Here is a 115,343-nt window from a genome sequence, read left to right as displayed (position 1 = left end):
CCCGTTAGCTCAATGAGCAAAAACAACAATGACGTATAACAGAGCCTATTTATAATGTTTCAGTTTGCATTTTTTATTGGTATAATCTGCTGTTTCCCCTTACTTGTAGATGGGTTCACACAGAAATGGAAATGGAGAGAAAGTAACTTCTTACGGATATCGACTGGATTTAGTTTTGGAGTAGGTCAATGTATCTTTATAAGTTTCGGGGTTTCGTATTTAGTACGTATTCTTTCATAAAAGATAGAATTAGATTGATATTTTAATAGGAGGTGTCCAAATTTGGAAACAAAGATTTCGGTAACATGGAAATAACAAATATCGTGCAAAGGGCGACTTTCAGCTGCCTGTTTACTAACTTTCTTGAAAACATAGCTTTATATCCTCCTTATATTATTTTCAAGGAACAACGACATTTATTGCATCCCGCTTCGGCGAGTAGAAAAAAAAAGCACCTCGTACACAGGCGTTAGCCTATATGCGAGGTGCTCCCCCGTTCCGGTATGCAATTAAACTTATTATAATAGTACTATACTCATAAGTAAATAGAAGTCAGTCTCCGAATACACTTAATTTATTCTTTACAATAAGTATAATTATTACTGTATTGAAATGATTGATTTATACAATTATCTTTCTGAACAGAAATCTGATTTTAATGCAACTTATAAGTATATAAGTATACATCTGATCAATTATTTGATTATCTCTATTGTCCGATAGATTACTGCAGCACTTTCTGCTCGAGTGAGATTGGACTTTGGACGGAAGGATCCATCTGTATATCCATTGACAAGATTTTTTATTGCCAATGCTGTAACTTCATCTTTAGCCCAAGTGGATATTGTATCTTTATCGATAAATACCACATTTCCTTCTGGTATAAACCCACCATATAATACATTTCCGAGCATTTTACTTGCTTGTTCTCTTGTGATGTAGCCATTTGGTCGGAATTCAGTATCACTAAATCCTTGGGCCACACCCTTACTTATCGCTATATTTAACTCTGGTAAATACCAGGCGTTGGCATTAGTATCTTTAAACTTAAGATCTATTTGTTCATTAGATTCAAGTTTTAATGCACGAACAATCATAGCTACAAATTCCATTCGTGTAATAGGTCTTTGTGGTGCAAATTCAGTAGATGAAATCCCTTTTACGATCCCTTTCTCATACAGAGACAAGATTTCATTTTTAGCAAAGTTATTCTCAATATCATCAAAAACAATTGTGTTTAAATAACCATTTCCATCTAAAATATCGACGGTAATATTATCCTTGATTGAATTCTCTTGGCCATTGATATTGCCAGAATATCCGCCACCACTTGAAGTGTTTGTAGGTGTTAGTGCGGGTGCTACATATTTTGTCCTACCTATAATTACTTTTTCTTCCGACTTTTCTCTTTTTCCATTTTCAGCATGAACATTGAATGTATATACCGTATCATCCTTCAATCCAGTTAGGGAGAATTGTTTATCTGGTCCCCGATATATTTCTTTTTCCTTATGCCCTATCACAAAGATTTCATTTTTGAGTTCCGATTCAATTGTAAATGTAAGTTCTTTTTCCTTATCAGCACTTACTGTTACAACGAAATCGTTACTTGGCATAGTTTCGAACGTAGGGATATGAATTCCTTCTGAATCACCCACTGAATTGTACGGAATGACTACCCAATTTTGATATTGTTTTGAGCTGTCCAAATCACCTATTTTAATCGTATTGTCGCTTGTATTAGTAATTACGTTCCCATTACCATCAATTATCTTGTATCCTTCGGCACCAGGTACAGCATCCCACGAAAATTCCACTTGATTGTCTGTAGTTATAGGGGTGCTTACGGTTGTATTACCTGAGTTTGGAAGGGTCTGTTGATTAAATATCGTCTTGGATCCTTCACCATTTATGTTACGCGCTGCTACAAATATAGTAGAAACATCACCTGGTGATATTCCAATTCTCGTGTACCTTGTTCCTTGTACTACATCTAATTCATTTCCTGTCAGATCAGTTATAGCATACTCCGTAGCACTATCAACCGGATCCCATGACACTGTAAATGATTCTGCCGTAACATCTACTAGTTCTACAGTTGGTGCATATGGCAATGTAAGAAGTTCGCCATTCGTCATCCCACCATTTCCGGCCATATTTCCTGCAGATACACTATAGTCATATTTTTTACCACCGATTAATCCCACAACTTGTAATTCTGTGTCTGCAATTTCATACATTTTACCATCTAGTGTTATTTGATATTTCGTCGCTCCTAAAACGGCATTAAATTTAATCGTAACACTTTGCTCTCCAATATTTATTACATGTAAATTAGTTGCTACATCTGGAAGAGTTGTTGTGATCAAGTTCTTAACCCTACCCATGCCACTTCGGTTTATAGGACGAATCCCAAAATCATATATTGTCCCAGGATTTAATCCGTTTACGGTATATTCCGTTTCCCCTTGAGGGATCAATATATTCTGTTGGCCATCAACAGTTAAGATATAACCTTCAGAACCAATTACAGATGGCCATGATAATTTGATTTGATCTGTTGAGGTATAAACACTATCTAGAACACTAACGGATGCTGGCAAGGTCCAAATTCCATTTAAGAGTGCATAGTCACCAAATCCGGTTCCATTTTCCCCTGATACCCGATAATCATATGCCGTTCCAGATTCAAGTCCTAGATCTTTAAACACGGTATTTTGTCCACCGTATATGTTTCTCAGATCTCGATCTAATTCGTAATAGGTAGCAGTAGTGACGGTATTCCATTGTAGATCGACTGTATTTTCATCGATTAGTATACTTGAGAATCCACCGGGTACATCTGGAAGGCTTAAATATCCACGCTGTGTTGTCTGCCCTTCCCCTGTTCCGTTTAATGCAGATACGGCAATGTTATAAACGGTTCCTGGTTCAAGATTAATAATAGGTTGGTATACCGTTTCTGTCACAGTCTGATTGAATACTTCTTGTCCCGTCCCATTATTCGTTGCTGTAATTCGGTAACTAGTTGCCGATTCCACCGGAGTGATCGTTACTAGCGCTAGATCTGCCAAACGTCCATCTTTTTCAACTTTGATATCAGTCGGTGCATCTGGAAGAGTGAGAACATCTACTATATTGCTAAATGTACTTTCTCCTACATGATTCTTAGCTTTTACTTGATATTGATATGCTCTACCGCCAACTAATGAGCTGTCTGTAAACGTGTTAGTTGGATAATTCACTCCCCAGCTCTGACCAGTTGTAGTGTTTTGAATCACATAGCTGTATCCATCGGCTAAGGTTGATCCACTAGGTAGTGACCATACTAAATGCGTTGTTGTCTGATCCGTACCGTTAAGTTGTAGTGTAGGGACCTCCGGTTGATGCTGTAACTGTAGAACGCTAGTTACCGCCTGAAAACTGTTTCCGACTTGATCGGTTGCTTTAGCATGGATATACCAACCGCCCTCATTTGTTATTTGAACGGTTTTTTTATCGGTTGTTGCTGCGTCCCAACTAATCGGAGGCGTAGCACTGTTGGTCACTTTGTAAAGACGTTGATTCGGATCCAAACCGGAAAGGAGATCTTCATATTGAATCTCTACTTCAATATCATTTGATGACCAGGAACGACCTGAAGGAGTAAATGAGATCGTTGGTTTCTCGGTATCGATTTTAGTGATAACCGCACTTAATTGAGTCTGAAGCCCTGCATTATCTTCTGCTACAAACGTATAGGTTCCATTTTGATTTACCGTGTAAGTTACTGGGTTTTTCGTTTCCCACACTCCGTTTGGTAATTGAATCCTCTTTATACCTGTTTCGTTATCGTTTGCTGTGGCAGTTATTTGAATTGGATCCTTTGTCCATATTGTCTCAGTCGAATTTAACGTTAACTCCGGTTTAATCGTATCCGTATAACTCGCATGAGAAACACCCGATACATTCCCTTGATGATCTATAGCAGCAACGTGTACGAAAAAGTTACCGTTTATCGAACTTGATCCAGTATAATTCGTTTCAGTTGTTGTTATTGTTGCAGGTGGAACAGTGTCTGGTTTATCGTCAATTACTACACTATAGCCCCAAACACCAGACGTAACTATTACTGGTTTAATTGCGGATAGAGCCGTCTCAGATGTATTCTTTGGATAACCCTTTACTTGGTAATTATATGTTGTTCCAGCATCCGTTGAGGGGCTCCATGTAATCACAGGCTTACGCCCTACGCCTACACCCACATTTAACGTTGAAGGTGCTGTAGGTTTTGCTTTATCTACTGCTACTGTATCCGCGTAATCTGAGAGGTATCCACGATAGATAGAAGTATTATCTCTGAATACTTCTGTTTCAGTAGCATACCCAATCTTTATTTCATCAACTTGCACAATACCATCAGATTGCCATTGCAGTCTAGGCCATAACCCCCTATCTAGAGGGTCAAAATCTGGGTGTGGAGCTATAAATGTATTAGCACTTACAGTTCTCCATGCTCCATCTGTAGTGATATTTCTTGTTGGAATAGAGTAGTTAACTCCACCAAGTGCTAGGACTTGGTCACCTACATTAAAGATCTCATGAACTATAGGGGTGGTCCATGGTTTTACTGGACTAGAACTACCCCATGGTAATTCTGTTCCATCATAGTGTTTTACAAATCTTTGGTTTGCTTTTTCAAACCTGTAATGCAATACTCCAAAGCTATGATTATCAGTTTTTGCGGAAGTGAATACGATTATGTGATTATCATCTATATTTACTGGAGATCCATCAGCTGTTTTTACTGGTATGTATTTGGTATGTTGACCCCAATTTACATAACTGTTGTATAACACAACTTTACCGCTATAGTCTAATAAAGGTAATCCGTGTCTAGTCCAACCACCATCCATATAGAAGTTAAGGAAGTTAGTGGAACCACCTATTGCTCTGGCTTTAAAGTTAAAGCTTATTGTAGAATTGCTGGGTACACTTTTACCATTGAATGTTGACATAGATACTCCTACATTTGTACCCCAGTCATCTATGATATTTCCCTGATTATTAATATTGTTATTTACCTGTATAACAGTACCTTGCCCTGGTACATTGGTAAATGCTTGGTTACCAATACCTTGATAATTTAAATCAGGTCTCTCCTCTCCTGCCTCAAATCCTGTTTTATACATCACATCTGAATCAGCCATCTCTGTAGCCCATTCCAATTTGACATGATTACCAGTTTGATAAACTCCTGTAAAAGTCGGTGGTGCGCCAGCTGCTGAGCCTTTTTGTGGATATATCGATATCCCCGATATTACTATTGAAGACATTAGTAAAACCAAGCTTGCTTTTTTAATTGGTGATGTTATTCTCGAACAAACAGACATTTATTTTTCCCTCCTGGTGTCAGTATATATAATTAACTACCGACAATATAATGAAATATAAACATGTTCAACTTATACGATTTCAAGATTAAGAAATAAATACTACACTTCCCTCCTTACCATTTGATATTTAATAGATTCAACCACTCGATCGTGATGGTCTATTTTTAAAGCGAAAAGATTAGTTAGAAAAGACTTTGACTTTATACTTCCTGTACTTCATAGAAATCTAAGATGTTAAATATTGATCATATTTAATCAAAAAAAGAAGCACCTTCTAACAACATGGCTTACGCCAAGGTTAGAAGGTACTTCCTTCATCAATAGTATTCAATTGAGTAAATTATACCATTACTGATATTGGTTGAGAAGTGTTTTAGTGAAAAGTCACAAATGTCCGATTACAAAATCGTTAGGTTTGAAATAGGTATGAAAATTTAGTTTCAGAATGATGCATCCCCTGATGAAGCGGGCCCTTTTACTTCCTTATCAGCCGAAAGAATGGCGTAATGTCGCTGTTGGAAAATATTTAGATTAATACTTGATTTTCTTATACCATAAATCAACCCTACCATATATCAATCCTTACAAAATAAGAAGGGAAATTGTAGTAAAAAAATCTCCATCTCCAAATACAATTAATTTATTCGTGATAATAAGTATAAATAATACTGTTTTGTCCATAATTATACTAAAATCTATGTTATGGAGGTATTACTATGATAAAAGAGTTGATGAATATGATTTCTGAATTATATGGCATAGAGTCTAAGTCATATGTTACAGATGAATATGTAGTGAAGTTAGCTGAAAAACCTGTTTGTTCTTTTATGAATCAAAGTTTAAACATTGAACACTACGGCTTTTTAATATCTCACGTTCAACCGAATCAAGACTTTTCTGATCTATTACCTAAAGATGTTGATTCAAAGGATGTTTTTGCAACTACACGAAAAGACTTGCCCAGATCAATCGTACAAGTTTTCATTTATGACTACGAAAACGAAAAATTACTCTCTGAATTTCACATCTTAACTCAGAAGCAGGTCAATATTGTTCTAGAGTTTGATGAAAAATGGATGATTCAAGAAATTTCTTCCATACTAAAAAGTTATGATGCTCCTGACTCAATTCGTATCTCATATGAAAAGTCTACAACTATCATTGCGTATGATCCTATCGCGATAGACTTCATATGCTACCCTTTAGATGTATACACGCATTTATCACGCTCTCTTGTTATTAGTAAAATTAAACCCTCCGATGCATTGAAGATCCTACTTGCTCATGAGGTCGGACATTACAATGATCCGGAGTTAAAAACAAATATAGAAGAGTATTTTTCTATGGGAGACAAAATAAACATAGAAAAATTAAAGTTAAGAGAAGGGAAATTATCTAAAAGAAAAGTTAGAGAACTTCAAGACCTTTTCACATCGTACTACGACTTGACTGAAAAATATGAACATAATGCATGGAATATTGGAATGAAAATAATTCCTGAGTATCTACTTGACCAATATAAATGGTGGAGTAATGGAGCGAAAAGTGATGGTCCCGGATTAGAGAACATTAAACATGAGATAAATCTATTCTCCTCATTAGTGAGATGAACAATTTAGTTTGAAATCCCACCAACCAGATTCATTTTTATAAAACCATAAAAGCCATTTTCCAAAAACGAAAAAGATTTTATATTAGTGTGTCGTTAATGTAAAAACCCAATTTCAGTAATTGAAATTGGGTTTGATATTTACCAATATTTCATTTGAATTTCAACTGTACTCTTGATGCCTGTAACCCTATGTATGTAATGTGTAATTCTAACTTTACCAAAAGTTAAGTCTTTCGAAATAATAAATGCCATCCACATTGGCGAAATGTATCTGCACAAGTACACCTTTAGTGTAGCCATCAGGTTGGTAATAATAAGTAAGTGCTAGAATGGACTCACCCAAACGAGTTTCCTCAGTCACAATATCAACTAAATTCACCTGAGGTAATGCCTTTGCATATGCCAGTATATCAGTTGCATCAACAAATCTCGTGTCTTTAATAAGTTTTCTGTACTTATCGATTGAATGAGTTCTACCAGCTAGCGTATAATCACGTACACCTTTCGAATCTTTAACTTTAGTATTTACATAACTTTCAAAACCAGAAGTATCCCCTGTACGTAGAGATTCTGCATACAATTTTATAAGAGTCAGAGATTCTTTTTTCATATCATCTTCTGCTGTAGATGTATTAAATCCTATTGGGTAAGAAATTATACCTCCTGACACATCTATATTGGGTGTAGTTGAAGTACTGCCTGAACTTGATGCCATAGGTGTAGTAGTTGTTGCGTCTTTGTAAGGAATTCCTTCGGTGCTACTGTTGCTGCCTCCAGAGATACTTATTGTTGAAGTCCCGGCATCAATTTCATGAGTTCGTTTATAGGGGATATTCCTATTTTTCACAAGGAGTAACAATCCGGGTCCACTTACGTCCCATTAAAGGTAGTCTATGAAGCTTTAGGTGCAAGTGTTAATTACGATTATACCTCATGCTAGGAAAAAGACCGCAGTAGCATGACGCTATTGCGGCCAATCTTAATAATTATTTGTTATTTGTTTTGTAGCATATGGTAGATCAATTCTGCACTCTCAGCTCTAGTCAGGTTAAGTTTTGGTCTAAATGATCCGTCTGGGTAACCTTTAATAATCCCATTTGAAGCCAGTACGAGCACTGATTCGTTCGCCCAATCTGCAACATCCAAACTGTCATTAAAACTGTTTAGTTCTATTCCTTCTTTCATTCCGTATTTTGTAATCATAACGTTTGCTAGCATTTTTGCGGTTTGCTCACGATTTATGTTTTGTAACGGAGCAAATTCAGTTTCACTAAAACCAATTGCGATATTATTTGCAATTGCTGCATTTAATTCTTTCATATACCAACTTTTCGTATTGATGTCTTTGTACGTTATTTCTAAGGCATTGTTAGCTGGTGCTTCGGTCGCACGGACGATAAGCGCAGCAAACTCCATTCTTGTTATGGCACGGTTAGGTTCAAACATCTTATCGGTTACACCTCTAATGATGTCCCGATCGGTAAGGTAGTTAATTGCTTCTCTAGCAAAAGAGTTACCTACATCCTCAAAGTGAGATCCGTTGTTACCTACATTACTTGTATCCTTTTCCTTTTCATCAGGTTTGACAGTAGGAACTTTAGGCTCTGCTACAAGACTTCCTGTACCTGAACCGCCAGATCCATTAGATCCATTACCCCCTGTCTCTGGGATGACCGGTGCAGGAAGTGTTTTCCCTATCACTGTTTGTGGATCTGATTTATCCCCTTTACTGTTCTCGGTCCATATCTCAAATGTATAGTCTTTGTTATCTTGTAGTCCATCAATAACGATCTTAGAATCTTGTCCTCGGTAGATCTCCTTACCGTCTTGTTCAATAACAAATATTTCATCTTTAAGATTCGAATTAACTATAAAGGTCAATTCTTTATTGTTGTCAGCTGTAACGGTTACAGTGTAATCATTGCTCGGCAAGGTCACAAATGGCGGTACACGGTAGCCATGTTCTGCAGGCCCTGCAGGGTTCGTAGGAACTACAATCCAATTGTTGTTATCTTTACTTGAGTCTAAACCGTTAATTACGATATTCGTATCTGTTGTAGATCCTAGTAAGTTGCCGTCACCATCAAATATGTCATAAACATCTGCTCCAGGAACCGTATCCCAAGATATTTCTACGGAGTCTTCAGTTACGATTGGTTCTTTGGTATCTTGGCCAAGTACACTGAATGGTAAAGTCTGTTGTGAAAAGGAAGCTTTAGCACCTTCTCCTCCATTGTTACTACCGGAGATATAGATTGTTGTTGTAGATCCTGGTAATAGATCTGACACTGTGTACGTTGATCCGTTTACAGTTCCTAGTACCATTCCACTTATATCTGTAATGATGTATTCGGAAGTGTTGGGTACGATATCCCAGCTGATTGTAAACGAATCGGAATGCACTTCATCTAGCTTTACCCCGTTTGGTGCGTAAGGAAGAGTTACGAATGATCCAGTGACGCTTTCTCCATACCCCGTTAAGGTTCCTGCAGATATTTCGTAGGTGTATTTTTCTGCACCTGTTAGACCAGTTACGATTAGTTCAGTGTTAGAGATCTCGTAATCTATACCATTCACCGTTACCTTATACTTGGTTGCTCCATGTACGGAATCGAAAAGAATAGTTGCACCAGTCTCTGTAATGTTCTTTACTGTGATCGTTGTACTGTCTAACGGTTCTGGTAACGTTGTGGTTACTAGAGACTTACTCTGCCCTGAACCGCTGTGATTTGTTGGTATCACCGTAAATACATACGTTTCACCAGGTAAGAGATTGTTTGCGTTGTACGTTGTATCGCTAGATGAAAGAACGGCTTCTTGAACAACATCTTTCATCACGGTATACCCTTCAGCGCCCGTAACACTACCCCAAGAGACGGTTACACTGTTTGTTGTTGCACTTTCAATTTCGAATACGGCAACTTGCGATGGTAGAGTCCATATGTTATTGAGATACGAGTAATCTCCGTATCCTGTTAGGTTCTCTGCAGATATACGATAATTGTATATCGTTCCACCTGTGAGAAAGTTATCTCTGAATGCGTTTAAACTACCTCCATAGACCAAGCTTTCATCACGTTCTAGATCGTAGTAGGTTGCTGTTGTTACCGTGTTCCATCTTAGATCAATACTTGTTTCACCAATCTGTACGTCCGTGAAACCAGTAGGTGAATCAGGTAATGATAAGAATCCTGCGTAACTTGCTCTACCTTCTCCGTTATCATTTATAGCTGATACTCCTACCGTGTAGAAGGTTCCTGGTTCTAAATTGGATATAGGTTGATATACCGAGTCTGTAACGGTTTGGTTATATACTTCTTGTTGTGTTGTATTGTCCTTTACAGTAATACGGTAAAACATCGCTGAAGGAACTTCTGTAAAGGTTACGAGTGCTCGATCCGCTTGTCTACCGTCTTTTTCTACTTTAATATCGGCAGAAGAAGGTGCTTCCGGTAAGGTCAAGGCTTCAACAGTGTTACTTTTTGTACTTGTTCCTACGTGGTTACTAACAGTTACATTATAGGTATAACTCTTTCCTTCAGATATGCTTGTATCTGTGTAGCTGTTTATTGGGTACTGTAGTGTCCAAGAGCCACCAGTTGTTTCATTCTCAACAAGGTACTCATAACCGTCTGTGTAAGTTCCACCTATCGGCAGATTCCACTCTATAGTTGCAGAAGTTTCATCAGCTGCTACTAAGTTTAATTGAACAGGGTCCGGCTGTCTTTGCACTTGTAACTCATTTGTTGAAGTTGTTGTTTCATTTCCTGCTAGATCCCTTGTTTTAGCATGGATATACCATATACCTTCATCAGTAATATCTATATTTTGTATCGACGTTGCCAAATCCCAATTTAGTGGTAACAAATTAGAGTTCGTTACTTTGTAAAATGTATTATTAACATCTAGTCCTGACAAAGCATCATTGTAGCTTATTACTGCATTTACTCCAACATCATCCCAGGTACGATCTGATGGTGTAATGTTAATGCTGGGGTTAATTGTATCTATCTTATCTATGATCAGATCTGAAATGGTTTGATTACCAGCATTATCTTCAGCTATGAAAGTATAAGTACCGTTTTGTATGATAGCATGAGTAACTGGATTGACAACAGACCAAACACCAGTGGGTAATTGGATTCTACTTATACCAGTCTCAGCATCACTCGCAGCTGCTACGATTTGGAGAGGTTGATTTGTCCATATTGTTTGATTTGTTGACAGTGCTAAATTGGGTTTGATTACATCTTCATAGCGTGTATGACTTACATCTGAAACATTACCCTGATGATCTATTGCGGCAACATGGACATAAAAGTTACCATTGACTATGTTTGTTCCAGTGTAACTCGTTGCAGTAGTTGTCATTGTGGCTGGAGGTATAGTTGTTGGATTATTATCAATTACTACGCTATAGCCCGACACCCCTGTTGATACCGTCACTGGTTTATTAACTGATAGCACCGTTGCAGGATCATTCTTTGGATAACCTTTCACTTGATAATTATACGTAGTTCCAATATCTACAGAGGGTAACCATGTTACTACTGGTTTACGAGCAGCATCTATTGATATAGTCACTGCAGAAGGTTCAGTCGGCTTGGTCTTATCTATCGCTGTTACATCCTCGTAATCCGAAAGATATCCGCGATAGAGTGATGAACCGTCTCGAAATATTTCAGTTTCGGTGGCATATCCGATTTTAATGTCATCGACTTGCATGATTCCATCACTCGACCACACCAATCTTGTTTTCAACCCTCGTACAATAGTATCGTACTCTGCATTCTCTGGAACTAGGGAGTTAGCGCTGATCGTAACCCACTGTCCGGTCAGAGGAATAGCCCTTTGTGGTATTCCATATCCATTTTCCGAGTATATAAGAACATTATCACCCATAGAGAAAGTTTCATTTATAGGTGTTTCTGCTGGCAGAAGGGGCGATGCAGAAACCCAAGGATAAGAATCCACCCCACTGTTGACCATTTTCTGTGCAGTTCTATCGAAATAATATCTCATTACACCATATCGGTGATTCTGATTTTTTGAAGATACTACGACGTATACAGCATCATTTGGTATATCTACAGGTGTCCCGTCGGAGTTTTTAACCTCAAATGAAGTCGGTGGACTATTCCAGTTCACAGAGGTATTATATATTACACTTTTACCCTGTGCATCCTTCATTGGATAGCCTCTTTTAAACCAACCCGTAGCCAAGAGAAAATATATATTAGATTTAGATGCTCCAATGGATCTTGCTTTGTAAGTAAAGCTTATAGTCGAGTTCGAAGGGATACTCTTACCTGAGAAATTGCTCATAGATTCCGTTGATGATGTTATCCAGGGTGGATTATTAATATTCCCTTCCCGATTTGTAATATTATCATTTAATTGTAAAGAGGTCCCTTGACCTGCAACACTCACAAAGGATTGTTTACCTGTACCTGTCCATGTAAGGGAAGGGATTTCTTGTCCAGACTCAAAACCAGTTTCATTAATTATATCGGCAGCAGCCATCTCTGTAGCCCATTCCAATTTGACATGATTACCAGTTTGATAGGCTCCTGTAAAGGTTGGAGGTGTACCAGATGCCATGGTTGGTTGAGGACTAATGGTTAATCCAGATATAACTACCGATAAAGCCACTGAAAGTATTCCTAATTTTTTTACTGATTTTATTATACTTTTTGACATAGATATCTTCCTTTCGATTGTTGAATGTAGTAGAGAAAAGATCCCGAGCAGTATCAGCTACAGTCCCTACATCTCTCAAAAATTTAGGATTCATCCCACCTCTCCTCTTGACGCGTTTCTATTTGCCTCACTACTATAAAGGGAACCTGCTCGAACCTTATTCACCAGATTCATGTAAAACATTCAATAAAGTTTTCAAAGAACAAAAAATGTATTGCTTCCCACTTTAGGTACTCAAAACAAAAAAAGCACCTCGTACACAGGCGTGAGCCTATGTGCGAGGTGCTTCCTCGTTTCCGGTATGCAATTAACCTTATTATATTAATAACTTAGACATATGTAAATAGATAGGATTGTTACTCCAAGAGAAATATAGGGATTTCACATTCCGTTATATTTTTATCCAAACTTTCATTCATATAGCTTTTGAGTTTATTAATAATCTCCATAGAACGTTCCATAACAATATATCTTTAACACAGGGGCGTTACATTTCGTAGATGCTACGGAAAATTCAGGTCAAAAGGCAGTCTTTGATATTGTTTATGATAATACCGTTGCAGGCGAGATTGTAGAAGTCATTCCGGTAGAAATACAACGTTGAGAATTTTTAACAATCATAGCAGCTGAAACTTTCATAAAATCACCCCTTTTTAGTAAATAACGCCCATCATAGTATATATGATTCATTCATTACCCTCTACTTTTTCCAACTTATCAATACGTCCTAATTTACCTGACACTTTCAATACATCACCTTTACCAATATTAGTAATCATTTCTTTGGAAATCTCATACTCTTCACCTGAAATTTTAAGATATTTAGTCTCAATATGAAATCCAAAATGCCGACCCTCACTATGTACCGTTCTAATCGATTGTACAGTACCGGAAGTTTGAAAGACTGTCTTAGCTACTCTTTCATCCTCTTTATTAGAGAAAAATAGTAAAGCGCCAATTGCAACTGAAAATATAATCAAAAGAATAATGCCCCACATATGTTTACTAATTTCTTCTTTCCAAGTAATTCCCTTAGTTTCTTCCATGTCGTATCACTCCTTTTTAGTGAATAACGTTATATTCATAACCATTTCTACTAGCATCCATATAAACTTGATAACCATACTAATTACTTTATAAATAAGATAAACCGATCCTTCAATAATCCAAGCAGGTAACATTATAATTAGAAAAAATCAGGAAAATATGAATTAATATCATGAGGTGCATTCTACCGTTTTAACTTTATCCAAACTTTCATTCATATAGCTTTTGAGATTATTAATAATCTCCATAGAACGCTCCCTAACAATATATCTTTTGTTAGTCATCAACCAACAAAGTCCCCGGTCGCCCTCTACTAAACCTAACTCAGCATCTGTAAACACAGGGGCGTTACATTTAGTACAAGGACCGACTAACATCAAACGTTGTTTTTCTCTTGCTTCATAATTCGCTCCACATTTACATTCCACCTTGTAATTGAATACAGTCAAATATGCGCTCATTGGTCTACCATAAAGTTCAGGTTCATGCTCAACTTCAGTTTCATAAACCATCCCAGAACTTACGGGTATTTTTGTTGGTTTATTCTCAACGACATCAACAACTATTGCTTGTTTAATGTTTTCTACCTTTTGATATATTTCCGTGAACCGATTAGTGACTTTAAAGGTTGCTACTAATGTTGGATTTATACCTTCGATAAAGTTCCCACTCTTAAAGACATAATTTTTGTTTGTTTTGAAACATTCCAACCACTCTGACACTCCCGATGGATTTAATGTGTACTTGCTTTGTACACCTGATAAATATGTAACTAATAAGGTATTATTCTCTTCCATAAATCCTCCTGATTAGGAACTCTTATATCCTGCTATAAAATCTTGAATTCGATATCTTTACTAATTGAACTTAGATAGAATCTTAAATCGACGCTCATATCAAATATCTCCTGTATATCACTTCATTTTATTGTCCCAGCATAAATTCCACAGTTCTTTTAATATTCTTTTTATAGTGAAGGTGTAGAGTTTAACATTATGCACCCGTCTCATTATCATGGATATGATGCCTTAATATAATTTCATTTGCCATAGACATTAAAGATTTTATTCCTCTATTCTCATGTTTACGATAAAGTGGTGGTTGATATATGAATGAAAACCATGGTATAAACTCATGTTAAATATAAAGATTGTCTAGGATTGGATGTTGTTTTTATGACTCCTTTTATATTCTATTAATGAATATTTCGCTTGAGCAATTGTTATCAGCACAAAAAGAGACATGCCTATAATTTTTGTGCTGTGGGATTCAAAATATACTCCTCCAGATACAGTTAAGAATGAACTGATGAAGAGGCAACTTAGTAATGAATCTATATACTTCTTTCTTATTAATTGCAAAACCAATGTTAATGTTTGTAAAGTGAATATAACAATAAAAACAGCTGAAAGTAAAATCTTTGTTTCCAAATATGGACACCTCCTAAGATAATATAAATCTAATTCTATCTTTTATGAAAGAATACGTACTAACTGCGCTCCCAACTGATAAGGATACATTGCCTTACTCCAAAACAATAAACAGTCGATATCCGTAAGAAATTATTACTTTCTCAGGATTTCCATTTTTCTGTGAAACCATCTACAAGTAAGGGAACACAGAAGATTATACCAATAAAAATTCCTAACTGAAACAGAATAAAGTACGGTAACAATATATATCCAACAATTATACCGGTACATCAAGCACATAGGGACAATTGATGACCTCGAATATGTAGAACGCGATGGTTTCCTGCATGTGTGACTTCCTTCTGTAATAGATACACATTCCGATCAGTATACCTATTAAAAAACAATACAACCAGTCTGGCACTTCCAATGGATTTAATTTGTACTTTGCTTGTACTCCAGATAAATATGTAACTACTAAGGTAGGTATTATAATCTTCCATGAATCTTCCTGATTTGGCCTATTTATCTCTTCTTACTCAAACGCCCTGGCAGTATGAATATTAACATAGTTAATAAAAACACGCTGCCTAGAACAGCTAATAAAGTTATTACAGAATACAAGTGTTCGTTTTTTATATCTACTCCTAAAGCTACTACTATAAACGCGAGAGATAGGATCGTCATATATAACAATTTCAATTTTGTACGCTTAGCCATTTTCTTTTCAACTCCATTCTTTTAGTTATCTATAATACGATTATATCAATACTTTTGTTTCATCCCTGAACTTAACAAGCAAGAAACGATAGAACACAATAATTGAATTATCATTTCTCAATTGAAACTAATCCTTTGTTCCAGGATATGCAATGAGTATATAAAACAAATTTTTCATTCCGTGCTTAAAGGCTTGTAAAAGGATATCATGCGCCTCTATCCAACTAAAGAATAAAGGATCTGTTTAAGGCAATTTAAGTAGCCTAATTTAAAATTCATCCAAAAGAAAAAGACGACACCTTTTAGATGTCGTCCTCTATATTTATTGTAATTCAATAAGCAACCCACCATCAAAGAAATACAGGTACTTCTTAGTAACCGGTCGATTCCAAGTATCTCCTATTGCTCTAGCATAAAGCTCAAGTTGTATTCGATACTTTTCAATCAGTTGTTCAGGAGTTTGATCCTTCACTGAGTCTGTCTTGAAGTCCAAAAGAACTAAGTCATCTCCATCTTCAAATAAGCAGTCTATTACACCCTGTATTAATATAGTCTCTTTACCTACTGGACCATCAGTATCAGGGTAAATCTCATCTGCGGAAAGACCATAGGTAAATGGCACTTCACGTAGAAGATTTTTTGAAGATAGAATCTTCTTACCTATCTCTTGTGTAAAGAAATTAGCAATTTGTTGAACATCTACTGCCTCAGCTTGTGTGGCAGTGAAGAGTCGCTTATCTACCATAGTTTGAATTTCAGATTTCACCTTAGCTAGGCTTAACGTTTTTTTCATACCATCAATCGGTAGATTCTGCATTACCGTATGATATACCGTCCCTCGCTCCGCTGCAGTCATGTCCCTTTGCTCCATAAACCTAGGCCGTCTTGAGCCGATAGGAGTGATTGATCCACCCTTTTTAATCTGTCCAATGGTTTGTGTCACACTACTATGTTCAGCAAGAGAATTCCTTACCATCGGGTTGATCTCCCCTATTCTCTTTAACTCAGATACCGAAGTCTTCGAGAATATCGTTGAACCAACAGCAAATGGATACTCCCATTCCAGTCTACGAATGACTTGATCTTGAATGGTAGATGATTCTGAAGTGACAGGTTCATGCTTTAATATCGATTGCACCTGAATGTTACGCTCATCATTGTCTACAGGAATTAAATTCAGATCACTAACAACTATTAAATCGTTCGGATCCATAATACGTATGTTCCATTTAGACTCCTCATCAGATAATGAATCAGCATAACCAAAACCGGTCATGTCGCGTAAAAGTTGAGCGTCTGCATGTCGTACTAAAGCGGGCCCTAACCAATCTAAATATGAAGTAGCTTTTGCTAAATCATGATCCGGTAAGAGAACGTTTTTAAGTCCTAAATGCTTCATCCACGAATTAATCTTTTTGTCTAAATTCTTAATGGCTCCAACAAGGTACATTTTTTCACGCGCTCTTGTCAACGCCACATACAACACCCGCATTTCCTCAGCGAGTAATTCCATCCGCATTCTCCGTTTGATTGCTAAGGATGATAAGGACGGATAACTTACTCTTAGGTCTGTATCGACGAATTTAGGACCGAAGCCAAGTTCTTTATGAATTAGAAAACTACCGTTCAGATCCTGCTGATTAAATTGTTTACCTAAACCAGCCATAAATACAACGGGAAACTCTAGCCCTTTGGATTTATGAATCGACATAATACGGACTACATCTTCTTGTTCCCCAAGAGCTTTTGCCGTGCCGAGGTCATTCCCCGATTCTTTCATACGCTCAATAAAGCGCAAGAATCTGAACAAACCTCTAAATGAAGTCGCCTCATATTGCCTAGCACGATCGTACAATGCTTTGAGGTTCGCTTGTCGTTGGATACCACCAGGTAATCCACCAACGAAATCATAATAATTCGTCTCACGGTAAATTTTCCAAATCAGGTCAGCTAATGATCCTTGTCTTGCATCCGTTCTCCAGTTTTCTAAGTGAGTCAAAAAAGTTCGTAACTTAATAGAAATTGGGTCATGCCTTCTGAGTAATTCAACTCCAGTCCCTGTTTCATTAAGAAGAAGTTGGTTATCTTCTGGAACTTCCTTTTCACCTGGAAGTATCTCTCCTATGTACCTCATAAGAGATTCATAGAAGGGTCCACTTCGTTTAGAAGAGCGAATCTTAGCAAGATCATTAGCGGAAAGCCCAACAACTGGAGAACGAAGTGTAGCAGCAAGCGGAATATCATCATAGGGGTTATCGATGATTTTTAAGATCGACATCATCATCTCAACCTCAGTAGCTGAAAAATACCCGCTGTTTACTTCCGCATAGGCTGGTATCCCTTGAAGTTTCAACTCTTCAATCATCGCAGAAGCAGTTTTAGTTGATCTCAAGACTATGACAATATCACGGTAAGTACCGGAGCGCATGCCACCTGAATTCTTATCGTATACCTCAAACTTCTTATTTACAGTCTTGCCCATAAGTTTATTGATTTCCTTAGCGATAACTTTTGCTTCCATCGCAGCGGGTTCAATATCTTGAGCTTCAAGCTGTAAGAAATATGAACTATCCTCATCTTCTTCATCTTGTACTATGAAAGATAGATCCGCTTCACTAGTTTCTTTCTTATCGAGATCAATTAACAAGACCTCTGTAGTATAATCTTGTGGTTCCGTTGATTCTTCTGGATAGTTTGCTCCGTAGATTAACTCAGCCTCCTTAACGTAGGGAACCTCACCAACTCGGGGACTCATAATCTGACGGAAAATATAATTTACCGAATCAACGATTTCTCGACGGCTTCTAAAATTGGAAGCGAGGTCAATCCTCATTCCATCTATTGAACCGTCCTTAGTATATCGAGCATACTTCTCCAAGAATAATCCTGGCTCCGCCAAACGAAATCGATAAATGGACTGTTTAACATCACCTACCATGAATCGGTTACCTGGTTCACTTTTCGATATCATGCTCACAATAGCTTCTTGAACACGATTGGTATCCTGATATTCATCAAGGAGAACTTCTTTAAATTGCTTTTGATACGCAAATGCAGCTGGCGATGCAGTGTAAATGCCCGGTTCCACTTCGATGGCTAACACCTGCAAACAATAGTGCTCAAGATCTGAGAAGTCGACTAGATTCTTTTCTGCTTTAGCAGATTGGTACTCTTTGCCGTAAGATATAACCAGATCAACCAGTTCACGCATTAACGGCGCCATTTGATGTAGTTCGTTCCGATATTGCTCAGGAGAGCGTTTGAAGATCTCTTCCTTTACCTTCTCCAATGCCTTCTTAGCCCCATCACGTGTATCTTTCACACGTTTAATGAGAGACTCATCAAAACTGTCTTTCTTACAAGGCTTCAAACGTTCGAATACGTTAACCTGTAAACTGTCATACAAATCATCCCATGTAGAAGCAGACGACGATATAATCGTCTCCAGATTACTTACTTCACTCTGGAGATTGTCGAGGTAAGGAAGTGGTCCTTCAGGTGACATAGCTACTTTTATTGCGTCCATGAGCATGGCTTGAATACTCTGAAGTTCCAAGCCGACATCTGTCTTCAAGCTGTCGAACCATATGGAACCAGAATCCGAACCTTCAAAAAGATTCGCCATAGATAATAGCCAATGCTCTGGATTAGGATGACTTCTAGATGCGTCGTATAGCTCCGCAATGAGCTTTAATAGCGCATCATCACTCTTCTCGCCACTGAACCATGCATCTAAAGTCCAAAATGAACTACTCGGAACCATACTCTCATATTTTTGTTCCATCAACACTTCCAATACATCCTGTCGGATAAGGTCTGATTCCGTTGTATTAGCGATACGAAAACTTGGATCTAGATTAATCCTTTGGTGATACCTTAGGATGACCTCTTTGCAAAATGAATGTAATGTGGTGATCGATGCGCGATTAATCAATGCGAGTTGCTTGCGAATGTGGTCGCTCTCTGGATCTTTGAAAACTTCTTTCTCCAAAGCATCCCTTATTCGCTCTCTCATCTCAGCAGCTGCAGCTTTCGTAAACGTTGCAATTAATAACTCATCAATATGAACTGGAATATCAGGGTTACTAACTTTTTTAATAATTCTTTCGACCAAAACAGCAGTTTTACCAGAACCCGCAGCTGCAGATACTAGAATATCCTTATCATTCTCTACGATAGCGCTGAGTTGATCGGCGGTCCATTTCGTACTTACATTTGATTTGATTGCAGACACACTATCTACTTCCCTTCAGAGAATCATTTATTTTCATCAGGATTGGCCTCGTCTTTACCGTCTATTGCTTGCCAAACATCCTCATTACTCATACTTTTTACGGTATTGTAGTGGTTACCATCAAAGAGAGAATCGAACTTACACACCGGCTTATATGAACAATAATCGCAAGCTGTCTTTTTACTTGTACGGTTAGGTGTTATATCTACCCGCCCACTCAAAATTTCAGATCCGATTTGTCCTATGGTATCCCGTACATGCCCTTGAAGTAGCTCCCATTGTGAAGATGTTGCGACAGAGGAGTTACTATGAAAGCCTCCATCTTTCTTTAATCCAACCGGAATTAGTTCAGAGTGGCCATCGACTTGGTTATCCATCATACGAACAGCATCTTGATCAGCTAGGACAAGACCCTTCATTTTAAAATGCTTCCGCACTTCTTTTTCAGCAACGTCGTGATCTAATGGATTAGCATTAGTAATCATAGGATTATGCACATGAAAATAAAGTACACCTGCTGGAGATGTCTTAGTTCCAAGCCACAGTTGAGAATTACTCATTGCAACATCCAAATAAGTTAGCATTTGCAAGGACATTCCCTGATACACTTCTGTTAAAGCTAGGTTTTTCATGCTCGACTTGTAATCAATGATTCGTAGCAAGGAAGTATCCTCGTTCACAATAGCAGCATCAACTCGGTCTATCCTTCCTTCCACATCCATAGAACGCCCATTAAGGAGATCAATGCTCAAAGGAGGTAGTAGCTGCCCATGACCAAATCCAAGTTCTAGCCCTACCGGACGAAACTCTCCACGTTTAGCATGCTCATGTAAAGCACCGACTGATCGACCTACGATGTTTGTGATTTTACGTGAGATATGACGATATCGGAAAGAACTATCTAATATCTGCCCTTGAAGTCGAGGTGATAATCGATCGACGATTGATGCTGCCCGTTTTAAGAGTTCTTCTGCAGACAAATCCTCCATGCGAATGTTATCCGTTTGAAGTTCCTTGAATAGTCCACTTAATGAGGCATGATACAGTTGACCAATATCCGGGGCTCCAAGTTTGAAAATTTGTCGTTCGCGTAATCGAAGGCCATTTTCAGCAAAATGCATAAATGGACATGAGACGAATTTCTCCATTCTCGATACACTGGAACGCAAGTTCTCACCATACAAAAGTAAACTCGTCTCTTCAGTCAAAGGAGCCTCTTCATTGGTGTAAGCTAAGGAACCCGTAAGCAGTGCAAGTTTGTTAGTCCAATCCGGACTATTTTGCAACCAGTTATAGACATCCAACCACGCATTTGCGAGTGGTTCTCCTGTCATCCACTGTTTCAGTTGAACCATCAAATAGGATAACGCTTTGTTTGCTGAAGCAATGTAACTGAGGCTTTCTTGATCATTCATAGAGGAAGTGGGTTCACCTTGTAGTTGACCTGTTCTCGCATAGGGGAATAATATCTTTAAGTGTTTAATGATCTCAGAAGGTAATAACTTAGCACCCTCTTCATCCGCTAAAGGGTAACTTAACCAAAGACATTTGGATGGAGAACATAAGACCGTATAAATCAAGAATTGTTCATCTAATAATTTTCTTCTCGCCCCATCAGCTAACTTAAGGCCTGCCTTGGTGAGTGTCTCTCGTTCTGTCTCATTCATGATTCCATTTTCACTAATGGCTTGTGGTAATATCCCATCATTTACACCAAGCACCATAGCTACCACAACTTGAGCAGATCTAGTTCGATCAATACTACCGATCAACACTTGATCTAACGCCGGTGGAACGAGGCCCTGACGGATACTTTCCAAACCAGTTTCAATTATCTTTCTGAACAATTCTCCTGAAATGGTTTCATCACCAAGGATGTCCACCATCTGATCAAGCATGTCCATAATGTTATCGAAAATCTGTGCATGTTCTTTTGATTTCTCAGGACGACCTTCAAGAAATGCTTCTTCACTCCACTGTTGTAATTTCTCTGTTACAGACACATCTTCAAGAAGTAAATAGAGAGCCTCCACTTGATCTCGAACATTGGAAGCCTTCTTCATTCTCTTCTGGAATGCCTTCAGTGGTCGAGCTACCGTTCGTCTACAATGATCCATTCTCTTGGTATAGGCTGGGTCGATTTCTTCTGGATCATCATCATCCACTGAACGATAACTCTTGAAATTCCAATTTTTCGTATCTCCCCATCTCGCACCACTAATCCCAAAAGAAAGAACGAGGTTTTCTAGCTCATCCATCTCATTACGGGCAATGCGCCGACTATTTTTCCGAGGAAGTTTTCCATCAACCAAAGGCAACAATAGGTCCGTTTTAACACATCTAAAAACGGAATCAAAACGCCAGTAGTTTTGTATAACTTCCATAGCAGAACGAATGAACTCAACTATAGGATGATGTAGTACGATCCTCTTTTCATCTAAAAAGTAAGGAATACCATAATCCTTGAATATAGTGGAAAACAAATCACTATAGTCCTCAATATTTCTCACTCTGATAGCGATATCGCGATACCTTAGACCTTCATCCCTCACTTGGCGGATAATCTCTCTTGCAGCCCCTTCCACTTCAGCACGACGATTAGACGCAGAAAAAATCGTTATATCATCACTTGGTTGGCCGTATGCTACCCGTGTTCCATTTAGTCGTTTATCAAACACCTTTTCAAGATGAGCGATCATTGGACTATCCTTAAATCGAGGGATTACAGCTGAATCTAACACTTCACATGAAGCGGGTTCTAATCCAAGATCTCTAATCTGATTTTGTATCGTGATCATAGTCATCGCTGTAGGATGAAAGAGATCGAGTTCACTGGGAACATCGTCTGCTTCATAAGGACGATCGAGACATAATGTGATGGTTACATTTTGAAAGTGCACCATTGCTTGCCCTAAAACATCAATTTCTTGAGGTGTAAATCCATTAAACCCATCGATCCAAAGCTCAGCTCCCTTTATTAAAGCGCTTTGAGATAATTGAGTTGTAAGATGAGTTAAATAGGATTCGCCATCGAGATAGTTTGAAGCAAGAATCTGTTCGAACTCCCGAAATACGATTAACAAATCGTTAAGTTTATCCTGTAGAACAACTTCATCTGATTCTGCTACTTCCATATTATCTAGTTGCGTTTGGAGCATGTCGGGTGTAAGACAATATCGACCAAGTTCACTCAACATGGAATTTAAATTATCAATGAATCCCATTTTCTCCGTTGATGCGTGAAATATTTTGAACTCATCTTTGTGCTTCTGAAGAATTCTTTGAAGCAACATCTTCTTCCCAGTATCATCAATTGGGTTTCCTACAGTATTGCCTTGCTCCTGCATAACTCTCCACGCCAGTCTTTTAAACGAAAGGACCTGCGCGCGTATTAGCCCATTTATGCCCGGAGTAGTCAACAATGCGTGTTCTGCTTGAAATGTCCCTTGTTCAGGCACCAAGAAGATAATTGGATGTCCTTTAACGTCAGAAATGATCCTTTCTTTTATTTCCTCCAAAGATTTTTCCGTCTTTCCACTTCCGGCTCGACCGAGTATAAAACGAATCGCCATAGTTTTCTCCTCCAAAATGAGATTTTTTCCTATTAGATAAAATAGACTTTTCAAACCGCCTTCATGGTTATTAAAAATAAAAAAACACTCAGAATGGGTGGCGATAAAGGATTACTCCTTACACCACTCAAAACTGAGTGTTTTTGGGGGATACATCAGACAATCAACATATAACAAAAAAAGATCATGCTGATTAACGATTCTACAATATACACACCGAAACAAGGTTTCAGTAGTAAAAGGATCCATAGGATCTAAGAATTCGGAATTCGTCGCATGACCTTCCGTTAATATTGGAAAAATCTGATATAAGGTATGTTTAAATTATATCCAATCATTATCGGCTATGCAATAGAAGAGGTCCCAACATGGAACAAGTATAACTAAGTTCTTAACTTCGATCATTAACAACTACGTTTGAGAATTTCCTGTTAGCATAAGTTATTGCTGCCATTTTCGTTTTAAAGCGTTCCAACAATTGGTTGCCTTCCCAAAGATCAAAATCATGTCCATCTGGTGTGTTTGGACAACGAATAAGACTTAATTTCTTTGTAGTCTCTTCAATCTCCTTAGAGTTTCCAAGACCACTGAACATTGCTGATTCTGTAAATAGAGCATTCTTTGACAGATCGAGCCCCATGTTGTCTTTACACCTTCTTGCAACTCTCATACTGTAATTGGTTTCTTTTTTCATTTTAAACTTCCTTTCGAAATCATTATTTGGGTTGTAAGGTACACAAAAAAAGCACCTAGCAAAAACGTCAAATTAATAAACACACGTAGGTGTGAATTAAAGTTTGATCATCTTTGCTAGATGCTTTATAAATAGAATGCTCTCTATGCTCATGCTGGAGAGAAGGTGGTTAATAGTTAATGTTATAGCCATAGCATATCATATTAGCCGTAAAATTTCACTGCTTTATACTCTGTATCTATATCATTTCCCACCTAACATTGAAGTAGGGGTATCCCTTTTTTGAGGTTTTAAAAATAAATTTATCATGTCATTATGATGATCTTTTTTGAACTACTCACCACTTAACCGACCTTACGGTCTGTTTGAAGTGGGAGATTCCTAAGAACACCAACCTATCGGTTCGTTTTTGATTAGGCGATCCCCGTCATTCCAACGGTTAGAAGCCTTATGGCTTCATTTTTAATATTGATTCCTGCGTTAATATCTCTTTGATGATGGGTATGGCACTCTGGGCAGTCCCATTCACGTAGTCTGAGATTTTTAACGTCTATGTTTTTGTAGCCACAACTGGAGCAGAGCTGGCTGGAAGGAAAGTTTCTAGCAACGGTAACGACTTGTTTGCCGGACCACTTCGCTTTGTATTCAATCATACTCTTGAATTGTGACCATGATACGTCGCTGATGGCTTTAGCCAGTTTGTGATTTTTAAGCATATTTGATACCGACAAATCTTCCATCCCAATCATGTCGTGGTTTTTGACAATTTCGGTTGAAATCTTGTCTAAGTAATCTTTTCGTGCATTGGTAATCTTCTCATGAATACGCGCTACTTTTATTTTGGCTTTATGCCAATTTGAACCACCTATGGTTCGTCTACCCATGATTCTTTGCGCTCTGGCTAATTCCTTTTCAAACATGTAGAAAAACTTAGGGTTACAATGGATCGTTTCATCCGAGAAAATAGCAAGATCTTGTAAGCCTAGATCGATTCCAATGATCGAGTTTGTTTTAGGAGATTCGATTACTTCGACTTCAGTCGTTATAGAAACAAAGTATTTACCTGATGGATTACGTCTGATGGTAGCACTCAATATGCGACCTTCGACTTCACGACTTTTGGCAAACCGAACACATCCAAGTTTAGGCAACTTCATACGATTTTCTATGACAGCTATATTGCCATTCGTATACTTGGTTGTATAAGATTGAAGAGGATTCTTTTTTGATTTGAAACGTGGTTGTTTGTTTTGCTTTTTGTAATAGCGTTGGAATGAATCTGCTAAGTTTTCGACCGATTTTTGAAGGGAAATACTATCTACTTCTTTAAGAAAAGAATAGTGTTTTTTTAATTCACGGACAGCTTTGACAGACTCATATTTATTGAAAAAGGCACCCTTCCAGTTGTTGGATGGTAGTTGACCATTCTGTCTCATTTCTTCAACGATGTACCAATAGGCATCTTTTTCTTTCTGTTTGGCAAGGAAAAAGTTGAAGACGAACCTTGAACAACCGATGGTCTTATGTATGAGTTCTGCTTGTTTTCTGTTTGGATAGATACGAATTTTGTATGCTTTATGTACTAACATGAGTCATACCTCCATCATATCAAGAACATTTGTTCCATTATATCATATGGAGGAAATATTTGGCTATCGCCAACCGAAATTCATCTTCCACCTATTCATTCGCCTTCGCCCTTGACATTCATTGAGGTGGGAGTCTTCTTTCGGAAAATGATAAATTGTGGATCTGTACAATTCAGAAAAAAACAAGGGCAGAAATATCCTCTACCCTTGTTTTATAATTTTATAAATGTTCTAATGCACGGTATATAAGCATCGCACTCTCAGCTCTTGTTAATTTCGCGGTCTAAACGATCCATCTGGGTACCCTTCTACTAGTTTCATGTTAGCAAGACCATATACTTCAGTCTTAGCTCATTCCGCTATAGTCAACGATTATTATAGGGCGCATATCATAACAGTTTAATCTAAAATCCAACGGATTGATTAATCACTTTATATATAATCGCTGCAGCTTGGGCTCTTGTTGCAAATTCTTTACCTGCTAATAAATTATTGCCGACACCATCAATCAATTTATAATTTATTGCTGTGGCCATATCTGATTTTGCCCAACCGCTAATCTCACCTGAATCCCCAAATGGAGTTAATATTGAATTGATTTGAGCAGTTGTTATTGGATCGATATCTTTAAGTAATCTAAATGCTCTTACTGCAATCGTTGCCATTTCTTCACGATTGATTTTTCTATCAGGTTGGAATGAGTCGCTTGTGATACCAGTGACCAATCCTAGTTTCCAGCCATTATTTACAACAGGATAAAACCAATCTGATTCAGAAACATCTTGAAAGCTTGAATTAGATGAATTTGAAATCCCTTGTTTATCCATCAATGCCTTTACTAAAATAGAGGTGAACTCTGCCCTTGTTACATATCGGTTAGGGCGAAATGTATCATCTGGATAACCGCTAATAATTTGTTTTTTTGATAAAAAGTCAAGCAAATTAAATGCCCAGTGCTTAGAAATATCAGTGAAACTCTTTTTATAATTCATTACAATATAATCACCTGAACTTACACCATTGGCGTATTTAGTTGTATCTAATGTGTAACTAGAAACCATATTAAAGTCTTTTCCATTGATTTTATATATGTTAGCAAGTTTAAGATCATTGTCTGAATATAGAACAGGTACTTCAACCGTGAATGGTGACCCTAGAACCCCTTCTGTCCCTGTATGTTCAATATTTATAAATCCCGTTACAGGTATAAACTCTTTAGAGAAATTAACTCCAATTTCATTTCGACCAATAGAAATTGCCCCCCCATTACTCCAACCATTGAGTTTAGTAAGATCTGTAATAACCGCGCCATTCAATGATTTAAGCTTAATGGGTATTTTTTTATCTGTGAGTAATTTTGCTATGGTTCCATCAAGTTGTACTGTTACACGATCTTGGACTGTAGTCATAGTAGAGTAATCAACAATAACTTCTTTTATATTGTGATTTGAAATCGCTGTTTTTAGAGAAGGAGTATCTACAGTTACGGTATGTTTCCGGCTTGTTGAATTGATTTTTTCAACGATCGATAACCCACCTTTACCCTCTGTGATCGTTACTTTTCCGGTAGTTAAATCAATGTTAGGAGTTCCAGTTACATTTGAATTACTTCCTATAGTTGCATTGGTTCCTGCCTTACCTAACTTACCTACCTTAGCATCATCGCGAACGATATAAAGTTCATATGTTTGAGTAGTGCCATTTGTATCTGAAATTACAATTGGAAATTGAAGATTGTTACCCTGCTTTAAGAAAAGGTTAATTAGTTTTCCTGAATTAACTACATTTCCATATAGATTGACCTTACTTGTGGATTGTCCTGTATTAATAACAACGTCAGCGCTCGTTGCAGCAACAGGTACATATCCTACAAACGATGTCCCTGATTGGCTTATTGGTTCTCCATTAATGTAGAGTGACCTAATTTGAACATTACCATTAGTTGGTGGTCGGTTAATAACAAATATATAAGTCCTTGTAGCCATTCCTTGTACACTAACATTCACTTCAATTGTATTGTTACCCACCTCTAGATTTACGACGAGATTGCCACTATGACCTAACGAAGTATTATTGATCATCACATTGGTATACTCTTCAGCTGTTGGAGTAATGACCACAAACGAAGTTGAAGCAGTAACTCTCCCTGTGTAGTAAGTTCTTCCTGGATTGAAAGCTTGATCCATTTCAGCTCCATTAATCCATAATGTCGTCAGATCAACAGACATGTTACTCTTCGGACGATTAATTATGAATATGTAATCTTTTGCTGTACCATCAAAAGCTGTAACTACTACACTTATCAAATTATCACCATAATTTAATTCAATAGGGCTAGAACCTCCTCCATTATTGATGAGTTTACCATTAGCTTTTACTGTCGCTCCATCGCCTGATACTAGAGGTTTTACAGTAATTGAACTCTGAGTTGATAGGACGCTACCAGCATAATAATAAGTATCTGAGTTGAATTCAGGGCTAAGTCCTACTTCAACAGAAAACGATACACTGGCTAGCTTAGTTTCTGTTGCAGCTGAAGCGGGATACGGCAAGATCATGACTATCATGGCCATGAACATTGCCAACGAAATTACTTGTCTAATTATTTTATTCATCAAAAATAAACACCATCCATTTCTCGTTTTATTAAAACATCATTTTAAGAAGCCAGAATACAAAAAGAGACCATTGGAATGTTATCCAATGGCCTCGGGTTCTTCCTCGAAGGCTGATAATATTTGATTACTTTCATTATAGAAAACGTAACTATAAAAATCAATCAAAAAAAGAGACGGATTTTGAACTCCGTCCCTCTATTTTAATTTAATCCACTTGGTTCAGATTTATATAATCATCTTTAAGTTCTCCACTAATACTCCAGTTCCCTTCATATCCTATAATTTTCATTACTTTCTCATTCCCATAGAGTGCTGGTACATCTTCTATGTTCTTATAGGTATCTACAAGATTTAAGTTATCATTGTACGAGATTCCGTTTAGTAAATTTATCCGGTACTCCGTATATTCATCCAGATTCATTGCAATAACGTATCGTTCCTCTTTTATTTCTGAGTATACCAACTGTGTTACTTCAGTTGGTATTGGTGACATTACAACTTCTTTGTTCAATGGCATTATGTGATTTTCTTGGATACCAAAATACTCTGTTTCAATTGACTTCATTTCAGCGTATATATTTCTCAGATACAACTGATATTCCAACCTCTCTTTGGCAAGCTCATTCATTTGATCAGTGCTTCCAGTTACTCCCCACTGAGTTTCAAATCTGTTGATATCTGTTCCTAATTTTTCAGTTAACTCGCATACTTTTAAGAATGTCTTATATCTTTCAATTTCACTAAGGTGTTCTTGAGCTTTTCTCACATTGTGCTTTGATTCATTGTTCATATTAATCTTCCTTTCAAATAAATAATTTGGGTTGTAGGTACATAAAAAAAGCACCTAATAAAATTAACAAATCAATAGACACACTTATTGTGCACAATTATTGTTTGTTCATCTTTATTAGATGCTCTTAATGATTTATAGATTTAATTCGATAAAAAGAATTATCGAATTAACCATGGCGCTTTGGACTCTGGTAAAATAGAAAAGAGGCTTAGATTGAGGTTTTAAACACAAAAAAACATTCGGTAACAACTCCTTTAAAAACATCTGGAATCATTCATACGAATGCAATTATTGGCATCATATTCCCGTTAATATTGTGGGAATTAAATAACCATTAGAATAGTGGTCTGGCGCATGCCTCCACAAGAAGTAAATGAATAAGTATACATATTAATATCAACTATTATATTATCGAGATGAAGGAATGTAAATACCATGTTATATATATGAGTATGCCAATTATTAAATCTAAGAACGAGGTGGATATTATGAATGAAATTAAGCAACCTTTACCCTGGGATGTACGTCTCAAGACGATTGAAGATCACAAACGACATATCGTAACTATTAAAATTCATATTGAGGATAATAAATTATTTGAAAGAGTAAATCAAAAATTTAACACTTCATTCTCTGTAAAATTCAAAACATATTTTTTAAAAAAGAGTATAAAATCAGCTCGCATAATTAGAAGTGATCAAAATGGAAATATATTTAGTAAAGAACCAATCCAAAAATTCTCTACACAGATGAGCTTTTCTTTCGATCTACCTGAAAAAGCGATTCTATTTGAACAGGGAATCGAGCGTGCATTAGATAACTACATAATGGAACTGATTTTAGAGGATAAGCAATAATGCATTCAATTGATACGGGAGTGGGTGGATCGTGGTTCTTAAAGGTATCATTTTAATTACATTATTAATGCAATTCATAGGTATTATTATTGCATATAAGAAATCTTTGGGATTTACTAAAGGCTTGGAATTTCTATTTAAATATAATCTTATTGCTAGTTTTGTCTTTGTTTTTATTGCTTTAATTCTGTGGTTCATAAGCCTATTGTAATCCACTCGACCATACATAAATGTTGATATTCAATAAACAGAGGATGTTAACTTACATCCTCTGTTATTTAAGTACAATTATTCAATAAGAGTATTAATCTATAGTTGCACCATATTTTTGAACTAACTTTTCCAATTCTTTATCATTCTTTCTCCAACATAATTTCAATGCTGTAATGCCATCCGAATTTTCATAATTTGGATCGATTCCTTTTTCTAATAACAAATTGGCCATTTTTACATCCAAATTGTTTATTGCTATAAATAAGGCATTATATTCTATCTCATTAATACAATTAATATCGACCTTCCCACTAGCAAGATTTAGCAATACATTTTCTATATTATGATTTGCTACTGAATATAAATATGATGCATCAGATAACTCCATCTCACTAACATTTTCACACTTTAATTCTAAAGGAGATTCGCATTCAATTTCGTGATTTACAATTTCAACAAGAAGATCAAATTCAAGTAATTCCCATAGTGCTGAGCTTACATCTTCACTTGTTAATGCCAATGATTCCATAATAGATTGTTTAGATATTGGTTTGTTACCATTGTGCTTGAAGTCATTCACAATTAGTTTAGCTTCAATAGATAATCTTGATTCTGATTCTGCCGCATCAATTGATTTAATCTTATTAAGTATTAATGGAGTATGCGCCTGATCCAAATAAACAACTTCATCAGGACTTCTTTCATCAATCAAAGTTACATTTTGATCTATTGTTTTAACTCTATAAAACTTCCCCTTGAGATGATCTTTCATAGGTAGGTACCCAAGATCTCTCTTCATTTCCTTTGAAAACGCTATGGTTGATATAATATGATTTGTTTGTAAAATATCTTCTAAATATCTCGTGATGTCTGAAATAGCATTATATTCGAATTCTCTATATAGACCGACAAATTCGCTTTCCAGAATTACAGCTACTGTCCCCAAATACGGAACATTCCTCTTTAGACATTCAAGTGAATGCGATAATCTTTCGTCAATACCATCTGATAGTCTTTCTAGATCCTCCCCTGTCCAAAATTCAGATAGAATCATCACTCTTATTATTCCACCATTCTGCTCATGACCGGACCTATCATCAACAAATTGTCCTATACAATTCAATTCTAAATATTCCATACACGTTGTGAAATTAGTGTTAATTTGTAAAGACCTGTAGTTTAATAAACTCATAACAACTATTCATTCCTCTCAAAATAAAGATGTATACAAAAAGAACCACTTACACCATGTAGGCTGCAAGTGGTTCTTCCACTATCGAGTATTAAATTACATATATATTAACACATAATTCAATGTATTTGATAGTCGAATTAAATGTAAACGTCAGGGATATCTACTCAGCACATCGGTTGTGGTGATAATACTTGCATTTGATTATAAGTTATTTAACCGATCTCTAATACTCGTTTTATTCAGTTACATTAACTGAACACTCATAATTTCATCAAAATCAATCCATTCAAATCCTCTTTCTATTTCCATCCTGATTTTATTTTTAAACTGGCTTATATCTGTTACTACACCACAGACCATATGATCATCATATTCATTAAATATTTCAACTTTTATAATATGTTTATTGCATAGAGAGTTACTTATATTTCGATTAATTAACTCCAATTCATCCTCGTGAATTATTGGGCGACGTTTTTTATTGTACTGTTTCTGATGTTCAATAATACTCTCTTTATGTTGTGGCAACATCATCCTGCTGGATTCCCATAGACCATTTCCCTGAAGTTTTTTACTCATCTGTAATGCCCTCCTATTTTAGTTGATCTATCAATTGCCTGCCCTGCAGATGTAACTGAGCTTGCTCTAAGAATAGAAATCTCCCCGAATCTATCCTTAATGTCGTCCATAACCTTATCAAGAGCCCTTTGGTGCTCCTTATCGTCAAATAAAGTAAGCTGATAAGCTTCAGCACTAGATAACTCAGATAACGAAATACCTACTCTTCTGACGGGCAGCCTATCCCAATAGCTATGAAAGATTTTCTTAGCAACGTCGTATACCTCGCCTGTTATATTAGTAGGATCCTCTAGTTTCATCTGTCTGTGAAATCCTGTAGGATGGTCAAAATCAGATCCAGATATACTTACGGAAACGACTCTTGCCATTAATTCACTTTTCCTCGCTCTCCTTGTAACTTCAGTACAGATATCGAGAAGGGTAGTCTCTATTTCCCACGCCTGGTTAAAATCTCTAGGAAGCGTCATACCGCTCCCAATACTTTTTCGAACATTATGAGATGTTAATGATACAGTTGACTCATCTAGGCCGTTTGATACGCGCCATAGCACTTCTCCATTAACTCCCCATCTAGCTTTAAGTCTATTTAAAGGTGTTCTAGCTAAATCTCCAATTGTACTAATTCCCATTTTCCACAAATGTTTTTCCATCTTTGATCCGACTCCCCACATATCACCAATTGGCTTTTCCCAGATGTATTTATCTAGTTCGTCTTTCTGTAAATGAAATATACCATCGGGAATATGTTTCGAAATGAGGTCACAGCAGAGCTTAGCCAAAGTCTTATTCGAAGATATACCTGCTCGAGCAAACACTTTTGTTTCAAGGTAGATCTTCTTTTGAATTTGCCTTGCTAAATCAATTGGGTTATCTGCAAACAAATGCATTGATGCAGTATGGTCAGAAAACGATTCATCTATTGAGTAAGGTTCAACTAAGTCCGTAAACGACTCGGTTATTTTCATGATCTGATTTGAAACGTCTATATATTCTTGCATGTGTGGCCTTACAATAATCAACTCTGGACATTTTTGAAGTGCTTGCCAAAGTGGTTCAGAGGTTTTAATTCCTTTCTGTTTTGCTAATGGGCACGCAGCTAAAATAATACCTGATCTTTTGGCTGGGTCTCCGGCGACTACCAATGGTTTATTTTCATAAGAAGGTTGTTTGGCCTTTTCCACACTAGCATAAAAACTTTGCATGTCAATCAACATCACTATTCTTTGCTTATTCAACACCTATACCACCTCATTGATAGAACACTCATCTTGTTACATTTTTATGCTTACATCTCGACTTGAACCATCAAGAAGATTTATTTGTTTTTTTATATCAAACAAGAGTACTAATGAATTAATGCTCTTATAACTCCTATTACCTTCCCTAAAATCATCACGTTATCGTAAAACAGTGGCTCCATTTTTGAATTTTCTGGTTGTAGCCTAATACGATCCTTTTCCTTATAGAAAGTCTTTACGGTGGCCTCATTACTCTCCGTCAGTGCAACTACGATTTCACCATTCTCTGCATTCGGTTGAGGCCGAATAATCACATGATCACCATTAAGTATCCCTACTTGAATCATGCTCTCACCCTGGACCTCCAACATGAAACAACTTTCGTCAATTTTACCTTTCTTAACTGGATAATACTCTTCAATATGTTGAATTGCGTTTATTGGCGACCCTGCAGTAACTTTGCCTAGAATAGGAATACGAATGAAATCACTATTTAATGAAGGAAGCATTCCAGAATTTATTACATCTATTGCTCTTGGCTTTGAAGGATCCCTGCGAATTAATCCTTTTCTTTCTAAACGTTCTAAATGACCATGTACCGTAGAACTAGATGCTAACCCTACAGCATCTCCGATTTCTCTTACAGTCGGGGGATATCCTTTTTTTGAAATTTCAGCTCTTATGAAACACATAATTTTATTTTGTGTGGGTTCTTTTCGCATTTAGGTTTCCTCCTAATCATATTCAAAGAACGTATGTTCTATACCTATATCAATAATATACGAATAAACGTTCGTATGCAATGGGATAAAAAAGGAATATGCTATGCATACCCCTAATTTATTAATAATGAACTCGACTTTACAACATACATATTAATTCAAAATCATCTGCTCGGATACAAGAAGTTCTGACAATATGTCGATCGGGCTTTCAAGATTAGCTATTTTAAAATTAGTAGTAATGCATGAGTATTCTTTTTTATTGTCCTTCTCGATTTCCTTTTTAAATGAAATTCCAACAACTAAGTATTCTCCAGGTTCAACACCGACAAATCGACTGGGTATACGTGATTCAAATAACAATTCAAACACTCCTTTTATACTCTAATAAAAAAAGCACCGCAGAATAGGTTTCCCTAGTCAGCGGTGCTTCCAGCTGTTTTATATATTTTTATTATACCAAACGATTATAAAAAAGGATATACAAGAATCGATGTATTAATACGGCCTACTCCATCTACCTTTTGGCCAGCTATCAATGCCCGCTTTCACTTTTGCATCATTAAATGATGAAAAAGTAGATTTCACAAAACTTAGTGAAGGGCCACCATTAAGTCCTACATAATTATCGAATTCTCTTGCTGTTGGTGAACGTCCATAAAATTTTAATGCATTAATTAGTGCTGAATTAACAATATTTTCTGGTGAAAATTGCGTTTCAATAAAGGTATCATCTAAGTAATTACTCTCATATGAAATTCCACAACATTTAAATGAATATACTATTGCGATTTCAATAGCAGTTCGATTTGTAATATTCTTACTTACTGAGTCAATAGTAAATTGATCTCTCGCTATACAATCTATTTTTTCCTTAAATAAATTGAAGTATTCATGATTAACGAGAAATAATGTTTTTCTCCGGGGGAACATTTTTTCAAAAAGTCTCTGCGGCTCTCCTCTTGTTATCCTTCTGTATGGATTAAATAACAAAGTAGCTTTGTCGTCTAAAAATTTTAATATCATCTCATCTATCAAGCTAGAATAATTAGGGTACAAGGTTCCTATTATATGTCTCTCAGACATAAGAAATAGATCTTCGAAAATCTCGATAGATATTTTTCTTTTCAATTCGTGTTTCATCTGAGTAATTGTTTCAACCATGAAACTGGTAAATGCCCAAAGGAGGTAATATTTTTACCCAAAATAACATCTGAACATAAGCGACCTCTTATAGATATTTCATCTATACACCCTAGTATCTCAAGCGTCCCATTTTTATAGATTAACCTTTTATTTTCAAAATCCATCATTATTTCATCATTAGATAATTCGTATTTCTCATATAGACTAGACAATAACTGAATCATGTTAGTCCTGAAGTCGTTCACTTTGTCTGTTATGAATTCCACTTCACAGGTTTCTTCGTTAACCATACCTTTCCACCTCCAGATTGACTATTTTCAAACTTATTGTAGGCTTCTAGATCGTTGGCATTACCAACAGACCCTTCTTCTTCTGGTAATACCACAAGTTTAATGCCCTTCTTAAAAGCTTCCTTTTGGGCTAACTTCACTCCAATCTCATAAATAATCTCTCTTTGTCCTTGATAAGTCATTATTGGTGGGACTTTTCCTTCGATAACTATTTCGACTTCCAGATCAATAGATGGATCTGCTGCTATTGCTCTCTCGATCCCCCGTTTTGTCTTGACGATCAAAGGAAGTCCGTTTTTATCCTTGGGAATCTTAGAATAGTCTTTAGACCATCCATCCGGTGTTTCTTCATCTTTTGAAAAATAATTATAAGATTCCGGAATTGTATACATATAACGAATAAAATCACCACGTTCATTACAACTAGCAGCATATTGAGAATTCTCTGCTTGTGTCTTATGGTTATGTACATTGCATGTATTATTGAGAGAATCAAAATTAGCACATAAAGAGCATGTTAATATTAATTTTTTACTCACTATATATTCCTCCCTTGGAATTCCGAATGAGAAGGATCAAATTTCTTTTTTTGATGATTTGGAACATGATCCTTACACACCTGATTGGTCCAATTTACTAATCTCAAATAGTTCAAGTCTTCCTGCGTCAACGTTTTATCGCAATTAATACACTTCTTAACTTCACCTCTGATAATTTTTTTCTCACTCCCAACTTCTATTTTAGGGGTGAGACCTACTCCTGGATTTTCAGCCCACTTACGATATGGAGCTAGATCAACATGTCCCATTCCAAAATAGTCTGCAGCATCCCGGAACGCATCACTCAAGGCTGCTTTTAAAATCTCTTTATATTTATTGATATCTTTACCTCGATCAAACTTTGCGAAACCTCGCCCTTCACAACTTGTAGTCACAATCGTCAGAATCCCTCTCATTTCGATCAAACCTGTCAACTCATGATAGATCGGATCTCTAATAGATGTCTTCCATGACCAATATGGGCCAGCTGCATTACGCACTCGATACTGATACGGGTGATGTGGGATATAGGCACCTTTTTGTTCTCTTTTATTTGTAAACTCCACTGTGCCTTCAGGAAAAGGAGCTTGCAATTTGACTAGTATTTCATCATATATTCTTTCGAAATCTTCACTGGATAAATTATTCATAAGAAATCATTCCCATTTCAGTTATTATATTAACAATATAGTGTATGCATTGAAAAAACACAATAGAAAGTTTTTAAATAGTTCAACTTTTATCTCATTCAGTATAAGTTTTTGATTAAATGCCCCTCAAAATCAAAAAAACCTGTAGCAGGTTGGTAGCCCACTTCAGGTTATTTTTATCGATCCCTTATCAACTTACAGTTTTAATAGTAACTTCGGTATTATCAATGTGACTGCAAGTGTTAGAGGACTGAAAATGACTAATCCCAAACCTAATCTCTTTCTTTGTGGTTCTTTTCCCGCAAGGAGTCGAATAAAAATTCCAACATAGAACATTGTCCCCGTGATTGGATAGGCTATATACTTTAGGCCATTAAAAATCGTGTGACCAAAGGGTAAGGTTGAATCGACCATTTCACTTACGGACTTTCCACTACTTTCAGCTGGAGCATCACCAAAAAATGTGTGAATGATTGCTGGTATATATGCCATCATGAAGGTCCCTAATCCGAAAAAGATAATAAACAATAAACCTCTTCTTTTGCGTATAGGATTCTTACCTGCAGTTAAGAGTAATATGAAACCAAGGGTAAATAGACACGCAAATACAGGGATTCCTATTATTTGAACAAGACGAATGCCCTGATTCAATACCTCCATCACATTATCAAACACTGTTATTCCCCCTCTACTAATCCCGCTTCACCAAATTGGCTGACAAACTCAACATCATTGACTTTCCAACCTTCATCTTCGAAATAGATCAAATTCGTCCTAATAATAATAGTCTCACTATTTGCTATTTCATTAAACTCGGTAGTCAAACTAAATTGATTAAGGAGCTCTACCTCTTTTTTAGTAACCTCTCTAAGATATGGTTTAAATTCTTTAATGGACGATTTCACAGAAATATCTGTCGATGGCAATTCCATTCCAGAAGGATAAGTAGCTCGATACCCCATTTCAGTCATATACGGTTTTATATTTTCATATCTTTGATTCGTTGAATTATAAGTGAAAAATTGCATTATAAACTCTTCATTTGTCTTTTGAAACCCAGAAACGCTCTTATTCTCATTAATCTGTGATTTCAAATAAATTGTGTATGACGAGAGAATTACTAAAAGAATGATTACAAAGGACAATATGAAATAAAATAAACTCTTTCGTTGCACAGTCCTCAACTCCCCCCTATTATTGAACTATTCTTCTAAACCCCAAAAATTTGTAATTTTTCCATCTTGATAGAGTGTCTATACTAACTCCCAAGCTATCGCCTGAATTATAAAACTTTCCATCACCAACATATACGCCTACATGAGAAGCCGCAGCCTTATATGTTGACCAGAATACAAGGTCACCCGGTCTTGCATCACTAGCTTTTATAGGTACTGTCTTTTTGAATTGGGTCTCTGCATTTCCTTCCATATCTATACCCACTGCCTTGAACGAATGATATAATAGACCGGAACAATCGAATCCACCATCACTTGGTTTTTTACCATCCCACTTGTATCGCATACCAAGATATTTAGACATTTCATTCACAAGTGCCTGCACATCATAAATCTGTCCTTCTGATGATACCACTGTAGACATATATCTCATGACGTGCTCTACATACTTAACATCTCCGTATCTCTTCCATCCCTTTTTCGCAGCCTCTCGTGCACTAAATGCAGCAGCTACTTCCTCTGAATGACCACCGTTACTCATGGCATAAGCTATGTACCCTCCGCCAAAATTATATGCTTGCAAGGTTAACGGTATATTAGCCTTATTACCATTAGCTATCTTCGCATCTCTATAAACTGCAAAGAAAGCCTCAACACCGACTTGAATTGAATACTCAGGATCAGTAATCGTACCTCGTGGTAATCCCAATGATTCCGAAGCTTGCATTACGTCTAGATGTCTCCCTCCTGACTCTTGCTGAATTAGAGCCAAAATAACAGGTGTAAGATCTTCGATCCCCAATTGCGCAGCATATTTACGAACAAGCGGTTCATATCGTAATACTAACTCTGTAACTTTGGCCAAGCCAGGAATATATCCACTAGAGTAAGTATTTTTTCCTCCATACAACATCGCGTTCCAGTTTGGATCCGCTACGGATATGAATTCAAAAGCGAGTTTCATATCACCTTCAGCAATACCTTCCTCTATTAATATCGATTGGAATTTAGCTCCATCAATATCTAACATTGGCGCAAACCTATCATCTACTGTTGTGTGATTATACTGGTTATAAGTATCAATAGTACAATTACCACTCGTGCTTGTTCCCGTTGATGTCCAATTATTGTTAGGTTCTATTGTTCCACCTGGATAATACCTCTTTAAAGGTTTTATATCCATATTCCCATATTCTAATGTTATTTTGGATAACACATCATGCGCTGGTCGAGCAGACTGAGTAATAGTTTCCACTGGAGGATCCGTTTCGGTCCTAAATCCCATAAGTATACCTTTTTCATAGTAGGCTACTTCACGGGTACACACTTTTATTGTCTTCATTGTACTCGTATCATCTGCTATAGAAGTATAGAAAAAACTCGGTTTAAATCTATCAATAAGATCTTCCACTGGATAGTCTGAAATCGAAACCTTTTTCTCATTAACGATTATTTCATATCTTACGAGAGCTGAGGGAATTCCCCAACTAGGTTTTACTGCATTAGCCACTTGTGTCTTCCAAGAAGAATCAGCTTCTATTTTAAAAAGTTCATCAACCGTTTTATCTGATGCTTTTTTGAAGTCTTGTTCATAATCAAGATCAGCCTTCATTTCAACTTCCGTCCGTGCATTCCCTCCCATAAACCAATCTGAAAAGGGTATCGACGATAGTATGAGCAATATGCATATTATAACAATGAGAATTAAAGTTCCAATTAGTATAGCTTTGAAACCGATCAAAACTAGTAGCTTCTTTATTAATACTTGTAAAAACTTTTTAGCTAATTTCAATAAATATTTTCCTGCTTTACCTACAGCTTTATTAGCTGCTTTCGAACCCACTTTTTTAGAGAAATTACCAGCTTGGCCTGCTGCCTGCTGTCCAACTTCATTAGAACTCATCCATCCACCTCCTAGTCGTAGGGAGTAATATTTTAAACTCCCAAACGACTCCATTCATTTATACAATATCCTTCTTTCTTTCAGACTGATTATAAACAAGGTTAGAAGCCCATCCGATTTGTCCCATTTGTTTTGCACCTTCATACATTGTATTCCCGGCTTTCTTTGCAACCTTTGTCGCACCTGAAACTGTAAGAGAGACCGCATCCGCAGCTTTATCAGATCCTGATCGATTCCCTGGAGAATTGTGATTAAAATATTCATCTGGTTTAATTCTACGAACATCAAAATTACTATCAGAATATTGCTTTTCTCCTAGAGAATCTGCCATGTATACTTCGCTCTTTCTTCCGAGCGCACTTGTCGATCCAGACATTCCAACCACTTCACGGTTTGTTCTTGGTGCGACGTTTGTTTGGCCTTGCATTTGAGGTTGATTTGGAATAGCTACTTCTTTGGTATAACTACCATTTTCCTGACGTTTCCAATCCTCATTCCCATTGCGTAATTTGTAATCCGCCATACGTCTTTGTCCTTTATTTAGTGAAGCGTCCCCTGATCCATAGGCACCTACTTGTTGCCAACTTTTCGTTTGAGGGTTTTGTACCTCATACCAGGAACGATCATTCGTCTGGTTCCATCGTGCAGAGCTACCTCGATAAGTTGGGTTTGAAGCAAGTTGCTCTAATGTCATCCCTTTAGGACTATTTTCACCTGAACCATAATTAAGAGCCTTCTGCCTACTTACTCCGGACATCATTTGTCCAATGGATTTCCCTGCATTACCAAACTTGTTTCCTAAGTAAGCTCCCGCAACAGCTCCACCTGGACCAGCAATAGCCATACCTGCCAGACCTCCTAACCCCGCTCCAGTCTTGCCCGCTGCTTCACCTAAATTCCCCATTAACTGCCGTCTTTCTTGTGAATCGCTTAATTTATCCCACATATTCGAGAACTTGAAAGGACCAGTTGGGTTTCCGGTTGGACCAGTTGATTTTCCTGCATTCATTACAGTTGTTCCAACACCTTTCACACCAGATGCGATATTTCGAGATCCTTGCATAACTCCTTCCACAGCTTTAGAACCTATTGCAGCTCCAGCTGCAACCCCTCCACCCCCAAAAGGTAAGCCTACTATTCCACCAGCAATTGCTCCTCCTGTTGTACCGGCTTTCTTGATTTTAGACCACATTGCACCACCAGTAGCTGCTCTTGATAGAACTGAAGCTCCAGAATCATTACTATCAGATACTGATGATCCGGATGGCGTTTCCACGCCTCCTCCTCCTCCACCACCACCGTCATATGGACCACCATTCCTACCTCTTCCAGACATATTCATTACGCCTTTAGATAACATCATCGCTCCGCCAATCCCACCAAGCCCAATTGCTGTTGAAGCTCTACCGACATTTGATGATGAATCACCTAGATTTAGCCACTTACTAACCATTCCGGAAACTGGAACAAACATTATTATCATACCTAATTTGAAAATAGTTGGTCCCATTCCTTGTCCGAGGTTTCCAGCCATTTGTACAAATATAAACAAAATTATAGCGTGAACAGTCGGCAAAAATATGTTTCCTATTAACTCCTTGATATAGGTACCAAAGAATGGTCTAGTCTTTGCAAACAATAGACTGTAAGCAGCAAAAGGCGACATTACCGCTAAGAGTACAATGATGATCTTCCTAGATATATAAATAAAGTTTAAATAAGCAGATAAACCCCACTCAGCTAGGAATACAAATACATCACCCATTGCAAACTTATATGTACTATCATTTGAAGCGGAAGCTATAATGGACATTCCATCTAGTGCCCCACCATTTGTTAACGTGTCCAATAAACCCGCTATTCCCTGGACCGCTCCCCAGTTGATACCCATTAGAGCATGAAAGAGCATCCAAAAGGACGCCATGAAAAAGGCTGAAGCAACGTACATATACACATCTTTCCAAAAATCTTCTTTAGATTGAGGACTATGTGCCTTAAATCCTAACTTTAGAGAAGCGAACATGATGGCTAGCATTAAAATTGTCGCATATACACCCGAAAACAGTGCGATTATTGGATTTATCACATTATCTATTTCAGATTGATAAAATATCCCATCAACTAACACATCATTTCCGGCTGTATTAAAGCCCCATGTGTCATATGGATTTCCAAATACTAAATTTTGAATACTATTAATACCAGGTATTTTAAACAAATTGTTAGCTTGACCAATTAGAAATCCATCAACTAAGTTAGCTTCATCTTCAGCATTATCTAACATTTGCTTTGTACTTTCTCCAATTAGGTTCCCAGATGAATCTCCCGCTGTGGAGGTGTTAATTCCTGTACTGCTTTCTCCATAAGCTGTTGGAAGATTAATTCCTCCTACACCTGTGAAAAGAATAATCAACAAGAGCGGAAAAACAAGGCATATACGTTTTTTTAACTTCAAGCAATATCACCTTCCGGTATATGGGATTTATCCTCGTACCATTTAAGTATTTCATCCCTCTCCAGGATTTTTTTCTTCTTATTCATCTGAACATTTTGATTCGTGTTATAATATTGCCATTCATCTGGAGTAGGTTCAGACTGATACGTCACAATCTGTTTTCCTGCTTTCATTAGAACTTGGCCAGTTGAGGCGGTTCGAATGAGATTTCCAACATCTTCGCTGAGACGGAAAGTATTTAATATTGGATTTATATCTTGGTCACTTTGTCTCAAGAAACATACTGTATCAAATTGAGCAACTACATCCCTTGCTTCATCTGTTCTTTCAAACATCTCGTAGCGTTGGGATACCAGTGTAAGAGATACATTCCACTTACGACCGCGTGCGCTTAGTAATTTCAACCATTCCATCATGGTTTTATACTTAATCATCATCCACGCTTCATCGATGATAACCCGTTTCTTCACTTTTGGATTTGAAACGATAAATCTGTTCCATACCCAAGTCATTAAAACATGTTGTGCTAAGGGTCTTTCGATTCCGTTACTCGAGAGCTTACTTATATCGAACGTTACAACTGGTGCTTCATCCAAGGAAATGTTATTTTCGGAAATAATTTTAGTTTGACCATCAAACATTCCAAACGCTTTATTCTTAGTAAATAACTTAACTACATTACACAATTCACGTAGCTCTTCGTATCCACCATCTGCTGCCTGCTCTTTACATAGAGCTTCATAGACATCTGTGATTGTTGGCATTGTGATATATTGTTTTTTGTAAGTTATCTTTCCATTGTCTTCAATATTCTCTTTATTCTCAAAAATGGAATCTGGATTTTCTGTTATTCCAAGATCTTCATATAACTTCTCGAGAATATCATTTAAAACTCCTATTTCTAATGCGGTTAGCCCTCGACCATCTGGAGTAAGGGATTCTTTCATTACTTTAAAAAACTCTAAAACCTCTTTTACCTTCTCATTAATGTTTATCTTCTCATCAATGTATTCATCATCAGTACCCTTGTTTTTAAGTTCCTTCTCAGGGAAAATATCTAACGGATTAATTCTACTGACATTATCTTCTTTAGAAGGATATATCGGAACGACAACACCACCGAGTGCATAAGTGAGCTCCCTATACTCCGGTTCCACGTCGATAATTACGTTTTTCATAATTCCATCCATGTAGCCACGCGCAATAATTTGTTTCACTAATACTGACTTACCTGAACCACTGACCCCGAAAATTCCAAGAGAGTAGTTATTTAAACTATCATCGAAATTATTATAGTAAACATAATCTCGTCCAAAACGACCAATTGGGAAACCACCTTGGTGGTTGAGTGTTGAACTAGCATGGGGGAATAGTGCCGTTAAACTAAGTTGATCCAAATTTCTCTCAGATTTAGGTAACATATTTTTTCCAAGTGGAAGACAGGATAAAAATGCCTCTTTTTGATAGTTGAATGCACTTAAGATTTCAATTGATTCACCACCGACTTCATTTTCTACCAGAACACACTTAGCATTCAAATCCTCAAGTGAATTCGCATATATCGTTGCTTGGACAGATACATAATACAAACCATTTTGATTTGTTTTTATCTGTCGTTGGAGAAACCTTGTATCCTCCCGCTTTTGGTGGGCATCATCGAATATGGCTTGATTTCCACGACTATTCGCAGAATAGATAACGTTATCAAACTCATCTATTTTATCTTGTAATTTCTTAATTGCAGCATTTCGGTCAATAGGTTCCACATGTACCGAGCAATCAAGATCATCGCCAGAAAACAGAGCTTCAAGCCAACCTACTCGTACTGTACGTGGGTATCCGCTTGGCTTCACATAAAATGATCGTGCATACTTAGTAGTACCTAATCCTGTCTTAAGTATTGAATAATCTCTTTCGAAGTGAGCCCCATCATTAAGCATATTGTCAACAAGAGATGGATAATCAAAGGTGACATCCCCACTGTCTACATTTTTACTGTTATTTGATTGATCAAATTGCGATTCGATTTTTGTTGTTTTCGTTTTCTTCAGTCGATTGAACAATTTTCCTAACCTCCTCACTATCGTAAACAAGATCTTCAAACCCAGGTAAACTCATTACGTCAGCTGTGACGTAAGTGGACAGCTTTTCTTTTCCATGAGTTATCAAATCGGAGATTGGATGAATTACCATGCGATCTCGGTTCAATGCTCGTTTCATTACTTCCATTGCACCTAAACTATCTAACATTTCTGAATATATTTCACATTGTCTCAACATTCCAACTACCGTTGCTGCGCGCTGATATAATTCATTTCGAATCATTTCGTTTCTTTGATCCGTAGTCAATGATCCCATCTTACTGGTTTGCGGAATGAAGGATACGATGTAGTAAACTTTTCTTGAAATACGAAATTCATTTTCGGATTTGTTTTTAATGTGATTGATCACATTCATGTTATAGTCATACGTATGGGCATTGCCCATTTCCAAATTGGTTTTCCACCTTTGTACCTCTTTACTAAGATCCTGCCTAACCGCTTGTCCAAGAATTTGCAGGGGAAATCGGATTACTCGAAACAGATTCCTATATCCCAAGATAATTGACTGTCGCGCTTGTTCACTGAGTAGATCATAGTTTACGGTGTCTGTTGATATGATCACACAATATTCATTGTTCTTTTTCTTGAAAATTCCGTACTGAATTTCTTCAATTCCTATAAGATCTTTCATGTCTTCGCGTTCTTTTTTTTCTTGTTTCATTGATTTTTTAGATGCATTAGGTTTCGTCGATTGTGTACCGCCTGTTTCTTGCATATGTTGTTTTCTCTTCCATCCCATTACTGGTTCATTTCGATCCATACGTCGTTTTGCTAGAAACAGAAACGACATAAAGATCACGAGAAATCCTATCATGCCAAATATAAATATCTTCAGATCTATACACTCCTTTCAATATCAAATGTGAGAATATGTCTTTTGTGATCGAGCATATTTTATTACCGTTAGTACAAATTCACTTGCAAACTTGTCGTATTTGTCAAATTTGAAGAAAGCAAAAAAACATGCGGAACCAATACAAACCACAAAGATAACTAACTTAGTTATTACTTCTGATGCACTAGATACAAACGGTATATCTACAAACAAAAATATAATTGCACAAAAGATAATCGTCGGAAATAAAATAAAGAATTGTCGAAGTGATAGTCTTGCTAAAATAGCCTTTTCCTCTTGCGTGATATCTATCGGGACCACTATTTCATTATTCATAACTCGTAATCACCCCTTAATTTAAAAGAATGGCCACTCTGCCTATCATTAATTTCGATAGATGTCGTAACCTTTTGGCAGAGTAGACATTCCAGTTTTTTCATATTTACTAAGGAGTTTACTGCGCTCCAGGTGCCAGTCCTGCAATCATGTCTGCAAAGCCTGCTGCTCCGTAAAATACAAATGCTCCACCACAACAAATAACTAAAGCTTTCCAGTATTGTGCTGCTTTTTGTGGGTTAAGCGAACCGAAAAATATCATGATCGCATAATACATGATCGCTAAGACAAAAAGTGTTCCACCAATTCCACCTACTAACTGAACTACTGTGATAAGCGGTTTATTTACTTTTGCTACATTTGCGTCATTAGGATTATAGGTTTTTCCCCTGTCGGTCAAATCCGTACTAATAACAGAATCCGCAGAAACAATTGAACTCAACGGCGTTACGATCATAAATAGACAAAGTACCAAAGACAATACAAAAAAATATTTTTTAAACATGGGTAAGTCTCCTCTCAATTTCACAATAATCTTCTAAGTATCGGACAAACTATTAAAAGTTTAATCAACTAAAAATTCATATAAAAAAACCTCCTTTAAATAAAAAAAAGCACCGCCGAACCATGGGGATTATCCCATGGTTTGGCGGTGCTTCCGCTTTTGATAGTATTTGATTAGGTTAGTTTTAATACCTACTATAGATTATCATGAAAATGAGTAAAATTGTCAAGGTATGAATTATTATGTTGTATGATGAATACCTTCTGGACTACTAGATTAGTTGTATTAATATCTTGCGTGATGAATTCCCTTCTCGACAACTAGTACACCTTCATCAAAACCACCCTCGTGGTCTACTGAATAATGAATTAAAATGGTAGCATGATCGATCGGATCAAATTCCATTAAAATATCTTCTACAATAGCAAGCAAACCCTTTAAACCACTACGTGATAAGCCGACTATTGGGAGTGCTATGATATTCGAATTTTTATTTTTCATTATTTTTTCAGTTAATACGTGATTTATAGCTAGTTGCCCTCCTCTTACCGAAAATTTTAAACATCCACTTTTACTTTTACATAAAACAATTGGATAACATTCCGCAAGTATAGCTGCCTTGATTTGATCTGTTAAAACCCTATTATTTAGCGTTTTGCTAAGTAGATCTACCGTTTCATATGGTTGCTTATAGATTTGTTTTGACATAATTATCTCCTCCAACAATATTTTTTTTGCTACAATACAAACTAATTTATGAATGGACATAAAGATGACGGTCTGAGTTGTTCACTTTAATTGAATATTTAGTTCACTTATAGTACAAATAACGTATTTCAAAACGGGGCGGACTGATAAAACCTAAACCCTATCCCTATTTACTAGATAGGGATATCACGTTCAATTCCCCGCTTTCTCTAACAAGCTAGAAACCTCAAATTTATGAGGAATATAACTTGTTGGAGAAAGCGGAGAAGCTAGTTCTCCACTACTTTGTCCAAAATTCGGACAGTTTCTACTAATTTTCTGAAATTTTTAACAAAGAACAGTTCTTCTTTCACAAACATCCCTTCAACCAAAAAAGCACCTTTTTCATTACTATGGAACCCTTTCAGTGGAATATGGTGTTCGCCATACCTTAAAACTATATTACCGCCTAGCTCACATACCTCTCCCATCATGCAATCATACTCACCAGTACCTCCAACTGCTGGCGTTGTTGTCATTTTCGCTACAACATCAGAACCGTATTTACGCTGTAACGCCAAAAATTCTCGTGGTGGTATTGGTACTGTAGGAAAAGGGAAATTCAATAAATTAGACTTTTGTTCATCTTCATCAATGAAATTAGCAATCATCTCTTTGAAATCATCGCTTCCTAAATCCATCTCTCCCTCATCTGTAATTAGGGGAATATCATTATCCGCATCATTTTGTATATGTTCATTTTCTGTTATGCTCATGCCTTTAATAGTTGAAAATAACCTTTTCAAAGATATATCAAGTTCTTGTGGTATTGTTGACACTTGATAGGATGATGGTTTTTGAGGAACTTCTGAGAGCTCTGGAATTTCATTCAATATCCTTATAGTTTCTTGCGATTCCTCCAGACGCTCTTCCTTTATTAAAATCTTGTCATTGTCTTCTGGTTCCTGTTCAACGGTGTCTTTAAGCAGTTCATTATCTTCGTGCGATAACTTTTTAGACTCGACAAGGACGACTTTCCTGTGATCTATATACACAGGTGTCACTTGAGTATCTCCTTGAAAAAAAATACTGATAAAGCCAATAACAAACGGAGATAATATTAAGAGAGTAATCACAGTTTCTAAACTCAATTATTTCACCCGCTTCAAAACACGTTTTAACGTTGTAGACGAATTTTCTACATCATAGATCGATTTCTGCATATTAAATTTGTTTTGATAGTTTGACATGTTGTTAGTCCTCCTTGGTGATATCTTTAGATATGATACGAACCAATGTGTATTTCCCGTTCTTTAAACCCTCTGTATCAACTTCTATTAGAGATCCCCCCATAGAAATTACAGTTGTTGAGTGTTTTTTCATATGCTCTAACTCCTTCTCTTGTGGCTCAATAAACGCCAATGATTATAAGCACGATCCCAAGAACAAATAACCCTAGGATTGGTACCAAAGAAGTGATATCACTAATTGTCCAAATCCCTATCTGCTTCCAGTAATTTATTTTCACATCGCGTCGAATGCTCTTAAGTGAACGTCTGTGATCCTTTTTTATTTCTTTAACAAATAGATCGTTTTCTAGAGAGTCTTCTATTCCTTTGTATATGCTCTCGTATTCACCAAGACTGCCAAACGGAATTTTCCTCTTCAATACTGTTGCACTATTACTTTTATTCATACTATGCACCTCCGAGTCGATTTAAATTATCACTTAATGTGATAAAAGTTTAATTAGGTTAAGCCATCTATGGTTGAAAAATATAAAAAAACACCAATCGTTAGGAGTCTGGGCAATTGCCGAATATCACTCCACCGAATGGTGTTGAATAAGGATTTAAATATATATAAACCCTGTAGTTTATAGAGTATTTTCATACTTTATACACCACAGGGCGGATTATGAACATAGATATACCAAATAAGGGGAAATTAGTTAGAATGACCTGTGTGCCTCATGGCTCAGGTTAGAAATAATCGCAAGGTTTAATATAAGAATATAATACCATTCTACGTAGAAAACAACAAGTGAAAATGAATTAAAACAATGATAATTGACCTGATTTTTCGCCCGGCATTTGGTATGCGAACAAGATAGTCTTACCATCGGATAACTCTTTTTCAATTTCCGGTTGTTCTTTTTCATTAGCTTGCAATACCGGATCGATTATTTTGTCAGTGACAGTAGGATTCACTACTTCCAATGCTTTTTCCTCGATTGCTCCGTTTTCTATTGTGGATTCTTCTACGTATTCAGACGCTTCCACACCTAATAGGTTTAGCGATATATCTATTGTATCTTCCACTTGTTCCAACTCATCAGTTGATATATCTATTGATTCTTCTTCCTCTGAAATCTCCTCTTCCATTAATTCAAAACCCGATAAATCGATCGATTCCTCATCTTCCACAGAATTATCTTCTTCCTCTAATTCAAAACCTGATAAATCAATCGAATCCTCATCCTCCGTGACATCAGTCACAGATGAATCCAGATCTTTATCATCTAAATCAGGATCCACTTGATCAATATCAGTAGTATTTATAATTAATATTGGATCTGGTAAATCCATAGTAAGCTCAGTAATCAACTTTTCTAAACGCCCATCATTATCCAATCTCTGCCTATAATCTTCATTAGACTCATCAGGTAGCCTTCGGAGAAAAAGGGAATCGTCTAAAACAAGACATCCTTCTCGTCCTTCTACTTCCTCTGGTCTGAAAAATAAACCGAGACGATCAAAATTCCCATGGCGATTACGAATGTTTTCCTCTATTAAATTTGAATTATCTGAAATGATTTGTTTCAAATCATCACAAAATGGTTCCATCATATCGGCAAATTTAATGACTGCACCACTAATTTCTGTAGCAGTAATAAGCCGTTCCGATGTATCTAGGCTTTTCCAATTAACTAACATCCAGCCTGTCTCTTCACCCAAATTTACCTCTTGGGCTGTAAACGGATGTTCTACTTTTTCACAATAATCTTTAATCCATCCAGGCATTTTGCCATTAAAATGAACACGAACAAGTCTTTCATGTTCAATTGGATGAAGTTGTAACTTTATCGGTTTCTTCTCTAAATAATGTTTCGTTCCAACAGATCTACCTTTTTTCTTTTCAGTCCACTCAATGATAACTAAACCTGTATGCGAATTATATATTGGATACATTTATTATTCCCCTCCAATTTTAAGATACAGCAACACCTGATTGTATTTTATTTCGACCCGTTCCACTCTTGAGCATGTCATTAGCGAACTGTTCCATGTCCAAAGCAGATGTAGATGATTTAGAATCCCCATCGAATTCATTTGATAACGCAGTCATATCCAAGCCTTCACGATCTATGGCAAGGTTTACACCACTAACTTTAGATAATAAATGTCCATGCATATTTACATCAATCGTGTTGACGCCTAGTAACCAATAAATATCTACCACATCTAGCTGACCTAATCGTACAGCTCGACTGTAACATTGTTCGACTTTTTTCCCGTTAAACACTAAATCAACAAGAAAAACTGCTTTAGCTTGGGTTAAAGTATAACTTTCGGCTCCTGTAAGATGGCTCATTACTAAAATAGACAGAGGATCATGTGGGTCCTGAAATCTCTCCATTATCTTCCAGCGGTATTTCATATCAACACCGCCATGGATATATTCAGCCGAACGCCCAGGAATAATGTCGTTCAGAAGATGTTTAAGTTGCTCAATCGTTTCCTTATGACTTGAAAATAATAATACCTTCTGTCCTTTACGCAGATAATCTCGAATCTTATTTTGAATAAACTGAAGCTTAGCAGTAGTTCTACCCTGAATTGGATCATATTTAGGGAAAATCCACGGGCAACTTGCCGCTTTCCGAAGTCTATCCATCCATGTACATATCTCTATCGTATTAATTCGATAGACTTCACCGCGCAAATCCGCTAGTCTCTTCTTTTCATGTTCTTCCTCATACCAAGATTTAAAGTCGTCAACCATATCATCATATAGTTCACGTTCTGCTGGTAGCAGATCAACGTGATATCTGATTTGCCTTGGTTTGGGAACATTGATGTATCTTGCTACATCAGGATCAGTTTTCAATTTACGATACATAACGGTGTCGAGTATTTTCCAGAGTTGTTCATGGTGACCTACTCTGGACTCTAGTGAATCAACATCTAGTACACGTCTTTTAGATCCTCCACCGTAATACAAACGAAAATGTTCTAACCCTACTTTACCGTATCCTTTAAAAGGTGTATGGAACGCATCATTAGCTACAATAGGGTCTTCATATTTAGAAGAAAAACCCGTTAGCCACCCAAGTAACCAATATAGGTCTGATACTTCATTTTCTGCAGGTGTGCCAGTTAAAATAACTCTTGTCTTAGTTTTAATCCGGTTAATGACAGATTTGGCTCTTTGAGTATCGTAATTTTTGATATAATGCCCTTCATCAATTGCACAAGCATCATAGCCCTTATGCATATATGTTGAAAGCGAAGGAATTTTTCTTTCGATTACGGAATAGTTACATTGGAGTTCTTCCTTTATACCGCTCCGATCAATCGTATATGTTGCGTTACAAGAATGTTTTCCTTTTTTCCACTCAGTAGTACAGTTTGGGCAGGAAGTTGGAAGATCCTTATCCGTCCATCGTGCATATACGGTATTTGCACCATCATGAACAATAAGCGGATCAATTTTGTTTTTGCAAACAGTACAATAGCTATTATTGTTAACTATGCTCTTTAGAGGAGTTTGACAGTGAGGGCAGGAAGTGTGTACTTTTTTTCGGAATACCACCCGTTCTGAAGCCCACTTTTCATACGATACTAAATGAAATCTCTTATCCTTTTGAGATTTCATTTGAGATGGGCTATGAAGTATTGCGTAATCCTCAATCCCTAATAAATCGAGTTCTCTGACCCAATCATTCATATTTCTTGACATGGTAATAATCAAAATATGTTTATTAGAAGGATCTGAAGCAAGTCCAATTAACGTAGATAGAGTTTTACCTAGACCCATATCTAATGAATTTAGAATTCGTCTAACGCATACAATGTATGCAGCAAGATCTAATTGATAAGGGAATGGTATCGTACCATTTTTTAATGGTTTGCCGTAGAGTATTTCTACCTGTTCCCTAGCTAATTTGAATTCGACTGTCTCTTTAACCTCATCAAGAGTCATCATAGATTTCTGATATGCTTTACGTTTACCTTTGAGAGTATTATTAGTAGTTCTCACCGATGCAGGTTCAAGGTTAACACCCCAATTGCTAAGATCAGCTAATGGTTGGATTTCCTTTAAATCCTTATCGCTTCGAGTAACTAATTGATGCCAAGATAATTTCTCCATATCAGTCTGTCCTGCAATGTAGCATTCTCTTATATTCATTTCTTCTTCTAATGTATTGGTGTTAATCACTAATCCATGCTTTGTGTAATTTAATAGTGTCATAAAAATCCCCCCACAAGTTATATCCTGTGGGGGTCCTCCTCTCGTATTATGAATTTATACCGTTACCGGCGTTCCGTGACTTTTCAATTCGCTACTTTGTGCAGCGAATGCTTCTCTAGCAAATACAGACATGTTAGGAAGGATGAACATTCTAATATCGTCATTTCCGTCTATTCCCACAGAGATGGATTTATCATATGCATCAACATAAATGGTTAATTCTGTTGCATTATCGGATGTAGACGCCATTAATGCAGTAGTTTCCATATGTTTTGCTCCGATGGTAAATGATATTGATTTCCCCTCAACTGAAGCAGGTAATGCTTGCTCTAGAACATTCGGGATTATGGCCATTACTTTATTATCCGATACCAAGATATTCAGTAATGCACCATCAGAAGTCGTTGAAAGCTTCTTAATCCGTTTACAGAGTTCAATCACCTCGCCACGATCGATGTTAATCCGACTCTCAGAAGAGGTATTAATAATATTATCAAAGTTTGGAAAGGAGCCAACTACAGTGGCGCATACCGCTGTAGTGTATCCTGATTTAAAAATGACATGATTGCCACACAAACCAATTGTGATCTCCGCCTCGTTTGAAATGACATCCGCTACTCCAGAAAGACAACTAGCATCAATACAAAGTGATTTTTCAAACCAGTCCATTTTCTTCGCTCTGATAATTACTCCTTTTTGACCATCAGTTGCTCTAATATATACTTGTCCAGTATCATCTTTCGAAAAATTTATTCCGGTATAAATTGGACGTTCCAACGCTTTTGGCAAATGTGAAGGTATCGTAAAAGGTGGAATATAGCGTACCACATGATGAAGTCGACCTGGTCCCCAAGTTATACTATTCTCAACCGTAGGTACTTCAAGCATTGGAGAAGTTTCAGGTAATATATCTACTTTTAAATTAGATTTTTTCTTTCCCTTATTACTCCAGTCGTAGTGAAGACCAGCATTGCGCTTTTCTACAGTTACATCTAAATCATCAGGCAACGCATCTGTTTTTAAGGATAGTTCCTCGATACTTGTGGCAATTTCTAATTCTCCTTGGATATCCAAAACTTCAATATTCTTCTCAACCGAAATACTAACACCATGATAATAAAATGATACTAAGCCTTTATCCAATGTACGGATATATATTACTTTATTACCTAAGCCCGATTTTTTTGAAGAGCGGACCAAACTAGCTACGAGACTTTTGAGATCATTACTTCTGATTTTAAACATTACGTTTCCTCCTCAGGATAATTGGGTTGTATTAAAAATGCATAGTTACCGTTTCATTCTCGCTTCTGAGCAATACAAAAAGCCCCCGCAGTAGACATTAGCTAAATAAAATAGCTTTTTGTCACCACAGGGGCGAATTTCAATATATTTACCCATCAAAAGGAATTCAGTGAAGCATGATAGAATCCCTCTTTCAGCGCATGCTCAGAGGTACGATAACTAAAGAAAAATATATATACTTATATTGTAATGAATAAGTGATACAATTTCAAGGGATATCTTTTTATTTAACTTACTCCTTACTTATCACATCTATTTTAGATCCTTTAAATACTTTTCAAGCTCAATCTTAACAAAATCCGGTAATCGATCATGAGATTCGGGTAATAAGAGAAGTGTCTCAAGACAAGTCTTTAATCCATGAACTTTGATCTTATTTCCAAAGTACAATTCCAAATCATTTACATCTGCATAAAACTTAACAGTTTCAGGAACGACTTGTGGAATAATACCATTTTCAATTAGATACGATTTTACTAGTTCAGGACTACGACTTTCGTACAACAGGGTCCATATTACCTGATCCCAACAATCCGAGTTAGCACAAATATCCTTAGCCTTGTTTTCATCCATATGAGTATATCCAGTTCCGATTGAACTATCAATCGCAAATGCAACTAACAACTCACATTCATTTAGATGAGTATATTTCTTCGCTTCCTCCGGAATTTGATTCGGGTGAAAACCAAGTTTTAAAATACCACGTTTCGCTTCAAATAAGTTCTTTCCAACTACATAATGTTTCCAAAAAATCTTTTCCCAATCATAACTGGATTCAGATATTTTAGGAGTGGCTGCATCCATAAATTGATCAACGAATTCTCTCGCTAGTTGTAGAGTTCGCACCCCTTTTCTTGAAACAACAAAAGTGACATTGTTCCAAAATACGTTCTTGCCGGATTCAGGACTAATCACTGGATGCCAATAGTAAGGAATACTGATTCCACTTTCTCGCTTCGCTTTATCTAAGTATTCGCATATTTCAGACTCACTACCACCAAAATCAACTGTTATATAGTAAACAAAGTTAACCGTATCCCATGTAACATTAGAGGTTCGATTGAGTATTTCAAGTACATTCAGATCAATCTTACTTCGATCCAAATCCGATCTCTCTTCCAACTGGTAATATAGAGGGTCTACAATCAAATTGGGTATGGAACCATCTCTATCGTTAACTTGATACTCTTTGTTCAGTACCAAGGATCCATAATATGAAATTGGTTCCGGCTTTAAATCTTCTGGATCTCCATCCCAACCCATCTCATTGGACCAAACCATCTTGATGTACTCAAGGTCAATATTATTTACAAGTTCTAACCCAGCCAACTGTTGATAATATAGAACATTCTTCAATAGATATATTCTCGCTTCAAGCGTAAAGCTGGCAAGTGCTAGATCAGGTATAGCTGGCACCCCTCCTATACACAGTGACTCGAATGGAAGTTCTGCTTTTACTTCACCACTTTCTAACGCCATCAGTTGATCAAGATCCAATTGTGATGCTGACTTCAATTTACCCGTTTGAGGATCAAGAGCATCTAAATTCTTCAATCTACTTTTACGTATTGGTTCACGATAGTTAGCATCATAAATCATATCTTTCATGATAGTACGTAAGATCATGATGGGATCAGCCCATGCTTCACCACGGTCTTGAAAGTATTTCAGCATTTTGTCATCTTTCACGTACATACACAATATGCAACCGTTTCTTGAAGTTCCACACGATTGCTTAGCCTCACCAACCTGCATAGGGCACTCACCGGTATCGCTGTAAAGCGAGTAAAGTTCTAAAAACCTAGTTCCCCAAGGAAATTTATTGTATTGCATTAAGGTGTCCCAGAGCTCGTCACTTGAAATATCCTTGATAGGATGACTTTCAAATCGACCTTTCATCACATCGCGTGTCTTTGAACCATCTTTTCCATTCTTCACTTTATATTTAGGGAAGATGAAGGCGTCATTTCCGTGTTTTTTTATGGAAGCTGCCCGCTTAATAGATTCTTCCACCCTTACTCCACTGAATATAACAACTTCACCACTATCTTCTAAAATCTCCTTTATAAAAAATTCCGTTGGAGAAATTTTAAAAGCATCCGTACACCAACGAAATGGGGAAATTGCAGATGGCATCGCGAGTCCGTGAGCAATCACTTTTGATGCAAAACGGTTCTTTTGTTCAGGTGTTACCACATGCGCATGTAAGCAATCCAATCCTTGTTCAATCGCACTCTTCTTCATTTTTTCAATTGAATCATGAACATATGCCTTCAATCGTGGATTCTCTAACCCTGTATCTGAGGTAATCATATATACTTTTCTCGTTCTTAATTCAGGGGCTATCTCTGTAAGTGCAGTCCACATACAAAGGCACAGCAATGTTGAATCCTTTCCAAACGATGTAGCAATTACAAAGGGCCGTGTGTTGGTTTGGTCAAGGTAAGCTTCTATCATTTGATCAATGACGCCTCTTATAGCATCTGATGTTGGTTTTAGCAAAGGTTTGGTGATCAACCTATTTAAATCAGGGAGGTCAACCTTTGTCTCCCATTCATGAAATAAAGATAATTGTGTCATATAGATACCTCCGAACGTGCAATCAGACGGTAATTGGTACCTGTAGGTTGATATACAGCGGCGATCTTTAAACGAAACGAATCCTGAACTTCGAATATTGCACTTGAAGTTGTCTCTACTAGCAATCCCATTTTGCATAAAAACGGGTCTTCTTCAAGCAATATGACTGGTGTCTTAGTATTCTTATATTCCATTTGATTCGCTTCCAATGCATCTTCAATTTCCATGCCGTAATTAGGATCAAAGTAAAGAACTAATAGGTAATTCATATAAATCCTCCTATAGAATGAGATAAAAATAGATCCTGCAATATCTACAGAATCTCGCCATACAAAATGATGTGATTGATTACAACTTCCGTGTATCCACTTAATAGATAACATTTCTAGAAAATAGACTTCCAACATTAAAAAAATCGTTAACTTTCTCTACTAGGCTCAGTATCTGATAAGATCATCTTCATTTTCATTTCTCCTTTGTTAAATTTTTGGGTTGTAAAACGCAAAAAAATGCGTCTATCAGAATAGCTAATATACCGGGTGAAAACCAGTCTTTAGTCGATTCTGATGGACGCACTTTTATAAAAAAATGGCTTGTCAGCTTTAGATCTTAATAGGCACAGTAACCCCTTTTAAGAATTATTCGCTAAAAAGCGTTTGGTAAAATAATTAGAATGCCCCATGATCCCAGGATAGGGGAAGAAAAGAAACTAAACTACTATAATATAACCATATTGTATCACGTTACATATGGCTTGAAAAGAAAAAGGACCAGAGATCTAGTCTCCGGTACCAGTTAAATAACATTCTCCTCATAAGAGAATAGTTCTAAATTCACCAGCTAAATTTTCGTTGAAAAAGTTTACTCCATCAATAAAAAAGTCGAGCTGACTTCTAAATTCTCTTTGTTTATCTTGGTCTTTAATTTCAATTGACCATCCTAAAAATTTTAAATATTCATCAAATTTTAATCTTATTTCATCATCAGTTAATACAAGTTCTCTTTCATAGTCTATAACTGGCTGGTTTGTTTCATCGTTTTTAACGCCAAATGCTTTGCGGATAATTGATATCTGGTACATAACACGCCTACTTTGTTCCCGACTATATAAAAACTGTGTGTCTAGTTCAATCACTTTTTCCATAAGTTTTTTATTTCTCATTGTTATGCATCTCCTTGTAAATTAAAAATATGCTTACTGTTTAGGATCCAAATCAGATTAAGGTTTACTTCTATTAATTGTTCAAAACCGCAACTTACGGTATCTTAGGTTGGATATCACAGGTATCATGATAAACCGATATAAATCAGGAAGTTCTACTTTTATCTCACACTCTTAAAATAAAGTTAAGATTCATCTACATTTCTCCTTATCAATATGATTTTGGGTTGTAAAACGCAAAAAAAATGCGTCTATCAGAAAAGCTAATATACTGGAGGAAAAACCAGTCTTTAGTCAATTCTGATGGACGCACTTTTATAAAAAAAATGGCTTGTCAGCTTTAAATCTTAATAGGCACAGTAACCCCTTTTAAGAATTATTCGCTAAAAAGCGTTTGGTAAAATAATTAGAATGCCCCATGATCCCAGGATAGGGGAAGAAAAGAAACAAACAAATATAATATGATCATAGTGTAGCACTTTCTCCATAACTTGAAAAGAAATAGGACCGAAAATCAAATTCCGGTCCTTTTCTTTTTAATTTATCCCATGATTAACTCCATTTGCCCACTACCAGAGATAGCCACGGGGATCTCTTTATCTCTAAATTTCTTTGGAGAGTTTTTGAAAATGTTTTTATAATACAGTGTCGCGATTTCATTTGCAAAGGCCCGAAAGACTCTCCCACAAGCAGACTGTCCGATTTGCTCGTAAATACGATGCAACGGTGTGTGCTCAGAAAATTGAAAGCTATCTGGTATGCTGAAGATTTTACGTAATTCATTAACCGTTAAAAATCTCCATTGCTGTTTATCCGGATGTAAAACATAAGAATTACTCGCGCTATGGCTACGATATCGTTTTGGAATACATTGTAATAATGTGGCGTTCTCATCAAGAAACGTAAGCTCAGTAGAACGATTAGCCCATGCATTATTTTTCTCAGCTTTTGATGAAAAAGATTCAACCCACTTATCTAGTGGTTTCCATTCATGTACCGTACCTTTTGGATCAAGATATTCTCTAAGTTTCTTTCTGCGAACTGTTTGAGGAGGCTTCGGAACCCTAAATGATATCATCTCTTCTTGAGTACGAAATGCAACCGCATAAGATCGATCCCTTTTCGCAATGGAACCAAAATCATAACTTTCAAGTTTTATCGGACCAACCCAATATGGAAATTCCGATAATAAGATATCTTGAATATCTGTAAAAGCTCTAGTTTTATAAAAAGCTGGTACATTTTCAAAGAAGACAATCCTTGGTTCTGCAGCATGTATGATTTTACTAGCACTAAGAGAAATATTAAGAAACACACCTTGTTCAGATGATCCCAAATTCGAGAATTCATTACAGGGCATCGTTACCAGAGCAACGTCAACTTTTGCAACGGTATTACAATCCCTAATATCTCCGTTAAAGAGAAACGAATTGGGATAATTTAATTTGAGATTCTCTGCTGAGTCGTCCTCTAATTCAATTTCTTGTACTGGGGTAAAGTACTGAGTATCTAAAAAGTAACTAGTCCCAACACCTGCACCTGCTGCAATACTTAAAAGACGAATTCGTTCGTCGCTAGGAGTTTCAAAAGTCTCCGTATTAGAAAGATTAAACCTAAGAGGTCTAATTACTACGCGAGAGTACCCATCCATTGTATAAACACACATCTCTACCTTTTCTTGAACTGAAATAATAGATGCGTAGGAATCTCTAGCTGAGTCAACAAGTGGGCGATCTAAGCCGCTCGCCATATTTTTTCGTGAAGACACATGAATTTTATGTTGTTCAATGTCATTTTCGAATTCACGGTTTTGAATCATTATTTCTTTTTCACTGCTATTTACACTTACAAATAGCTCTTCTCCTGGTTTAAATTTTGCAGATTCGCATACAAGATGCTGAAGCCATATACGTGGCGTTTCTCTCTTCTTACTGATTTGATATACTTTTTGAAGAATCAAATTTTTCAATTTATTTTTAATTTCCATAGTATTAACATCCGAATTCTTTATATCAGATGTTCTACCTCCCTTTTAATGGTTTTATTATTAGTACAGACACTAGTCTTGTTTCAAAAAAATAAATTAGGCAGAAAGCTAAATTGCTCTCCGCCTGAAAATCAATCACTTTTGCATGTGTCGATTAGGGTTATCTAAACTCAAAGTCAATTACGATCTTCAATGAATTACAATATTTTCGGGTTAACTAATCTGCATTGAATCAATTCAAACTATTGAACTTCTTCAGTAACTCCGTTTTGCATCATGGTGTAACCGAAAAAGCGATAATTATCTACTTCTTCATCAGTACAACCATTCTGTTTTAAAAACTCTACGGCCTTACCTTTATTATCAAAGATTTTGATTTCTCCAGTTTCAAGTAACAGATATTCATAACCATTTAATGTGATACCGTTCACGTTTCTCGCAACTACGCAACGTTCAGCCAATTTTAAAAGTTCATAGCCAAATTCAGCACTTCCTCGATGCATATGCATATCTATGGCATCAAGATCTTCCGCTAAAGATTCTGTATCATCATAAAGAAGATATACTTCTTGTTCTGCTAAAAATCTATTTTTCGCTTCTACAAATCCGATTTTTTTCATACCTTCCCACTCATAAGTCATTTAACATTCCACCTTAATCTCAAGTTTTTTTTGTCATAGTTCTTGATTTCATCATCATTAGAAGTAATGTTAGGTGTCGCAATTAGTCTTTAATAACAAAACAATTAAATGGACTCAATAGATTTTAAAACCTTAACTTTCATGGGTACCATGACTTCCTGTTCTATTACCTCGTATTGCTTACAGTATGAAATGAACACATCCCGAACTTTGTCACAAAGTGCATCAAAACTCATAACGAGTTGAACCCGTTTACGAATAGATTCTAAATCCCACTCTTCAAAGTCCTCATTCATATCAATATCTCTATAGGGATAAGTAGTAACCGTCTGAAGAGGATATCCATAATTCACTCGAGCGTTCGCAGCACATGTCCCACATTTATTAGTGGAAGTATACTCACCTTTTCCATTCAACATATCCCTTTTCTCAGAATAAATGATTTCTAATGCCTCATCTCTACTGAAACCGAGTTCTTTTATCGTTTCTAGATAATCCTCGAAAATCGTTGAATCAGTCCTCTTGTGATTAACATTGGCAACCAGCCTTAAACGTTCCTCTAGTGTAGGATTCTCCACCGGGGCTAACTTATAATTTGGTTGACCACAATCTGTACAATAGGATTTGTAAGAATTATTACTAACCGTTTTTTCACCGTTATACATAACAATGTAACCACTACTTCTACCATTAAACTTTGCTTGGTATCTATAATTGTTATTCTGCGACCAATCATCTAGCATTGCATTCATGTGGCGATTAACCGTTTCGTCATCGCAAAGATCATATGCGCGTGAATCTAATTCTTTAGGAAGAGATAAACTATGCACTTTGACGTTCTGTGCATAACTGGTACTTCTGTTCCATGAATTTCCTGTGTCGTACCGGAAGTGATTGATCAAAAAATCGATCATCGCTTTCCGGCTCCTCATATCAACTTTCTTGCTGAAAAACTCAGACATTTGATTTCCTCCTAGAATTAATTTAATTGGGTTGTATAGGCAAAAAAAATAACGCCTAACCACAGATCACCAATCTTTTTAGTGCGAAATACACACGATTAAAATTGGCACGCTATGGTTAAACGTCATTAAGAGGATCATACGCTTGTGAATCTATGCGCAGGTGAATAATTTTAGAATACGTCCATGGTCGCTTGACAGGACGAAGGAAAGATAAAAAAATAAGATATACCTTTATAATACCACTAAATACATTAAAAGAACATAAAAAAGGACTCCCCTTTTCGGGAATCCTATTTAAATAAATGACTCTATTCTAATAGCAGCTAAAATAAACTTAGTTGTCCATTGTTATTCACAAACTCGTACTTATATAATCTATTTTCAAGCTGTTTTCGCATCACAAAGGCTGCGAGTTCAACTCCTATAGATTTAATTACATTACCATCAACACTCTGACCGAGTAATCTGGTCTTAACAGCATCACTAGTATTTTCCGCAAATTCGAACCATTTTGGTATAGAGAGGAAATCGCCTATTTCCGAAGGTGTAAACAGTCTCCATAAATCAGGAGTCGTTGGATGTCTTAAATAACTACTTGTCACCTGTACCTTGCGATAATTTGAAACGAACGCAGAAACTTTAGTACTATCTAATGTCACTAACGTATGATTGGATTCAGCTTTAAAGTTGTTATTCCCTGTCTTGTTTAGCAGGCCTTCCATAACCCCTCCTGCTATGCTTTTCCAATCTCCATTCTCTATATCACTTTTCCCAACAACCTGTTTTACAGTAGTTCTGCGATGCTCAGGTATACGCGGTGGTGTCGGCCAAGAAAAATCATCTAGAGCCTCTGTGCTGAACAAACAGTAACCTCTTCGTCTAGATGCTACACTCCCAAATTCGTATCCATTAAGCATAGCTGGTTCAGCAACATGTTTATATTTAATTTTTAAAAGATTCTTTAATTGCTCAAAAGCCCTTGATTTGAAATAAGATACAACTTGTTCAATTAGTACGTAAGTTGCTCCTGAAGCATAAACAACTCTAGCATAATGAGGACTGAGTGCGTTTGCGATATCTTCTTTTCTTTTTCCTAACAAACTATGTTCTGTACATTCAGGTGTTAAGAAAACTAGCTGGCAGTCAGGAATTAAGTCCGAATGTATATTTTTTAGATCGGTCCATAAAGATAAACTATTTGGGTAATTGTGCCGATATACATCAATGGCTTCGCCAGAAATATCTAAATTCCCAACAGAAGAATAAAACCCTGTATCAGAAAGGCAAGCCATTCCTACGCCCGCTCCACCAGGAACCGATAATGTTCTGATTTGTTTATGTTCTGACCCCATCAACATTGGATCACGGATATAGGACAGATCAAAACTACGAGATCGACGTATGACTAACATCCCCTCAGAAACAAGAATATCTATTTGCTCCCTCGCCTTGATTACTGTGTTGATTTCTTTCATGCAGCGATCCAACAAAGGCCTCGCTTTCTTCCAACCAGCCCTCATACGTTTAGAGACAATATGACTTTTATCATCAGTTTTAGTAATTACCAAGGCTTCTCTTATTATTGATATACATATTCCATCTCCAATCTCGAAATTTCCTGCTTCGAGAACCGTCGATTCTATAAATAATCTCGTGTTTCCTAGTTTTTCACTGGTCCTAATATTACGTACCATCTTTATTTTTTGAGTTTCATTTGTATATGCACTCATACATAAATCTCTCCCATTAGTAAATTAATTAAAAAGAGGAACGTCGTAACGTTCCTTTAGACCATCATGTGAGACCGCAATCTATTATGTTGTTTTGACACATATCGTATCTGATTATTCCGCCATGAAGCCTGAAGGCTTCCAGTTTCCTCAATTTCTAAGATTTCATTTTCAATGACTTTGATCAAAGTATCTAATATATCCGTATCATTCAGAGTTCGAAGAACCATTTGAGTTTCTTGATCAAATATTAGTTTTGGATAAGTGCCCATCAGTTGATGATTATCCAAAACTTCTTCCATATCATCCAACCTATCCGAATGTTCTAATATTGCAAAATCCGTTGGAAGGCTAACCTTGGAAAAACAAACGTATCTCTTACTCGAACAGCGAAGAGCATATTCCGTGAACCATCCTGCGTATCGATTGATTTTATCTAACATATAAGTTCTCCCTTGAATTTCTTTCAACGTACTTATCATTTGACCATCTATTTGTTTTATCCAGAAATATGCGCCGCGAAGATCTAGCCTCCTCAACTACCGCTATCAATTCCAATGATACTTTTACCAACATAGGATTTTGACAATATATAATTTTCCCTTCTAACTGGTCGTAAATTAATCTCGGATTTACAGCTTGGGATTGAGGCGAAAGATCATGATAGAATGTTGTGACTTCTTCTAAACTGTCTGAATCCGTCATAACAACAAATTCCATCCGTAGATATCTTTTCGTAAAACATACAAATCGCTTATCAGATAATCTCGCAGCTTTCTCTATTAAGATCCATAATTCTCTAATTTTATTCATCATTTCAATACTCATAGTATTTACCTCCGTAATGTTAATTAAAATAATAAGAGTCCAAAACCAGACATCTTAAATACTTCCGTCTTATGTTACAAGGTCGTCTTAATCTTCCTCACAACTTTTTGAGAAAAACAAAAAACCTAATCAACAATGATCTTAAATACATGTCGAACCGACATAATTGATCACTCATAATTAAGCGTTTAATAAACGGATATTGGATACGTTATTATTTATGAAAGTTAAGTGGACTCTGCCCCAATCGTCGAATTACATTAATAATTTCTGATGGACCCGATAATGTAAAACCTTTTTCTATATCGGACACACCACGATCGACAGCATCTGCTTTAGTTAATATATCTGAACATTTTGATCCTAATACATGGAACAATACTCTTTCAGATCCTAATAAGTCATTAACATAAACTATAGTAGACATATTTTTATTACTCCTTTATATTTATCTTCTCTTACCACAATCTCAGAAAACTGCGTATTAAACGTTAAATAAAGTGCACAAAGAGTCGTTGCCGGATCACTCACGGTCAGACAGATTTCCCGATATGCCGAGCATTTCATTATGAATGGAGTCTAACTCTTTACTTACCTCAATAACCTGCGGATGATTCAAACCTAGTTCCATGCCTAGATCGATCATTTGGCATTGAACATCTTCAAACTTCTTCACTAAAACGTCGTTATTAGAACAACATAAATACTTGTGTGTCTCTCCGGTGTTTATTGGTCTCATAATGAAAACCTCCCTAAATAAATTGGTTTTTTAGAACGAAAAAAAATACGCCGTCCTTTCCAGAGACCAATCCGTATAAACGGAATTACCTGTTTAAATAAACAGATTAGTCACTCGAAATGAGAGCGTATATCTAATACTAAGAAAGTCCTCTTGTGCCCAGGCTAGAGGATGTTAACAGAGTTGAATTAATAATATATGAGTATTGTACCATTAAATAGGATGAAATAGAATACTAATCTTTGGCTTTTATCTATTGAAAATAAGAGACCCTACTCTTAGAATAAATTAAGTAGTAGCCTCTTGTATTCATATTTCTTAACCTCTTTCGTTACAAATTCGGTTTTCTCCAGAAGCAGACCTCATTTGAATATTTTTAAATTCCGGATATATTTCTGTAAGCCCAGAAGAAAAATCACTTAAAAAAGACAGCTCCAATGGAAGAAAACCACTTAAAATATTTCCGACAACAAAGAAAAATTCGGTAGAGAAAACCTCTACATCTTGATCGGTATTAAAGTAACTAGTATAAAAATATTGTATACACTTTTGCCTCTCTTCATCAGATAACATAACCTTAATAACAGTCATACCATCTAGCCGAGTTGCTTCTACTTGCAAATTTTCATTATTCATTTTAATTAAACCTCCCTAGTATTTTTACTTGTTATTACACTAATGAACCATAGAAATATTATAAATTTCTATTAAGTGTCTAGCTAATACGTCCTCCTTTGATAATTATTTTTTTGTAGGCGAAAAAAACACCTTACCAAGTCTCAATGTTAATTAGCACACGTATTGTGTGAAATAATATTGATCCCTCGTAAGGTGTTTTTTATATAAATAGAATACTCTCCTAAGCGCATGCTAGAGAGGAAATTAAGGTATTTATAATGAAATAGTATCTATATATTATCATGTGTTATATAAAAAATCTAGGTGAAGATAGCTTTATACTTTGGATTCTATTAGAAAAATTCCTGAAATTCACGAAAGCTGTAATCATTCAAGTTCCCTCAATTATTGATTTATAATATTTAAACGCATTAAGATCTACCTCTTATATATTAATACTCCTTCTTCACAAAAAAACTATCCCTCCCTTATAGAGTGTTTTGTCTCATCTGTAGCACAACCTCTTAAAAAAATAATTATAAAGTAAAAATAATATGGTGAAAATAGCCAATCATTTTAAGCACTAAGACCTATACTATGGTAGAATGAGAACATATGTATCTATTTAGAAAGGGTGTTTTAATGGTTGCTTCTAGAGATAAACTATTACTAGACGTATTTGAAACAGAACTCCCAAGCTACTATAAAACCACCGAGATTCGTACTAGCCAAGTCCAGATGGCCGTAGATGTTGCAGAGTTTCTTCATCCTGGTCAAAAAAATAAGAGGATACTAGTAATAGAGGCTCCGGTTGGGACGGGAAAATCATTAGGTGCTTTGGTTCCTGCGTTAATAGAATGTTCGATGGATCGTGTCTTCTCTCATAAAAGAGTTGTCTATGCTACAGCTACAATTAATTTGCAGGGACAGTTAATGAACTCAGAAGTTCCTCTTTTAAAAAAAATAAAACTTCTAGACATAGCACTATTAGCAAAAGGAAAGTCCCACTACTACTGTCATTCAGAGATGAAAAAGTCGAAAGCTATAGATAATCCTTTGGCTGATAATTTGAACAGTTTCTACAATAATGGATTTACTGGTCAACGGGATGAATACGAAGAAATGTATGGGGAGATCGCAAATACAAAATGGGAGCGAGTTAAACTAAGAGTCTCAAAGAAGGAATGTGAAAGATGTTATTATTCAAAATCTTGCCCAACATTCCAACATCGGAATCGATTTTTGCTGGAGGAGAATGAATTACTGATCACCAATCATGAACAATTGATCCGTTCCGCTTTAAATCGGCTCGAAGATCCTCCCTTTCCTCCCATCGTAACCATTAATCCAGGTATTCTTATAATTGACGAAGCACATCACTTTTTGGAGAATTTTTTATCTCAATTAGAAGACATGATCACTGTTCAAAAACTGCTTCATGTTGGAAAGAACAAACGATTCCCACAAAAACTAAAGAAAAAATATTTACAAACTTTAAGCTTACTGGAAAAAGACTTGGCGGTTGAGGCGAACAAATGCGAATCTTTGCAAGGTCGATACCCACTCCCTGATTTCGTCCCTAGCATTTTAGAGGATATCGAAGATCTCCTCACTGATGCCTTAGAACAAATGATTATTCAAAGTCAAAAAAATGGTTCATTACGCTTGGAACGAGAAGATGATTTTTCTAATGAGATAGAATCACTCATTACGTCCATTAAAAACTTACTCGATAAAAAAAGACACGTCGCATGGGTTTCATATGAAAATCTCACGTTGGCAAATATCCCAGTCAACTTTCCTTCGCGCTTTCGAGAGCTGATTGACTTTTTGAGCAGCAAAAACAAAATTATTGTTATGTCCGGTACATTGACTACCAATGGAGAATTCACGAGTTTTCTTAACCAATGGAGACTATTAAAAGATCAAGTTGAGTTGAAAGTTATTTCGGAGGCATTCCAATATGACAAGCAGTCCCTTATTTATGTTCCAGAAAATGTTCTCGATCCGCGACAACAAGATGAAGATTGGATTCATAATCAACTGAAGTATTACAATGAAATGATACACCTGACGGAAGGTAGGACATTGCTCCTATCAACATCCAAACAACATATGCAGAACGTTGCAGCTCCATTAAAAGACATCTGTGACAACCTAGAAGTTTCATTTCTTCGTCAGGAGGAAGGAGGGGTCGAAAAACTAACTAAGATATTCAAAAATGACGAAACCAGTGTACTTCTTGGCAGTGGTAGCTTTTTTTCAGGATTTTCCGTACCTGGAACATCACTTGTTTCCGTCATTTTTTCTCGTCTTCCCTTCCCTGTACACGATGACCCTTACTTAAAACTAATCGGAGAAGGTTTAGAGGATGTTTTTATGGAAGAAGTTACTCTCCCTCATATGATGGTCAAATTAAATCAGGGTGTTGGCCGACTTATTCGTGATATTAGTGATTATGGGATCATAACCATTTTAGATCCACGAGTTTTCACTACTGGATATGGACAGTTGATTAGGAGCGACTTTGAACTAAAAGGTTATCAATTCACTCGTTCGTTTGATGTCGTTCAACGATTTTATGAAGAAAAACTCCTATATGGATCCCAAGCTTCATATGTTCCATATTCCAAGGACCAAGTATTGATCCCAGATTCATTAAAGCAATTGGGAGCCGGGATTAAAGAAAAAGTAATTAAAATAAAAGCAGAAGTTAAAAAGAAAGATAAAATAACAGAAGAACAACGCTCATTTGCTGAAAAAATTTGTAAGGAACGTGGAGTTGACCTATCCATTAAACCAAAGAATGGAGAAGACTTATACAAGTATTTGATAAATCTTTATTTTATAACATATAGTGATATTTCTCCTGTTCGGAATCACTATCCTTTTATAAACGAAGCTCAATTTCAAGCCGTTGAATTTCATTTGGGTGAAGGTCTACAAACATACCAATCTAAAAAATGTACGCATGCAGCATTTGGTTGTTCGGGAGTTTGTTCAGATAAGACTCGAGGAGAACTAGAAAATAAAATCAGCCAAAGTGGAGGAAATCTTGCATCATATATTGAATGTCAGGGGTTTTGTTGGTTAAGAATTACACCATACAACAAAAATGATGAAATAATGGAAGTATGTTCAGCTATTTCTGAAGCTGCAGCGGATAACGAATAAATACTGTTGTAATCCTTACCACTCATAAATATTAAAACATACCTACAAGGGGGCCTTAGACCAATATCATGGATCTCATTTTTGTTTCGCTGTTCACTTCTATATCAATCCTTTTAGTTCAACGCTATATTTACATTCCTTTTATCGCTGGCGTAACTATTGCCCATTTCATAAGACCTCATACACCTTCAGAAATACTTGTTAAAGATATATTAAGAGATACTGGTATTAAAGTTAGAGTCGCAGAGTACCCTCATGTAACATCGTACAACCCTGCATATCGACTACTGAAAGTTAGCCCTGATCAAATTCATCAGGTCTATAGAAAATATACTTTAACTAGACCGAATCATGGTTGTAGTTTTGAACAAATCTTCAAGTTTGTTGTTGTTCATGAAGTTGGACATATTCTTTCTTTTCGTAACAATAAGAAAGACGATCAAAGAGACCGAAGACTCTCCCTAAAATATAAAAAAAAAGCAGTATACTGCCTTATAAAGGATGATCTAGATAAGTATAATCTGTACATGTCCATGTATATTAAGCATCTCTACTTACTTGAGAAGCGTGCTTGGGATCAAGGGTTAAACATCATTAGTCTCTCTGAACAGGACAACTATACAAATTTTATGACTGATACTCTTTCCCTGGCCATATAGGGACATTTTGTTTTAGATTGAGTTCAACCAGTATTAGGACACTGAAGATCCAATGAGAAGACCCGCGGAGATTGCACACCGCGGGTTTCTATTAGTTTGTTAAAATAACATCACAAATCTTTTGAAAAAAGTAGAGTCGCTTAAAAAGCGACTCTGCTCAAAATTCTAAGATACTATTTGTTTACCCCATGTCAGACGAACATTTCCATCTGGATCTGTTTCCTTCTCAATAAGGCTATTAAGGATATCAGTATCAATTCCGAACTCTTCAAATATTTCTGCCTGATCTTTAAAGTCTAAGGTTTTAATATATTCGTTGATTCGTTCCTTGCTCATTAATAAAGCAAGCAAATTTTGTTCAATAGTATGATCATAGGTGACCATATGGATCTCCTTATGTTCTTGACTATCAAATCGTATAAATCGGAAACTATACTGTTCAATCTTCGGTATGTTCCACTGCAAAGACTCAATTATGATTTTGTTACAGCTTGGGATATTTGCACTGGATTTCAAACTCTGTTGAGTCGAAATTAGAATACCGTTGTGGGTTGCCTCAAATTCATGAATAATGCGAATCCTTTGTTTGAACGACACCTCCCCTTTAATAAGGAATATAGGTCGATCTGGGAATCTTTGTCCCAACAGCTTGTGATACTCTGCTGCGGTCTCCAAGAATACCGTTCCAATCGCTACCTTTTCATCAAATTTCTCCACAAGTGACATGATATAGTTGTACTTATTGGGAAGATCAGAATTCTTATACTCATCCATTAAGTGAGGACAAGATGTTGACTTAATTAGCAACTGAATCTGTCTGATTAGCCTGAGCATTCCGTCCTTCCGATAACTGCCGGTACTAGAAAAGTAATGCATCATTTCCTGAAATTCAAAAAGTATTTTTTTATAAATGTTTTGTTCTTCCTCATTTTGCTCAATTCGATGGGGAATATGTTCATGAAATTTCTTACCTACAATCTCCTCGAGTTTTCTAGTGATGATTGTCTTTTTTATTAAGTTCACTAAACTATCCTTATTATAAATATCTTGATTTTGTTTTTTCACTCCAAACACCGTTACCTTTTCTGGACTGAAACATCTTTTGAACAATGCTACGCCTCCATAAGCAGGAAATGGTTGCTTATATAGAGGATTATCCTTCTCCTCGATTACACCTTCCTTATTCACCTCATAGATGGACTCACAATCACAAATCATATTGATTGAATTGTTATATATAAGTTCCAATTGGGGGTAGAGTTCATTAATGCTATTCCGTGTCGTTGTACCTGTAGTCAGTAGTTTGTACCGAACCCTACGAAAGCATGCCAACGTCGCTTTGGTACGAAGAGATCGAGGATTAGTTAACTCATCGGATTCATCCATCACTAATGCAATCTTTCGGCTTTGTTGGCGGACATATTTGTGGATCTGTCTCTTATATTTCTGTAGCTGGTTTAGCGAAATTAGAACAATTTGTCCCTGCCGAATCGCTTCTATGTCTTTCAATTTATGGATAACAATAAAATCCTCTCCATAATTTTTCAAGATTTCTTCCCAGGTTAAATGTATAGCGATTGCTGCACTTACTACAAATACATTTCTAACTGATTTCGTTTTTATAAGATGCTTATACCAACCAATTGCTGCAAGGGATTTTCCAGCGCCCATGCTCCAGGAAAGTATGGATAAGTCCTTTTGCATTACTAATCTAAGATCTTTTTTTTGCCTGTCAGTATATTGAATCGTCTTATTTTTAAACGAGTCAAATAATTTAAACCCTTCTAAAAAATCATTCACTTTCGGATCTGGAGGCATTTCATCAAATAACATACTCTGACGTATATATTTTCTTTTTTTCTGAAGCCACAACTTCCGGAATGTTTCGTCCTCAAAGGGATAGACATCATTTAGGATCATATCATTAAATGACGCATTTTTAATTTCTCCAGATTGTCTCAACTTAGTGCGCATTTTAGGACTATAAGCTTTCATCCGTAGGCCATAATTACTTTTCACTAATTTAATTTCATCCTTATATACAACATGTTGATCCTTTAAAATACGTCTCAGATAAGCTAATACTTTACCCTTTGTTAATCGTTTATTTTCCCATTCCACGACAGTCATTTCAACTGGTTTTTCTTGTGTAGAATAACGATTCACATAATCCGCGGCTCTACCATAACTTTTACATAAGTCTGGATGACGTTTTATATCAAACAATATCTTCTTCACCTTGAAAATAAAGTCGGATTCTTCTTTACCCTGATTCTTTTGTTCAAACATGATCTTATGTTTAATACTCTTCATACTTTCTAACAATGGGTAAATAAATTCGTTATGAATATATTGAGCTCCTTTTAAATCAAATGAAGGAACCTCAATTTTATGTTGGGTATACGCCGAGCATGGCAAATGTTCACTTCGTTTTTGAAAGATCATTACCTTCGTTTCAAAAACATCTACCCCATACATTTTGAATGCTTCTGCAGGTATGTCAAACTGACATACGAAAGAGAATCGTTGATTTATTTCCTTGATCATTCCTCCATCAGAAAAATCATCACTCAGAAAACTGTTCGGAACAATCAACGCTAAGAACCCTGCTGGATTTAATAGATCATACGATTTTAAGCAGTAAAAAAGCTGACTCAAATAGGTATCTCTTTTGTATTCCCACTTTAAATTGAACGGGGGATTACCAAAAATAGTTTGAAATCGGACCTTCGGATCGTAGTAACGAATATCCGAACATTGAATTTGAGCATCTGGATATAAGTGTTTCGCTACTTTATATGCCTTGATATCTAATTCATTTCCATAAGCATTCGTCTCGCTAGGAAAATGGTTAATGAATGCTCCCATGCCACAAGTTAAATCAGCTAATAATTCATGAGAACTTGGATTGATAATGGATACCAAAAACTCACACAACCAATCCGGGGAGAAAACTTGTCCTTGCTCGATATCCTTCTTAGCTTCTGAATAAGCGTGATAGCTACCATAATCGTTTCTTGAAAGACCATGTAGTCCGCCGTCTCCGGTATAGGCTTGGAAAATATCTGCTTGAGTGATCCCTTGGCTTTGCTTAGTTTCTATTAGATGTAAAATCTTTTCATTAATCTCCCTACGATTTTCCTGAGGAACGATAAATTGCGTAGATATATATTTCATAAATGCCTCCTATTTGTTAAGTAAATTAAAAAAACTGTAATAGGCAGAATGTAAATCCTGCAATATTACAGTTTATCTCCTCTAATGAGGATAATTACGTATACTTCAAATACTCTTTAGCAAATTCAAGAGCTAGTTCATGAGTCTTAAAACGTAGTTCTACTTTTCCGTTTTTGAAAAACTTCAATCCCTGAAATTTTTCCATGTAGGAGTAGTCTTTTACATCGAAACAATCAGTACGATAACCAGAATTACATTCCTCTTTAAGTGAATTGCGCATTGTCAATCGTCCGGAATCAAACAGTTCAACAGCCTTAAGCAGGTTTTCCGTGTTTTGATATCTTTTATTGGAGAATTTTCCACTTCCAAACCAGTCTTCAAAGTAAAGGTAATCTGCTATCGAGACCTTACAAGATTGTACTTTTACTTTAGAGCTATTATAAATAGTTGAACGAGATGCCATCTTTATTTCCTCTTGTGCTTTTTCTTTGAAATTCATCCCATCCATCTGAAGAAGGATCTCATCGACAACTTCCTTATATCTAACGGTTTGGATGAAGGGGCGAAATTTACTTGAATCAATCGAAACAAGATATGTCATTCTGAAATGATTAACTAATTTACAAATAAAAAGATCTAACTTTTCACTTAGTTTCTCTTCTAAATCCTTAATCAGAGTTTTGGTCGATAAAAAGTTGTTCGACAGTTCATGTTGCTGATAGAATTCTTTTGCATCCAGCAATAAGTTTACTGCTGCATCGAAGTTTAATTGCGAATCTGTGCAGAAATCGATGTCCTCATCCGAGATTAAGGAATTATTTTCAATCTTTACGTTCTCAAATTTCGATAACAGATTAAAACTGAACGGATTCCCGCTTTCACTAGTTGGATTCTCACTATACAGATACGTAGTAACATCATCTGGAACTGGGATCACACAACTATCAAACATCGTCAATTGACCTTCTACTTGAGTCATTAAAATCGCTCCTCTTTTGATTTTGGGTTGTAGGCACAAAAAAAGACACCTAACAAAAATATCAGAGAATAGGCACACGTATTGTGCGGAATTCAACTTGATCATCTTGTTAGATGTCTCTTTTTTAAAATGCTCCTTAGCGCTTGCTTGGAGTGATGGTTTAGGTTAATTAAGTATTCCTTATTATATCATAGAAATAGAGTGACGTGAAAGGATCTCTTCTACACTGTTTCATGTGTATACTCATAATTATCAGCCGATACTTCCAACGTAACATTAACTTCGCATGAGAATGTATGAACATCACTTACATCGACGAAATAGTTTGTATATTCGTGATCAAAATAAAAGACATCAATATAAGTCTGTATGACCCCAATACTATGAACATTGCCCCCGGTCACGGTATTGATGTTATCCATCAATATTCTTATCTTTTCGTTACTTGCTTCGGAAATATATGATTCGTCGATATTAAATACAGGCGATGTATCACCTTCACAAAATAGTTCATCCCACTCCTCAGTATCAACCTGCTTCTTCTCAAAGTATAATTTAGTTTCTGAATCACCAAGGTTATGAAGGAAATTGTTCAAATGATCATGTATAACTTTAGATATTTCAGCACTATATCCATCAAAGAGTCCTCGAAGGTTATCCATATCATCCTCGGAAAAGTGCGGTGTCATTAACTCATCGTTGGATAAAAGCGAAGGTGCTATTTCCTTAATGGCATTAACGATATCAATATTCCACCCCCCAAAGGTCTGTAAAGAAAAAAAGGCATCTTCTTTATCCAGACTGATCTGGCAATATAAGCATGAACCGTAATTGATTTTCTGTGCGCCATCAATTAGAATAACACCTGTCTCCATGAAGGTATCTTCTCCACATTTATGGCATGGCACATAATCAATGTTTATTTGTTTTGAATCAAAAACTTCCCGTATCTTAATTGGATCGGCAGCCAGTTCCGCAATTATTTGATCCGCTGACTCTTCCTTTGCATGATAGCGGCCTAACATTTTTATTCCCCAGATGTCTACTTGTTCTGTAATTTTGCCAATAGATAGATCCAAACTATTCTCTTTGCTGAACTGGCTAAAACCATCTACATAAACAGTATATATCCCATATAAGATTGGGAGGAACTTAGCTAGCATATGCTCAACTTCATAGTCATTAAAATCAATTTCAAAATGTGTTATGTTATTGCGGAGATTATTGATAGAAGTAAAGTACCATAATTCCCTCGGGCTGAACGTTTGGCTATGAATCGTTGTAAGCATATGAACGGCGTCCAAAAACTTGATCGTCCCCATTTTTGTTGTCGGTTTCCCTTCGTTTATGGCCTTGCAGTAGCTCGGAATATCTTCATAGATAAGAAGTGGGTTTTTCTCCTGTATCATATATTTAAATAGCGTCTCTATCGAATGATGAAGAGAAATGATGATATCTTTTATCTCATATTCATACTCATCAGCGCTAATATCACTAATCTGCTGCAATTTCTTAATCGCTTTCTTGAAAGAGTCTAAACCATTATCTCGCAATTTCATTATTTCACGACCTTATCTCAATTTAATATGGCATCGCTTAAACTCCACTAATACAAAGACGGCGTAGAGTGTTCTTATCGCCAATTCATTCTAAATTTCACTCATCAATTTACAGGTACCTTTTCAATATTATCATATCGTCAGGATCATCTATTCTTTGTTCCCAAAGTGAGATCCTTAATCCTTTATGTAGTAGGCATTTCCTTACAAAATACCAATCGGATTTCTTATACTCAGATTTCTTTTTACTTAATAATATTTTGCACGTTTGGGCATCAGCCTCAAGTGATATTAATTCACCCGATGTAAATTTATAATAGACTTCTTTTCCTTCGCGCATAGAGAAGTAGTCATATCCTCCACTACTAATTATCCATTGAAATCCCTTGAGTGACCTAATTCCTGTTTCCTCAATTTATAGGTAGGACTCACAACCTTTTTGCCTCTCTCAAGCAAGGGGTAGTTAAATACACTGATTCTCTCTACACCTGATTAGCGTTATTCATATGAATTCGACGTCATGGTCCAAATGCCTTCAGAAATCTTAAAAAACAAAACCCGCTCCTGATTACTTAGGAGCGGGTTTTGTTTTTGTTCATGTATCTTTTTAATTCGCTTGATTCTGTTGATCTTCTAACGTGGCTTGTGTCTTCTGCCAATCTGTTTTCATTCTTTTGAAGATTATTGGCATTAGTGTAATCCAATCATAAAGAGATGTCTTAAAACATTGAAAAAAATAGAGACGTTTATTGTACCAATTGAAATCGGTCTGAACCACTGCTGTACCAATGTAATCACCAATTACAGCAATCGCTTTATCTTGATGTCTGATATAAATATGCTTCGGATTAAGATTCGACAACGGCACTATAACCTTATATGACCTTGGTGTCGATTCACCAGCGTGCGATACCCAAAAAGAGTGAAAATTAGGTTCCCGACTGTTTGTTCCATCACTTAAATGAAACCAAACATACTTCTCGGTTTGTTCTTCTTCCCTAAATGAATAATTCGAGGAGGAGTTACCATTACCTAGTAGGTTTATCTCCCCTGATTTTCTATACTTCTCAATATCATTATCATTCAGATAATCCGTATAATGAATACCATTTAGAGTAGATAGTTTGGACCACTCTGTAAGAGTGATCGGACGCATGTAATACATTCCTCTCTTTTTATAAAGAAAAACGCCTATACCACGTACAAGAAACATTAGAAAAAATGGAACCAATAGTAACGTTAATAAATATAAAGTTACCGATTGTGTCTCGTTGCCTACAAAAACGGCTATTTTTACTGCGATAATAAAGAAATAAAAGAAAATTTCCAGAACAAGGACTAGCAGGATACTAAGAAAATAAAGCTCGAACCGTAATTTACCTAGTGGACCACTAATTTTCTTCTTCGTACCCCGTATATTATTATTCATATTCTTCACCTCATTGTTGTATTTCAGGGCCCCTACAAAGATCCTGTTTATTCGTAATGATGAACGCTTATTAATTCATCAATTGTGCAGCTGAAGGATAATGTCCCTGAAGTAGTATCTTAGCCTGCTGTCGTAGGGCGCGTGCCTCTACTTCATCTAATATTTTTAGATGCCCTATGAAACAATCAAAGGTCCTTTGCAACTCAACTTCTTCTTTCCGAAGTTCGTTTTGGTACCCTAAGAATATATTACAGTTCCCTGTCCATGAACAACTAATTTGTTTGAAGAATAAAGAGTGACTAAACTGATTCATTCCACCGGTATAACTTCTCTTTATGTCAGGAACAAGTTCCCTCAATCTCCTAGAAATTCTACTAGCATCTCCTATAGCCACCGTAGCCCGTCTTTTACCTGGACACGATTGGCATAGCATCCTCTGCTCAAATGGATCCCTCACAAGAACACCTCAATAGACTTCCCTTGTAACAACTCTACGTTATCAAAGATATTCCCTACTTTTATACAACCGTCATCTACCAAGGTATTAAGGGTGTTATAAGCATCCGGCATTTCAATCATGGTGCAGTATACACCCTTCATGAGATCAAATTTAATGACCCAATATACATATTTGTGATTCTGATTCTCCTTACAAAGGATATCCCCTGCAGATAGTTGATTTCCTTCTGAATCCGGTAGAGGAACTTCTGGTAAAATAACGTATCGATCACGACTTCTGGAGGTTTTAGGGTATAACCCTTCACCCTCTGTAACAATCTGGACGATACCGTTAGCTATTACGATCTTTAGATCATCAGTTTTAATCTTTTTTTCTACAGTATCATACACTTTAAACTTTCCAATTACATTTTCCATATCTTTAACCTCCATAATATTATTGCCAGTAATTTATAAATTACTGGCTCCAATCATGTTCATAAAAGGATCAAAATTTATCATTTACAAAGTATCTTCTCTCATTGGACCAGATCATCCACTCCATGTTTCTCAGTAACAAAACAACCTGTTATGAGCTTAAGTGGATGTATCAACTCTTTATTGATATCGTAAATAACTATTACGTTTTCATTTGAGATAATCGCTTCCATTGGGCATCCATTGATCTTAAACCTTCTTCCCTCTGCGATTTGAACACTATTCTGTTTACTCATTTTTTAGCCATTCCCCTTTCAAGGTGTGAGTTTAATAAAATCTACTTGTTAAAGTACTTCTCTTTCCTCCCAGTCTCATGATTAAAATGTTTGTCCACTATTTAGATCCTTTCTTCATAAAATTAGTTTTAGAACGCAAAAATGCACGCTCTTTTGAATAACCAATCCTTAAAAAGGGATTTTTCTGCATAATAACAGAATTGGTCAACTCAAAAGAGTGTGCATTTATCATTTAAATTAGCTCACAAAGCGCATGCTAGAGCCTAATTAATCAAATTAATTGTATTTTTTAATTTTAACATTATTCCACAAGAATGAACAGGATCCCCAAATACAGAATACTCATATCTTTAATATCTTATATCTGTTAAAAACGATAAAAAAAAGGAGCCCACTAGTTCTTAGTAGACTCCTTTTTTTAAAACCTTATACTTGTGATACCAAGTCCATAAACTCTTCTTCTAAGATTATTCTTACTCCTAATTCTTCTGCTTTTTTCTTTTTTCCTCCAGCTTTATCACCACACACGACCATATGAGTCTTTTGGGATACGCTACTACTCACCTTGGCACCAAGTGATTCTAATATAGCTTGTACCTCGTCACGATCCATAAATTCTAAAGTTCCAGTGACGACTACTGTCTTACCGTTAAAAGGACTATCCGTAAGTACTTCCTTTTTTTCTTCCATAACTGGGTTACATCCCGCTGCAACTAACATTCGTACAACCCCATGATAGATAGCGTCTTCAAAGTAAGATAGAATACTATCTGCAACCGTTTCGCCAATGTCCGGCAAAGATATAAGTTTAGCTTTTTCAGCTTGGCGTAAAGCTTGTAAAGTTCTGAATTCTTCAGCAAGTATTTTTGAGCTTCCTTTACCTACATTCGGTATACCAAGTGCATGGATAAAATTAGCAAGTGGTCTGGTTTTACACTTTTCTATATTATTAATTAAATTATTCGCCTTTTTACTACCAAAACCATCAAGGTTTATCAAATGCTCTTTCGTCAGATCAAAGAAATCACCTGGATGTCTAAGACCAACCTGTTCATGTAGTAGCTCCGCAGTACTTTGACTGAAACCTTCGATGTTCATACATTCCTTCGAAGCGAAATGAGTGAGCCAACCAATCATTTGAGGTTTGCAACTCCATCTATTTTCACAGAAGGAATGTGCTCCTATTCTAACAATAGCAGAACCGCACGAAGGACAATGAGTAGGCGCAATGATTTCTCCACCATCTTGTTCGTCCGTCAGTTTACCCATTATCTCAGGGATAACATCGTTTGAACGACGAATGATCACTTCTGAACCTAAAGCATAACGAAGGTTTTTACGGATAATGTCATCCATATTATTAAGAGTGCTATATTGTACAGTAGCGCCATTTAGTAATACAGATTTTACGTGTCCGATGGGAGTCAATTTACCAGACCGGCCTACATCCCATTTTACTGAAAGTAGTGTAGTCGATTCTTCCTCAGCTTCAAACTTATAAGCAATACTCCATTTCGGGAACTTCCCTGTATAGCCTAGAACATTGCGAGTTCGCATATCAGCAATCTTAATTACTGCACCGTCAATTAAGAAATCTAAATTAGGGCGTTCTTCTTGTATGTTAACTAACTCATCTAATACTTCCTCAATGGTTTCGTAGTAATTAATGTACTGATTTACATTAAACAAATTGTTTTTCAAGAACGTAACCATCTCAGAGTGATCTGAAAATTCAAGGTTAGGAGAATGCCCCACATTGTAAATAAATGCATTTAAACGTCTTTCTGCAGTAACACTTGGATCTAGGTTTCTAAGTGCGCCTGCAGCTCCATTACGTGCGTTCTTTATAGGTTCCTTTGCCGTTTGATTATATTTAGCTAGAGTAGATAGATTAATGATACCTTCTCCTTGAATCTCTAATAAGCCTTTATAAGGAATTTGAAGCGGTATCGACTTAATCGTCTTTACCTGTAAATATATTTCTTCACCTTTCTCCCCGTCGCCTCTACTCGCAGCTTGTACTAAATTACCGTTTTCGTAGGTGAGGTTCAAGGTTAAACCATCGAACTTTAGTTCTACAACGTAACTCAGTGCTGGAAGCGGGTTTGATGGATTTAATCTATTGTAATCTATAATAGCTTTAGTAACACGATTCTTCCAAGCATACAGTGCATCTTTTGTCTGTGCCTTATCCAAGCTCCACAAACGTGTAAGGTGTTCATGCTCAACAAATCCACCTAGAAGAGGCCCACCCACCCGTTGTGTCGGTGAGTACGGTCGTAGCAACTGGGTCTGTTTTTCTAACTCCACTAGTTTGTCATATTTCTGATCGTATTCACGATCCACTATCACTGGTTTGTCTTTCGTATAGTAATAATAGTTATACTCATTAATTTCCTCAATCAATTGATCAATTTCAATAATTAAGTTATTCATTTTAATTTCCTCCTATGAGTTAGTTGATAATTACGAACAAATAAACCCGAAGTGTCCTCCTTCTAATTGTTTTATGGGTTGTAGGGTGAATTACACTCCACCCTTTCCAATGACCAATTTAATGGGCTAATTCACCCTTTACTTATTAGTCACTCGAAAGGTGAGTGCAATGAAATCAGAAAAGGCCCAGAAAACTACCTGGGCCTTAAAACAAAACATCGATCTGTATCATTCTTATGCAACAGAAATCTGATTGAGTTGAAATTGAAATGATTTCACCTTATCAGCATTAAAATTAATCACATTCGTTCTCCATATTTCTAGATCTAATCCACCTAAATTTTTTCCTGATAAAGTTAACTCTCTAACTCTGTGAAGTAAAATATCCTTTTGAGACCTAGCAGATAATATATCATTAGTTGACATAAGAATAACCTCCGTATCCATATTAGATTTAAAATAATTAATATTTGATTTGTGTACAACGAAACGTATCTTTTACACTTTGCAGTTACTTCTTAGTTTAAAAGTTAAAAATACAAAAAAAGCCAGACGAGCCCGATTCCAAGTTGAAACAACAAGACGTTAGTCATGTGTTCTTTTATCCAATAAGGATCTTAGAATGCGGATAGTCGCCTGACCTTCCGATAGAAAAAGTTTAAATACATATGTTATGTGTTCATTATATATCAATTATTCAGGATATGGCAACTTTTATTAGAATCGTTAGAATCGAAATATATAATCTTGTTTATTATACTCTACCAATTTTAATTTCAAGTTCTTCCAGCTTTTCTCTCATCGCTTCCTTATTTACACGTAATAAGTAGGTATCCAAATCGATGTTGGACAATTCAGGAATATAAGATGCTGTCGTAGCGAGTTTTTGGCTTAAAAATGCACTTTCTTTTCCTTCTACCAGTTTTTTAACGAATTTAGTATAGCTAGGGTTCAAATCTGGGAGTTGATTATAAACAGCTTCAAGATTTCCATATTCCTTTATAAGCTTATATGCCGTTTGTTCTCCAACACCCTTAACTCCCTTGATGTTATCACCAGTATCTCCAATAAGTGCCTTGCAGTCTACCCACTGGGATGGTGTTACACCGTGTTTGTCTTCAATATATTGAGAAGTTATTTCCTTATCATCTCTTATTACTTGAAAAATATCTTCACTTAGTAATTGAAATAAATCACGATCAGAACTTAAGATAACAACATCTCCACGGTTCTCTTCTGAAAAGCGCTTTGCTAAATAACTTATTACATCATCTGCTTCCATCGTATCTACTTTAACGATTGGAATCTCCATTGAGTTGAATAATTCAAAACCCGTTTGATATTGTTCCTCTAAAGATTCTGGTTTTACTTTATCATCTCTATTTATTTTATATTCTGGATAGCATTGTTTTCTCCAAGTTTTATCTCGGTCTTCATCAAAAGCCATAACGACATGAGTTGGAGTGTATCTGGAGACTATTTTAATAAATCTTTCAAGCATTGGTTTGATCGCATTTGTGTATCGACCTGTAGCACTGCGTAGTAGCTCACTTTCTTGTTTGCCGTATGCAGTGGCGTAATAACAAGAACTTACTAGATTACTATAGTCTATTAGTAATAACCTATTATTGGATGACAATATTTTCTCGACGTTAATATTACTCAAACTTGGTGCAATTTTATTGGATTTCTCTACATAACTAGATCCAACATCATTAGCAGCTTCATCATATGGCAATGATGATTCTTCTATAATGCTTCCCTGATTCAGTGTTGTAGGAGTTATCCTTATTGGAGGTACAAAACTAGAAGGGTAAATGTATAATGAAAATACCATGTCCTCACACTGTAGTCCCTTTACATCTAATATTTTCTTCTCTTTTATTTGAGCTTCACTAATCATTGTACAAAAAGAAGAGATACTTTTAATTAGTGCCTCAGCATTTAGATCCTTAAAATCAAGTGAATATCTGGTAGCATCGAAATGTACAGAAGAATCTTTTCTACCATTCCCGGTACCCATTGTTATTCTCAACCAGTTATCTATATATGTTGCTGATATTACTCGCTCCATATCACTACGAATTTGTCTTGATAAACTCACAAAACTTGATATGGTACTTGAGATTGATCCACAAGGTGAAAAAGCCACTTTTAATTCATGGTTCATAACAACTTACCTCCATTTAGTGTCGAAGATTTAATAACGATGGATACAGTCTTTTCTCCAAATTGACGTAGCAACAAATCAACAACCTTTTTTTGATATTCATTCATTTCGAACACCTTCCCTTTCTGATTTTTTTATAAGTGAACGCAAAAAAATCGCGAAGTAATTAAAAAAACCAAGAAGAATCAGCACACTTTATGTGGCCATTGGTTACTTTAATTAAAACGCGATTTACATTTATAATTATAATAAATAATCAATAAAATTCTCGGATAAGTCTCATGACACCGAGTAAAAAATCAATAAAACAAGTTATAACCTGATAGTATCATATCAAATTTACTAAGTCCATACCTTCAAAAAATGCGGTTTACCTACCCAACCTGTATAATAAAAGTATAACTATAAAGAGGTGATTTCATATGCGTCATGTACTTAAACCGATAGGTTCTGTGATTAGAATTTTCATCCTATTTGCAATCGCTGCATACCCGCTAACCCTATTCATTCAATTTTTCTCTGAAAGTACACCATTTAGTAAATATAACAACACGATAGTATATATATTTTCTAACCATTGGGATTGGATTTCAATTTTCATCATTTCAACTTTACTATTGTATAAATCATCTAATAGCATTTGGGAAACAATCGATTACATAAGACGTAACCACTATAATTTTGAAAATAACCGATGGAGAAATACTCCCTATATCTCACCGCTTCATCTCTTTTTTTTATTTGCTCCACCGGGAGCTATCACAACAGATAAAAAACATAATGCTTATGATTCATTGTATAAACAAGTAACCTCTGATTTCAGAGATAGAATATATATAAATGCAAAGTACGATCAGTTAGAGATTGATCGAAGTCCTAAATTCTCGAAGATCATAGGTAAAGAAATAGTCAGTAGTATTATTGTTAACAGTTGCGTTATCGTTGGTTGTATCTATCTATTGTTCTATATGAATCCGATTTATCAAATCTTTGATGGTTGGAGTAAAGCTTTAATACCAGTTGTTATATATTTTGGTATACGCAATACATCGCTACTGTATGCAATATATTGTAGCAGGCCTAATATAATCAATGCCCAAATAAACCAGTATTTTGGAGAACCTCAACCTAAAATAACTTGGACGGATCTGTTTCCAAATACTCCACATGGAGAAGCTATTCTATATGCGTGGAAATCCAACTGTGAAAAAAGACAACGGCTGGCATACGAAGTGAATAATCAAGCGGTTCCTACAAAAATGGTCTATTCAAGTCATGGTTTGGCAGTACGCCCATTTCCTACTGATGAAATTCCCGAATGGAACGTTTCTGCAGAAATAATGTATCTCGATCAAGAACAAACTTGGTTAAATGTAGTTGAAGAGAAAAACAAAAAAATGGCAAATGAATCTGGTGGTAAAATCGTAATGTTCAAGAAGAAATTTTAATACTTGCTTGAAGAATCGTAGTTAAAGATGACTTAGAGTCTGATATGTGCTCTAATTGCTTTTACCTTAGTCCCTATGGAATTCATACTCATTTATCCTCTCTAAATACATTTTGGCCGTCCTATAATTAAATTAGGACGGCCCATGGTGTGTTTTATCCTTTTAGCAGTTCCATACTTTCTTTACTGGTTCCACAGTTTTTTATCACCGGACAGTAGGATAAAAAGTATCTAAAAATAAAATTTATACTATTAAAACTAGGTTGTGCTACACTCACCATTATTCACTTTATTAAGTTTTGAGGAAATTGATTCTAATATCAAGTGGATGTGGAGCCATTCAATTGATAAGTACCATTTCTTAATAAACATTGAATTAGTAAGATCTTCAATAAATATAGGTTAATTAAGAGCTCTTCTACAAATTAGTGACCATCAATTATTGCATAATTACGTCAATCGCAGTATAGTTTTGTTAAGGGCTAATTCCCTTTCCTTCAATTGGGTTGTAGGATGAAAAAATACGTAATACGGAAAAATGCTCTGTCTATTATAGACAGAGCATTTTTCGTTCTAACATAGTTTAAACCATACAGTCATTTACCAGATATCATCATATATAACCTTGCAATAGTAGCTAAGGCGAATACTAAACCAACCACTTTCCTCAAAATTCGCTTTACTTTAGTGAAGAGAAAAATAGCTACGATGACAGCTGCAATCTCAAAATAGTATTCCTTAATATATTCAATCATTGTCTTCCTCCTAGAATAATTTTAGTTGTCTGCCAGTATGTAAAACTGGTGGAGTAATTAAATTCAACTGAACGCCATCATAGGATTCTTCAAGCCTAGATAGCTGTTTTATGTTGTAAACCAATGCTTCATCTTCCGTCCACTCATGCCAACCATGATCTTTGTTCGCATGTACTTGTCCTGTTTCAGTTATGAGCTTTAAATAGCGTCTGCCTATAATTGGACCGGTCGAATCGCTTGAATGAATTGGGTGTCTATATAAGGCCCTGGAGCTGCACCCCAAGATATGAAATGGTTGATCTGGATAAAGAGAAAACACTTCATCCAGAATGCGGTTCCTCTCATTTTCATCAACGAATACAAGACCACCTATCGCTAATAGATCATGTCCCTCCTCTATCAATTTACCAAGTGCAGCTAACCCGCTTTGAGGGTGCCAAATCTCGATTGGCTGAAGACCTTGCAAACGTAAATAATTTGCATTTATCTTACTCTTTATCGGATCGCCCACTACATCAAGATTGAAGTAACCAAATATTACATCTTGGTGCTTTTTAATAAAATTAGCATAGTCCTTTACTGATATTGGTTTCACTTTCTCAAGTAAGACCATCACTTTATCTAGTTGTATGTTCCAACCAGCGCTTCCTTCGTCCATTGTACTTAGTAACCTTTGGGCCATCCTAAGTTTCTTTCTAGCTTTGAAATAACTAAACTCCCCACTATCCAACATAACGACACAATTATATTTTTTTACATTTCGTTTCCAGTTATCGTGTTTGTCTCCTCGTAAATACCAATAACTCAACAAAATATTATTACTTGGTGCTTCTGAGTATTCGTTAACCATATGCATCATGTAAGGATCTCGATCCAAACCGGCGAACCAAAATCTTAGAGCTTTCATTACTATACGATGATGACGATTAGCAACTTTCTGTAGCGTAGCAATTTTCTTGATTTCAACTAACGCTAATCTTATAAACCCCATTAAAAATGAATTATATCTATTGAATTTCTCAAGTTGTTGTCTTGTTACGCTTCTTTTATACAATACAAACGAAATAGCATCTCGAATTAATTTTCTTGGTACTTTATTTGCTCCTTTTTCAGTCGCTTTACTTTTTTTAGTTTTAAAATATATGAATTTAGCATCCACTTTCTCAATATAATTTTCAAAATTACTACAAGTAAATAGACAGGTTTGTTTTTTAAGTTTTCTAATAGCAGTTCTCTCATATTCAATTGCACGGATGTCAAAATAATTCATGAATATCCTCCTCATGTGATAAATTAATAAACCACAAAAAAATCAGAACGAGGTATATCCCGTTTTGGGAATTCTCCGTCAAACAAATAACGGAATTATACCTCGATATGAGTTATTGTGGTTGCTAAAAAGGCTCCAATACCGCGTGGGCGAAGAAATTAAAATATAATGATGATATATACCAATTAGATCGGGTCTAGCTAGCCCCTAGTATTTGTTTATTAAACATTTCGAATAAATCGGGAATATAAATTTTAATTCCTTTTTCTTCACATTGTTTTTCTACTTCTTTCACAATGATTTCTGCATTCTCATCTCGATTTTGTAAATACGCCACATCAGCTTCAATCAATTTTAATTGAAGTTCATCAGACAAGTCACTTCTTTGTAGACAATAGATTCTATCTTCTAAATTCAGTAATAAAGAATTCATTCCAACACCTCTTTTATTTATTTACATTTACAGACTCACTTTTTTCATTTATAAGCATATAAAATCTACGTTACTCCATTCATTAAAACGATTTTCATACTTTTGATTGTACTTGTGGGCAGGCACATACAACGTAAGTAGGTCTATTAGTTGATCTATTTCATGAGGCGCGTCATCTACACAAATTGTGGCATCGACATTCTGCGCTATATCCCTCTTATTTCGAGTGTAGAATGTTTGTTCTTCAGGAAAACCATGCTTAATTAACCATTTTTCCGTAATCGTTTTTGCCCATGGTTCTCGAGCGGTAACATAATATAAGATATTACCGGCTTTTACGAATTCAGTGAGCTTCTTTGCTGCGCCAGAATATGGATGGGCTTCAGAAAATATTTCAGGATTATTCAGAAAAAAATCATTTGGTAGTGGATAAGGATATATATCCTCATTGAACTCTCTTAATTTCAACTTGATATTTTCATTCGTTTTACATATAGTATTATCTATATCTATCATGGCCCTATGCATAAAATAGTTCTCCTTTAGTTGTATTTTCAAACAAAAAGCTCCCCTAGTTATCGGGAAGCCTAATATACATCAAAAATATATGATTGTTTTATAGTTTAGGTACTAAAATGGAAGATCATCATCGCTGATATCGATCGGTTTTCCATCACCGGTAAAGGAATCACCATTCATGGCATCTCGAGTTCCTCGCGGTGAATCATTTCTAGAGTTGCTACTATCATCTCTATTATTTTGTCCATCATTACTCGTCCCAGAACTATTTCGATTATTACTTTCTAAGAATCGAACGTTGTCTGCAATAATTTCAGTTACGTATACACGCTTACCTTCGTTGTTTTCATAATTTCTAACCTGTATTCTACCCTCAACTGCAGTTAAGCGACCTTTACGCAAATAGTTAGCGCAAGTCTCTGCTAATTGTCTCCAGGTTACAATTGGAATAAAATCCGCTTCTCTTTCTCCCCCCTGTGCCGTAAACTGGCGATCAACCGCAAGCGTAAATTGAGTTACAGCGACGCCACTTGGTGTATACCGCAATTCTGGATCTTTCGTTAATCTTCCGATTAAAATTACTCGATTTAACAATAGTTTCATCTCCCTTTATTCATTAATTCAATTAAAATTATGCGATCATTACTGATCGACGTTCCCCAGAACGAAGATCTATCTCAACCGGAGCATTACCAGCCATGAGAAGATCATCTAGCCCTTTTCCTAAACTTATGTCCCAACACCAAATTACCAATTCAATTCCATCTTCTTTTAATAATTGGCTTGAAAAATCTACAAGGTGTTTAAAAACATATTTATTCTTATCTTTTCCTTCTTCGTTCCCCATTAAAGCATCCATATCTACTGCTAATGCTAGTTTTTTAGTACCCCATCGTTTTAATAACGGGATTACTTCTCTATAGTTACCTATACCAGGTAAACCAATAAACAATTTATTCGTAAGGGAAGCAGAATAATATGCTTTGTGTTCTCCTTCTATCGCAACCACAAAGTCAGTGTGGGCAAAATCAGAAATTGAAAATTCTGGGTCCCAAGCAGATAATAGTTTGATGGGAGGAACAATACATACCGGTGCTCCTGAAGAAGCTCCACCTTTTTTCAACTTTGTAGGATTCGTCTCGCGCTCTATATTAGGTTCTGAAGAAAACCAAATATATTTGTTCTTCACCCACCCTGTATATACGCGCAAGCGAATTATATGGCCAAATTCACTCCTAATTGGAATGAAGTACTGCCCCATATTTGAAATTGTCCAATACCAATCGCGATCTTTATTAGGATCACCATTTTTACGTAACATCTTTGTAAATCCTGGTACCCTATCTAAGCGATAACCTTCTGATAATAAAGTATTAATTATCTCGTTTATTTCTGTATACTCTCTCGGAATCGATCGAAGTCCAATAGCTGTAATCTCATCATCAGAATATTGCCTTTTTGTGCGCCACTCATTGACGTGTTCCTGATACATTGGACAAAGAGATAATAACCGTCGGTAAACCTTATCACAAACATGGTCTAATTCAGGTTCAATCACTTTAATAGGAGCGCGTGGAATATATGTGGTCACATGTAAGTCTCTTTGTTTCGAACCATCCTTGTATACAATTGGAATCCCCATGATTTCAGCTACTCCAGTTACTGCTTCAAGAAAGTTCCTTTTAGGATCCCAACTACTCACGCCAAATGTAATCAGGCCATAATAAGTAATTGCATCATTTCCGTGGAAACCACATCCACCACCATCGAAACATTTGAATATTCCTTTATTCTGAGTAATGTAAGTATGGGCACGATCTTCTGGACCGTGGTTAGGATTTGGACAAAACATAAGCCAACTTGCTCCTCTTTTTATGGGGCTATGTCCCATTGCAAAAGCAAGATCAACTAAATCCACACTCTTTACCGCATTAATAGTTTCCACGGCAATTAATTTTGACATAAAGCTCCCTCCTATCTTTTTTTTTGGGTTGTAAGGCATAAAAAAAATGCAAGCCCTTTCCAATGACCAAAACAATCCTAAAAAGGGATTCTGTCTTATAAGAAGACATGTTTGGTCGCTCGAAAGTGAGTGCATTTACGTTAGAATGGCCCTTCTGCGCGTGCTAGGGCTTAAAATAAGAAAACAATGTAATATATCTGTATTGTAGCATACTTGATAGGTATGTAGAAACTATATTTTAATGATCTATTTAAATATAAGACCTATATAGATCTCAACCGCACCTTACAGGAAAGGGGCTGCAGATGTTATCAACATGATTTTACAGAAATCATATTAACTAACTCATATAATTACATAAGGATGGTTTAATAACTCATCTAATTACAGAGATAAGTTGATACATTATTCTTGAAAACATATGTAGTGCATCAAACATACAGATGTCCACTGGTATTTTACTTTATTCACAACATTACTTATGTAAAAAACTGATTTGTATATAATCAGCGTTCTTTATCTTATGTACGGATTAAATGTATCTGTAATTATATGATAATTAAGAGCGGTTATTAGACTTATTAACATCTAGTTTCTGTAATTATATGATTTGAGACAAATAGATTCATTACTATCAATCATTAACTAAGTAAATACTGCATAATTAATTGTCATGTATCATCCAATTGATCTGTTAGGAAAAAGATTGGGAAAGGGGGCTAACTATGAGGATCGCAAATCACCCTCTCTTGTAAAAAAAGAAGGTTTTATGCCGAGACGGCGTTGCTAAATTGATTTAATATAAGCTGTTCTACCTTGAACTCATTTGATATATCGGGAATTAAGGTCCATGTAGGGAGATGATTCACTTTCTCCATTAGCCAAGCTCTTAAATTAATTGGGTCCATCCCATTGCTGTACTTTCCATTACCTATCAATTCAAGTTCGTGATAAGCAATGGGACATTTTTTAAGAGAGAAAGCATAACTTCTAATGGTATTCATATCAATAGGTTCTTCCAATTCTCTCGATCGGACATAATCTAAAGAACCAAAGGCTGGTGGTCGTGTGAAGTCTCTATCGAGAACCACTAACGCAGATCGACACATATTTTGGAATTGTCTTTGTCCAACCGTGCTTGCAGCTGAAGTAAATTCAAATAGTCTTGATTCATCTAGTTTTCGAGGAGATATGAATTTGTAAACACCTGTGCGTTTTGCGATATCCAAGTAGACAATCATTGCTTTATGTTTCAATTCGTCCTGGATGAAATCCATGATATTATTGGGAAATACATGGTTTTTTTCATACAATTCGCGAATCTTTTCTACTACGTATCTGATATGGGAATAGCTTTTATTTCGTAAAATACGCACCAATTGGAAAAAGTCTACACCGTCATTCAAATACTCAAATTCCCCAACCATATTTTCGAGTAATAACTTTTGAAGATGAAGGATAACTCTACGGTAGGTCTTCTTACCGGCTAAGACATCTCGATACTGTTTTCCTGATGTATATGGTCTTATATAACTATCATTAACTTTCACAGTTAGCTTAGCCGAAACAGAACCTCTCTTTTTTTCTATGTACCAATGTTTAATAAAAGGAAGCCCAGCACTATACGCAACATTAAGAAGCATATTCATAAGATTTTTAATCTCATACGCATGCTTCTTATGTAAAAGCTTCAAAATACCCGATTCTTTATCCAACCAATAGAATACATTTTTATTAATATCATTTCCAGACCTTCTAAAGATATCAAAAACAAGCTTCTGACCTGAGATTGGAAGATCTGTGAATTGTTTTGAAAATATCAAAGGATGACAAATAACCGCGCGATTCATCTTATTGGTATCCGGATTTATAAAATGATTCAATTCGAACTCTGAAATAAAGCCGTTGTTTTTTTCAATAACTAAGCCTATTAAAATAAATTTTTCGAACGCTATATAGAATTGATCGTCGCAGCAAGGATCTTCATATAACTGGTGAAGTCTCTGGTAAATCTGATGCCTGGTTACATTTTGAAGTTTTCCTTCAGTATTAAAACAAGAATGCAAAGTAACCATAAGCATGAGATCCGCTTCAGTTACATGATAAACTAACCGACTTATTCCATTCGTGCGCGTCTTAAATTTATCCGACTTTTGGAGCTTATCAGATATCGTAAACAGAGCGTCAATAAAAGCATCTGTTAAGGCAACTTCCTTTTTTGAACCCTGTTTCTGAATCATTTCTAAAACCAAATCCAAATCATTCTCCTCCTTTCTTAATTATTCTATTTAATTGTTATATATTAGATTTAATCCGCTTCAAGCAGATTTATAGTTATATTATATATATTTCACATTTTACCTTATTCGACATTAACATACCCCTCAAAAGTTGGTCAATGGGAGTAGAGTGTCTGCCTATTTGCGGAGTAGAGTGTATGTTTCTTAAAAATCAAACCGTATGTTCGCATGAAACATACACTCTACTCCGTGAAATGCAATGTATTTCACCGAAACATACACTCTACTCCCAAATTTAGCATACACTCCGCTCCGTAAATATTAGAAAGTTTATTTCTCAATTATTCGACAGTAAATCACATTTCTGATTTACTTAACAACAAAATCCGATATATGGAATCATATGGATAATTCAGACGGAGCAGAGTGTATGTTTGATATTATGAGCAAAGTGATAAACGCGGAATAATTTTTAAGAAGGGACCTATGCGAGAGAGTCGTCAATGATACGTTTCCCAGGGGATAATTGGTCATGAACGACTCGGTCCTTTTCATTAGGATTCGTTCCTAGTTGCATCCCCTACAACTCGGGAGAGGATATGAGGCAACTCCGGAGGGTCTGCAGAAGGAAATACATAATGGACAGTCTGGAACTGTCACATAGTGTGCTCACAGCAGTCCCACGCTTCATAGCTTCTTCTGGCTATTTTAAGAAACATCTACCTTACTCAGACTAATCACTCAATCTGTAATGATGGACTTTGACGCAACCCTTACTTTCCTTTACAATATAAATTATCAAAGGAAAGTAAGGGAGTGGGGAGTATGGCGAAGGTTAGTAAAAAAGGCCAAATCTATTTTCCAATTGAATGGAACGACAAATTAGGTGGCCTCAATGAGGGTGATATGCTATATCTGCATATTGACGAAACAAGCAGAGTTGTATGGATTGACAAAACTGAGCATCATCAAAATGCAATCCCGGCCCAGATGCTGAGTGAAAGCCAACTCACAATCCCAGCTAAAGTCCGTGAACTGTTTGAGATTCAGTCTGGTGATACACTCGATTTCGGGTATAGCGAAGACCGAAAATACATCTATTTTAGACGGCATCTCGACACTATCCCCTGCTCAGTCTGTAATGGTACTGGAACTATCGAAGATTATAAATGCGTGGTTTGCAGAGAATCTGGAGAAGTGGAAGTAGAAAAGTTTGAACACCAGTTCATGCGGCTTACCGGCGTATCCCGAAAATACCGTGTAGTGGTGCAATATACCTGGGATGATTTCAATTCAAACACAGGAGAAATCATACCACTGATGTATCAGCGGATTAAGTTGCTCAGCCCGCATTATCCGCAGCACCTGCTAGACCGTATGCAGGATTATTATCAAATGAAAATTATCGAAGAGTTTTCGCCAAGATCCTTATCAGGTTCAGACCTATTCCAGACGCCTAGTGATTTAGTGCTTAACGAGATACTTTTCTTCTTAGCAACAGAGAATGCAAAAATTGAAGTAACTGAATGGTTTCGCGGAGGTAGGACCGTGTTTGCTTCGACCTTTAAAAACAAAGAATAAGAATTATAAAAGGGGGAATGGCATATGCCGTTCCCCCTTTTCGCTTACTACCAGAGAAGAGCATCTTAAAAATATACTAAAACACAAAATGAGCCTTAGAAGCGATTCTACAGGCTCGATTTCTTCTTCTCTCTTGTTCTCCGGAAAAGATGTACTTTTGCTATCCTGCAAATTAAGAACTTTATTTAAAATATTAAATATATGATTAAACGTTCATACTTGCGTATTCTTGAGCCAATTCACTCCCCTGAATTAGGTGGACAGAAGAAACTAATTTAGGAGCATCTACATCCATCTGATGTATACCTTTATTTTTATGGCCCATTATCCAACCGCTTGGAGTGAAATCTATAAAGGAAAATTTGTTACCAACTTTTCGCAAACTAAAGTCCGTGATGATATCAGCATCTTGTAGATGTCGAAAAGATGTTTCTATCATTTTAATTGTTCGAGCCCGGTTAAAAGCCTCTGAATCAAGTTTAAGCAAAATATGATCGATAAGATGATCTAAATCAAAAGTGGTAACGCCATGTTCTATTACATCTAAGATATTTAAGTAAATATTGCGCGCTGTAGGTGTCGGTAATTCATTAAAGATCATCATATTTATAAAAACATAATTTCCTGCAAGTAGAGAATCCTGCAGAAATTCATGGAAAGTAATAATTGCAGCTCTTTCTCTACCTCCTTCTTCTTCAGCGGTACGTGCTAACATAGCCATGCTCTTTATTGGACGATGCATGACCGTAGCTAGATACATATCAGAAGAAAGTGGATCGAAATATTCCTTGAATTCAATCCAAGTCGCAGCTATATTTTTAATGCTTTGATATATTAACTTATATTCTCCCCCAGAAGGTTTAGTTACCATGGCTTCTGCCAATGTTTTGAATTCAAACTTTATAGTAGGATTTTTACCTTGATTTAACCAAAGCTTAAACAAACCCACCAATACTTTCGTATCATATGTATTTAATAGTGCCCCTTTATCATTTCTATAAATCATGGGGCGAAATCCACGACGTTCTAACTCTAAAATGTCACCTCCAGTCAAATTATTAAGTGTTGCTTGATTCGGTGAGCTAGAGAGAAATACTCCCCCTTTGATAAAGTTGGTTTCAAGAATATGAGTGTTATATTGCTTTCTATACTCCCTCTTCATGGTAATTGCAGATTCGATACACTTAATAACTAACTCTAATTCAACTTTATTAAATAGCTCTTCTTCCGTTATTGTCCTTCCTTCGGAAGTTACCGAGGAAAAGAACTTGTTGAGCAGATCATTTTCTCTAGACTTATATGTCTCTAGTAGTGGCTTAAGTTCATGAAGATTACTGTTCATTAAACCCTTTGAAACTTCCAAGATATCAGATTCTATGAGTCGGTCAATTTTATCTGGTTCAATATTATTTCGCTGCATATTGATTTTCTTTTGGGTAATTTGAGTAATATCATATGAGGTAAGAATATTGAATTTCTTGGCCATGTTTTTTTCCACCTTCATTATAGTAAATTCTTCCCTTCATTTTATCTATATTCAAATCTAAAGTCTATATACAAAAAAAGAAGCACCTTACATGATCCTATAATAGGTCCATGCAGGTGCTTCCTGCAGAAATATATTTAATTGATATACTTAATATTATTAATCATAACTTATCGTATATAATCAGTCAAATTGCTATTTTCTTCGTTTTTTTATAATTTGAATGACATGTTTAGTCATTACTTTTGCCAAATTATTATTTACGAGGATAGCACCTCCTGGATACATATACTTCACGAGATCAAATGATTCGTTCTCACCAATGAACAGACATAAAACATCAATACCCTTCTTATGTGCTTGTTTAACAATTGTCTGCATTGTAGATTCATCCTCATCTTTCGAAAAACATGGTTCTCCATCGGATAACATGAGGAGTATCTTGACTTTTTCATTATATTTCTCAAGTTCATCGATACCCCATTGTAGTACTAATGAATCTCGGTTTCCAGCTTCAGGCTTTGTACCTCCTAGGAATCCTTTTTCTAATTTGGTGAATTTCCCAAAGGGTTTAAGTGGATATATATGAGTAATATTGCCATGCTCTCCATTAGGTCTAACACCACCCCAAAGCTCCGTAAATGCATAGGCAGCCATTGGTATTTTCGCCTTTTCAGAAGATTCAGACAAAAGGATTAGGGCTTTCTGCATAGCTGTAATTCTACGTTCTCCTGAATTATTAAAGCCAGCGGCAGTAGAACCTGATATGTCTTGAATCGCAAGTATACGAGCATCTAGGGCGGGTGTTCCTAATATGTTTTTTGTAAATATATTTGGGTCATCCATGACAGAAGCGGACCATACTTTTGTTACATTTAGTCTTCCTGATCTTTGATTTGCAAAACGTTGATCAGTAGTTGGTTCTAATAGTTTCTTTAGAACTTTGGCCGTAGGATCTATCTGTTTCTTTATATCTTTTAGAATTCGATCATAATTGAGAAGATCGTGGTTTTCGTATGGGGTAATTATAGCAGTATCGCTAAAAGCTTTTCGGTCATTTCTTTTCTCATTAATATTAATTTCTACTGCCCGTTCCTGATAATCGCCTACCTCTTCTTCAGCAGCTTTCTCATCCTCTTTTAATTCAGATGACATTGACTTTAACGTTGATTGGTAATTGGGCGTGAGAGGCTCATCAGACGTTTCTGAAGAGGGTGGAGTTTGGATGTCATCATCCTTCTCTTTCGCTTCATTCCCTGAACCCTTCTTTTCTTCTTGACCACGTAAATCATTTAATTTTAAGATTACACGTTCAGAATTGCTCTGTACTTCTTTTTCATCACCCCATGTGGACTTATCATGACTTGATCCAGTGTCAATGGGGATCATATCTTCCTTATTATCTTCCTTCATCCATTCATAAAGAGTTGGCCACACGGATTTTACAATGCGTGTTGTGTTATCCATGCCCTCCTGTGTCGATTGACTGTACTTCACATCCATAATCATATCTTGGACAGAATCGACTAGTTCAACAGCCTCTGGATGCCATTCAGCTATGTCTGTTAAATTGAATCCTCTACTTGCCAAACATTCCTGAAAATCTAATAAGCGATCAGCACCCGCTTCTTCCCCTCGAATACCGAATCTCCAATTATAGTTCGTAAAATCAAAATAATCTTTCGCTTCAGGGAGATCAATAACGACAAAATTCTCCATTCGCACATCAACCATCATTCCTGAGAAATACTCTAACCAAGACATAGGATATTTTAAATTGCTTTCCCAATCTAATTTGTTAGTGGAAACATGTTCTTCTCTCCAGTTATACGTAACACCTCTCGTATCATATTCAATATGACCACGTTCATGTAACGCATGGGCTTTCCGCAGTATTTTGATTTCTTCAATTGAAAAAATCTGATGACAAGCCTTCTGAAGATTGTATTTTACATGAATGTCGTCATAATCCGTATAGGATGTATCATACTCTGTCCAATACATACCAAATGGTTTTCGTCCAAATTTAATAAATAAATACCGCTTAAGTCTTTCAAGCTCTCTATTTTTGATAATTTCTTCCTTGGAAGGAATTAAATCTATCGAGATTGCCATGTGATTTCCTCCTAATAAATAGTATGTTTTTTCGAATTCAAAAGAGATGGATTAATAATCCATCTCTCAATCTTTTTATATAGCTCCATTTTCGTAATCTTCTTCCTCTTTTGTTTTCGGAAGATTTATAAATGAGCTTTGACGGAGTCGATCACGAATTTTGAATATTTCATCTATATCATCCGTTTTGTTAATAATAAAATCTTCTATTGCCTCAATTTGTGTATCGAGATTTATTCCGTATTTATTTAGGTGTTTTGCAGCTGCGATGTATCCACGTACTGTGTCAGATTTTTCTCCACAACCTTCTGTACTAATGAGTTCCTCAATATCTTTCTTGATATTTTGTAGGAAGTCTAGAGCATAAGTATCAGTAAGTCCTGTTTTCCGAATTAGCATGTTCCTAAACTCCAATACTTTTGGTAATCGTAGAACTGCAAATCTATCCATTAATGCTCCATTTGTAGAACTAATACCAGCATATTGCTCGCCGATATTCATAGATCCAATGAATATATGGTGTTCATGTCGTGCAATAGGACCTTGTAGAGTACCTAGCTCACGATTCTCGTCCAGAACGGAATGAAAAATTGATGTGATTTGGCCTGGAATCATATTTAATTCAGGATAATTTGAAATTCCACCTAACTTCACAGAAGTGGAAAATGGTGATAATTCAAAGAAAACTTCACCCTTAGCAAACGATCGATCCCCTATAATGCCTTCTTTTGATTCCCCAGCACTACCTGGTTGAAGATAAGTAGGTAATCCAAGGACCCAAGCTATTGTATTAATTAGAGTATCTTTACCGCAGCCCTTCCCGCCTATGAGTATTATGTCTTTACCATCAAGAATATGACGGAGGGCACGGCCTATATAATCTCCAACGTAAGGAAGATCTGGTTTTTTAGCATCTGTAGCTAAATCAGACAATTCTACTGATTCAAATACAGAGATGCGCTTTTCTTTTACATATTCAATTACATTCGCTGAGACGCCTTCGATCTTCAGATAATCTAGAATATCATTCCAGCCAACCTTCCAGTCTCTTACACTTTTAATAGGAGCAGCAATTACTGCTGAACTCGTTGGTGAAACAGGGGGAGATGTCTCCGTTATATCCATTGGAAGTGGAGGAACCACATTAAACTGATTGGATATATCTACATAACCACTGATATCATTAACCAAATCTAAATATTCAATGGGGTCCTTAGTTTTATACATTTTGTTTAAGGAAAAATCAAGTTTATCCACTATCGCGCTTGAATAGGCAAGGTGATTACATGAATTTCCTTTTGAACTAGCTTCACAATAATGGTAGAAGGAGACATTAGTATCATCTTTAATGACATACCCAGGTTCCTTAACCCCTCTAAAATGAATACGTAAGGCAGTACACGATTCCCCATCCCTAATAAACTCAGCTCTTTCAATTTGATCTACACTAGTCGATAATTTATCGAATAGTTGCGCCAATAAAAACGGATTATTATTATTTACTTTAATTGCTTTCATTTTCTTATCCCCCATTGTTTTGTTTTATGAATTAAAAAAGTCTAATGAATTATCCATTAAGAAAATGGGCTTCATTAGACAAAATTGGTAGGCTTCACCACAGTTAATATTTTCATGTACATACTCCTAAACCAAACATTCTAATTTGGGTTTAAGAATATTATCCAACTTATCCAATAGACTAATCACAAGTTCTAATGGGATTACACAATCAGAATTATTTCGCATATGAAATGCTGGAAAATCTTTAGTAAGAATTGCTACTACTTTTGACATCTTTTTGGCTCTCAGCACTGCAGGAACAAGATCTGCGTCACCAGAAAAAACAAAGAGAATATCATACGAATCCTTTGAAAGGTCAACTAGATCAAGTGCAAGTAATACATCTACACCTTTTTCTACAAATACGCCATCATCATTTCTCTGACAGATCCCACGGTGAATATTAATCCCGCTACTTTTTAGAGCATTAAAATAACGCGACCGCAGATTATGTTTTTCTTCATCTAAAGACTTCGGTGGAATAGCACAATAAAAATGGTATTCACAAGATATTTCACCATAGTCTTGTTGCAAAACCTTCTCTACAGCATTAAAAAATGCTGACCATGAACTTATTCCTAAAATATTCAATGAATGAAGTTGTTTCATTGCATTCATTTCATCAACAAGAATTGCTGCTTTGATTGTCATGAAAATGCGACCTCGCCCTCAGCATTAAGCGTCAACTGGGAAGTGAATAAATTATTAAAATCACATGCATCAATTGGTACTCCTTTTTTGCTAGTCCTATCTTCGGTACTGAGTATCCAATATCCTAAATTCTTAATTGGGATAGCTGAAATAACGAGATTTCCTTGTCTTTTTTGATAGATCCCCTCTTTGGATTTAACAAATTTCATTTGTGTTAGTTCCTTACTGGGAGGTAATCCTGGAAAGGAAAGTTTAATTGAAGTACAACGTGCATCCAGTAGCCAAACTTTAATATTACTGAATACTACTCTGATCTCTGTAGCATCGAGTGCTCCAAAATCAAAATATACCATACTGTTATTAATACTGTTCACACGTACCAACGCATTCCCAAATTTCAGAGGTTTAGGTAAATTAGAAACCCCCCACCAACTCATTTGAACGTTTTTTAATTTCATTATTTTTCCTCCTAAGTGATTTTTGACAAAAAAATACCACCTATCCATTAGAAACAAATATACGACTCGTTAACAAACAAGTTGTAATCATTTGTCATCTAATAGCTAGATGGATTAAGACAAATTATTCCCGTAGATTAGGAACTGAAAATTAGAATGGGTTCTTCCGCATGGCTGAACCTAAAAGGGAATTATGTAGAAAGCAATATAATTTTATTTTATCATATATATTTCATTTTGATAAGTACAAAAGAAAAAGACCCAATCTCAGGTCTCATGTTATACTTCTTTTATTCTTGCTCAATTACATTGATGAAGTGAGTCCTCAAGTAATTATCAACCATTTTCCACTCAACATCATCATTAATGTCATGTAGTTCAGGTGGTTTTCCATCTTCTTTAACAATTTTAAAGAGATTGTACGAATTTTCATCAAAACTTGCGACTACGTACCCAGCGTAATCAATATAAAACATTTTTAGATATTTCATTTTTTTTCGGTTATCATAACGATCACTAAGAATTATCAGGTCTACTGGTAAACTATTATTTGGCATTGTAACAAACTCCGATCTAATAAAATGACTGTGGGATCTTCACCACGATAAAAAAATGAGTTTCCTTATCTAGACTAGCTAGAGAATGAAAGAGTGTCAACCGTAAAAATATACTCAGAAAGGAATTGGTTCCCTTCTGAGTATATTTAAAAGAAATTACTCTATTCATAATCATCCTCATCTTCAATATTTAGCTGCATTTCAGCGAAATATTTAGATGCGCTAACACCATCATCATTATAATTCTCATTCATGTAAGGAATGACTTTTCTCACATATCCTTTATTACTAGGATCATAGTTCATAAAGGTATCATCACTAAGTCCACCAAGTAAACGTTCATCTGTTGTGAACCTAATTTCTAAGCTTGGCATATGTTTTTTTGCAAGTTCAGTTAACTCCTTTATTCTACCATCTCCATCAACGATCATTATCACCCTTTCAGGCCTTTTATGATCTGGTAGAGATACATATGCACTTTCTGTCCTCTGAAATCTTGTAATAACTTTACTTTCCCAGTCTTTACTCGGACGATATATCTCAAGCCAAAACATTTTGAAATCATTTTTCTTCCTAATAACCTCAAATTGCGCATAAGGGAAATGCTTCGTAGAATTTGGTAGGTTGATTAGTGGTCTACGTGTCCAACTAATTAATCGATCTATACGAGTTAATTCACAATACAATTCGTTTGCAATTAAATCTAAAAAGAATGAATCCATTGACGGTGCTTTTCCGATTGGAAATGTTATTGGTTGAAGCCAATACTTATCCGGTAATCTCATTTGAAATAGCGTCTCAGCAATTTGAGCGCCTGTTTGTGTTAGTGCATATACGAGTGGTTTCTTTCGTTCATCAGGTAAAGGACTGACCCAAGAAAAAGCACAAATAACACCACTTTTTCTACACTTTTTAATGAATTCAATATTCCCTTTTTCTCCTGAGCCAGTTGTTCCTAAAACTTTTAGTATTTGATTTCTAGTGGCTACCTTAATGGTAGAGAGTAAGTCGAGAAGTTTAATTTCTTTCTCACTAAAATATCCATCAGAAAGCTTATTAGATATCCAATACTGTCCATTCCTTACCCCTTCATTGGGTTTATGGAAAATTTGTGTTGCATAAGGATCACTGAACATCCCAAATTTTTCTCCGTCCGGTAGTAACATTTCACCAATATCTTGTGGCGAATCCTGGCCATAAGGATTTAGTTCTGAGGGTAGGAGAGGTGATGAGCCACTTTCCCTCATCACCTTATCTTTCTCATTGAAATCATCGTCACTAAACCTTAAAATCATCGAATAGGTCTTCCAAATGAGCGTTTAATAGGACCTTTGGCTATTTTCTTAGGAGGAATCGCAATGGCCTTAATTTGCTTTTCCTTATGATCAATAGCCAGGATTTTTATATTGAGTTTATTCCCTATTTGAATCTGAGAAGGAGAAGTGTTGGCAGGGAAATTCACTCGAGTCGTGATGCCTTCGAGCGTAACAAATATACCGTGTATTTGATGAATATTTGTAATTTCTGATACGTAAGGACATCCGATCTTGAAATTCGCAATTTTACCCCAAGGGTCTTTTAATAGAGCCCTGGCACTAACTTCTATACTACCTTCCTTATTTTCTTCAGTTGGAGGCTCTAGTTTAGTTATCTTTACATTGATCGTTTCTCCATTTTCATAAATATAAGAAACGTCCTCCATAAAAGTATAACTAATTTCCTTTTTATTAAGTACAGTTGCAACACCCTCAACTAGCAAATAAAGGTTTGATGAGTCTACTCCACGAATGTAAGCAGCAACAGGTAGCCCTACTTTCGCATCACGCCAAAAGCGTTTTGCAGAGACTTCAAGTGCCTTTATACGATTCGCTAAGAACCAGTGTCCTTCTACATCGATCTGATCAACAACGAATTCTAACTCTTTACCGAGAAACTGATGAAACCCTCTAAACTCATAATTATCAACAAGAGATTGTGGCAGATAACCATATACTCCATTATAGTTCAGTTTTAGCATTTCTTCCCGCTTACTACCTTCTCCAATTGGCTCTATACCGACTACCTCAGCATAAAGCACTTTTTTTACCCGTAGAGATTCTCTAATATCTGCCCTTGCAACCTGTTCTTCAGCATTAACATCTTGATGTTCTTCTAATATCCGCATTTTCTCATATCCTTCCGGCTTAAGTTTTTGTAAAAATACTGTCCGAAAATAGAAAAAAAGCACCTCGTACATAGGCTATTGCCTATGTGCGAGGTGCTTCCTCGTTCCGGACTATTTAATTACCTTTATACTAATGTTATCCTGGTATGTTGTCAACTATTTAATCATCAATTTCTGTATTTGTGATCACTGATACATTCCCAAGTCTTTTGTCCGTAGCAACAAATTCATTAAGTTCGTCATCTATTTCTATATCATTATCAGAAGTGTCCTGCTTGAGTGACAGAGATTCATGAATTTCTTGTGCCTTTTCATCTTCCAAAACTTCCTGAACTTCCTGGGAAGATTCCACCTCCTTCCCAATAATATCAACCAAATTCCAAGCAGAAGATCCATTTGACGCGGAGCTCATCAAATCATCACTATGGATTTCTTGGTCTTCTTCAGATGGTTGGTTACCAATTTTCTTCAACAACGTACTTAATGAATTTTCTAACTCTTGAGGAAGTTCCTTTGGCTCCTCATCATCAACAAACTCTATAATCTTTAAATCATCAGACTCTGATTTAGGGTATTCATAATTTTTTTGTTCATAAAACTTATAATCGTCTTCCTCTTGACCCTTTATTTCTTCTGTTTCTGAATGCTCGAGATTATTTACAAGAGTAGTCTGGCCAGGACGTGTTGGTAATTGTGTTAAATCATGAATTCCACTATCCTCGCTATCTACTTCTGTACCAATAAATTTCAAATTTTCTTTAGCTGGTGTTGTTGGTAGCATCTCTACTTCCATCTCTATAGATTCTTTTTCTGACAACACAGTTTCCACATCAGTGACAGCAGATTGATTTTGATTTTTATCTGTAAATAATAGGCTGAGCATATTCAAATGAGCTAGCTTATGGACTGTAATATTTAAAGGATTAAGATTCTTCGTTTCAAACTCAACTTGACCAATATTTACGAATTTGTTGATAAAACTTGTTTCTGTAATAAACCGACCCTGTGCTTCGATTGGCGCTTTCACACTTCCATCCTTATCAACCATTTGTACAATAAAATGTTTAAACGCTTGCTCCATTATTTCAGTAGGTGAAAAACGTGCTCCTAACGTTCGTTGTGTATTATATCGATAACCCCACTGTTGATTAGGCATAGAAATTGGTGTAGTAGATTCATTCAAAGACTCTTCTACTTGATACTCTTCACCAAATTGTTTAGAGAACCTTTCATTGTCCTCGAACTCTCCACCTCCAAATACTGTTTTGTTTCTTGCGGAGTTCAAAACAACGTTCTCGTATCCTTGAGATACCACTTTTAGCTGACCTAAGGATTGTATTGCAAGGAGCGTACCGACTTTAAATGAACGCCCAAGTGTTAACAGTCTAGGAAAGGCTTCGTTTAAGTACAACGCAGCTTCATCAACATTTAGAAATATTGGAATTCTTTTTTTAATAAAGTTTTCAGGTGGACGTCTAAACACACTTGATTGAAACTGACGAATAAAAAATTGTCCAAAGCTCAGACTTAGCTCTTCTAACTCACCAAGTGCAGTATTTACGAGTAGCACGCCACCCTCTACTAAAAACGTATCAATATCAAGTGTCTCTTCGCCTTCAACCGGAACCATCAACTGTGATAACATGGCATTCATACATATGTCATTTATATACTTCTTAGCTCCAGCAACATACTTATCCTTTTTATTCTCTACAACTTGTTGACCTTCATATTTATGGCCACTAGGATACATTGCAGGTATTCGAGTACCTGATCTATCTGCAAAGCTTTTATATTCAATTACGTCATTCTCAAAAAATGTGACTACTCGATCGTATCGCTCTATCGTGATATTAACATCTTCTGGTTGGTTAGGCTCTGCTTTACTCTTAACAATAGATTCTCGAACTTGCTCAACCATTGTAGCAAGATATCTCGGGTCTCCATACATTTTCTGCATATGAGTTATATTGAATACTTCTCCATATCTAATCTTACCCAGCATCGTATATAAACTAGCTGTTTCATTTTGTTGTCCTTTAAAAAACTCATCCTGATCCCCAGACAAAGCATCTAGAACACCCCTAAATGTTTCAGCTGCAGCTTCTAAAGGTCCAATAAAAGGATTGAACTTAGTAGACTTTACTAAATCGGTTGGATCTACTACTTTAATCATATGATCAGGGATGCCTAATTCCTCGCATAATTTTAACACATCTCTGATCATATCACCTTTTGGTTCCAATACTACAACGCCTAATCTTTTTCCCCGCGCAATGCGAATAAGATCTTGGACAATACGTATCAAAATGGCTGTGGATGTTTTACCAGTACCAGTAGCTCCAGCAACTAGTTCATGCAAGTAACGAGAATTTTCGCTTAAGACAATGGGCTTATTCGTAGCCTTTTCCCAACCGACAATAACATCACATGTGTTGTTCCGCAATGAAAACGATTGGTTTGCGATCAATGAAAATTCCCACTTATAGAATATTTTAACTAAGTCTTCAGTCCTATAAAACTCTAGAGCAATTTTATAAGCAGCAAACAAACAAATAAACACCGGAACAGTCATTAATACGAAACCAAAGCTTTCCATTGTATTTACAACTAGATATGTTTTATCCGATTCAATACCAACAAAATAGTTGAACAAGTAGTGTCTAACATACCAGGAAAATATCGCGCAAAACGTTAAACCAAAAGGAAGGATTGAAAGAATAAACATAGCAATACGACCTCTTTTGGAAGTCCAGCTTATTATTGTGTTATATCCGTTCATTAATGGCTGTGTTGCTGTAGAATATAACCACGTAATTAGCGGTAGATTCAAAACTATAAATAGCCAAATATAAATATTGTGATGTAATGGTATATATAGTAGTTCCACTAGCCCTTTAAGAAAAAGGGGTGGATTTTCCGAAAACAACAATGAAAGAACAGCGTCGGGTCCAGAATCGATATTTTTCCATTGTGCGAAGAATATTAAAAAGGACGAATAACCTAGAATAAGATTGATTATCATGAGTATCGTAACGATAATTGTGTGGAAATATATTCGATACCCTTCAGCTATTCCCTCTCTTGCATTAACCCAATATTTCCTTAAGAAAAGCCTCAACTGAGGTGGCATCGTTTCTGTAGAGGTGTTCTTGTCATCTTCAAACATGTCGTCCATTTGTTCACCGCCCTTAGATTAGAATTCAATGTGTTTTTAGAGATTTACAAACGTAATAAACATCTATTTCCCGCCTTTCCCATAAAAAAAGGAAGAACAAGTGATAGCTCATAGAGCTACGACTGGTTCTTCCAGTTTGAAAGTATTCAATTAATTAAACTAATTATACATGAACTATGAAATAATAAACAAGTGTGATAGTTAGACTCCTTTTGACAAATAATTCGACATCAGTTACCCTTATAATGAATTTCTAGTTATTTTTATAGAAAGGAAGCTATTATTTATGTCCGAAACAAATAATGAACTTGAATCGTTACATGAAATAAATGCTCGAAAAATAAATATATTGAATGAGTTATTTGAACTTCTGAGGAATAGGGAAACAATAGACTATAGCTATGTAACAGAAATGTCTGATCTTATAAGGATAAACGATATAAAAGATCAGGAAGTAAAGTTACTTCAAAATACGTGGTTAGAACTAGAAGAACTCCTATTTAATGATTTGAGTATCTCAGTACAAGAGAAAAATCAAATTCATTCACAATTAGGTAACAAACGAAAAGAACAGAAATTAATTGATAGGAAAAGAGTAAACAATAAGTCACAAATTTGGCGATCCACATAATTAACGATAAGAAAGAACCCGGTATTCCATAAAGGATTATCGGGTTCTTATTCTCTGTATATTACTACGTTTTTGAAGTAGTCGCTGCAATTTATCTGGATAATGATATGAAATATGATTAAATATAAACTCTTCATATCCCATCAAAATAAATGCTTGTCGTACACTTTTTTCAAGTTTTTCCGTCTCTGGGTTATTAGAAAAAAATTCCCTAATCAAACCTTTCTCCAGTCCATCTAATACCACTAATATAAACATTGTTTTCTCTTTATCTTCATAAGTTTCTAATAAATATGTATTAATAGTCCCTCTGAAAATCATCCTAAGTTGTGGTATCGGAGGCTGTACTATCCTTTGAAGCAATTCTGTATTTAAACTTAAATGAACATAATCATCCTGATGAAGATTATAACTTCTTAATTCTTTAAAGTTAATCAAAACTGGTTGCTGAGATAGTCTACCATAAAAAGTAGTGATGCTTATTTCAGAACTATTTATCATTTCGAACGTAAATAACACTTCACGATCTATGTATCCAATATTATTATGAGCGATTTCTATCCTATTATATTGAAGTAGGTGATTAATCCTATTCATAAGAATATCAGGATTCGATTCATAACCTACTCTCTCATTCCACCTGATAAATGCGTGATCAGATATTATGATACGTGATATTGATGGATTGGATTGGCAACCACTTAGTAAATCACTAAGATTATCATTTGAAAAATATCCAACTAACGAAGCACTATCTTGTATCTCTCTAAAAGGAGCTAAGCTACTCATATAATTAAGTATTTGTATATGCTTAGTGAACGAAACTAATATCTGTCGCATTTCTACATCCTCCTCGTATTACAATAGCTGTCTCCAATATTCAAAGATGATCATTAAATTACCCGCTTCGAGTGGAAAAATCTCCATATATCTAACTTAGTCCAAAAAGAAAAGATATAGTTTGATGTATATGAATTAACTATATCATCATATCACAAGCCGAAAACCATCATGAATTTATCTGATCTGTATGAACAAAAATAAATCATAACAAGGAGCACCGATATGTTCTATATACAGTATGTGTATTAGTACATAATATCAGAGATGACATCCGCTTCTTTTTACGATTATAAATTATCTAGTATAAATAACGTGGACAAGAATACTACAATGAAAAGAAATAAAGATACTAAAAATAGAACGCAATGTCGAATTACTGAACCTATTATACGAGAGCAGCTCAACCAGAAGTAATACATTACCTCAACTCCTAGACATAAAATAAAAAACACAGTTACCCATAGAGGGTTTCTGCGTTCTTCGCTTTTTGGTATGAAATTACTTCTAGTGTACAACGCCGAAATGTGTGAAAGCAAATTGTTTCTTCATATTTAGAAAAGAATATTAAGAAATATGGAAGTCACAGAAATATAATTTCAATAGTGTACATCCAGCCAACTACTTTGTTTCTGATACGAACGAACAATTCTTATTTTTATTCTGGTTTTTTTTTATTAAAATCTTTTAGTAACTCTTCTCGCTTTTCCTTCCTATCCCGCAATATTTCGGATTGGGAGCGCTCTGGAATTTTTGATGCTTTTTTTACGAATGAGATTACTCTTTTATTTTTATTCATACTATACACCCCTTCTAAAGAGAGTCTAGTATATATTGTTTACAGATTTCAGAGTCTTAGACATAAAAAAATATTTAATAGTAGTGAATTTTATGATCACTTTTATATTACGATATCATTTGAACAATGATTGGTGCTCAATCATAATTATATTTCATATTCTATGTGATTTGGGTTGTTTAACTCTCCTTTCATTACACTTTATCTAATGTAACGATAATTAAACAATGAGTATTGGGGACTCGTTGCTTAAATCCTAACGTTAACATTAGAAAGGGTTGATTTATGATGACAGCAGGACATAATAACGTAGCAGCAGTTGGTACATCTTCATCAAATGCATTTTATAATACGAGTTATCTAAGTTCTTACAGTCAAGGGACATCTCACGCACAAGTAGCTGTTTTGAAGGCTAACTTGAGAACATATCGGAGTTCTACTCCGTCTTATTTATGGACAAGTACAACGAGCTTAGATAACAACACCACAAATACCTTTGACGCAGCTACCACAGCAAATTTAAAAGTATTTCAAGCTAATGAGAGCTTGACAGCTGATGGAATATACGGTGCCGGATCGCGTAACGCAATGCACAGAATGATTGGGGTATCCCCTAAAGGATGGAAACGAATATACAAATCATTCACTAGCTTCGTGAATTATAACGATACGGCCAATGGACTAAGTGGTGATGCAACGTACAAGCTAGATCATTCATGGTGTACTAGTTCATGCTTAGATACTTTACATGCTCTTGGTTCTGCGTTCGTAACTGCATTCAATAAAAAGATTGAAGTTAATGATGCTTGCTTAATCGACGGAGCAGATACGCCTGAACACAGTAGCCATATGAGTGGTAAGGAAGTTGATATCAGAAACGCCGGAATGACAGACGCACAAGCTAAAAAATTCTTAGAAATTTGCGTAGCGAATTCTAATGTTAAACTCATTTATTATGTAACAAAACATGGACTTACCTCTAGTAAAATTGAAACAAGAGCCGATCACGCTGACCATTTCCATATCCTAACAAATAATTAAAGAAAAAAAGCCTAGGCAATTCTTACCTAAGGCTTTTTTTGTTCAAAGAAAATATAGTATTAGACTGAGTACACTACTTTGACGATCGTTTCCTTCTCTCCTATATAATATTATTCTCAATTTCCCACCAAGTTGTTGTTAACGGGAGATTTTCAAAATCCGGGTATGTTCAATTAACATTTTTCTTTCCATTCCTTTTCACCCTGTCTGATTTTAGATCAGCTCTTTTTACGTCCAAGTGGAAATTTTTTCTGGGACGTTATTTGGTTTGTGATAAATCACGCTTTTTTATTTGCGCAATTTTTCACAACGAGCTATGATAATTGTATATTTTGGAAAGCATATTAATTTTAATAAAATCAAAAGGGGCGATTTTCCATGGGTTTTAAATCAGTTTCAGAGGAAACAACAAAAATCAATGCGGTTAATGTTAGGACGGAGCTACACTCTAAGAGTGATAACATTATCTCACAAATCGATCCATTTTTGTTTGAAGATTTTTCTTTAGCAATTAAGCAAGCATATTGTCTCGAAATATTGAATAATGATGATGGGAATGCTATTACTTACAGATTGAGAGATGCATTAATTAATATTGATGCTTTTGTTAGTAATATGTTGTTACCACTTAAGCTTGAGGTTGAAATAAATGGCAACATTGATACACTTGATTTTAATATTTCTAGGATAGATCCTGACACGAATAACATTGAAAACCCTAAGTATTACATATATTGCGATAATTCTAACGAGATAGGATTTAGATTTTGGTTCTTAAAGAATAAGTAGTAGACATTAATTAAAGCGCCCTCAAAAGAGGGTGCTTTTTTATAATTATCCAAATAACTTTCCAGCACCGATATAGTCATACAAATATCCTTAAACTATAATTTCATTGCCAGTTAGCTTAAGGTCCCGCCAATTCTAGCACTAAATTTCCTCAGTCTACAACATTATTTTCTGAGTCTAACACTTTATTTTCTTTGGACATTTTACAATATTTTGAAGGTTAGCACTATACCATGATATTATGTAACTTTAGGAGGTGAATTATGAGATCATACAAAAAAATTATATATGGCTTTCTTTCTGTTGCATTACTTATCAGTTGTTCTAATAACGTTGAACAGAATACAGTTTTACCAGCCGTTGTGGATCAAGTCATAAATCAGAATGAAATTGAAAAGAAAACGGAAGAAATTAAACTAAAATTGATTGACGACTTAAATTTTACTGAAGACGTAAAAATGCTTATCATTAACGAGAAAGAATTTGACTCTAAATTTGTGAAGATAGAGTTACAGCCATTTGGATTCTATATCCCTGATAATATCTTAGTGTTCACTTTTGAAGACGGATCACTAATTGGATTTAATAACGCGGAATTCATTTCGCTTGATGCTGTGGAAAGACTCAGTAACCCCCATAACATACACGAATCCATCGGAAGCGGGGGAGACAAACTTTTCATAGATGATGAATTAGATAAATACGAAGAATATGTAGGCAGCGCAATAGATAGTAATGGTGTAAGAAAAGACGGATTTTTAGTTAAGCATGATCAAGCAGTCGATACGTTGATAACTTTCAGGTATTTCAATAAAAATGTAATCGACGTTTTGCCCACTTTCTTAGAAATAGCTAAGAATATTAAATACATTGATAATTAAGAAACGTTGTCTACCTGTGGTTCAGTTCCACAAATATCAATCAACCTTCAAAATAAAGAAAAAGCGTGCGTCGATGATTATCGACACACGCTCTTTTCATATTTCTTTATTCATCTGTCTGTGTGACAGCCATATGATAGGATTCATTTATTCATTCAATTTTAAGGACGATAGCGACCTTTTTTTCAGTTACGGCGACTCTTACTCCCATTTGCTTCAACATCCGATTACGCATATTCTTGCGTTGATACATAATTTGTTTTTGTGATATATCATTCACCTTAGTTGGCTTGTACTCTAACATTTTGGGGAGCCTCCTTTTCTGAGATCATACGCTTTTGTAAGATTAAACAAAATGCATGAACTAGTCTACGTATCTGTCTTGATTCTATTATATCATTCGATAGAACAAGAGACAAGGCACGTTCATCCGAATCATCGAAATGAAAACACCAAATCCATCGCTGTTGATTCAACATTTTCATTGAGAAAGATACAACAGTTCTGCCTGGATAAGGATTGCTTACAAATGCTTCATGCATGCCATTTTTGCTTCTAGCTGCCATAGAAGCAGCATAATCTAACACTTGAGTTGCGGTTATATCGATTTCATCTAAACTTCCTCCAGTAGTCCCAATATCCTTAAACTTACGAAGGATATCACCATCAACCTCGTAAATTGTAAACGGGGTGACTAATCTCAAATCTTGATAATCTAGTACATCGTTGGTTAAACGATAGAGATTAGTATTGACATCTTTTATTAGTTGTACTAGATATCCAATGGCATTATCAGACTGTTCCACATCAGAAACAAGTCCTTCAACTATTCTTTCATATTCTACGAGACGTTCACTCAGTTCCTGAATTGTCTCTTCCAATGCATTTTCGCGTCCCATCGAATAATGAAGTACGGAATTGATACTGTCATCTTTGATTGGAACAAGATATGAGTTAAAGACTTCATACAAATCTGAGAAAGTAAAATCATCTTTTTGAAGAAAGGTATGCCACAGATTATATTCAGTGGGTCTTCTAGCTTTTAATGCTTCGATATGAAACTCCTCTGTTCCCAAAGTAGACATCTTATCTATATATCTACGTACATACCAGAAGTAGTAAATTGAAAACAATAGAATAACACTGGACCCGATAATAGCCCATAAAGGTACATCTGCATACCAACCGGCACCAATAACCAGCGCTTGTCCAATCAGAGGAAGTGAGCTCCATTTGATTGCTGCTATTAGTTTGAAATGCTTCGTGTAACTTAATAATTCCTTGACTGGACCCTTCCAGGCTTGTCCCCTCCATTTTCCATCTTTTTGACTTCTCATCTTAAGAATAACGGGATCGAATATATCTTTGATCTGATTAATATAACTGTGATAATTTTTTTTAATATCATCAGAACTCATTGCGAATCCTCCTTTAATAATAATTTTATCCTTATAGTGGATATCTAATATTTTAGATGTATATATATCATAAGATTTAAATGGATACTTTTAATTATATACTCTTATTAGAGAAGCACTTATTCCTGACTCAGTAAGCCAATTTAATTCGCATTCTAAGTTAGTATTTTGTTCTATTAAATCGTTATGATTATATTCGAACAATACTGATGCAACATTCATAGATAGGTCCGCTGGTGTCACAATACTATAATCGGGTGGGACATTAAGGATGTGACCAGAGGCCAAAGTAATTCTAAGCCCACCTAGTATATCCTTCTCCACGTAATGGTTGATGTTCCCCATTAGGAGATTTTCAGTGAATTTGAATTCTTCCCTGTCACGTTCAAACATAAATTCACTAATATAATGTGGGAAATCCATCATTTCCAAGATCACGTTAAAAGGATCATTAATTGATATGTTTTCCCATCTTTGAGAATACAGCTTCAACCATTTGAGAATATTATCACCTAAAACTTCTTTTGTAATTTCTCTTCTATAGCTCAATAGTACATCGAATACAGTTGATCTTTTAGGTATATGAATCATTTGCTGTGAAAATTCGCAACCCGCTACTTCCCATAGATGCTCTTGTGCTAGGTTCTCAGTTTCGTGTTTTATCATTTTAATTAAAACTCCATTTAAATCTAATACCACTTCGAAAATGAATTCTCCTTCTACTAATTGATGAGAAAGATCCACTATGGAGAACTTTTTAAGTAGGGAATATCCCATATGAGTAGATATTCCTTGCCATTTGCTGTTCACCTGTTTTAAGATTTGATTTCTTACTGTCGTTTCCATTCTAATTCCTCCTAAGTAATTGGGTTGTATTAAAATATCTTAGACCAGCCTTCATTTATGAGTGCCATATACTAAGATCATATAAAAAAAAGGAAAAGCTATTTTCTGCTTTTCCTTTTTTAAACATCATATTTTGTTAAAAATCTAACGTTTGGTTAATTATTGCAAATAAACAATTCATCATAACAACATTAAATACAACAAGTTGAATTACTACGAATCCTGCTGTTATGCGTCCTTTAGTGTACTCTAGTTTAAATAAGAGTCCTATTCCTAAAAAAAGAATAATGTACACAAATATAAATCCGATTAATAAAAAATTCATTTTAATCACTCCTAAGTAGTTTTTTAAATAAATTTTGCGATAATTCTCAAAAAGGTAATAAAAATTAACGCAAAAAAGCACTCCTACAAGTGAAAGGTTAATAGACCTCATTAAAAATGAGTCATTTGACCATAGTCACTTAAAGAAGTGCTTAAAAAGTGTTAGAATGCTCTCTTGTGCGCCTGCTAGAGAGATAAATGAAATGAAATATTGATATAAATCCATATTACCATAAAACATAATTTATTTCATTATTATTCCTAATTCTGTAATGATCATTCTGGACTTAGTCAATAGAATGACCGAAAGTCATTTAATGTCTACATCCCCCAAATCTTTGTTCTGCATAACCCTATTGAAAATAGTACTAGATCGTTGTAATAAATCAGTTACAGCCAATTGAGGATGATTTGAAGCGGGCGTATCCTCCTCAATTGATAATTCACGATATTTATCTTGAAGAACAACATCATGGATGAGCCATATAGATCCTGACATCCGGAATAAGCCATGTTCTTTATATTTATCGAGCAGTTTTCTAGAATTATCTCTACGTATCGTTCCTTGAGGGAGATTGTATTTCTTTTCACCCTCAGAGGTTGTCATTACTCCACTCACGATAAACTTACATGTATTACAAATCGTATACGTTGCGAAAAATGTTGGAACCCCCTCCTCTTTTAACCAAGCACCACATTGTGAGCATCGATACGGAAGCCTACCACCTTTTATACGCTCAATTTTCGCTTCATGATCTTGGATCTGCGCCTCGATACTATGTATTTGTCTAAACGCATCTGGAATAGCTACTTTGAGATCTTCAAGTAAGATCTTTTGTTTTTTAAGCAGATTAAGAGATTCTTCAATATCCAATATCCAAGAACTGTTCAAATTTTGTTTCCGTCTTCCTGCCAGGTAATATAAATCAGCTACAGCCTCATGAATGAGCCAACATTTACCAGACTTCCTTACTAAAGATTCTGCTTGAAGAGTCTTCAAGGGGCCTTCACAATCCTGTTTCACTGCACCTGAACTAATCTTAAGAGACTTTTCAAGTTCAGATGTTCCTTTTACTTGGTTTATTGTATGGATACAATTTTGGCATATTAAGAACCTATTCTTTTTACCTATCTTCACTATATCAACGTCACTTGGGATGGTTTGTATACAGAGATTACATTTATTTGGATGATAATTAGAAGTTAGACGATCTGTTCGCAGCTCAAAGTTTCTGATTTCAGCCTCAACGCTAAATACTTGATATGCTGCACTAGGTAAAATATCGAAATTTTCAATAAGCTTCTCCCGAAATGAATATAGTTCTTTGATTTTATTTTTATAGTCATCTATTACCCCAGACATTATCACAACTCCCCTCAATGAATCGCTTTAGAATACATTATACTCACAAACGTACCACTTTTAAAGCCATCAAAGCATATTCTAAATTGCTAGATTAAATAAATCATGATACGATAAAACACAAATTATAGTAGATCTTATCCCAAGGAACCGATTTCTCTTGGGAATTTCTTTTATATTCAAACATTAAAGGTGGAGTTATATTGTTCAAGAGGATAGAAAGAAGGTATATCATTATTTTTAATATAATTTGTCTGATCCTAGTAATTTCATTATCTTTACTACTTAGACCTCTCGGTAAAGATGAACTTTGGATTGCCCCAGGACATATCTTATCGATTGATCCTTACATAAATGCTTCCCCCTTAAAGAATGGGCCTTATAAGAAATCCACTAACTTATTTATGACCTATGTTAAAGAAGCCGAAATAAAATCCCATTGGGGAAAAATATCTCTTGGGTTTGCAGGGTATGAAAAACGGGCCGAATTAAATAAATACTCATCTGATGGTAATAGTGAAGGTGATTTCACAGAAAGAGATTTAAATATATTAGGCAATGAAGTGATCCCTTATATGAAGCACAACATAATAAAAGCAGTTATGGTATATAAAGATATTGACTGGGAAGAAACGGTGACTGGCCCTATAGTAATTTTTCATCCTGAAAAATTCAAAACTGGTCTCCTCTTAAAAGATAATGATGAGATCCTTTATATTAACAGTACCTTGATAGAGTCTATTGAAGACATTAACCTTTTTTTAGAGGATAAAAGACTTGGTGAAACAGTAGATATCACTGTATCCAGAGAAGGCCAAAACTTAATTATACCGGTCATTTTACGTGAGCTAGACCACAATGGACAAGTCACATTAGGAGTATATGTTCGGAATCGATTTGCCTTTGTTGATTTAAATGATGATGATATTCTCCACTTACAAGATGATTACTCTGGAGAATCTGGTGGGTTCATGCTAGCACTTGGTTTGATACAACAACTAGAACCTAATAGTAATTTCGCTAACGGTAGAATTGTGGCCGGTACTGGTGGAATAACTCGAAGCGGGTATATAGTGGAAATTGGAAACCTAGATCTGAAGATATTGACCGCTAAACGCGATAGTGCAGATATATTCTTTTATCCAAAAGCTCAAGAATTAACAGCTCTTGCAGCAGCTAAGAAATACAATATTCACGATATGGAGTTAGTTCCCGTTCGAATGATCCATGAAGCCGTAGCATATCTTTTACAATAAAACACACCTTTTTGGCTCTTCCATATATTTTCTTTGTATTCCCACTTATATATACTAAAAAGAATAACAGAAGGATCTCAGTAAAGAGACTCCTGTTATTCTTTTTTTAACCCATCTTACTTATATATGATCTATATTTTTTGTTTCAGTTACATGATATACCTGGTCTTGACATGATCTAGAACTAATTATAAAGCTTAATTAACTATAGATTAGCTCTAGCTCTTCAACTTCATCTGTAGAATCAACGAAACAGCCACAACCTCCGAAATCAAACAAGTCGATTTGCATATTATTCTTTATCTCATAATTTAAATCACGAATTGGGAATGGTTTAGATTTACGCTTCATAAAACTATATTGCTGGATATGCATGTATTCAGCGATTGCGCTAGCGCTAGGATGAATATATAATTTTGGTTTTACAGCACGATCATAAAAGTATTCTCTATAAGCGTCATCTAATTCAGCTAGCATATCCTCTTGCACGTGAAGCGGGATGATATCTTCCGGCGGTATTGGTGTTTTATCCTTTGGATCATTACCTTTGATAATATACCGGTATGCTGACACGCAAATTTTAAGGTGATGTTCCTGCTCCATCAGCTTATTGAAAACTTCAGGCATCGTCTCATTTAAGAGCTTAAAATGTGAAATACCTGCCTTAACACATTTTCCCCCACAATTATTATGACTAAATCCATGCTTATACAGCATAGGTTGTTCAATGCCGTGTTTCTTTAATACCTCATCTATATATATATTGTGTTCAATCAACGGCATTTCTACTTTAAATGGCTCCCAGTTCTCCTTAATTGGCATTTCACGATGCATTTCATCAAAACCGATTCCGAAATATAAGATTGCATTTGTAATGAAATCCTCGTTTTTTAAATACTTAGCGTTTCTCCATTTTTCAATGCCTGGCCGGATTCCTTTTTTAAAATAGTCTGCTGCCACTTTCATTTTCAAAATTTTAGAGCAGTCTCCAATCATAGAATTATAGACTAATTTTTTTTCGAACATGAGTTGCATGGGAGTTAGACCAGCTGAATGAGTTAACAAAGGCAATTTCAATTTGTCTGAAGCTTCATTATTTAATCGATAAACATCTTCATGTTCCCAGAGCGTGTCTGTGAAATATAATACGATGTTATCATTAGGATATTTCGATTTAACAAAATCTGCAGTTGCGAAACT

The 115,343-nt window shown here is 35.9% G+C and carries 95 protein-coding genes (1 of these 95 only partly in view); 12 read left to right on the top strand and 83 right to left on the bottom strand.

Features of this window, described 5'->3' with window-relative positions:
• The first annotated feature begins 54 nt into the window (after positions 1–54).
• Positions 55–240 carry a DUF2085 domain-containing protein gene (locus tag AC1TO9_RS15240; RefSeq protein WP_482059715.1) on the top strand — a complete coding sequence of 62 codons (186 nt, stop codon included), beginning with the start codon at positions 55–57 and terminating at the stop codon, positions 238–240.
• 455 nt (positions 241–695) lie between these two features.
• Here the strand turns inward: AC1TO9_RS15240 and AC1TO9_RS15235 are convergent, their stop codons facing one another.
• Positions 696–5,315 carry an S-layer homology domain-containing protein gene (locus AC1TO9_RS15235; RefSeq protein ID WP_482059714.1) on the bottom strand — a complete coding sequence of 1,540 codons (4,620 nt, stop codon included), beginning with the start codon at positions 5,313–5,315 and terminating at the stop codon, positions 696–698.
• 776 nt (positions 5,316–6,091) lie between these two features.
• Here AC1TO9_RS15235 and AC1TO9_RS15230 point away from each other — a divergent pair.
• On the top strand, positions 6,092–6,985 hold the full coding sequence (locus tag AC1TO9_RS15230; protein WP_482059713.1) for a hypothetical protein: 894 nt from the start codon (positions 6,092–6,094) through the stop codon (positions 6,983–6,985).
• A 216-nt stretch (positions 6,986–7,201) separates the two neighbouring features.
• On the opposite strand, the gene AC1TO9_RS15225 is transcribed toward AC1TO9_RS15230, so the two are convergent.
• The 13 genes from AC1TO9_RS15225 to AC1TO9_RS15165 all read right to left on the bottom strand — a co-directional run bounded on the left by AC1TO9_RS15225 (position 7,202) and on the right by AC1TO9_RS15165 (position 29,363).
• Positions 7,202–7,846: a hypothetical protein gene (locus AC1TO9_RS15225; RefSeq protein WP_482059712.1), complete on the bottom strand. Its 645-nt coding sequence runs from the start codon at positions 7,844–7,846 to the stop codon at positions 7,202–7,204.
• Between the two features lie 134 nt (positions 7,847–7,980).
• Complete coding sequence (locus AC1TO9_RS15220; RefSeq protein ID WP_482059711.1) at positions 7,981–12,687, bottom strand: S-layer homology domain-containing protein; 4,707 nt, start codon at positions 12,685–12,687, stop codon at positions 7,981–7,983.
• Positions 12,688–13,373: 686 nt separating this feature from the next.
• Positions 13,374–13,733 (bottom strand): hypothetical protein, encoded by a 360-nt coding sequence (locus AC1TO9_RS15215; protein ID WP_482059710.1) that lies wholly within the window; start codon positions 13,731–13,733, stop codon positions 13,374–13,376.
• Between the two features lie 171 nt (positions 13,734–13,904).
• Complete coding sequence (locus AC1TO9_RS15210; protein ID WP_482059709.1) at positions 13,905–14,531, bottom strand: hypothetical protein; 627 nt, start codon at positions 14,529–14,531, stop codon at positions 13,905–13,907.
• Between the two features lie 357 nt (positions 14,532–14,888).
• Positions 14,889–15,164, bottom strand: coding sequence for a hypothetical protein (locus tag AC1TO9_RS15205; protein WP_482059708.1), 276 nt, complete (start codon positions 15,162–15,164; stop codon positions 14,889–14,891).
• Between the two features lie 143 nt (positions 15,165–15,307).
• On the bottom strand, positions 15,308–15,424 hold the full coding sequence (locus tag AC1TO9_RS15200) for a hypothetical protein (RefSeq protein WP_482059752.1): 117 nt from the start codon (positions 15,422–15,424) through the stop codon (positions 15,308–15,310).
• 764 nt (positions 15,425–16,188) lie between these two features.
• Positions 16,189–20,100: a helicase-exonuclease AddAB subunit AddA gene (gene addA, locus AC1TO9_RS15195; protein WP_482059707.1), complete on the bottom strand. Its 3,912-nt coding sequence runs from the start codon at positions 20,098–20,100 to the stop codon at positions 16,189–16,191.
• 23 nt (positions 20,101–20,123) lie between these two features.
• Complete coding sequence (gene addB, locus AC1TO9_RS15190; protein WP_482059706.1) at positions 20,124–23,672, bottom strand: helicase-exonuclease AddAB subunit AddB; 3,549 nt, start codon at positions 23,670–23,672, stop codon at positions 20,124–20,126.
• Positions 23,673–24,063: 391 nt separating this feature from the next.
• Entirely contained in the window at positions 24,064–24,312 is a 249-nt protein-coding gene (locus AC1TO9_RS15185; protein ID WP_482059705.1) for a hypothetical protein, read from the bottom strand.
• Between the two features lie 467 nt (positions 24,313–24,779).
• Positions 24,780–25,955, bottom strand: a complete 1,176-nt coding sequence (gene tnpB, locus AC1TO9_RS15180; RefSeq protein ID WP_482059704.1) for an IS200/IS605 family element RNA-guided endonuclease TnpB — start codon at positions 25,953–25,955, stop codon at positions 24,780–24,782.
• Between the two features lie 270 nt (positions 25,956–26,225).
• Positions 26,226–26,276, bottom strand: a complete 51-nt coding sequence (locus tag AC1TO9_RS15175) for a hypothetical protein (RefSeq protein WP_482059751.1) — start codon at positions 26,274–26,276, stop codon at positions 26,226–26,228.
• 83 nt (positions 26,277–26,359) lie between these two features.
• Complete coding sequence (locus AC1TO9_RS15170; protein ID WP_482059703.1) at positions 26,360–28,570, bottom strand: S-layer homology domain-containing protein; 2,211 nt, start codon at positions 28,568–28,570, stop codon at positions 26,360–26,362.
• 208 nt (positions 28,571–28,778) lie between these two features.
• Positions 28,779–29,363: a hypothetical protein gene (locus AC1TO9_RS15165; RefSeq protein WP_482059702.1), complete on the bottom strand. Its 585-nt coding sequence runs from the start codon at positions 29,361–29,363 to the stop codon at positions 28,779–28,781.
• Between the two features lie 491 nt (positions 29,364–29,854).
• Between AC1TO9_RS15165 and AC1TO9_RS15160 the strand changes: the two genes are divergently transcribed.
• Entirely contained in the window at positions 29,855–30,223 is a 369-nt protein-coding gene (locus AC1TO9_RS15160) for a hypothetical protein (RefSeq protein WP_482059701.1), read from the top strand.
• 304 nt (positions 30,224–30,527) lie between these two features.
• Here AC1TO9_RS15160 and AC1TO9_RS15155 read toward each other — a convergent pair whose 3' ends face one another.
• The 36 genes from AC1TO9_RS15155 to AC1TO9_RS14980 all read right to left on the bottom strand — a co-directional run bounded on the left by AC1TO9_RS15155 (position 30,528) and on the right by AC1TO9_RS14980 (position 64,841).
• Positions 30,528–31,628: an ankyrin repeat domain-containing protein gene (locus AC1TO9_RS15155; protein ID WP_482059700.1), complete on the bottom strand. Its 1,101-nt coding sequence runs from the start codon at positions 31,626–31,628 to the stop codon at positions 30,528–30,530.
• A 246-nt stretch (positions 31,629–31,874) separates the two neighbouring features.
• Positions 31,875–32,210, bottom strand: coding sequence for a YolD-like family protein (locus AC1TO9_RS15150; RefSeq protein ID WP_482059699.1), 336 nt, complete (start codon positions 32,208–32,210; stop codon positions 31,875–31,877).
• Positions 32,207–33,445 carry a DNA polymerase IV gene (locus AC1TO9_RS15145; RefSeq protein WP_482059698.1) on the bottom strand — a complete coding sequence of 413 codons (1,239 nt, stop codon included), beginning with the start codon at positions 33,443–33,445 and terminating at the stop codon, positions 32,207–32,209. The genes AC1TO9_RS15150 and AC1TO9_RS15145 overlap by 4 nt, the downstream gene beginning before the upstream one ends.
• 110 nt (positions 33,446–33,555) lie before the next feature.
• Positions 33,556–34,170: a transcriptional repressor LexA gene (gene lexA / locus AC1TO9_RS15140; RefSeq protein ID WP_482059697.1), complete on the bottom strand. Its 615-nt coding sequence runs from the start codon at positions 34,168–34,170 to the stop codon at positions 33,556–33,558.
• A gap of 153 nt (positions 34,171–34,323) precedes the next feature.
• Positions 34,324–34,533 (bottom strand): hypothetical protein, encoded by a 210-nt coding sequence (locus AC1TO9_RS15135; RefSeq protein WP_482059696.1) that lies wholly within the window; start codon positions 34,531–34,533, stop codon positions 34,324–34,326.
• A 135-nt stretch (positions 34,534–34,668) separates the two neighbouring features.
• Complete coding sequence (locus tag AC1TO9_RS15130; RefSeq protein ID WP_482059695.1) at positions 34,669–35,334, bottom strand: hypothetical protein; 666 nt, start codon at positions 35,332–35,334, stop codon at positions 34,669–34,671.
• Positions 35,310–35,606 carry a hypothetical protein gene (locus AC1TO9_RS15125; RefSeq protein WP_482059694.1) on the bottom strand — a complete coding sequence of 99 codons (297 nt, stop codon included), beginning with the start codon at positions 35,604–35,606 and terminating at the stop codon, positions 35,310–35,312. The genes AC1TO9_RS15130 and AC1TO9_RS15125 overlap by 25 nt, the downstream gene beginning before the upstream one ends.
• The gene (locus tag AC1TO9_RS15120; RefSeq protein WP_482059693.1) at positions 35,570–36,145 is read right to left on the bottom strand and encodes a hypothetical protein; all 576 of its coding nucleotides are present in this window, start codon (positions 36,143–36,145) and stop codon (positions 35,570–35,572) included. Before AC1TO9_RS15120 ends, AC1TO9_RS15125 begins: the two co-directional genes overlap by 37 nt.
• Positions 36,145–36,795, bottom strand: a complete 651-nt coding sequence (locus AC1TO9_RS15115; protein WP_482059692.1) for a hypothetical protein — start codon at positions 36,793–36,795, stop codon at positions 36,145–36,147. The genes AC1TO9_RS15120 and AC1TO9_RS15115 overlap by 1 nt, the downstream gene beginning before the upstream one ends.
• 195 nt (positions 36,796–36,990) lie before the next feature.
• Positions 36,991–37,470, bottom strand: coding sequence for a hypothetical protein (locus tag AC1TO9_RS15110; RefSeq protein ID WP_482059691.1), 480 nt, complete (start codon positions 37,468–37,470; stop codon positions 36,991–36,993).
• Between the two features lie 2 nt (positions 37,471–37,472).
• Positions 37,473–37,970 (bottom strand): hypothetical protein, encoded by a 498-nt coding sequence (locus tag AC1TO9_RS15105; RefSeq protein ID WP_482059690.1) that lies wholly within the window; start codon positions 37,968–37,970, stop codon positions 37,473–37,475.
• A 19-nt stretch (positions 37,971–37,989) separates the two neighbouring features.
• A complete protein-coding gene (locus tag AC1TO9_RS15100; protein WP_482059689.1) occupies positions 37,990–39,873 on the bottom strand; it encodes a bifunctional lytic transglycosylase/C40 family peptidase in 1,884 nt (627 codons plus the stop codon).
• A gap of 58 nt (positions 39,874–39,931) precedes the next feature.
• Positions 39,932–42,328, bottom strand: coding sequence for a hypothetical protein (locus AC1TO9_RS15095; protein ID WP_482059688.1), 2,397 nt, complete (start codon positions 42,326–42,328; stop codon positions 39,932–39,934).
• Entirely contained in the window at positions 42,325–44,391 is a 2,067-nt protein-coding gene (locus tag AC1TO9_RS15090; protein ID WP_482059687.1) for a VirB4 family type IV secretion system protein, read from the bottom strand. The genes AC1TO9_RS15095 and AC1TO9_RS15090 overlap by 4 nt, the downstream gene beginning before the upstream one ends.
• Entirely contained in the window at positions 44,339–45,244 is a 906-nt protein-coding gene (locus tag AC1TO9_RS15085; protein WP_482059686.1) for a hypothetical protein, read from the bottom strand. The genes AC1TO9_RS15090 and AC1TO9_RS15085 overlap by 53 nt, the downstream gene beginning before the upstream one ends.
• Before the next feature lie 42 nt (positions 45,245–45,286).
• A complete protein-coding gene (locus tag AC1TO9_RS15080) occupies positions 45,287–45,601 on the bottom strand; it encodes a PrgI family mobile element protein (protein WP_482059685.1) in 315 nt (104 codons plus the stop codon).
• 118 nt (positions 45,602–45,719) lie between these two features.
• Positions 45,720–46,106, bottom strand: coding sequence for a TrbC/VirB2 family protein (locus tag AC1TO9_RS15075; RefSeq protein ID WP_482059684.1), 387 nt, complete (start codon positions 46,104–46,106; stop codon positions 45,720–45,722).
• 285 nt (positions 46,107–46,391) lie between these two features.
• Positions 46,392–46,814, bottom strand: coding sequence for a hypothetical protein (locus tag AC1TO9_RS15070; protein ID WP_482059683.1), 423 nt, complete (start codon positions 46,812–46,814; stop codon positions 46,392–46,394).
• 269 nt (positions 46,815–47,083) lie between these two features.
• Entirely contained in the window at positions 47,084–47,944 is an 861-nt protein-coding gene (locus AC1TO9_RS15065; RefSeq protein WP_482059682.1) for a hypothetical protein, read from the bottom strand.
• 103 nt (positions 47,945–48,047) lie between these two features.
• Entirely contained in the window at positions 48,048–48,176 is a 129-nt protein-coding gene (locus AC1TO9_RS15060; RefSeq protein ID WP_482059681.1) for a hypothetical protein, read from the bottom strand.
• A 25-nt stretch (positions 48,177–48,201) separates the two neighbouring features.
• On the bottom strand, positions 48,202–48,489 hold the full coding sequence (locus tag AC1TO9_RS15055; protein WP_482059680.1) for a hypothetical protein: 288 nt from the start codon (positions 48,487–48,489) through the stop codon (positions 48,202–48,204).
• 358 nt (positions 48,490–48,847) lie between these two features.
• Complete coding sequence (locus AC1TO9_RS15050; RefSeq protein ID WP_482059679.1) at positions 48,848–49,984, bottom strand: hypothetical protein; 1,137 nt, start codon at positions 49,982–49,984, stop codon at positions 48,848–48,850.
• A gap of 19 nt (positions 49,985–50,003) precedes the next feature.
• Positions 50,004–52,268: an SNF2-related protein gene (locus tag AC1TO9_RS15045; RefSeq protein WP_482059678.1), complete on the bottom strand. Its 2,265-nt coding sequence runs from the start codon at positions 52,266–52,268 to the stop codon at positions 50,004–50,006.
• A 54-nt stretch (positions 52,269–52,322) separates the two neighbouring features.
• On the bottom strand, positions 52,323–53,513 hold the full coding sequence (locus AC1TO9_RS15040; RefSeq protein ID WP_482059677.1) for a hypothetical protein: 1,191 nt from the start codon (positions 53,511–53,513) through the stop codon (positions 52,323–52,325).
• A gap of 312 nt (positions 53,514–53,825) precedes the next feature.
• Positions 53,826–56,153: an adenine nucleotide alpha hydrolase family protein gene (locus tag AC1TO9_RS15035; protein WP_482059676.1), complete on the bottom strand. Its 2,328-nt coding sequence runs from the start codon at positions 56,151–56,153 to the stop codon at positions 53,826–53,828.
• Complete coding sequence (locus AC1TO9_RS15030; protein WP_482059675.1) at positions 56,150–56,422, bottom strand: hypothetical protein; 273 nt, start codon at positions 56,420–56,422, stop codon at positions 56,150–56,152. Before AC1TO9_RS15030 ends, AC1TO9_RS15035 begins: the two co-directional genes overlap by 4 nt.
• A gap of 542 nt (positions 56,423–56,964) precedes the next feature.
• Positions 56,965–57,315: a hypothetical protein gene (locus tag AC1TO9_RS15025; protein ID WP_482059674.1), complete on the bottom strand. Its 351-nt coding sequence runs from the start codon at positions 57,313–57,315 to the stop codon at positions 56,965–56,967.
• Between the two features lie 541 nt (positions 57,316–57,856).
• On the bottom strand, positions 57,857–59,302 hold the full coding sequence (locus tag AC1TO9_RS15020) for a DNA cytosine methyltransferase (RefSeq protein WP_482059673.1): 1,446 nt from the start codon (positions 59,300–59,302) through the stop codon (positions 57,857–57,859).
• A gap of 242 nt (positions 59,303–59,544) precedes the next feature.
• Entirely contained in the window at positions 59,545–59,943 is a 399-nt protein-coding gene (locus tag AC1TO9_RS15015; RefSeq protein ID WP_482059672.1) for a hypothetical protein, read from the bottom strand.
• Positions 59,944–60,047: 104 nt separating this feature from the next.
• Complete coding sequence (locus AC1TO9_RS15010) at positions 60,048–60,905, bottom strand: hypothetical protein (protein WP_482059671.1); 858 nt, start codon at positions 60,903–60,905, stop codon at positions 60,048–60,050.
• 326 nt (positions 60,906–61,231) lie between these two features.
• Positions 61,232–62,638, bottom strand: coding sequence for a DNA cytosine methyltransferase (locus AC1TO9_RS15005; protein WP_482059670.1), 1,407 nt, complete (start codon positions 62,636–62,638; stop codon positions 61,232–61,234).
• Positions 62,639–62,694: 56 nt separating this feature from the next.
• On the bottom strand, positions 62,695–63,081 hold the full coding sequence (locus tag AC1TO9_RS15000; protein WP_482059669.1) for a hypothetical protein: 387 nt from the start codon (positions 63,079–63,081) through the stop codon (positions 62,695–62,697).
• Positions 63,071–63,466, bottom strand: a complete 396-nt coding sequence (locus tag AC1TO9_RS14995; RefSeq protein WP_482059668.1) for a hypothetical protein — start codon at positions 63,464–63,466, stop codon at positions 63,071–63,073. The genes AC1TO9_RS15000 and AC1TO9_RS14995 overlap by 11 nt, the downstream gene beginning before the upstream one ends.
• 214 nt (positions 63,467–63,680) lie before the next feature.
• Complete coding sequence (locus AC1TO9_RS14990; RefSeq protein ID WP_482059667.1) at positions 63,681–63,893, bottom strand: hypothetical protein; 213 nt, start codon at positions 63,891–63,893, stop codon at positions 63,681–63,683.
• A 96-nt stretch (positions 63,894–63,989) separates the two neighbouring features.
• On the bottom strand, positions 63,990–64,205 hold the full coding sequence (locus AC1TO9_RS14985) for an aspartyl-phosphate phosphatase Spo0E family protein (RefSeq protein ID WP_482059666.1): 216 nt from the start codon (positions 64,203–64,205) through the stop codon (positions 63,990–63,992).
• A gap of 318 nt (positions 64,206–64,523) precedes the next feature.
• Positions 64,524–64,841, bottom strand: coding sequence for a hypothetical protein (locus AC1TO9_RS14980; RefSeq protein ID WP_482059665.1), 318 nt, complete (start codon positions 64,839–64,841; stop codon positions 64,524–64,526).
• 624 nt (positions 64,842–65,465) lie between these two features.
• Here AC1TO9_RS14980 and AC1TO9_RS14975 point away from each other — a divergent pair.
• Together AC1TO9_RS14975 and AC1TO9_RS14970 are read left to right on the top strand one after the other, a co-directional pair.
• Positions 65,466–67,997 (top strand): ATP-dependent DNA helicase, encoded by a 2,532-nt coding sequence (locus tag AC1TO9_RS14975; RefSeq protein WP_482059664.1) that lies wholly within the window; start codon positions 65,466–65,468, stop codon positions 67,995–67,997.
• A gap of 68 nt (positions 67,998–68,065) precedes the next feature.
• Positions 68,066–68,656, top strand: coding sequence for a hypothetical protein (locus AC1TO9_RS14970; protein WP_482059663.1), 591 nt, complete (start codon positions 68,066–68,068; stop codon positions 68,654–68,656).
• Between the two features lie 165 nt (positions 68,657–68,821).
• Here the strand turns inward: AC1TO9_RS14970 and AC1TO9_RS14965 are convergent, their stop codons facing one another.
• The 10 genes from AC1TO9_RS14965 to AC1TO9_RS14920 form a co-directional block, all read right to left on the bottom strand.
• On the bottom strand, positions 68,822–71,833 hold the full coding sequence (locus AC1TO9_RS14965) for an SNF2-related protein (protein ID WP_482059662.1): 3,012 nt from the start codon (positions 71,831–71,833) through the stop codon (positions 68,822–68,824).
• Positions 71,834–71,927: 94 nt separating this feature from the next.
• Complete coding sequence (locus AC1TO9_RS14960; RefSeq protein ID WP_482059661.1) at positions 71,928–72,812, bottom strand: hypothetical protein; 885 nt, start codon at positions 72,810–72,812, stop codon at positions 71,928–71,930.
• Between the two features lie 221 nt (positions 72,813–73,033).
• Positions 73,034–74,371, bottom strand: a complete 1,338-nt coding sequence (locus tag AC1TO9_RS14955; protein WP_482059660.1) for a hypothetical protein — start codon at positions 74,369–74,371, stop codon at positions 73,034–73,036.
• Between the two features lie 607 nt (positions 74,372–74,978).
• Positions 74,979–75,800, bottom strand: coding sequence for a hypothetical protein (locus AC1TO9_RS14950; RefSeq protein ID WP_482059659.1), 822 nt, complete (start codon positions 75,798–75,800; stop codon positions 74,979–74,981).
• A 70-nt stretch (positions 75,801–75,870) separates the two neighbouring features.
• The gene (locus AC1TO9_RS14945) at positions 75,871–76,233 is read right to left on the bottom strand and encodes a hypothetical protein (protein WP_482059658.1); all 363 of its coding nucleotides are present in this window, start codon (positions 76,231–76,233) and stop codon (positions 75,871–75,873) included.
• Positions 76,234–76,253: 20 nt separating this feature from the next.
• Complete coding sequence (locus AC1TO9_RS14940; protein WP_482059657.1) at positions 76,254–76,676, bottom strand: YopX family protein; 423 nt, start codon at positions 76,674–76,676, stop codon at positions 76,254–76,256.
• Between the two features lie 101 nt (positions 76,677–76,777).
• Entirely contained in the window at positions 76,778–76,972 is a 195-nt protein-coding gene (locus AC1TO9_RS14935; RefSeq protein WP_482059656.1) for a hypothetical protein, read from the bottom strand.
• Positions 76,973–77,398: 426 nt separating this feature from the next.
• Complete coding sequence (gene ligA / locus AC1TO9_RS14930; protein ID WP_482059655.1) at positions 77,399–79,408, bottom strand: NAD-dependent DNA ligase LigA; 2,010 nt, start codon at positions 79,406–79,408, stop codon at positions 77,399–77,401.
• A 234-nt stretch (positions 79,409–79,642) separates the two neighbouring features.
• Positions 79,643–79,834 carry a hypothetical protein gene (locus tag AC1TO9_RS14925; RefSeq protein ID WP_482059654.1) on the bottom strand — a complete coding sequence of 64 codons (192 nt, stop codon included), beginning with the start codon at positions 79,832–79,834 and terminating at the stop codon, positions 79,643–79,645.
• A 328-nt stretch (positions 79,835–80,162) separates the two neighbouring features.
• Positions 80,163–81,578, bottom strand: a complete 1,416-nt coding sequence (locus tag AC1TO9_RS14920; RefSeq protein ID WP_482059653.1) for a 5'-3' exonuclease — start codon at positions 81,576–81,578, stop codon at positions 80,163–80,165.
• Positions 81,579–82,000: 422 nt separating this feature from the next.
• Here AC1TO9_RS14920 and AC1TO9_RS14915 point away from each other — a divergent pair, with 422 nt between their 5' ends.
• Positions 82,001–83,026 (top strand): hypothetical protein, encoded by a 1,026-nt coding sequence (locus AC1TO9_RS14915; protein WP_482059652.1) that lies wholly within the window; start codon positions 82,001–82,003, stop codon positions 83,024–83,026.
• Between the two features lie 595 nt (positions 83,027–83,621).
• Here the strand turns inward: AC1TO9_RS14915 and AC1TO9_RS14910 are convergent.
• From AC1TO9_RS14910 to AC1TO9_RS14880, 7 genes are all read right to left on the bottom strand, one after another.
• The gene (locus AC1TO9_RS14910; protein ID WP_482059651.1) at positions 83,622–83,780 is read right to left on the bottom strand and encodes a hypothetical protein; all 159 of its coding nucleotides are present in this window, start codon (positions 83,778–83,780) and stop codon (positions 83,622–83,624) included.
• 10 nt (positions 83,781–83,790) lie between these two features.
• A complete protein-coding gene (locus AC1TO9_RS14905; protein ID WP_482059650.1) occupies positions 83,791–85,050 on the bottom strand; it encodes a hypothetical protein in 1,260 nt (419 codons plus the stop codon).
• Positions 85,051–85,246: 196 nt separating this feature from the next.
• The gene (locus AC1TO9_RS14900; protein ID WP_482059649.1) at positions 85,247–85,483 is read right to left on the bottom strand and encodes a hypothetical protein; all 237 of its coding nucleotides are present in this window, start codon (positions 85,481–85,483) and stop codon (positions 85,247–85,249) included.
• A gap of 48 nt (positions 85,484–85,531) precedes the next feature.
• Positions 85,532–86,041, bottom strand: coding sequence for a 5' nucleotidase, NT5C type (locus AC1TO9_RS14895; protein WP_482059648.1), 510 nt, complete (start codon positions 86,039–86,041; stop codon positions 85,532–85,534).
• Positions 86,042–86,113: 72 nt separating this feature from the next.
• The gene (gene ssb, locus AC1TO9_RS14890; RefSeq protein ID WP_482059647.1) at positions 86,114–86,596 is read right to left on the bottom strand and encodes a single-stranded DNA-binding protein; all 483 of its coding nucleotides are present in this window, start codon (positions 86,594–86,596) and stop codon (positions 86,114–86,116) included.
• A gap of 37 nt (positions 86,597–86,633) precedes the next feature.
• The gene (locus tag AC1TO9_RS14885; protein WP_482059646.1) at positions 86,634–87,965 is read right to left on the bottom strand and encodes a DUF3854 domain-containing protein; all 1,332 of its coding nucleotides are present in this window, start codon (positions 87,963–87,965) and stop codon (positions 86,634–86,636) included.
• 767 nt (positions 87,966–88,732) lie between these two features.
• Complete coding sequence (locus tag AC1TO9_RS14880; protein ID WP_482059645.1) at positions 88,733–90,223, bottom strand: hypothetical protein; 1,491 nt, start codon at positions 90,221–90,223, stop codon at positions 88,733–88,735.
• Positions 90,224–91,030: 807 nt separating this feature from the next.
• Between AC1TO9_RS14880 and AC1TO9_RS14875 the strand changes: the two genes are divergently transcribed.
• Entirely contained in the window at positions 91,031–91,786 is a 756-nt protein-coding gene (locus AC1TO9_RS14875; protein WP_482059644.1) for a hypothetical protein, read from the top strand.
• Between the two features lie 205 nt (positions 91,787–91,991).
• Here AC1TO9_RS14875 and AC1TO9_RS14870 read toward each other — a convergent pair whose 3' ends face one another.
• The 9 genes from AC1TO9_RS14870 to AC1TO9_RS14830 form a co-directional block, all read right to left on the bottom strand.
• Positions 91,992–93,272 (bottom strand): hypothetical protein, encoded by a 1,281-nt coding sequence (locus tag AC1TO9_RS14870; RefSeq protein WP_482059643.1) that lies wholly within the window; start codon positions 93,270–93,272, stop codon positions 91,992–91,994.
• Between the two features lie 195 nt (positions 93,273–93,467).
• The gene (locus tag AC1TO9_RS14865) at positions 93,468–95,387 is read right to left on the bottom strand and encodes a vWA domain-containing protein (protein ID WP_482059642.1); all 1,920 of its coding nucleotides are present in this window, start codon (positions 95,385–95,387) and stop codon (positions 93,468–93,470) included.
• Between the two features lie 75 nt (positions 95,388–95,462).
• Positions 95,463–96,905, bottom strand: coding sequence for an AAA family ATPase (locus tag AC1TO9_RS14860; RefSeq protein WP_482059641.1), 1,443 nt, complete (start codon positions 96,903–96,905; stop codon positions 95,463–95,465).
• A gap of 126 nt (positions 96,906–97,031) precedes the next feature.
• Positions 97,032–97,598 carry an NYN domain-containing protein gene (locus AC1TO9_RS14855; RefSeq protein ID WP_482059640.1) on the bottom strand — a complete coding sequence of 189 codons (567 nt, stop codon included), beginning with the start codon at positions 97,596–97,598 and terminating at the stop codon, positions 97,032–97,034.
• A complete protein-coding gene (locus tag AC1TO9_RS14850) occupies positions 97,595–98,056 on the bottom strand; it encodes a hypothetical protein (protein WP_482059639.1) in 462 nt (153 codons plus the stop codon). The genes AC1TO9_RS14855 and AC1TO9_RS14850 overlap by 4 nt, the downstream gene beginning before the upstream one ends.
• A gap of 290 nt (positions 98,057–98,346) precedes the next feature.
• Positions 98,347–98,613, bottom strand: coding sequence for a hypothetical protein (locus AC1TO9_RS14845; RefSeq protein WP_482059638.1), 267 nt, complete (start codon positions 98,611–98,613; stop codon positions 98,347–98,349).
• 161 nt (positions 98,614–98,774) lie between these two features.
• Positions 98,775–99,908 carry a replication-relaxation family protein gene (locus AC1TO9_RS14840; protein WP_482059637.1) on the bottom strand — a complete coding sequence of 378 codons (1,134 nt, stop codon included), beginning with the start codon at positions 99,906–99,908 and terminating at the stop codon, positions 98,775–98,777.
• Positions 99,905–100,849, bottom strand: coding sequence for a 30S ribosomal protein S1 (locus AC1TO9_RS14835; RefSeq protein WP_482059636.1), 945 nt, complete (start codon positions 100,847–100,849; stop codon positions 99,905–99,907). The genes AC1TO9_RS14840 and AC1TO9_RS14835 overlap by 4 nt, the downstream gene beginning before the upstream one ends.
• Positions 100,850–100,937: 88 nt before the next feature.
• The gene (locus AC1TO9_RS14830) at positions 100,938–103,946 is read right to left on the bottom strand and encodes a type IV secretory system conjugative DNA transfer family protein (protein WP_482059635.1); all 3,009 of its coding nucleotides are present in this window, start codon (positions 103,944–103,946) and stop codon (positions 100,938–100,940) included.
• A 295-nt stretch (positions 103,947–104,241) separates the two neighbouring features.
• Between AC1TO9_RS14830 and AC1TO9_RS14825 the strand changes: the two genes are divergently transcribed.
• Positions 104,242–104,586 carry a hypothetical protein gene (locus AC1TO9_RS14825; RefSeq protein WP_482059634.1) on the top strand — a complete coding sequence of 115 codons (345 nt, stop codon included), beginning with the start codon at positions 104,242–104,244 and terminating at the stop codon, positions 104,584–104,586.
• 36 nt (positions 104,587–104,622) lie between these two features.
• Here AC1TO9_RS14825 and AC1TO9_RS14820 read toward each other — a convergent pair whose 3' ends face one another.
• Together AC1TO9_RS14820 and AC1TO9_RS14815 are read right to left on the bottom strand one after the other, a co-directional pair.
• A complete protein-coding gene (locus AC1TO9_RS14820) occupies positions 104,623–105,426 on the bottom strand; it encodes a hypothetical protein (protein ID WP_482059633.1) in 804 nt (267 codons plus the stop codon).
• A 658-nt stretch (positions 105,427–106,084) separates the two neighbouring features.
• Positions 106,085–106,225, bottom strand: a complete 141-nt coding sequence (locus AC1TO9_RS14815) for a hypothetical protein (RefSeq protein ID WP_482059632.1) — start codon at positions 106,223–106,225, stop codon at positions 106,085–106,087.
• A 285-nt stretch (positions 106,226–106,510) separates the two neighbouring features.
• On the opposite strand from AC1TO9_RS14815, the gene AC1TO9_RS14810 reads away from it, so the two are divergent.
• The 3 genes from AC1TO9_RS14810 (at position 106,511) to AC1TO9_RS14800 (ending at position 108,936) form a co-directional block, all read left to right on the top strand.
• Positions 106,511–107,266, top strand: coding sequence for a peptidoglycan-binding protein (locus tag AC1TO9_RS14810; protein WP_482059631.1), 756 nt, complete (start codon positions 106,511–106,513; stop codon positions 107,264–107,266).
• 378 nt (positions 107,267–107,644) lie between these two features.
• Positions 107,645–108,055: a hypothetical protein gene (locus AC1TO9_RS14805; RefSeq protein ID WP_482059630.1), complete on the top strand. Its 411-nt coding sequence runs from the start codon at positions 107,645–107,647 to the stop codon at positions 108,053–108,055.
• A 263-nt stretch (positions 108,056–108,318) separates the two neighbouring features.
• On the top strand, positions 108,319–108,936 hold the full coding sequence (locus AC1TO9_RS14800) for a hypothetical protein (protein WP_482059629.1): 618 nt from the start codon (positions 108,319–108,321) through the stop codon (positions 108,934–108,936).
• Between the two features lie 151 nt (positions 108,937–109,087).
• Here AC1TO9_RS14800 and AC1TO9_RS14795 read toward each other — a convergent pair whose 3' ends face one another.
• From AC1TO9_RS14795 to AC1TO9_RS14780, 4 genes are all read right to left on the bottom strand, one after another.
• Positions 109,088–109,240, bottom strand: a complete 153-nt coding sequence (locus AC1TO9_RS14795) for a hypothetical protein (RefSeq protein ID WP_482059628.1) — start codon at positions 109,238–109,240, stop codon at positions 109,088–109,090.
• Positions 109,218–110,354, bottom strand: coding sequence for a hypothetical protein (locus AC1TO9_RS14790; RefSeq protein ID WP_482059627.1), 1,137 nt, complete (start codon positions 110,352–110,354; stop codon positions 109,218–109,220). Before AC1TO9_RS14790 ends, AC1TO9_RS14795 begins: the two co-directional genes overlap by 23 nt.
• A gap of 90 nt (positions 110,355–110,444) precedes the next feature.
• On the bottom strand, positions 110,445–111,200 hold the full coding sequence (locus AC1TO9_RS14785) for a hypothetical protein (RefSeq protein WP_482059626.1): 756 nt from the start codon (positions 111,198–111,200) through the stop codon (positions 110,445–110,447).
• Between the two features lie 634 nt (positions 111,201–111,834).
• Positions 111,835–112,887, bottom strand: a complete 1,053-nt coding sequence (locus tag AC1TO9_RS14780) for a hypothetical protein (RefSeq protein ID WP_482059625.1) — start codon at positions 112,885–112,887, stop codon at positions 111,835–111,837.
• 203 nt (positions 112,888–113,090) lie between these two features.
• Between AC1TO9_RS14780 and AC1TO9_RS14775 the strand changes: the two genes are divergently transcribed.
• Positions 113,091–114,143 carry a hypothetical protein gene (locus AC1TO9_RS14775; protein WP_482059624.1) on the top strand — a complete coding sequence of 351 codons (1,053 nt, stop codon included), beginning with the start codon at positions 113,091–113,093 and terminating at the stop codon, positions 114,141–114,143.
• 201 nt (positions 114,144–114,344) lie between these two features.
• Here AC1TO9_RS14775 and AC1TO9_RS14770 read toward each other — a convergent pair whose 3' ends face one another.
• Positions 114,345–115,343 carry the 3' portion of a phosphoadenosine phosphosulfate reductase domain-containing protein gene (locus AC1TO9_RS14770; protein WP_482059623.1) on the bottom strand. Its footprint extends 39 nt past the window's final position, so the window shows 999 of its 1,038 coding nt (coding positions 40–1,038); the start codon falls outside the window, past its right edge; its stop codon occupies positions 114,345–114,347.

This window comes from Paenibacillus sp. Y916, assembly GCF_056786435.1.
This window is presented reverse-complemented; position numbering and strand designations above follow the sequence as displayed.

Coding starts and splice junctions, on each gene's coding strand:
- AC1TO9_RS15240 (WP_482059715.1), top strand. CDS start 55: ATGTTTCAGTTTGCATTTTTTATTGGTATAATCTGCTGTTTCCCCTTA.
- AC1TO9_RS15235 (WP_482059714.1), bottom strand. CDS start 5,315: ATGTCTTCAATAGTAATATCGGGGATATCGATATATCCACAAAAAGGC.
- AC1TO9_RS15230 (WP_482059713.1), top strand. CDS start 6,092: ATGATAAAAGAGTTGATGAATATGATTTCTGAATTATATGGCATAGAG.
- AC1TO9_RS15220 (WP_482059711.1), bottom strand. CDS start 12,687: ATGTCAAAAAGTATAATAAAATCAGTAAAAAAATTAGGAATACTTTCA.
- AC1TO9_RS15215 (WP_482059710.1), bottom strand. CDS start 13,733: ATGGAAGAAACTAAGGGAATTACTTGGAAAGAAGAAATTAGTAAACAT.
- AC1TO9_RS15210 (WP_482059709.1), bottom strand. CDS start 14,531: ATGGAAGAGAATAATACCTTATTAGTTACATATTTATCAGGTGTACAA.
- addB (WP_482059706.1), bottom strand. CDS start 23,672: ATGGCGATTCGTTTTATACTCGGTCGAGCCGGAAGTGGAAAGACGGAA.
- AC1TO9_RS15185 (WP_482059705.1), bottom strand. CDS start 24,312: ATGGGGCTCGATCTGTCAAAGAATGCTCTATTTACAGAATCAGCAATG.
- tnpB (WP_482059704.1), bottom strand. CDS start 25,955: ATGTTAGTACATAAAGCATACAAAATTCGTATCTATCCAAACAGAAAA.
- AC1TO9_RS15170 (WP_482059703.1), bottom strand. CDS start 28,570: ATGAATAAAATAATTAGACAAGTAATTTCGTTGGCAATGTTCATGGCC.
- AC1TO9_RS15165 (WP_482059702.1), bottom strand. CDS start 29,363: ATGAACAATGAATCAAAGCACAATGTGAGAAAAGCTCAAGAACACCTT.
- AC1TO9_RS15160 (WP_482059701.1), top strand. CDS start 29,855: ATGAATGAAATTAAGCAACCTTTACCCTGGGATGTACGTCTCAAGACG.
- AC1TO9_RS15155 (WP_482059700.1), bottom strand. CDS start 31,628: ATGAGTTTATTAAACTACAGGTCTTTACAAATTAACACTAATTTCACA.
- AC1TO9_RS15150 (WP_482059699.1), bottom strand. CDS start 32,210: ATGAGTAAAAAACTTCAGGGAAATGGTCTATGGGAATCCAGCAGGATG.
- lexA (WP_482059697.1), bottom strand. CDS start 34,170: ATGCGAAAAGAACCCACACAAAATAAAATTATGTGTTTCATAAGAGCT.
- AC1TO9_RS15130 (WP_482059695.1), bottom strand. CDS start 35,334: ATGGTTGAAACAATTACTCAGATGAAACACGAATTGAAAAGAAAAATA.
- AC1TO9_RS15125 (WP_482059694.1), bottom strand. CDS start 35,606: ATGGTTAACGAAGAAACCTGTGAAGTGGAATTCATAACAGACAAAGTG.
- AC1TO9_RS15115 (WP_482059692.1), bottom strand. CDS start 36,795: ATGAATAATTTATCCAGTGAAGATTTCGAAAGAATATATGATGAAATA.
- AC1TO9_RS15100 (WP_482059689.1), bottom strand. CDS start 39,873: ATGAGTTCTAATGAAGTTGGACAGCAGGCAGCAGGCCAAGCTGGTAAT.
- AC1TO9_RS15085 (WP_482059686.1), bottom strand. CDS start 45,244: ATGATAGGATTTCTCGTGATCTTTATGTCGTTTCTGTTTCTAGCAAAA.
- AC1TO9_RS15080 (WP_482059685.1), bottom strand. CDS start 45,601: ATGAATAATGAAATAGTGGTCCCGATAGATATCACGCAAGAGGAAAAG.
- AC1TO9_RS15075 (WP_482059684.1), bottom strand. CDS start 46,106: ATGTTTAAAAAATATTTTTTTGTATTGTCTTTGGTACTTTGTCTATTT.
- AC1TO9_RS15070 (WP_482059683.1), bottom strand. CDS start 46,814: ATGTCAAAACAAATCTATAAGCAACCATATGAAACGGTAGATCTACTT.
- AC1TO9_RS15060 (WP_482059681.1), bottom strand. CDS start 48,176: ATGAAAAAACACTCAACAACTGTAATTTCTATGGGGGGATCTCTAATA.
- AC1TO9_RS15055 (WP_482059680.1), bottom strand. CDS start 48,489: ATGAATAAAAGTAATAGTGCAACAGTATTGAAGAGGAAAATTCCGTTT.
- AC1TO9_RS15050 (WP_482059679.1), bottom strand. CDS start 49,984: ATGTATCCAATATATAATTCGCATACAGGTTTAGTTATCATTGAGTGG.
- AC1TO9_RS15045 (WP_482059678.1), bottom strand. CDS start 52,268: ATGACACTATTAAATTACACAAAGCATGGATTAGTGATTAACACCAAT.
- AC1TO9_RS15040 (WP_482059677.1), bottom strand. CDS start 53,513: ATGTTTAAAATCAGAAGTAATGATCTCAAAAGTCTCGTAGCTAGTTTG.
- AC1TO9_RS15035 (WP_482059676.1), bottom strand. CDS start 56,153: ATGACACAATTATCTTTATTTCATGAATGGGAGACAAAGGTTGACCTC.
- AC1TO9_RS15030 (WP_482059675.1), bottom strand. CDS start 56,422: ATGAATTACCTATTAGTTCTTTACTTTGATCCTAATTACGGCATGGAA.
- AC1TO9_RS15025 (WP_482059674.1), bottom strand. CDS start 57,315: ATGAGAAATAAAAAACTTATGGAAAAAGTGATTGAACTAGACACACAG.
- AC1TO9_RS15020 (WP_482059673.1), bottom strand. CDS start 59,302: ATGGAAATTAAAAATAAATTGAAAAATTTGATTCTTCAAAAAGTATAT.
- AC1TO9_RS15015 (WP_482059672.1), bottom strand. CDS start 59,943: ATGACTTATGAGTGGGAAGGTATGAAAAAAATCGGATTTGTAGAAGCG.
- AC1TO9_RS15010 (WP_482059671.1), bottom strand. CDS start 60,905: ATGTCTGAGTTTTTCAGCAAGAAAGTTGATATGAGGAGCCGGAAAGCG.
- AC1TO9_RS15005 (WP_482059670.1), bottom strand. CDS start 62,638: ATGAGTGCATATACAAATGAAACTCAAAAAATAAAGATGGTACGTAAT.
- AC1TO9_RS15000 (WP_482059669.1), bottom strand. CDS start 63,081: ATGTTAGATAAAATCAATCGATACGCAGGATGGTTCACGGAATATGCT.
- AC1TO9_RS14995 (WP_482059668.1), bottom strand. CDS start 63,466: ATGAGTATTGAAATGATGAATAAAATTAGAGAATTATGGATCTTAATA.
- AC1TO9_RS14990 (WP_482059667.1), bottom strand. CDS start 63,893: ATGTCTACTATAGTTTATGTTAATGACTTATTAGGATCTGAAAGAGTA.
- AC1TO9_RS14985 (WP_482059666.1), bottom strand. CDS start 64,205: ATGAGACCAATAAACACCGGAGAGACACACAAGTATTTATGTTGTTCT.
- AC1TO9_RS14980 (WP_482059665.1), bottom strand. CDS start 64,841: ATGAATAATGAAAATTTGCAAGTAGAAGCAACTCGGCTAGATGGTATG.
- AC1TO9_RS14975 (WP_482059664.1), top strand. CDS start 65,466: ATGGTTGCTTCTAGAGATAAACTATTACTAGACGTATTTGAAACAGAA.
- AC1TO9_RS14970 (WP_482059663.1), top strand. CDS start 68,066: ATGGATCTCATTTTTGTTTCGCTGTTCACTTCTATATCAATCCTTTTA.
- AC1TO9_RS14965 (WP_482059662.1), bottom strand. CDS start 71,833: ATGAAATATATATCTACGCAATTTATCGTTCCTCAGGAAAATCGTAGG.
- AC1TO9_RS14960 (WP_482059661.1), bottom strand. CDS start 72,812: ATGACTCAAGTAGAAGGTCAATTGACGATGTTTGATAGTTGTGTGATC.
- AC1TO9_RS14955 (WP_482059660.1), bottom strand. CDS start 74,371: ATGAAATTGCGAGATAATGGTTTAGACTCTTTCAAGAAAGCGATTAAG.
- AC1TO9_RS14950 (WP_482059659.1), bottom strand. CDS start 75,800: ATGAATAATAATATACGGGGTACGAAGAAGAAAATTAGTGGTCCACTA.
- AC1TO9_RS14945 (WP_482059658.1), bottom strand. CDS start 76,233: ATGCTATGCCAATCGTGTCCAGGTAAAAGACGGGCTACGGTGGCTATA.
- AC1TO9_RS14940 (WP_482059657.1), bottom strand. CDS start 76,676: ATGGAAAATGTAATTGGAAAGTTTAAAGTGTATGATACTGTAGAAAAA.
- AC1TO9_RS14935 (WP_482059656.1), bottom strand. CDS start 76,972: ATGAGTAAACAGAATAGTGTTCAAATCGCAGAGGGAAGAAGGTTTAAG.
- ligA (WP_482059655.1), bottom strand. CDS start 79,408: ATGAATAACTTAATTATTGAAATTGATCAATTGATTGAGGAAATTAAT.
- AC1TO9_RS14925 (WP_482059654.1), bottom strand. CDS start 79,834: ATGTCAACTAATGATATATTATCTGCTAGGTCTCAAAAGGATATTTTA.
- AC1TO9_RS14920 (WP_482059653.1), bottom strand. CDS start 81,578: ATGAACCATGAATTAAAAGTGGCTTTTTCACCTTGTGGATCAATCTCA.
- AC1TO9_RS14915 (WP_482059652.1), top strand. CDS start 82,001: ATGCGTCATGTACTTAAACCGATAGGTTCTGTGATTAGAATTTTCATC.
- AC1TO9_RS14910 (WP_482059651.1), bottom strand. CDS start 83,780: ATGATTGAATATATTAAGGAATACTATTTTGAGATTGCAGCTGTCATC.
- AC1TO9_RS14905 (WP_482059650.1), bottom strand. CDS start 85,050: ATGAATTATTTTGACATCCGTGCAATTGAATATGAGAGAACTGCTATT.
- AC1TO9_RS14900 (WP_482059649.1), bottom strand. CDS start 85,483: ATGAATTCTTTATTACTGAATTTAGAAGATAGAATCTATTGTCTACAA.
- AC1TO9_RS14885 (WP_482059646.1), bottom strand. CDS start 87,965: ATGTCAAAATTAATTGCCGTGGAAACTATTAATGCGGTAAAGAGTGTG.
- AC1TO9_RS14875 (WP_482059644.1), top strand. CDS start 91,031: ATGGCGAAGGTTAGTAAAAAAGGCCAAATCTATTTTCCAATTGAATGG.
- AC1TO9_RS14870 (WP_482059643.1), bottom strand. CDS start 93,272: ATGGCCAAGAAATTCAATATTCTTACCTCATATGATATTACTCAAATT.
- AC1TO9_RS14865 (WP_482059642.1), bottom strand. CDS start 95,387: ATGGCAATCTCGATAGATTTAATTCCTTCCAAGGAAGAAATTATCAAA.
- AC1TO9_RS14860 (WP_482059641.1), bottom strand. CDS start 96,905: ATGAAAGCAATTAAAGTAAATAATAATAATCCGTTTTTATTGGCGCAA.
- AC1TO9_RS14855 (WP_482059640.1), bottom strand. CDS start 97,598: ATGACAATCAAAGCAGCAATTCTTGTTGATGAAATGAATGCAATGAAA.
- AC1TO9_RS14850 (WP_482059639.1), bottom strand. CDS start 98,056: ATGAAATTAAAAAACGTTCAAATGAGTTGGTGGGGGGTTTCTAATTTA.
- AC1TO9_RS14845 (WP_482059638.1), bottom strand. CDS start 98,613: ATGCCAAATAATAGTTTACCAGTAGACCTGATAATTCTTAGTGATCGT.
- AC1TO9_RS14840 (WP_482059637.1), bottom strand. CDS start 99,908: ATGATTTTAAGGTTTAGTGACGATGATTTCAATGAGAAAGATAAGGTG.
- AC1TO9_RS14835 (WP_482059636.1), bottom strand. CDS start 100,849: ATGTACGAGGTGCTTTTTTTCTATTTTCGGACAGTATTTTTACAAAAA.
- AC1TO9_RS14830 (WP_482059635.1), bottom strand. CDS start 103,946: ATGTTTGAAGATGACAAGAACACCTCTACAGAAACGATGCCACCTCAG.
- AC1TO9_RS14825 (WP_482059634.1), top strand. CDS start 104,242: ATGTCCGAAACAAATAATGAACTTGAATCGTTACATGAAATAAATGCT.
- AC1TO9_RS14820 (WP_482059633.1), bottom strand. CDS start 105,426: ATGCGACAGATATTAGTTTCGTTCACTAAGCATATACAAATACTTAAT.
- AC1TO9_RS14815 (WP_482059632.1), bottom strand. CDS start 106,225: ATGAATAAAAATAAAAGAGTAATCTCATTCGTAAAAAAAGCATCAAAA.
- AC1TO9_RS14810 (WP_482059631.1), top strand. CDS start 106,511: ATGATGACAGCAGGACATAATAACGTAGCAGCAGTTGGTACATCTTCA.
- AC1TO9_RS14805 (WP_482059630.1), top strand. CDS start 107,645: ATGGGTTTTAAATCAGTTTCAGAGGAAACAACAAAAATCAATGCGGTT.
- AC1TO9_RS14800 (WP_482059629.1), top strand. CDS start 108,319: ATGAGATCATACAAAAAAATTATATATGGCTTTCTTTCTGTTGCATTA.
- AC1TO9_RS14795 (WP_482059628.1), bottom strand. CDS start 109,240: ATGTTAGAGTACAAGCCAACTAAGGTGAATGATATATCACAAAAACAA.
- AC1TO9_RS14790 (WP_482059627.1), bottom strand. CDS start 110,354: ATGAGTTCTGATGATATTAAAAAAAATTATCACAGTTATATTAATCAG.
- AC1TO9_RS14785 (WP_482059626.1), bottom strand. CDS start 111,200: ATGGAAACGACAGTAAGAAATCAAATCTTAAAACAGGTGAACAGCAAA.
- AC1TO9_RS14780 (WP_482059625.1), bottom strand. CDS start 112,887: ATGTCTGGGGTAATAGATGACTATAAAAATAAAATCAAAGAACTATAT.